Here is a 115,343-nt window from a genome sequence, read left to right as displayed (position 1 = left end):
TAAAAATGCAACTACGCCCCAAAGCACGAAGTAATCAACACCTAATGCCCATAAAAAAACTGCCGCTACGACACCAGTAGCCAATGAAACAAGCGTTTTTATCGCCAAATAGCTATTAATAGAATCTAAAAACCTATCTACTTGCTGCATTTTCATCTCAGGGTCGTCTAGTGCGAGATGTACTTTGTGACCCAAGGAAGGCGCCTCAAAAAGCATAAAGACGACAATGAGCAGAATTAAAAAACTATTTGCCATCACACCACCAAAGCCAGTCAACATGTTGGTCGCTACGTCGATTAGCTTATTCGGGTCTAGCATGCTAATAAGTTGTTGTTTATTCAATAAGATATTGTAGTTCGCAGCAGTATTTACCAGCCAAACGAACTTTTCTTGTAAGTCTTCTTTATAAGTTGGCAGCTGCTTGGAGAAATCATTAACAGATTGCCCGACAAGTCCACCAATACTTGCACCAATTAAGATCACAAGTGCGATAATAACCAAAATGGCCAGACCTTTTGGTATTTTAAAACGCGCTAAAAACTTGAGCATTGGATTACAGATAATTGCGATGAATGCAGCCAATATAAACGGGACGACAATCTCTGTAGCAAGCTTGATACCACCTAACACTAAAAATAGCGAGGCCAAAACCACCAGTGTTTTGTTAATTCCAGTCAGTGAAGACACAGTCCACTCCTTTTACTTTTTTACCATTCTAAAACAAACCACCTATAATGAAAATGAGTGATCTAACTCCTTGCTAAAACGTAGGTTTATTTGATTACAATAAAGAGTATTGAGAATGAATATATTCATAACAGGCGCAACTGGATTAATTGGTAAAAAGCTATGCCAATTTTTAGTACACAAACATAATCTGATTGTACTGACCCGTTTGCCTTCAAAAGCTGCAAGCCTATTACCAAGTGGGGTTAGCTGCGTCACCGATACCGATGACGTCGACTTTAATGAGCTTGATGCGGTCATTAATCTTGCGGGTGAACCAATAGCCGATGGCCGGTGGAGCAAAGAAAAAAAACAAGAGATCTACAATAGCCGGATAAAAATTACTGAGCAAATCGTTGCTGCGATAAACACTGCGACGTCACCGCCCAAAGTGCTTATTTCAGGCAGTGCAATAGGTTTTTATGGACGTCAACCAGATAACTTGACCATCACTGAGGATTTTAAGGATTACCATGATGAATTCTCTCATAGGCTGTGCCGAGATTGGGAAGATACTGCCTTTAGAGCCGAATCAGGCCAAACTCGAGTTTGCGTATTAAGAACTGGCATCGTGCTTTCAAAATCGGGGGGGCTTTAAATAAAATGTTACCACCTTTTCGATTTGGGGTTGGCGGTCCGATTGGTTCAGGAAAACAAGTGATGTCTTGGATCCATATCGATGATATGATCCAGGCAATACTTTATACCCTTAAACATGATGAGATCAGCGGTGCTATTAACGCAACAGCACCTAACCCAGTATCAAATAAGCAACTTTCCCAAGCCTTAGCACGCGCAATCTCGCGACCGTGTTTCTTTACAGTACCACCGTTTATACTCAAATTGGCTTATGGCGAAATGTCAGAGTTGCTATTGTACGGTCAGTGTGTCGTACCAAAAAAATTACTCGATGCAGGTTATCGATTTCGCCATGACCAGATTGAAGATGCCTTGAGCGCACTTAATTTATAACTTATGCGCAAGACCTTCGTCAGTAGGTATATAAAGCTTTTCTCGTGTTAACACTTTATCCAGATAATGTTTTGTTTCATCATACGGCAAACCTTTGTCTAGCGCTGCTAAGACGTTATCTGGCGATAGTGAATTAATCACCTTTGCCGCTTTTGTGATTGATCTCGAGTCATCGGCATTAAAAACGCGAGCGACATTGCCAGCTCCTGTATTGTAAGCTGCAATCATGCAATACTTACGGCTAAGTGGGTGCTGAATTTTACTCAAGTAGCGTTTATCTAGAATGTTAAGGTAAGCTGTCCCAGCCTCAATATTGTTATCCGTCACATATAAATAAGGCGCCGACATAGGTTCATCGCGATTGTACAGCATACGATTCACATCAACACCCGCACTCGTCGGTACTATCTGCATCAAACCAAACGCAGGTATGTGTGACTTTGCCATTGGGTTAAAGTGGCTTTCGGTGTGCATAACCGCAAAAATCAAACTTGGCTCAATATCAAAGCGCTTCGCTTGTGCATTCACTTGGCTAACATAACGCTCTGCTCGATGCTTGGAAAGCTCAGTCTGTTTGGGTAGCTTAAGAACGATTTCAGATACTACCGTTGCTTCACTTTTACCTGTATTACTTGCCGTTTCTAATAGCTTTTTAAGGCGTTTTTGCTTTAACAATTCAAGCTTTTTCTGTTGTGCTTGTTGTTGAGCCTCTGCTAATTTTGTATCTTCGCCGTCGATGATGGCTTCATCCGTCTGACGTTCTATATAGCGTTGCTGTTGTTCGAATTGACTATCTATTTGCTTTTTCGCTGCGATCAACGCTTTTGCACGAGCAGCGTTATCCACTTCACGTTTCGTTGTTTCACTTTGGTTTATCGCGAGCGTATCAGCATTAAATACATCAATTACTGCACGGTCTTTCGCGATAAATTCCTTATATAGGGCTTGAAGTTGAGCCTGAGATACCTTTTCATCTGCTGCATGCCGAATGCTTACTACCAGCTCATTGGCTTCAAAGTCGACAACCATTCTGGATGATAAATCGTCACTGTAGGTGACAAATGCAGCTTGATCAGAAACAGTAATATCTCCCCACTGTTGGATCACATTATCACGAAAGGTATCGTACTCTGCAAAGTGCTCTTCGACATAATCAGCAAACTCACTTAATTGTTGGCGCTTATATTGCTCAAACTCGCTCTGCTCTTCATCACTCGGCTCGGAGGTTTGCCATCGTGACATTTTCTCTGACAGCTCCTCAAAAAGCTGAGCTTGACTCGCCACTGCACTTGGAATGGCACTTAACGCCATGACTAAAAATGAGTATACCGATTTGCGCATAGAGCGTTCCTTTCAAAAAATTAAAGCGTGAAACTCACGCTTTAATTAGTTAGCCTTGCAATTTCCTTCTCAAGATCTTTTTCCGCTTTGTAAGCTTTAAATTCTTGATATAAAAACTTTTCATCCTGAGGGTTTACACTGCGCTTACTTTCTTTGATCAAATCTTTGAAAAGTTCTTTAGTCTGATCAGGTGATAACGTCGTCAATGCACAGAAATAATCTTTACCAGAAATATCGATTACATCGGCCTTAACGATACGAGAACCATTTAATGTTTGTTTGGTAAGTTGTTTGGATACAGAGCTAAAGGTTGCGCCTACCGTTGTGTCCTCGTTTGCATCTGTACGGTTCGCGAATGTCTTATCGAGGCCTTCGACGCGAGTTTCAATCTGTTGGGCAAGAGCAAGACGTGCGTTTGCAACCGCCATCTTTTGATCGATTGAAATATTACCTGAGTATTTCACACAATCTGCTGCCGCTATACCGTCTTCGATTGTTGGATTAAGAACCCATTCTGGAATATTAACTCTTGGGCTTGAAGCCGCATCGTCTTTACTTGAACTACAAGCCGATAGCATCCCTACAACGGCCACTGATATAAGTAGTTGTTTTGCTTTCATGTTGGGTTCCTTAATTGCCCTGGTTACGGAATAAAATCTATCAAAAAAGTCATTGATTAACAGTAATAAATTGTAAAAACGATTTTTAACAATTTAGCACTTTCAATTCAATTTTTTACTATTTAATTTATTGTTATATGATTGAACACAATAACACTGCCATTATAAGAACAAGTATGCAAGGAATGCGATTCCAAATTGATTTATATAACTTCATGATAAAACTCTTAATCTTTACAGGTTGCTTGATTCTGAGCGGCTGTAACTTAACCCCTAAAGCCAACAAGCAGGCCATAGAATACGCGGAGCAAGGAGACTTTATCTCAGCCCAACAGCGTATTGACTATGCCTATAAAAGCTCATCTCGTGACGAGCTATTGTATTATCTTGAATCAGGTATGTTAGCTCATTTACAACACCATTATGAATTAAGTAATCAACATCTTTCTCACGCAAAGGAAATCATTGAAGCCGCTTACACTGTCAGCATCAGCGACCAGCTTTTTTCTGCTTTTACTGGCGCAAGTTACAAAAAATATACTGGCCGTGCTTTTCATAAACCCATGATCCATACATTAATGGCGCTTAATTATGCGTCGTTGGCAAACGCATCTGCTGTAAACCGTGTTGCTTTTTATGACTCTGCACTGACAGAAATGCGGCAACTGGATTTATATCTCTCTCAATTACAGCAACAAACCGGAGGCTACGTAAATCAACAAAAAGCGGGAAGTGATATTGAGCAAATTTTTAAAGCCATTTTTAATCAACCATTTATCAGCGGTGAACTTGAGTATAAAGACGATGCATTTGCACAGTATTTAAGCGGCGTTTTATATGAGCAACAAGGCGAGCTAGATAGTGCTCGGATCCAATATGAGCGAGCGGTGAGCGCATACAAAAATGGCTTTAGTAAACAATACAAACTAGGTCAATATGCAGGTCAACAAGCACAGCAAGATCTCAACAGAATGGTTGCAGACAAGGAAGAAACCTACTTCACATTAGTTCAAAGCTTAGGTGTATCACCGCAGCGCAAAGAGTTTAACCTTTACCTTAGACCTGATGAAGAGGCACAAGCGATAGTGATTACACCGATTTATTGGGGAACAAAAGAAGAACGCCAAGCTCAGTTCACATGGTTTAATTTAATGTTTGCTGATACCAGCTTGTTTGATCTCATTCAAAACTATGCAACGGGTGACTTTAGTGATGTTGTATTGGGCACTGTCACAAAACGCTTGCCTCTCGGTAATAAATTATGGCAAAAAGCCGTTGACGAAGGGGTGATTGATGCGCTCAAGTATGGCAGTAGAATCTCGGTTACTTACTTACAACCTCATAAAAACGATATCCAACATGTTGCGCTTTTCGCAAACGGACAAAAACTTACAGAATTACACCCCTTTTATTCGATAAACTTACTCACACTGTATGACGCGCTAGGTAATGCCAATATGGAAATTTACACCGCTATTTCTCGAGAAGTGTTAAAAGCAGTCACAGCAAGTAAAGCTATAAAGCAAGTTGGCGTCCAGCAGAACTCGCTGTTGGCAGGGCTTGCTCAGCTAACATCATCTGTCACCAACGCCATTACCGCGTCGGCAGACACAAGACAATGGCAATCTTTACCCAGTGAGCTTAGAGTGGCTCGAGTAAAATTACCCGAAAATACTACTCACCTGCAATTGCAAACCCAATTAAGGACTGGCAGAGTGATTAAACAGGATATACCGCTGACTCAAACAGCGCCATTGATCAGCCACATTCGTACTTTCACCGGTGTAGCTGAACCAGAAAAACAAAATTATTTATCATCTTTAACTAACATGGACTGAATACATGAAGCCTAAATTTGCAGTTAAATTAGTTGTCCCAATGCTCATCGCGTCTTGCGCAACGATGACTGGTTGTTCTTCAACAACCAAAGTGAGTCGCGTGGACACCAATGAAGAAATAGCGCTTTCAGATAAATGGAATGCCAAAGACTCCCAGTTAGTTGCTGAAGCAATGATAAGCGATATGCTCGGCTTCCCTTGGGTACGTGAACACCGTGCTAAAGAAGGCTCTCGACCCGCTATCATTATTCAATCTGTTCGTAACAAGTCGCACCAGCATATTGCAGTTGACACTTTTTTAAATGACCTTAAGCGCGCCATATTGCGAAGTGGACAAGCTGACTTCGTCGCAAACCGCTATGTACGAGATGAAATTCGTGAGGAAAGGCGAGACCAAGAACTCAATTCAAGCCTCGAAACTCGTAATGAGATCGGTCAAGAGCAAGGTGCTGATTATGCACTATCCGGCACGATTAACTCATTTGTTGATGAACAAGGTGGTAGTCGAGTCACTTTCTACCAAGTAGATCTTCGATTAATAGACATGACGACTAACCGAGAGGTGTGGAATGGACAGAAGAAAATTCAAAAACTTCAAGAGCGCAGCGGGTATGGTTTCTAAGCGTATAGCGTTACCTCTGTGTATTCTACTTAGTTTATCGGCCTGCCAGTCTACTAAGCAGGCTGTGGCAAAGGAAGAAAGCTTACCCTCTTGGGCTACACAGCAACCGAGTTCCGATTATCTAGTGTATGGCGTTGGTTCAGCAAGTCATATTGTCGATAGGACAGAAGCCAAACTTGCCGCCCAAGAAGCAGCAAGGCTGGCGATTGCTAAGCAGTTAAATGTTGAAATTGAAGGTACAACACAAGTTGCTCAGAGCCAGGATAATGGCGATTTTTCCTATCGAGTGGACGAGATTTTATATTCTCGAGTTCCAAGCATACAATTACAGGGGGTCAATATTGAGCATGAGTTTTACTCATCAGAGCAAAAAACGGCCTATGCCCTTGCTTCATTTAACAAGGTTGAGTCGAGAATGCACGCTGAGCTTGATATTAGGCAGCTCGACGAAGAGATCAGTAACACGACCATTTCGGCATTAACCAATTCCGAAAAATTAAAAGAAGCGATGGCAATTAAGAGATTAATTGCAAAAAGACGCAAAGCAAACGAATATCACAGGCAATTAGGCGGTGGTAGTATTGCCATACCAGCCACGGTGAGCAACAAAAATAAAATGCTGAATGATTTTATGCAGTCAATAACTTTTAGTATTTCATCAAAGTTTTGGGGACAGGAATCTATCCGCCACCAGCTAGCCGAGAGTTTGACTCAGCAAGGTCTTACTGTCGTGGATGAAAAGCAAAGTGCAGACTTTCAAATTGATTTTAGCGTTGATTTCGAAGACGTGAAGAAAAACAACACTTATTATGTTTTTGCCAACTCGAGTTTAAAGCTCATGGAAAACGATAAAGAAAAGGCGCACGTTACTGCACAAATAAAAGCAGCTTCCAGTTTTGAAAACATGGCTAAGTCTAATGCCGAAGAAAAGTCAGCAAAAATGCTGAGTAAAAAGCTGACGATGTTGATCATTGATAGCAAAATCTAAAACAAGGCCCTTTTACAGGGCCTTACTTTTGTCTATTACTAAAATGATTTAACCACTTTAACGCTGCCATCTGCAGCACCGGAAGACACAAAGCCAATTAGATTAGGATTACTCGCAACTAGTTTGAGTACCTCAGCATCATCAGCGGCTTCTTTTGGCGGTGTCCCTTTGCCAGTAAATACTAGCTTTGACCAATAAGCTTTAAGCTGACTCGATGATTTATTAAGTACTTTTTCATTAAACTCATCAGTTACCGCCGCGCCATCCGCCTGTGTTATCGGAAGTGCTTTTGAGCCATCGGAAAAAGACTTTGATTTACCAATAAAAATTTGCTTAATTTCGTTTTCATCAAGTGTAGAAGTATTGGCAGGATTGACAATGACATCCACGGCTAGGCAACTAAAAGTGCTGCAAAGTAGAGTAAGTAAAAATAATTTTTTCATGCTTCTCTCCTTAAAATACCATGTCGATGCCAATTGTAATGGCTTTACTATCACCTGCGACCGCTAAACCAACAGAGTTATCTTCTACCTCATCGTACTGAATCTTGAACGCTGCTGAGGAGTGGAAATCCCAACGGATCCCAAATGAAGTGGTTTCATGGCTTTCAGCATCCTCGCCCTCGCCTTCAAAGTCTGCATAAGATACAAATGGTGTAATATTGTCAAAGCGATAGCCCAGTGTCAGCATCTTGGTGTCTAGATTACCGTCTAAATCCAATCGATTTAGCTCAGATAAAATAAAGAAATTTCCCCAGTCTGCATTTACCGCTAAACCATAAAACTTACCATCTCGCTCATCACTCCCCTCCCATAGGACAGGCTCTCCAGAACGATATCGCTGGTTGGTGTAACGCATATGGGTTAAACGTACTTCAAGCCAGTCATTACTGGTTTGAATTACGCCGCCTAGAATGTCTTTCCAGATTTCTCTAGTTGGCTCGTGAAAGAAAAACTCGCTCAACAGCTTATTGTCATCATCGTCTTCTTTACCGGCGTAAATATTCCCGCTTAATGACCAGTCGCCTATACTACCGCTGTAAAGCATATTGACGCCATTATAATTAAAGATTTGCCAGGTGTAGTTGTCCGCGGGTGCACGCATCCAAATATAGGCGTAACCCACATCATAAAAGTCGGAATAGTAAAATAGCGGTAAGCGCTTTTTACCTGCTTGGAAGGTCCAATTTTCATTGATCTCATAGGACAGATAAGCCCACTCAAACTTTGCATCAAAATCGTCTGCGCCGCGCGCAACAATTTGACCAGTAACGCTTAAACCTTCGGTTAGATCTGCACTAAATTGAAGGCCCATCAGTGTTTCAGGTTCAAATGAGATATCCTCGTCGTAAACACTGACGATAGGATAATCGGCGAGAAATATTGGATCGTTTATTCCGAATTGTGGAACACCACTTCCACTCAACACCTTACCAGCATTGATACTTGCGAATCCGGAAAAGTTAACCTCTGCATGCCCTGAAAAACAGGCAAGGCAAAGGGTACAACCTAAAGCTAGTTTCATCTTCATTGTGATTCATCCCAATTGCTTGTTCTACAAGTACTACATTGCAAGTATAGTTAAATTTAAAAAAATGCTAGCAAAAGCAGCAAATTGATAAAAATATTTGCAGAAAAAGGGATGAAATAGGAACAAAAAGCAGCTTACGCTGCTTTTTTACAACTAAGATTCGTCGTTATAATAACGCTCAATTTGGTCCTTCAAGTTAGGCGGTACACCTTTAATCGTAAGCGTATCAGTCGCAGCATCATAAATAACCCGCTCACCCAAATGCTTACGTTCAAAGCCAACGCTGACTCCACCGCCAAGCCCAGAAAATTTCACCATACTCGTTACTGTCTTTTTATCGACAGGAAAGCTTTCTTCCAGCTCATAGCCCTGCTCTTTATAAAAATCTTCAAACTTTACGTCTGAAGACTTAGAAAGCGTCTCGGACAGTGTATTAACATCCGCATCCTCGCCGCTTGAAACACAGTCGTTACAGTAATCAAAAATCTCCTTGCGGATGTCGTCTTTTTCAGACTTTTCAAATTGCTGTGTAGACAAGTAATCCTCAACCGCGTGCAACATAGTTTGCGATTGCTGCTTTGGATCGATCCCCTCTTCACAACCAAGAAAATCTAAAAAGAAATCAGCAACTTTTCGACCAGCACGCCCCTTAATGAAGGAAATATAACGGTTTTCTTCTGCAGCGGTATCCCAAGCATCTAAATCGATTCTAGCAGCCAATTGCATACGTGAAATATCTAAGTGCTTTGCTGCGGATAAGTCTAAGTCTGAGGTAATTGTGTAATGTTCTTTAATATTAATCAGTGCAATCATAATAAAATTGCTGGCAACATACTGATAATGACAAAACACTAAATACCCAGTTTCATGAAATGCATATTTATTAAGCTCTTCTTTAAGCACATTGGTTGCTTCTTGGGTTAAATTCCAAAAGTTAAGCTCGTTATTTCTATAACTCTGCATCGCAGACGCGACCACACTGCTTTTTTCGCCGCTAAAAGCACAGAACCCTTTACCCGGTTTGCCATTGTAGGCATGATGCAATTGTTCAATGAAAACATTAACTTTGTCATTGATTTGCATTTCATCGTCACGTAGATGTATTTCGGTATCTTCGTCTTGTTTGTCTACATAGTGAACAACTAGTTTTTTTACCTCAACGCTCATCTTTGTTTTTCACGCCTCTAATGTTAAAATGTAAAAATTATTGCTTTTATAAATTGAACCAACTGATGCCTATCCAATCAAAGTATTCCAATAAACAAGTAGAAGAAATTGTTGACCAATTAGTTAATGTATTAAGCTCGCAAAACGCACCAGTTGATCTCAGCTTAATGTGTTTGGGTAATTCTATCACGCACATTCTAAAAGAACATGTTCCAGAGAGTAAGAGACAATCTGTTGCCGAAAATTTTGCCAAAGCGCTTACACAATCAGTAAAGTAACGGAATGAATCTTACACCGCGCAGCCCTTTTTCATCAAAAGCAAGTCAATTACTGAGCTGGGGACACTGGTTTACCTTTGCTAATATTGGCTTGGTTTTATTGATTAGCTCAGTTTATTTGTTCGCCGACAAAGCGCCGAGTACCTTTGTTGGTTGGTTTTATATGCTGATCACCTGGATAAGCCATACTAGCTTTATCACTTTTTGTGCGTTTGTATTAACCATCTTTCCGCTTAGTTTAATATTCCCTTACCCGCGTCATATTCGCGGGATGGCTGCAATTATAGCCTCCGTTGGTATCGTTGTATTAACGGTTGATGCCTTTGTTTATCTACAACTTGGCTATCATATAAACCCAGCTTCGCTCTCCGATATCTTTGTTTTATTGTGGGAAACGTTAGTTGGCTCATCTCTGGTTAATCTCATCATCACAGTCGCAATGCTTGCGCTGGTGCTCACGTTTGAGCTTTTAGCAGGGAATTATGCTTGGCGTCATTTGGCCGAGCTTAAATCCTATAAATTCCCTCGCTACGCCACGGGCACCATAGTGACCTGTTTTGCGCTTAGTCATAGCCTGCATATTTGGGCTGATGCTAATGCCTTTTTCGATATCACTAAGCAAGATAATGTACTACCTCTATCTTATCCAACAACCGCAAAGAGCTTACTCGCCAGACACGATTTACTTGATATCGAGCAGTATGAAGAAGCACACTCACTAAGCATTGGTGATACGCATTCAAAATACAAAGCCCCTGTAATTTCGGCGGTATGCAAAGAAAAGAAAGATACAGCAGAGCAACCTATCAACGTTTACGCTTACACAGATGAGGCACTGTTCCAAAAAACAGCAACAGCGCTTCAGAGCAACAGTAAAAATAACGTGTTCCGAATGGATTCTGTTTTACGCGCGGGGAATAGCAGCGATGCACTATTCAGCCTCATATACGGTCTACCGAGTTATTATAAAGAGTCTGTCCTGCTGCAGCAGCAAGTTCCGGTTTGGTCAATTAATAATGACTTAATGAGTGTTAATGCTAAAGGCGAGTTCTCTTTTGTTCCTTCTCATCAAGCAAGTAACTTAACAATTATTGAAGTAAGTGAAGAAATTGACATTGATAGTTCAAAACCGTTCGTGGCAATTGATATTAGTGCACAGCAAGCGACAGTATTAACCAGTTCTGCGGTAACGAACATTGACCTGTTTGCTCAGGCGTCTGGTCTTGTGCAGCCCAATGACATCACCTACACCCTGTTAAGCTCTTATCTCGGCTGCGATCCCCTTGCTCAACAAAGTATGCTGGCATCGAACATTAAAACTCGCTCTCATGCAGAAGGCGTTAACTTTACGCAAGGTGTCTTAGTTGCCTTTAAAAAAGACAAAATTACCTTAGTCAATCAAGATGGCAGCTTCAAGCAGATGTCAGCAAAGGAAGGCTTTGTGTTAAACGGTAATTTAGATATTCCATTTTTGATTCAAAGTATTAAGACATTAAAAAAATTCACGGCCCCTGAAGCGCAATAACCTTGAACAAAGTGGGATGTCATCTATGGTTAAGTAGATATTAACTGTTACAGCAAGGATGCCACATGCAATTATATCTTAAACTACTTCTACTGATTTTTGTCTCAACTCATTGTTTCGCCGCAACAACGGTAAAATACTTCAAATGCACGACCGACAGAGGCATCGTTTTTAGCCAATTTCCCTGCTCGGCCAATGCGACCCAGCACACGATAACTACATCCGATCCTAAAGCCTCGGCTCCCTCAGAGCAGCACTATAAAACGTTAAACAATTTGGAACGTAACCAAATTGCGAAAAGGACAAAGCGTGCGCTCAGAGCCAAACACCATGAAAAAGCCGTGCTCAATCGCAAAAGAGATACTGCGGTTAGAGAGCAACAGGATAAATTAACTAAACTGATGAATGAAGATAGGCGCAAAAAAGTCGTCAGACAAGTTAAAAAGGAAATAAAGGCCATTAATAAGGCACATGCTAAAGCGATTAAAAGCCTAGAGAAAGAGATTTCAAAATTAGAAAAGCAACTAAAAGAATATGAGTGATATAACCGCTCAATTACATTGAGTGCTTTTTTGAGAATCGTAAGTGCTCAATGAGCATTCGCTATAGTTATGCAAATGCCTTAACTGGTATTACCAGATGACTTTTCGCACATTACCTTGTAAAGTGAAACCACTCAGCGTGGATAATTTATGAGGGATGTAGATGCAAGCACAGCAGTTAGCAGAGCGAATTTTATCAGGTTTCCAAAATCACTATCACGCATTTGTAAAAATTACCAAATTGGCACCAATCGCCTTTGCATCTCAAAATTGGGGGGAGATAGAACGAATAAGTAAAGCGAGGATCAGCCAATACGATAGTAAAGTTGATGAGACCGCACAGAAGTTAATCCAGCTCTATGGTTCGACGCAACTGGATGAATCGCTATGGTACCAAGTAAAACAGGCTTACCTTGAGCGTCTTACCTTTCACCCTCAACCAGAGCTTGCTGAAACTTTCTATAATTCAGTTTTTTGTCGCCTCTTTCACCGCCGATATTACAATAGCGATTTCATTTTTGTTGAAACCCAACTTGCTAACGCCACCTCGCTCCCTGTAGAAGCTGAGTATCGAAGTTATTTCCCAGTCGTCAATGGTCTCAAACCCACCATCAGAAAAATCATTGAACACATTGACTTTCATTGCGAATTTGAAGACTTAGATAGAGATATTCGATTACTCGTTAAAGCGTTTCTCAAACAAGCACCTAACACGCATCATCAGGCACATTTAATGCGTTTCGATATCCTCAGCGCACCTTTCTATCGTAATAAAGGCGCTTATATTGTCGGTCGAGTGGTATCTAAATCCGGTGTACAACCGTTTATCATCTCGGTATTACACGCGCAAGGTGGGGGGTTATTGATAGATGCGCTGCTTACCAACAGCTCACAAATGCGAGTGATTTTTGGTTTCGCGCGTGCTTACTTTTTAGTAGAGACCCATGCCCCATCTGCGTTGGTTAAGTTTTTAAATCAACTCATGCCAAATAAAACAAAGGCTGAGCTTTATAACGCTATCGGCTTTCATAAACAGGGGAAAACCGAATTTTATCGTGAATTTTTACACCATTTAGCGAATTCCGAAGAACAATTTGAAGTCGCACCAGGTACGCCCGGTATGGTGATGATGGTATTCACTCTGCCAAGCTTTCCCTATGTTTTTAAAGTGATCCGTGACCGATTTCCAGAAAGTAAGCCATTTACAAAAACAACCGTTTTAGAGCGCTACCAACTCGTAAAACGCCACGATCGCGTGGGTAGAATGGCAGATACGATAGAATATTCCGATGTGGTGATCCCTCTTGCACGTATTGCACCTGCCCTTTATCAGCTGTTGCTGGACTCTATTTCTCACAGTATACGTATTGAGGGGGACAATATGGTGATAAAACACTTGTATATTGAGCGCCGTATGACGCCGCTCAACCTCTTTGTACAGCAAGCCGATGAAAAAACGTGCGAGCAAGTCATTCGAGATTACGGTTATGCGCTCAAAGAAATGCTCGCTGTAAACATTTTTCCAGGAGACATGTTGTTAAAAAACTTTGGTGTAAGTAAGCACCATAGAGTTATATTCTATGACTATGATGAGGTGCAATATCTCACGGAAATGAACTTTAGAGCGCTGCCAAGACAAGGGCTTGATAATATGTACGACTCTGGAGATATTTCCAGTGCACCACAAGACGTCTTTCCAGAACAGTTGTGTACATTTGTTCTGACAAATCCTACACTAAAGGAAATGTTTCTGCACCATCATGCTGATTTGGCTGATGTGTCGTTTTGGCAGCAAGCACAAAGAGATATTCGTGATAGAGTCGTAAGACATATTTACCCTTATCCACATGAAAATCGTTTTCTCCAAGATGCCAAAGAAGAAGAATACAAAGGAAAACTGAGTGAACATTAGTAAAATTGACCTTAACCTGCTGGTTTACCTCGATACCTTACTTCGAGAATGCAATGTAACACGTGCCGCAAATCAATTAAGTATTACCCAACCGGCAATGAGTAATGGTCTTAAGCGCCTCAGAAACCTCTTTAATGACCCCATTTTAGTTCGTACTAGTGAAGGCATGGTGCCAACAGAGCGCGCGCTCGAGCTACAGCCTGTGATCCGCGGTATACTCATGACTTTGGAAGAAACCTTGGCTCCTAACAGGGAATTTGAAGCGACGAGTAGTAATCGAGTATTTAGGATTATGGCCAGTGACTATGCGGCAAGTACGCTTGCGCCGAAACTCCTCACTAAACTTCATGAAGAAGCCCCGGATACGACCCTTGATATTCTTACACCGAGCGATGTTACTTTTCATGATGTGGAAAATGGCAAGGTAGACATGGCAATTAACCGCTTCGAAAATCTACCACAATCGTTTCACCACAAACGAATTTGGAAGGATAGTTTTTGCTGTCTCGTGAAATCCGACAACCCAGTTATCGCCAACTTTACCCTTGATGCCTATTTAAAGTCCCGCCATATTTGGGTAAGTAAAACAGGATTTGGTGTTGGAGTCGGAATGGATCCCGCAGATGTACAGAAGCTTGGCTGGGTTGACGAAGCGCTAGCACACTTTGGAAAACACAGAAACATCGCAACTTTTACGCGTAATTATCACGTTGCGATTCACTTGGCAAAAGAGCAGAACTTAATTGCAACATTGCCGTCAAAAGCAGCGAATATCTATCGTGATGATCCGACCTTAACGGTTCTGGAGCCGCCATTCCCTATTCCACCGTTTGAGTTAGATATGATCTGGAGCCCGTTATTACATCGCGATGCGAGTCATATTTGGTTGAGACAAAAAATTGCAGAGGTAGCTGAAGAGCTAACATAATTGCGTTATACCTTTTTAACGTGTTTAGCTTGGTTCACTTCTGAAATTGGTATCGCCAGCTAATTGAACTATCCTTTTATTTATATGCATAAAAGGTGCAATAGAGCATGGCAAAATTCTCTTATAGAGCAACGGTTGATAGTAAAGAGAAACTTATCCACGCAGCCGCATACGGGGAATGCGTGGAAGCCAATATCATCGAGATGTACAAAAATTTAGGGCTTGCACTTAAATCGAATCAGCTAAAGAGCTTAGTGATCGACGTATCTCAATTACATATCAACTACGATTATCCAAGCGTGCTAACCGTTTTACAAAAACTCAATCAATTTGTCGATGGGATTGCTCTTGCCCGAGTTATCTCCCCCTCAGACAGCAAAAGTGGATTAATTGAAGCATTTGCTGACAAGCACGGCTTAGCGATTAAAAACTTCGAGAACTATAATGACGCAGTGGCTTGGGTACATACCGTGAATACAAAAAAATAATTAAGAATATTCAGAATAAAGTCATGAAATCAATGATATTATTTGATGTTGGTCCATAGTACATGGCCAATTATAAGTAGTTTGTGGACAACCTTTATTTCATAATAAGGAACTATGGAACACTATATCTCAACGTTCATTTTTTTCTTTGCGGTCATCGACCCCATTGGCACTATTCCGGTATTTATCGCAACCACAACTGGCTTTGATATTGCCACAAAGCGGAAAATAGCGGTTAAAGCGACACTGGTTGCAGCCATCGTGTTGCTGTTTTTTATTATTGCGGGGGAAATTATTTTAAATGCCATTGGTATTCCCCTACCTGCGTTCGCGATTGCCGGTGGCATAGTATTATTCATCTTTGCCATGACAATGATTTTTGGTGAGGGCAAGCCGAGTGAAGAGATTAAGTTAGACGGTAAAGCATCCGACACCGCTATTTTCCCATTAGCAATGCCCTCTATCGCAAGTCCAGGGGCGATGTTGGCAGCCGTTTTGCTTACTAAAAACAGCGAGAACAACGTTTTTGAACAACTCCAAACATCGCTTATTATGCTCAGCGTATTGGTTATCGTATTAATATTTTTACTGGTTGCGACAAAAATCCATCAATGGATTGGCGATAGTGGCGCTAATATCGTCAGCCGAGTAATGGGACTTATTTTAGCTTCAGTTGCAGTATCAAGTGTACTAGCGGGTATTAAAGAATATTTTATGTTGTAACAGAGAGGGGTCGCCCTCTCTTTCAACGCTAGCTCTGTCTCAAAGCTCAATGTTTCAAAATAAATTGCTTCACCGCTTTATTGTGCTCAGTCAGTGTCTTAGAAAAGTGATGTCCACCATCTCCTGACGCAACAAAGTAAAAGTATTCGGTTGTTGCTGGATTAAGTGCTGCATGGATAGCAGCACGAGACGGCATTGCAATGGGTGTCGGTGGCAAACCATCAATCCGGTAGGTGTTATATGGTGTCGTTTCAAGGATATCTTTACGCTTAATATCGCCATCAAACTGCTCACCAATACCATAAATGATGGTTGGATCTGTCTGTAAACGCATGCCCTTACGTAAACGATTGATAAAAACGGATGCCACTTTATCTCTTTCCGCGACTACGCCCGTTTCTTTCTCAATAATAGATGCCAAAATCAAGGCTTCGTAAGGCGTATTTAAAGGAAGATTTGGTATTCTATTTTGCCACTCTTCCTCAAGTACACTCTGCATTTTGTTATGGGCACGTTTAAGTATGCGCAGTGCTGAATCATTTCCATGATAGTGGTAGGTGTCGGGGTATAACCAGCCTTCAGCCGAACTTTGCGCGATATTCAGTTGTGTTGTCAACTTGTCAATATCTTGCGTTAAGTAGGGCGCGGTGAGGAGCTTATTTTTCACTTCCCAAATAGGCATACCCTCAATGATCGTAAAACTAAAGTTATGTTGTTCTCCGCGACTAATTTTAGTGATGGCATCAAGTACGGTTAACCCTTTAAGATCGTAAAAGCCCGCTTGTAACGCGAATAACTTTGGCGCTAACTTGCTATAAAGTTGATAAGGAAAGCAGCTAGATAACGCCCCACTACGCTGCCATAAATGGCATAACTGATTAAATGTTTGCCCAGCCTTTATCTCAACTAATGACTCAGAAATATTAAGTGGTTCAAATTTAACCTTATTTATTTGCTGAGATAACCACCATGACGATGCTGCTATCAAAAATGCGACTATGATAAACAGTTTTTTCATTTATATTACTTCCCTAAAAATCGCCTTTTCAATTCATGTAAGTCGACAATATCGAAATGTTTATTCTCAATTCTTACTACAGGTACCAACTGCATTAAACTATTACAAATAAATACACCATCAGCTGCTTTTAACTCGTCAAAAGCAATATTTTTGACCCTAATATCGTGCTTACTTTCAAGTGCGGTTAAAAATACCCCTTTAATACCAGAGCCACTAAGATCTGGTGTATACAGCTTGCTGTCTTTAATCATGATGATATTTGCCGCCGACGCTTCAATCACCATGCCATTGATATCCGTCACAATGACATCGTCGCAAACCAATGTCTGTGCATCTTGTTTAATAAGTACTTGTTCTAACCGATTCAGTGTCTTTAATCCAGCTAATAACGGCTGAATACCCAGTTGAACTCGGCTTAATGCGACCTCAATCCCACTCTGCTGCCAAGTTGTATAGTGTGAAGGATAAGGTAATACCTGAATACTCACACTTAGCTCAGGCGTCTCAGGAGCTTGATAACCACGCCCCCTTCCCCTCGAGTGATAAGGATCTTTAGCACCGCTTCCGCTTTATCTTTAACTTGCTCTTGAATCAAAAACTCGATTTCGTCTAGTCGTAACTCAGGAAAGCCCAAGCGCTGCTGACATACAACCAGCCGATCGATGTGAAGCGGCCACAGTTCAACATTTCCGTCACGGACTAACGCGGTGGTAAAAAAGCCATCGCCATAGGCCAATCCTCTATCAGTGTTAGAAAAAAGCTGCTGATTTTCCAAGTCACTTTCCTTTTAAGGGGAGCCAAAACATAAAAAGCTCGGCATTGCCGAGCTTTTTTATCATAACCTACTTTGCTATCAGATTACCAAGGCTGATCTACACCTTTTTAAATAGTAATGAACCGTTTGTTCCACCGAAACCAAACGAGTTACACAAAGTGTACTCTAGTTTCGCGTCACGGGCAGTATGAGGCACATAATCTAAATCACAGCCTTCATCTGGGTTATCCAAGTTAATGGTCGGTGTTACTTTTTGGTCTTGCAGCGCAAGAATTGAAATAATTGATTCAACTGAACCCGCAGCACCAAGTAAGTGACCCATCATCGATTTGGACGAGCTTACCATTACATCTTTCGCCGCAGAACCAAATACCGACTTAACAGCATGGGTTTCTGCAACGTCACCTGCTGGAGTAGAAGTACCGTGAGCGTTGATATAACCAACCTGCTCTGCATTGATACCTGCGTCGCTCAAAGCATTAACCATGGCTTGCGCAGCGCCCGCACCATTTTCTGGAGGTGATGTCATGTGATATGCATCGCCACTCATACCAAAACCAACCAGTTCAGCGTAGATCTTTGCACCACGTGCTTTCGCATGCTCATACTCTTCTAGTACGATCACACCTGCTCCATCAGCAAGCACAAAACCATCACGATCTTTGTCCCAAGGGCGAGAAGCCGCTTGCGGATCATCGTTACGCGTAGAGAGCGCACGAGCTGCACTAAAACCGCCCATACCAATTGGGGTTGATGCTTTTTCAGCTCCACCTGCTACCATCGCATCCGCGTCGCCGTATGCAATCATACGTGCCGCATGACCAATATTATGAAGGCCAGTTGTACAAGCAGTGACGATCGAAATATTTGGACCTCTTAAGCCGTGCATGATAGACAAGTGGCCAGAGATCATATTGATAATGGTAGAAGGAACATAAAACGGAGAAAGTTTACGTGGACCGCTGTTTAATAGCTTAACATGGTTCTCTTCAATTAGCGTCAAACCACCGATACCAGAGCCAATGGCTACACCAACTCTAGCTGCATTCTCTTCGTTAACTTCAAGACCTGAGTCTTTTAATGCCTGCACACCTGCAGCGATACCATACTGGATGAACACATCCATTTTTTTAGCATCTTTAGGGGAAATGTACTCAGTGACATCAAAGTCGTTAACTAAACCTGCAAACTTGGTTCCGAAACCTTCTGTGTCAAAATGCGTGATATTGCGAATGCCACTACGGCCTTCTAATAAGCCCTGCCAGGTAGATGCAACATCATTACCCAGCGGCGTCAACATACCTAAGCCAGTTACTACGACTCGACGTTTAGCCACGGTGTCCTCCAAAAAGGGATTATTATAATAATTGGGGGGTCTAGAAAGAGTTAGGGCAGCGAGTGCTGCCCTAATAGAAAAGCTAGTTACTCAGCGTGAGCAGTAACGTAGTCGATAGCTGCCTGAACAGTAGTGATTTTCTCAGCTTCTTCATCAGGGATCTCTGTATCGAACTCTTCTTCTAGCGCCATTACAAGCTCAACAGTGTCTAGAGAGTCAGCACCTAAATCATCAACGAAAGACGCTTCTGATTTAACTTCTTCTTCTTTAACACCTAGTTGTTCAACAATAATTTTCTTTACGCGTTCTTGGATGTCGCTCATTCTTCTTTCCTTTATTTAAACGCTACTGCGTTAATTTTCAGATTGCGGCGCAGTTTACGACGCATCATTCTGGGATTCAAGGATTGACCCGTACTTTTTTTTCTGGTCAAACCTGTTACAAAGCTTTGGATCTTTTTATCGCCTATTTTCGCGACGATTTCAAGTACGTTGTCGACAAGATCACAAAAAATTCAATTGATTTGTGATCTTAGCAGGTTAAACCATGTACATCGCACCATTTACGTGCAAAGTTTCACCAGAAACATACGCTGCCGCATCTGATGCTAAATAAACTACAGCTGCTGCAATTTCTTCAGGCTGCCCTAAACGACCTGCTGGTACATTCGCCAAAGTTGCTGCTTTTTGCTCATCTGTTAGCTCATCAGTCATGTCTGTCTGAATAAAGCCCGGTGCTACAGTATTTACCGTAATACCGCGAGATGCAACCTCACGCGCCAATGATTTTGTAAAACCAATTACACCCGCTTTTGCTGCAGCATAGTTAGCTTGACCCGCATTACCCATAGTGCCCACTACTGAACCAATGTTAATGATACGGCCATTTTTCTTCTTCATCATTGGACGAAGTACAGCTTTTGATAAGCGGAAAATAGATGACAAGTTAGTATCGATGATGTCATCCCACTCTTGATCTTTCATACGCATCAGCAAGTTATCGCGTGTGATACCAGCATTATTTACCAACACATCGATATCACCTAAGTCTGCTTTGATTGCATCCAAAGTTGCTGCGATTGAGTCGGCCTCTGTCACGTTTAGCGCATAACCTTTACCATTTTCGCCTAGATACTCAGAGATACGTTCTGCACCAGACTCACTCGTTGCAGTACCTGCAACTTTTGCACCTTGCGCAACCAAGGCGTTAGCGATTGCTTTACCAATACCACGGCTAGCACCCGTTACTAGTACTACCTTACCTTCTAAAGAAAATAAATTACTCATAATACTCTCGTTATTATTCTGCTGCTGCAATGGCAGCTAAATCATTTACCGACACACACGACACTGAGCGGTCGATGCGTTTGACAAGACCTGCAATCACTTTACCAGGGCCAAACTCAAAAGTTGTTGTAACCCCTTCTTTCGCAACCGCTTGTACGGTTTCGGTCCACCTTACAGGACTATAAAGCTGACGAATAAGCGCATCTTTTATTGCTGCTGCATCTTTTGCAACCGTAACATCAACGTTGTTGATCACATCAAACTTTGGCTCTGAAAATGCGAGCGCTTCCAGATCTTTAGCTAATTTATCAGCAGCAGGTTTCATTAATGCGCAATGAGATGGAACGCTGACAGCAAGTGGTAAAGCACGTTTAGCTCCCGCTTCTTTACACGCTTCAGAGGCTCGATTTACGGCCTCAACGTGACCCGCAATAACTACTTGACCTGGAGAGTTGTAGTTTACAGGTGAAACAACATCACCCTGCGCAGATTCGGCACAAACCTTAGCAATCACGTCATCATCTAAACCAATAATTGCCGCCATTGACCCCGTACCAGCAGGAACTGCTTCTTGCATGTATAAACCACGTTTTTCAACTAACTTAACGGCATCTGCAAGGGTTAATACTTCTGCACATACTAATGCAGAGTATTCACCTAAACTATGACCAGCTAGTGTCAGTTCAGCATCAACCCCCTTCTCTTGCCATGCTCTAAAGATAGCAACGCTTGCGGTCAATAGTGCCGGTTGAGTACGGTGCGTTTGGTTTAATTCTTCTTCAGGACCGTTTAGCACAAGTTCGGCTAAATCGTAGCCTAGTGCTTCTGAGGCTTCAGCGAAAGTCGCTTTAACGATGTCAGAAGATGCTAATAATTCAGATAACATGCCCACGCTTTGTGAGCCCTGTCCTGGGAAAAATAATGCGATTTTTTGTGACATATTGTGCTCTTATTTTCTCTGTTGTCGCCACGTCCTCATGTCACTTAGAAGTGTTAGGGATGCGGACCTGACGGTTGTTTTTCTGTGTCGACCTGAGCAAACACCGCTTGGATCTTTTCAGGGATCTTACGTTGTACTTCTTGCGCAGCTTCTTCAATCGCGGCTAAAAATGCCTTAGTTGTGGCATTTCCGTGACTTTTCACAACAATACCGCGCAATCCTACCAGACTTGCGCCGTTATACTGGTCGGGGTTCACCCTTCTATACAATTTTTTTATAACGGGTCGAAGTAAAAAGGCCAACGCTTTATAAAAAAAGTGCTTTTTTAACGCTTTGCTAAACTTATTCATGATGAGTTTGGCAATCCCTTCACAGGTTTTCAAGGCGACGTTACCGACAAAGCCCTCACATACAATGACATCGGCCTTGCCAGAGAACATATCGCTCCCCTCACAATAGCCTTGATAATTAATAACAGATGAGGATTTCATTAATTTTGCAGCTTGCTTGATACCATCATGCCCCTTGATTTCTTCCGAACCAATGTTTAGCAAACATACTTTAGGTGAAGGAATATTTAAGGCTTCTCCTGCAACGATTGAGCCCATAATACCGAACTGATAGAGGGTTTCTGAATCACAATGCACATTCGCACCAAGATCAAGTAAATAAACGGGTTGTTTTTTTTCTGTCGGAACGGATGAAATTAGCGCTGGACGCTTGATGCCTGGTAACATCTTTAACACATAGTGGGCCATAAAAAAGAGTGCGCCTGTATTGCCTGAGCTAACACAAGCCTGTGCTTCGCCAGACTTCACCAAGTCGAGTGCTACGCGCATCGAGGACTGCTTTTTATTTCTAAGTGCAGAGGCAGGTTCGCAACTATTTGTGACGATTTCTTTACAGTGTTTAATTTTGAGTCTTGGATGATCAAGCATATTCGCTTTAGTCAAAGCGCTTTCAATAACTTGCTGATTACCACAGAGAATTAAATTTAGATTTGGGTGCTTAAGCACAGCAGCGATGGCTGCGGGGATAGATGAACGGGGGCCGTAATCGCCCCCCATCATATCTAACGCAATGGTTAGATCGGTCAGCATAAAGTAATCTCTTACTTAGAAATTACTTTAACGCCTTTGTAGTAACCATCAGCAGTCACGTGGTGACGACGATGAGTCTCACCAGAAACCTGATCTACAGTTAGAGCTGGTCCACTGATCGCATCGTGTGAACGACGCATACCACGACGTGCGCGTGACTTTTTGCTTTTTTGTACCGCCATTAGCCTTCTCCTAAGAATCTTTCTTAAGTTGTTTCAAAATTTCAAATGGATTTGGTTTGCTATCTTCTGCTTCAATTTCACCAAAGCTCTTTGGCTTATCAGAATAAGAGCATAGTGCTTCATCATGCGTCGGGACTATCGGAATCGCGAGTAATAGCTCATCTTCGACGATTTGTCTTAGATTTACCTCACCTTCTTCATCCAGCTCCAACACATCATAACGCTCGGGAAGATCATCCGACTCTGCACCTAATCCGACTGGCGAATACGCAAAGTCTTGTTCCAAATCCAACCCTAATTCATCATTACAACGCTGACATACAACGGTTAGATGGGCTCGGACTTTGCCTTGCACAACAACTAAACCTTGTTCGTCGATGTTGAAATGAATGTCTACCGCTATTTCACTATTTTGATCACGCACAACTTGCTGCAATCGAGAAAGTTCTTCAAGCATTACAACACCGTCATAAGATGCTCGACGTTGCGCTGCTCTGCATGGATCAATAGTGATGGGAATTTTCACCTTTTGCATAGGGGCTGCATCATATAGATAGTTACTGAGTTAGTCAAAGTAAAAATACACTTTCCCTTTGTTTTTCGCGTTATTGCGCATTATCCTGTTGGCAATGTCGTCACAAAGATAAAAATCTCATGAAAACGCCCCTTATTCTAGCCTCAAGTTCGCCATTTAGGCAGTCAATTTTGAAAAAATTAATGCTTCCTTTTGCATCTTTTTCACCGGATGTAGATGAGCAAGCACTCGAAGGTGAATCAGCACAGCAACTTGTTGCACGGTTGAGCGAATCAAAAGCCAAAGCAGCAATAGCAAAATATCAACAAGGTGTGGTGATTGGTTCAGACCAAGTTGCGCTATTCAACGGTGAGATCCTAGGAAAGCCACATAATAAAGAAAACGCGATTAAGCAACTAAGCCTATTTAGCAATAATCGCGTGACTTTTTTGACTGGTTTAACCGTTTTCGACATTGAAAGCAGCAAAACGGTCACTGAAGTAGTACCGTTTCACGTTTACTTCCGCCAGCTTACCCAAACGCAGATCAGTAACTATTGTGATGCGGAAGCACCTTACAACTGTGCTGGAAGCTTTAAAAGTGAAGGATTAGGGATCTGTCTGTTTGATAAGCTTGAAGGAGAAGACCCCAATACCCTGATTGGCCTTCCCCTTATTCAACTCACTAAAACACTGCTCGCGTTTGGTATTGATGTGCTCGCTGAGCAATCAGGCTAACAATAGTTTAGATAAGTCTTGATAGTTATCGCAAATATAGGCAGCCGACGTTTGCGATAACTGCTCTCTTGTTGCAACCCCCATAGTGACACCGATTGCGTCAATGCCAGCATTCTTCGCCAAGTTCATGTCGATTTGTGTATCGCCTATCATGACTGCCTCTGCAGCTTCCACATTTAGCTCAGCCAAAATCTGAAGCAACATATCGGGATGCGGTTTAGACTCCGCCTCACATGCAGTCCGTGTTGTAACGAAAATATCGGTCAACCCGCTTTCTGCCATCAGACGGTCAAGTCCTATTCGACTTTTCCCTGTTGCGACCGCAACTTTGATTCCATTAGCATGTAATTGCTTTAAAAGTGCTGCAGCGCCTTCAAATATGGGTGCAGGAGTTTTGTCTTGATGCTTATAGATATATTTATAAGCCTCTATCAAAGACGTTAATTTGTCCTCATGATTTGGAAAAAGTGTCAGTATCGCTTTATCGAGAGACAGGCCGATAATACTTTTCGCCGCTTCGTTACTTACTGGTGCAATCCCACAAGACTCGGCGGCTTGATGAATGGTATTAACGATTTTTGGCACGGAGTCCATAACGGTACCATCCCAGTCGAAGATTACACACTTATACTGCATGTTACTTCCTTAGTTTAGCTAAGCATGCTTCCAAAGCCCCATCCAGTGGCGCTTCTACATGGTGTGTAGTCTCGGTTTTTGGGTGCATAAATCTGAGCTCTTTAGCATGCAAAAACAGCCGATTTAATCCCACTTCGCGCATGTTAGCATCAAACACCTGATCGCCATACTTATCATCACACGCAATTGGATGTCCTTTACATTGAGTATGTACTCGAATCTGGTGTGTTCTGCCCGTTACCGGCGACGCTTGCACTAAAGTAGCTAGCTCAAAACGCTCAACAACTCTAAAACGAGTATGAGACGGCTTGCCTTGCTCATGATCCACTCGTACCACTCGCTCACCTGACTTTAAGGTATTTTTACGCAGCGGCTCAGTGACATTTTTATGTTTGGCATCCCATTGCCCTGAAACCAGCGCAAGGTAATTCTTCTCCATAGTCTTTTCTCTTAACTGCTCATGAAGACCTTTAAGCACAGCGCGGCGCTTTGAAATCAACAAACACCCAGATGTGTCACGGTCCAACCGGTGAACCAGTTCCAAGCTTTGCTCTTGTGGGCGTAATGCTCTTAATGCCTCAATTAAACCATAGCTTAATCCACTGCCACCATGTACCGCCATACCGGCTGGCTTATTTATAACTATCAGATACTTATCTTCATAAAGAATGGCATCTTCTAGATTTGCGACTTTATCTAGGTTTTTAGGCACAAACTCTGTTTTCTCCGCAACACGCACAGGTGGAACACGGATTTCATCATTGATTTGTAGTTTGTATACAGGCTTCACCCGCTTTTTGTTTACGCGCACTTCCCCTTTACGAAGAATTTTATATACGGCGCTTTTTGGCACCCCTTTTAAATGCGTAATTAAAAAGTTATCGATCCTTTGACCTTCTTGGTCTTCCGTCACGGTAACAAAGCTAACTTGTAATGCGGGTTTCTCTGACATTGCCTAATCACTGATTTGAGTAATAATTTAGTTGCTATCTCGACATTATTAGTGGGATAATCAGGCCGCGAATTTTTGCGAGGTGCTTTTTATCGCAAAAACAATGTCGTGATGCACATCTTGGATGGCAGATCATACAGATTAGAGCTAATATTTCCAAAGCTTTTATCATGCATCTAAGATAAACACGTGCGAACAGTCAGTGCGAAGCGCGTAATATTTCGTTTAATGGCTGGACACGACGGAAAAACCAAAAAGCAAGAAATTAAAATTTGTCTGATACGTTTACCACAGTTGCAGTAATACCCGTGCATAGCAGGCCGCAACTCGTGAATAACCACAAAGCAAACAAGTCAACAGATGGTGATAGCCAAGCTTGGCAAACCAAGCTCAACTTACTCCGTGCATGACTACTTTGTGAAACGAATAAACGTGCAAGAAGCGAACGATGGATCAGTGATTTTACCCTGATTTAAAGCGGAAACTGTGAATATGTTCCCTTTCCCCCAGTCGTGAGACTGCATCATTTAATAGGAACATCCAAGGCGTAGCACGCTGTCGCTGGCAAGATGTATCAGGCGCTGTAAATAATTAAGTAGAGAATTACAATATGAAACGTATGCTGATCAATGCAACGCAGCAAGAAGAAATGCGCGTGGCACTGGTTGACGGCCAGCGTCTATACGATCTAGACATAGAAAGCCCTGGTCACGAACAGAAAAAAGCCAATATCTATAAGGGTAAAATTACCCGTATCGAACCATCCCTAGAAGCCGCATTTGTTGATTATGGCGCTGAGCGTCACGGATTCCTTCCTTTAAAAGAAATCGCTAAAACGTATTTCCCAGATGGCTATACATTCAATGGTCGCCCTAACATCAAAGACGTGATCAAAGAGGGTCAAGAAGTCATCGTTCAGGTTGATAAGGAAGAACGAGGTCAAAAAGGCGCGGCACTCACAACATTTATCAGCGTTGCTGGTAGCTACTTGGTATTAATGCCGAATAACCCAAGAGCAGGTGGTATTTCACGCCGTATCGAAGGTGATGAGCGCATTGAGCTAAAAGAAGCATTAAGCCGCTTAAGCGTACCTAAAGGTATGGGTCTTATCGTGCGCACAGCGGGTGTAGGTAAATCTTTTGAAGAACTTGACTACGACCTTAAGGCTCTGCTCGTTCATTGGGAAGCAATCCAAAACGCGGCAAATAGTGGTAAAGCACCTTTCCTAATTCACCAAGAAAGTAACGTGATCTTCCGTGCAATTCGCGATTATTTACGTCGTGATATCGGTGAGATCCTAATAGATAAGCCTCGTGTTTTTGAAGAAGCGAAGGCGCATATTGAGCGTTTCCGTCCAGACTTCATTAATCGCGTGAAGCTTTATCAAAATGATGTGCCGTTATTTACACATTATCAAATTGAGAGTCAGATTGAGTCAGCGTTCCAGCGTGAAGTGCGTTTGCCTTCAGGTGGCTCTATCGTTATTGATCCAACAGAAGCGCTCACTTCTATCGATATCAACTCGTCAAAAGCGACGAAAGGTGGCGATATCGAAGAGACGGCGCTGAATACTAACTTAGAAGCAGCTGACGAGATTGCACGTCAATTACGTTTGCGTGACTTAGGTGGCTTAATCGTTATCGACTTTATCGATATGACTCCACCTCGTCATCAGCGTGAAGTAGAGAACCGCTTGAAAGAAGCCGTTCGTACTGACCGGGCTCGCGTGCAAATAGGTAAGATCTCCCGTTTCGGCCTATTAGAAATGTCGCGTCAACGTTTGCGTCCGTCTTTAGGCGAAGCGAGCCAGCATACGTGCCCACGCTGTGACGGCCAAGGCACTATCCGCTCCAATGAATCCATTGCTTTGTCTATCTTGCGTCTTATCGAAGAAGAAGCGATAAAGGACAATACCGCCCAGGTCAACGCTCAAGTGCCTGTTGCTGTTGGTGCTTACTTGTTAAATGAAAAGCGTCGTTCTGTGCAACGCATTGAAAAGCGCCACGAGTGCCACGTTGTTATCATCCCTAACCAACACCTAGAAACACCGCACTACGAGGTGGTTAGGTTGCGTAAAGATGAAACAACAGAAGCGGCAAGCTATGAACAGATCACCGCGCCAGAGCCGGAATTAGTTGAAATCGCTCGAGCTCAAGCAATTGTGAAAGAAGAGCCCGTGTTAAAAGGTGTCGTCATGCCTGATGCACCGGCGCCTGCACCTGCACCTGCACCTGCTCCAGCCTCGACTCAAACTGCAAAACCTCAAGCACGTAAGCCGCAAGCAAAACCTGCTCAAAACGGCACCAGCCTGCTTGAGAAGATTGGTCAATGGTTCAAGAACCTGTTTGCTAGTGACAGCGACAGTGATAAACAAGAAGAAAACAAATCTTCTGAAGATAAATCATCACGCGATAACAACCGTGACAATCGCCGTCGCAATAATAACAACCGTCGTCGTAACAATAACCGCCGTCGTAACGATCAGCAAAAAGAAACAGCTGTTGAATCGAAAGACGAAAATAATAGTAACGAGCAACGTGGTGATAACCGCAAACGCCGTCGTCCAAATAACAGAAAACGCCAAGATCAGGACAAAGTAAACCGTCCGGTTAAGGAACCTGTGAACGATAACGTCGAGACGGTCGAGGCTAACGACGTTCCAGTTAAGGAAGCGAAAGTAAAACCACGCAGACAAAGACGAAATCTTCGCAAGAAAGTACGTGTGGAAGAAACCGATGCACAGGATACCAACACTTCAGAGCAAACTAGTGCTGAAGAAGTGAAAGTAGAAGCGAAGCCGCTTGAGCAACCAACGCAAACGGCGTCTGAGCCTAAAGCTGAACACAAGCCAAGGCAGAGAAAAGCGAGACCTGTTGCTGATAAGTCAGAGAAAGCGTCAACGGCTAACGAACAAGCAGCGTCACGTTCTGAGCAAGCTGAAGTACACACGCAAACTGAGCAGCAAGAAGCAACTAACGTTGAGCGCCACGAGCAAAATGATGTTACCGAGGTACTATCTGCTGAACTTTCAGAGTCGCAAAGTGATGACGAAAATAAAGAAGGCCGTACGCGCTCTCGACGTTCTCCGCGTCACCTGAGAGCGGCAGGTCAACGTCGCCGTCGTCAGGATACGCCTGAAAAAGGTCAAGCTGCAGCATTTATACCCGTTGCAGATCAAGCAGCAGCTGAGTACGAAGCTGAGCTAAAAGCGAAATCTTCTTTTGACAGTGAAGTTCAAGAAGAAGTACAGCAAGCAGCAAGTGCAGTTGATACTCAATCATCACCTGAAACGGTAACTGAAGACAGTGCACCTGCAGCAGTAGAAGAAGCGACCGTTTCTGAGACGCAAGCTGACGCAGAGCAACATGTCGAAGCTAAACCAGCCGAAGCACCAATTGACGAAAATGAAGCGCAAGAAGTGGAACCTGTAAAAGAAGTAGAGACAACCACTGCTGAAGCGCCATTGCAACAAGCTGCACAGCCTGAAACATCCGCAAGCGCTGACAAAGTAGTCGCAGAAGAGGTAGAAGCTGCGCAGCCAGAAGAAGCAAAAGTAGTTAAAGCTGAGCCAATCGCTGACACAGTAGATACTGAACAAGTGGAAACGGCGAAAGCTGAAGATGAAGCTGAAACTGAAACTGCAGTTGTGGAAGAAACTCAGGCTTCTGGAGCTAAGGCAACACCAGAAGTACAGGAGCCAGTCGTCGAAACAACAGCAGAAACTGAAGTAGTCGCTGAATCTTCACCTGAAGAGACGCTTGTCGCTGACACCATTGAAGCGCCTACTCAACAAGCAGCAAACGGCAACTCAGTAGAAAGCCGAGTACGCTTCAACCAAGCAGCTGCCGCGCCGATGACGAAAGCACAAAGTGTAATTGAGGATGTGGTTGTCGAAACACCATCTGCAATGCCACATGAGCAACGCCCGACAGTAGCTAATAGCGGCTTGGGTGTTGGCTCTAAGTCACCAACAGGCAGAGCAAGCGCCGACATGGCCTCTCCTGCTCAGGTTGACTAAGCAGTAATTGAAAAGCCAGTCTATTTAGACTGGCTTTTTTGTGTCCGAATTTTACTGAGTAGGCAAATGGTAATACCAGTCCTTCGTAGCACTCCATGCTATTTATCAGTAGAATGCCGTCAATTCTTTGATCGTTAAAGTCAAAAGTATGATCACACTTAAGAGATTTAAAAACGCCTCTTTAAAAGGTGACCTATTCGGTGGTGTTACCACTGCAATTATTTCTTTACCACTCGCACTCGCTTTTGGCGTTGCCTCCGGCGCTGGCGCAGAAGCTGGGATGTGGGGCGCAATTCTAGTTGGCTTATTTGCCGCCCTATTCGGTGGTTCAACCTCCCTCATTTCTGAACCGACCGGCCCAATGACTGTTATCATGACAGCAGTACTCACCGCCATGATGAGCAAGTATCCTGAAAATGGGCTTGCTATGGGCTTTACTGTTGTCATGATGGCAGGTGCTTTTCAAGTTTTACTGGGTACGCTCAAGTTAGGTAAGTACGTTACCTTGATGCCTTACAGCGTTATCTCCGGATTTATGTCTGGTATTGGTGTAATCCTAATTATCCTGCAACTTGCCCCTTTACTTGGACATCAAGCGCCCGCAGGCGGCGTTGTTGGAACCTTGTCTAACTTGCCCAACCTGCTGATGGACTTACACTTTTCTGAGTTGTTTCTCGGGGTGATCACGCTTGCAATCTTATTCAAGATGCCAAGTAAGTGGCGCCAGTACGTCCCCGCTCAACTGGTCGCACTCGTCGCAGTTACACTGCTTTCAATCATTATTTTTGATACTGATAGTATCCGTCGCATCGGTGAAATTCCAAGTGGTCTGCCGAGTCTTGTCTTTCCCGTGTTATCACCAGAGCTGTTAGTTGAAATGCTTATCGACGCACTGGTGCTCGGTACGTTAGGTTGTATAGATACATTGCTCACTGCAGTAATAGCCGACAGTTTGACGCGAACAGAGCATGATTCTGATAAAGAGCTCAGAGGCCAAGGTATTGCCAATATGATAGCTGGCCTTTTTGGTGCACTGCCAGGTGCTGGCGCAACCATGGGCACTGTGGTCAACATTCAAGTAGGTGCGCGCTCGCCAATTGCTGGCATATTTAGGGCACTTATTTTAATGGCCGTGGTCTTTATCGCGGGCAGTCTGACCGAGCCTATCCCAATGGCGGTGCTTGCCGGAATTGCGGTGTATGTTGGTTTTAATATTTTGGATTGGAGTTTTATCCAGCGTGCTCATAAGCTTAGTGTCAGTCAAATGGCGATTATGTATGGTGTAATGCTACTTACCGTTTTTGTTGACCTTATTGTTGCTGTGGGCCTTGGCGTATTTATCTCTAATGTGATGATCATAGAGAGATTAAGCCGAGTACAAGCTAATCACGTTAAAGCCATTAGCGACAGCGATAGTGATGAAGACGTACCACTTACGAAAAAAGAAAGCGAGCTGTTAGATAAAGCCAACGGCAAGTTATTATTCTTTTATCTTTCTGGGCCAATGATTTTTAGCGTCTCAAAAGCAATCGCAAGACAACACCGCAAGATTAGTGAATACAAAGCCATGGTATTAGATTTAAGCGACGTTGCTATGATTGATGTCACCGTGGGCTTGGCCATTGAAAACGCGATTACAGATGCGCTTGATGCTAACTGTAGCGTGTTTATCTATTCACCAAATTTGGAGACCACAGATAAGCTCAAGCGCTTAAATATTCACGACCGTCTAGGCGATCGTGCATTTTGTGATAGTCGCGAGATAGCACTCAGTCAAGCTATAGATACTATGGCTAAAACTTATTAAAGTGCGCACTCAAGTGATCCAGTAATAACCGCAGGCTGGTCGCGACAAATTGTCTGGGTGGATAGAGCGCCCAGACGCCCTCCTCTTCAGGTCTAAAATTGGTGAGTACCTCAGTTAATTCACCACTATCTAGCGCTTCTTGCACGTAATAGTGTGGCAACTGTACCAAACCCAAGCCTTGCTTCGCCGCTTCTAATAACCCCCAACCGCTGTTGCAACGTAGTGAACCCGACACTTTAATTTGCCGCGTTTTTCCATGTTCAACAAAGCGCCATTCGCTACTATTACCAATCAAACATTTATGATTGCTAAGTTCGCTAAGCGTATGCGGTTGGCCAAACTGATTTAAATAGGTATTCGCACCACACACCATGGTTTTACGCGTGGTTAGCCGTTTGGCGCGCAGTGATGAATCTTGTAACTTGCCAAGTCGAATTGCCAAGTCAAAGCCCTTATCAAGCAAGTCGACTTGGTTGTTCGTCAAATGCATTTCAATCTCAACTTTTGGATACAAACGCATATAGTCAACCACAGCAGGCATGACATAAGATTCGCCGTACATCACCGGAGCGGTGAGCTTGAGTTTACCTGTTGGCTGTCTGTCACGTTGACGGATTGCAGCGGTTGCGTCATCTAATCCATGTTGCAAATGCTTTGCGTGAGATAAAAACACTTCTCCTTCCTGAGTCAGTGCCAATTTTCGGGTGGTTCGCGTCAAAAGTTGAATATTGAGCCGTTCCTCTAACATTTTCACTCGACGACTAATTTGCGCAACAGAGGTATTTAACTGAGCTGCTGCGCTACTAAAAGAGCCGTTACTTGCGACCGCAACAAACTCATCGATGCCAATCCATCTACCCATTATTACATATACGTAAAAGTCTTTATAATTTTTATAGATTATCAAAAATAATAATGCAGTTATACTGCTATCAACTTTTAAGAAAGGAACAAACCATGTCTGAGTTTATTAAATCTAAAGCAGCCATCGCTTGGGGCCCAGGTCAACCGCTTAGTATTGAAGAAGTTGACGTTATGCCACCGAAAAAAGGCGAAGTCTTAGTTAAAATCACCGCAACGGGCGTGTGTCATACCGATGCTTTCACTTTGTCTGGCGACGACCCTGAGGGCGTATTCCCTGCAATATTAGGTCACGAAGGCGCAGGTATTGTTGAAGCTGTTGGTGAAGGTGTTACGAGCGTAGCCGTTGGCGATCACGTGATCCCATTGTACACACCGGAGTGTGGCGAGTGTAAGTTCTGTAAATCTGGCAAAACTAATCTTTGTCAGCAGATCCGTGAAACGCAAGGTAAAGGGCTAATGCCGGATGGTACAACTCGCTTCTACAAAGACGGTGAGCCGATTTATCACTACATGGGCACCTCAACGTTCTCTGAGTACACCGTGCTGCCAGAGATCTCTTTAGCTAAAGTAAACAAGGAAGCGCCTCTTGAAGAGATCTGCTTGCTTGGCTGTGGTGTTACGACAGGTATGGGTGCTGTAATGAATACCGCTAAAGTGCAAAAAGGCGATACCGTCGCAATTTTCGGACTTGGTGGTATCGGCTTGTCCGCTATTATTGGTGCGACAATGGCTGGCGCGAGTCGGATCATAGGTATCGACATCAATGAAGATAAGTTTGAACTGGCGACAAAGCTTGGCGCAACCGATCTTATCAACCCCAAAAACTTCGATAAGCCTATTCAAGAAGTTATCGTCGAAATGACTGACGGCGGTGTGGATTTCTCATTTGAATGTATCGGTAACGTGGATGTCATGAGAAGCGCCCTTGAATGTTGCCACAAAGGCTGGGGTGAGTCTGTGATTATCGGTGTTGCAGGCGCTGGACAAGAGATTTCTACACGCCCATTCCAACTGGTTACTGGTCGCGTGTGGCGCGGTAGCGCTTTTGGTGGCGTAAAAGGTCGCTCTGAGCTTCCTGAGATTGTTGAACGCTATATGGCTGGTGAGTTCAAGCTCAACGACTTTATCACTCATACCATGAAGCTCGAAGATATTAATGAAGCCTTTGATTTGATGCATGAAGGCAAGAGTATCCGCTCGGTGATCCATTACTAGTACCCGCTCAAGGACGCACAGGTTGCGTCCTATTTCGCTTAATTAAGGAGAACTTGATGGAACTGATTTCCAGCAACAAAGTATCTGGCGGTTGGCATAAGCGCTACAAACATACCAGCCAATCGACGCAGTGTGAAATGACCTTCGCCATTTTTTTACCTGAAGTCGTCAATGAGGGACAACAAGTCCCTGTTTTATATTGGCTCTCAGGGCTAACCTGCAGCGATGAAAACTTCATGCAAAAAGCAGGCGCGTTTAAAAAAGCTAACGAGCTTGGCATCGCTATTGTCGCACCAGATACAAGCCCGCGAGGAGAAGGCGTTGCAGATGACGAAAATGGCGCCTATGACTTTGGTCTCGGTGCGGGATTTTACGTCAATTCGACACAGGCGCCATATAGTCAACATTATCAAATGTATGACTATGTGACAGAAGAGCTGCCTCAATTAATCGAAGCGCACTTCCCTGTTAGCTCGCAAAAAGCCATTAGTGGTCACTCCATGGGTGGACATGGTGCGTTAGTTATTGGGCTTAGAAACCCTGACGCCTATACGAGTATCTCAGCGTTTAGTCCAATCGTGAGCCCATGTAACTGCCCCTGGGGTCAAAAAGCGCTAACAGGATATTTAGGCGACGACAAACAGCACTGGCAACAGTACGACGCAACAGAATTATTGTTGAGCTATGCTAGTCCAACAAAACGTCCGATACGCATTGATCAAGGTTCAAGTGACCAGTTCTTAGACGAGCAGCTAAAACCTTGGTTATTCGAACAAGCAGCTGAAAAAGCAGATTACCCTATCACGCTAAACATGCATGACGGTTATGATCACAGCTATTTCTTTATCTCAACTTTTATTGAAAATCACCTTGAGTTTCATGCTAGATATATGAGATGAGTTTGACTACCGCTTGCGCATTTGAGCATTAAGTTAAAAATAAAAAAGGCGTACTCCCTGTACGCCTTGCTTGCTTAACATTAGGGCCTGTTTATCTTTCAAGTTTGTTTTTGCAGCAGTTTGATTGGTATTTATACAAGGCAGAGCCTGCGTAGCATAGTTGTTCTATGTGAGTCAGAAGAACAAAAATCAAACAGCAAAGGGCAACAGGCCCTATTCTTTACATCAAATCATCAGATTAAATCGCCGTATGGATTCGTCGGACAAAGCTGTATGCTTTGCTCGAACCCTGGAATGGCTAACTCTTGTTGACTTAAATTCAATTCAGACTCATCAATCATGCCATTGCCAAAACGGTAAATGAGTTCGTACTGACCATAATCGGCCGCTTGCTGATATGCAATTTGTCTTTGTGTTGTAATCGCAAGTTGTTGCTCATAGTGTGCAAATTCAGCTTGGCTATAACGTTTGCTTAGTAGCTGCTTCGTGAGCTTCGGAGAAAATACTGTTGCCGTTGCGTTGTTACCGCCAAAGCCCTTTGAATTAATAAAAGCGATATCCATTGGGTCACACTCATAATGCTCAGTGCGAATATCCAAATGCTCCGCGTGAACATCCCCTGCTACTGCATTGATTGTGGTGATCCCTGGCATAATATTGTATTCAAACACCCCAAGTGCCATCGCTAGCTGATCGCCGGACGCCGGTGCGATAGTATGACCAACATAGGCTTTTGGCGCCGCCACTTTCCAACCATTAATCGCAAAGGTTTCTGCGATTTTGTGGTAGATAAGCGACTCAGTAACCCGGTTTTGTGGTGTACTTGAACCATGTGCCAAAATAAAGCTGCGTTTTACCAAAGCCTCTTTGCCAGCGATTTGCTGAGCCAGCGCAACCGATTTTGCCATGGTAATGTAGTTACCAGGTCCAGGTGCCGTAATCGACTTTTTCACGCCATCAGCGTTGACATATACATCAGCAACCGAGCCCATGATCTGTGCGCCAAGTTCAAGCGCTAAAGCATCATCCATCAAAATCGCCACTTGTGCACCTTCACCAATCGTAAAGCCACAGTTTTCACCAAAAGGGCGACTTGTTTTGCGATAATCTACACTTTCAGTGCCATCGAGTTTACGTAAGCCTTCTTCATTTGCGAGCGCGCCCATATTGCCAAAGCCTTCGATTATCTCTGGTGTAATAGCACACTCAACACTAGCTACAATCGCCACACGAGTGCGACCAGCCTGAATGTCATTCACTGCAGCGCGAAGGTTATATAGAAAAGTAGCGCACGCCCCCGATGTCGTAAACGTTGTGCCTACGCTCCCAGTAACATAGGCATTGATAAAGTCAGTGGACATGGTGTTGAGTCCCAGCGCCAGCTGCTTGGTGCTTACGCGATCGCCCCGTAAACGACTACGCACTAATCCACCTAAACCCTCATCATTCATTTGTCCAGCAACAGATGCAGAATAAGTGCCGATTTGATCAGGTCGTACGCTGTTCATCACCTTGTCCCACTCCAGACCCGTTGAGCGGATAGCGTCTGTTGCAGCAAAAATCGTCGCCTGCAGGCCGCGTGGTTGGTAACGACTGTTGTACATCAGTGACGGTTCAAAGCCCGTCGGTAATTGCCCCGCGGCTTTAATTGGGTTGTCTCTATAGCTATCGTGCTTAACTTCCACTTGATCCGCAATCGTCACTTCGACCGTTTTTGGATCAAGTTCAACGAGTTGCCAACTAGCGGGCACAGGCTCTGGTAAATCACGCTTACGACAACTGAATACTATCTTGCTGTCATCATTTGCCTTCATTGTGAGCTTTTGCTGCCAAGGGGTCGCATCTACATCAAAATGGTTTTTTTCAATTTTACGGATCAATGTGCCCGCTAAAATCTGCTCACCAAAGCGCGATTCAATCTCCACCTCTTGAATGGCTTGGTCGTTTTGGTCAATCAACTGGCCATCTTCATAACGCACTAAGTTCATTAAACTCGCAAGACCCAAATAGGTCTCTTGTCGGTCTTTAGCATTTAGCTTATCAAGTACAATACGTTTGTAGCCTTGATGGAAAGAGGTGCGCCCCGCGGCGTTAATCCCCCCATTCCTACAATAATTGGCAATGCAGTCATGTCGTTCCTACTTCTGAACTAAGATAATGACTTGATTTTAATTGCATTCGAATTTAAGTTTTTACAAAATACGCCACATATAAATCATTTTTCGCCAAAAAAAAGAGGTCGGAGCAGATGAAATCCTGTACAAAGGTCGCCATTGTGCTTTACAAACATATGCTCGTCACCAGTGTCACCTTACCGCTGGAAATGCTCAAAGCCGGACAAGCCTTTGCTAAAGTGCATCTAAAAGAGGCTTATGTTCCTTTAGAAGTTATACTTTGCAGCAGCCAAGGCGAGGCAGTTAACGCCGATAATTACATGAAGCTTGAGGCACAAAGTGACTTTAGCTCATTGCCTTTGTATGACTACATTATTGTGCCAAGCATATGGCGAAATCCAAGACCTATTGTAAGACAAAACCAAGCGCTGAGTGAGTCACTTGCGGATGCGTGGGGAGCAGGAAGCACACTGATAGGTGTTGGTACGGGTGTTTGCTTTTTAGCAAGTTCTGGCCTGCTTGACGGGCATTCAGCAACGACCCACTGGCATTTTGCCAAACAATTTTCTCAGCTATATCCCAATGTTGAATTAAAACCGGATTACTTTATCACTCAATCAGAGCGGATCTACACTGTAGCCAGCTTAAATGCGCTGGCCGATGTTATTGTTCACATTATTGAGTTACTGTACGGGATAGATGCCGCACACCATGTTCAGCAAAACTTTTCTCATGAAATTCGTAAACCGTACGAAGAACAGCGCTATTTAGAAGGTGCTGTGGATCGTCATGCTGACGAGCAAATTGCAGCGATTCAGTTTTGGCTGAAAAATAATGCCGCATCCGAACTCTCTTTACCCGCTGTCGCGGCGCAATTTGATTTGAGCTATCGCACCTTTAATCGCCGCTTTAAACAGGCGACGGGGCAAACCGCCGTTGCCTACTTGCAACAGGTACGTATTGAAATGTGCAAAGAACTGCTCGCGAGCAGTAATCTCTCCATTCAAGATATTGCCCTCGCTTCTGGATTTAATTCACAAGGGCAATTAAGTCGGGTCTTTCGGCAATTAATGGGAAAATCACCAAGCACATATCGGGCAATAGTAAGAAAGAAATTGTTCTCGTAACAAGACTAGGGCCTGTTGAACCACTCTACAGTATTTGTATTACGGTTAACGTTTGCTGCTGGCCGTTGAAGAAAAACGAAATGTCTTCATTTTCAGTTAACCCCTTAAGCCGCTTGCCAAGTGGTGCATCAAACGTTAACACCAGCACAGGCGTTTCTTTACATTGGATTTTTAGTCCGCCTTCGCAAGGCGCAAAATAGAACCAATGACTGTTGCCTTGCTCCTCTTCAATTTCAACTAGTGCGTTATGGGCAATCACGTTGCTCACTGATTGAGTCAGTTGATTCAATATTGTTTGTTTTGCCAAATGCATGGCATCAACGCGCTCACTTTGTCCTTCGGCCAAATACCCATATTCGATACTCAATGAGTCGTATTGTGTTTCAGCAGCACTTTGTTCGTGAGTCGCATCAGCACGGGCACTGTTTGCCGCTTCAGTGGCTTCAATCAGCTTTTGTTCAAGTGCAAACTTGAGATATTCGATAAAAACAGATTTATTCATTGGTAATTTACAGCTATTGGGTGACTGGTAGTAACAGACTGGCCGTTAACGGTTAGCGCTAAACGTAAAATCCAACGCATAGATTTATCCGTGCATACACCAACCATGGTTTTTGCTATCAGTGTGTTTTTGTCAAAGAACACAGGGATCCTTCCCATGTTCATATTTTCTCCCTCTAGCCATGCCGAAACGACCTCTACTTTAGTCGCACTTTTTAGCCCAATGGTAAATTCTGTTTCAGGTTGAACCTGCTCTGAGCCCAGATAAATCTGCACTTGTGGAGTTAAATCACAGGGCGCTGAAAAATTACAGACATTTCTTGTTACTGAACTTTCACTTTTTTCTGAACTTTCATGTATAATAATAGTCGGGTCTGAACAGGCCACGAGGAAAACACCTAGCAACCCGATTGTTAATTGCTTTGCAATCATGAGGGATTTTACCGTCACTTCTGAATCCTGCGCAGTGTACGCAAGTTTCAGGGCAAATGCTAGGTTGCTTAAGAAGCGAACAAAAAGCGCGTGAAAACTTGATTGATGTCATAATTTTAGGCGTTTTAGGTATCTTTTCATAAGCAAAAAAATTATCATTTCCTCGCAAAAATAAAGGTTTCTCGGGCTGGTTAGGTTTTCACTCATCTTTTGAGTTAAAACATGACGGGCTTGAAGAAATATAACTAGGGCCTGTAATTCAGGTAATTCATTTCTAATCGCAATAAATTGCAGCGGAATCCAGAAAATGAGCCAAACAGTAGCATCACAAACTGAGTACAATTATAAAGTTGTACGCCAATTCGCTATCATGACAGTGATTTGGGGCATTGTTGGCATGGGTGTAGGTGTATTTATCGCAGCGCAACTTGCGTGGCCTGCGTTAAACTTCGACATTCCATGGTTAACTTACTCTAGACTTCGTCCGTTACACACGAACGCAGTAATCTTTGCATTTGGTACAAGTGCACTATTTGCAACCTCTTACTATGTTGTCCAGCGCACGTGTCAAACGCGCCTGTTCTCTGACAAACTTGCCGCATTTACCTTCTGGGGTTGGCAAGCCATCATCGTATCTGCAGCTATCACGCTTCCTCTAGGTATTACTTCTTCAAAAGAGTACGCTGAACTAGAGTGGCCGATTGATATCGCAATCGCGGTAGTATGGGTTACTTATGCTGTAGTATTCTTTGGTACTCTTATCAAGCGTAAAGTGTCACACATCTATGTAGCAAACTGGTTCTACGCTGGTTTCATTATCACTGTTGCAGTGCTTCACATTGTAAACAGTATGGCTATCCCTGTATCACTTACTAAATCTTATTCAATCTACGCAGGTGCAGTAGATGCGATGGTTCAGTGGTGGTATGGTCACAACGCAGTAGGTTTCCTACTTACCGCTGGTTTCTTAGGTATGATGTACTACTTCGTACCAAAACAAGCAGGTCGTCCAGTTTACTCTTACCGTCTATCGGTTGTTCACTTCTGGGCGCTTGTTTCTCTATATATTTGGGCAGGTCCTCACCACCTTCACTACACAGCATTACCTGACTGGACACAGTCTCTAGGTATGGTGATGTCTGTTATCCTATTCGTTCCTTCTTGGGGCGGTATGATCAACGGTATCATGACGCTGTCTGGCGCTTGGCACAAACTACGTACTGACCCGGTATTGCGTTTCCTAGTTGTATCTCTATCGTTCTACGGTATGTCTACGTTCGAAGGTCCGATGATGGCTATCAAGTCTGTAAATGCCCTTTCACACTATACCGACTGGACTGTAGGTCACGTACACTCTGGTGCACTAGGTTGGGTTGCAATGATTTCTATCGGTGCAATTTATCACCTAATCCCAGCCCTATTTGGTCACGGTAACATGTATAGCATCAAGCTAGTTAACACGCACTTCTGGCTACACACAGTTGGTGTTGTACTTTATATCGTTGCAATGTGGATCTCTGGTGTTATGCAAGGCCTAATGTGGCGCGCAGTAAATGCTGACGGCACATTAATGTATAGCTTTGTTCAGTCACTAGAAGCTTCTAAGCCTTTCTATATCATGCGATTCCTAGGCGGTGTATTCATCGTAGTAGGTATGCTGGTAATGGCTTACAACGTATTCCGTACGGTTACTGCAAAAAGTGGTCAACTTACCACTGATGCAAACCCGCAAGTGGCTTAAGGGGTATTGAGTATGAGCAACAATAACTCAACAAACAAACACGAAATCGTTGAAAAGAACGTTGGCCTGATGGCTATCCTAACGGTATTCGCGATTAGCTTCGGTGCACTAGTTGAAATTACTCCACTAATGTTCCAAAAAGATACCACTCAACCAGTGGAAGGCTTGCGCCCACTAACTGCGCTTGAAATGGAAGGCCGCGACATCTTCGTACGTGAAGGTTGTTACAACTGTCACTCACAAATGGTTCGTCCATTCCGTGATGAAGTTGAGCGTTATGGCCACTACTCTGTAGCTGGTGAGTCGGTATGGGATCACCCATTCCAGTGGGGTTCAAAGCGTACAGGTCCTGATTTGGCACGTGTTGGTCAGCGTTATTCTGACGACTGGCACTACGCGCACTTAATGGATCCTCGCTCTGTGGTACCTGAGTCAAATATGCCAGGTTATCCATGGCTTGATAGCACTAAAGTAGATACCACTTATACTCTGAAGAAATTACAAGTGTTCCGTGATGCATTTGGCATTGATAAGTCGTCAGACCGCTACAATGGCAAAGGCTACGGTGATGATGCTGAGTTGCAAGCGCAAGTGGATGAAATCCACGCGATGAACGGTGGCGAAGGTGCAACAGAAATGCAGGCACTTATCGCTTACTTACAGCAACTTGGCACACATTTGAAGTAATTATTATGGATTACGGCACATACAGAGGCATTTTGACTCTGGTAATTTTGGTACTGTTTATAGTGATTGTTGTGTGGGCATATAGCAAGCGGTCTAAGCGCCGTTTCGACGACGCTGCTAATGCCATTTTTGAAGATGAGAAAAAACACAACAACACTATCTCTAACGAGGAAAAGGAGTCTGAAAAATGACTAGCTTTTGGAGTATTTGGGTTATCGTACTAACCCTAGCATGTCTAGCTCTGATTTTCGGCTTGCTGCTTTGGAACCTGAAAAACTACACAGGTGTTAAAGAAGGCGAAAGCTGCGGTCACGAGTTTGATGGTATCGAAGAATTAAACAACCCACTACCAAAATGGTGGACTTACATGTTCTTCGCAACTTTTGTTTGGTCTGTATACTATCTTGCCGCTTACCCAGGTCTTGGTAACTTTAAAGGTTTCTTGAACTGGACGAGCTCTAACCAAGGTATCACTACCTTGGCAGAGTCTAAGAAAGCAGTTGCTGAAGCACATGAAAATGGACAGTGGGTACAACTTGATAAAGAAGTTGAAGCTGCACAAGACCGCTTTGGTCCTATCTTTCAAGAGTTTGCAAAACAAGACGTACTTGCGCTTGCAAAAAATGAGGAAGCACTAGAAATCGGTCAGCGTTTATTCTCGCAAAACTGTGCTCAGTGTCACGGCTCTGATGCTCGTGGCGGTGCTGGCTTCCCTAACCTAACTGACAAAGACTGGTTATATGGCGGCACGCCTGACAAGATCAAAGAAACACTGCTTAACGGTCGTGTTGCCGCGATGCCAGCTTGGCAAGATGCACTTGGTGATCAAGGCGTAAAAGAAATGACTGCTTACGTGTTAAGCCTTTCTGGGCGTACTGTAAACCAAAAAGACGCAGCTGCTGGTAAAGCTAAGTTTGCAATGTGTGCGGCTTGTCACGGTATGGATGGTAAAGGCTCAGTTGCACATAACCTTCCGTTTGGTGCACCTAACCTAACTGACAATATCTGGTTATATGGTGGTTCTCAGCGTGCTGTTGAAGATACGCTTCGCCACGGCCGTGCCGGTGTAATGCCAGCTTGGAAAGATATCTTAGGTGAAGATAAAGTACACCTTCTAACGGCTTATGTTTACAGCCTGTCGCAAGACCAGTAAACCCAGCAATTAGAACATTATTTGAGATCAAAAAAGCCTCCATTTGGAGGCTTTTTTTTAGGTATTTACCGTAACTTACGGTAGAATACTGGCAAGTTTTATAGCCATGTGAGCAATTATGAACCCTACCCCTTGGTATAAGAATTTTTGGCCTTGGTTTTTAATTTTTTTCCCACTTGTTACTGTCGTTGCCTGTGTTTTTCTCATCACGTTTGCAGTCGGTAATGGTCCTGATATGGTCGTTGATGACTACTACAAAAAAGGCAAAGCAATCAACCTCGAGCTGAGTAAGTTTGATAAAGCGAAAGCGCTCTATTTACATGGTGATCTACAAGTAGCAGAGCAGAAAGTCACCTTTAAATTTACTAAGGGCGACGCTTCTAAAGTTCATGCATTAAAACTCTCTTTTTATCACCGCACCATTAAAAAATACGATTTTGCAGTCACACTGACTAAAAACGCCAGCGGCGAATTTACGGGTTTGTTTGATGAACCACATAGCGGTGCATTCACTGTATTTATTGAGCCTATGGATAGCAGTTGGAAAATGAAGGAAAAAATTCAACTGCCACATGATGGTGTTATCGCGGTCACTCCACAGTATAAGTAAACTGCTATGGCAAATTCGTGTTTTCATTGTTTGGAGCCTATTCCTAAAGGGTTTGTAGGCTCGGTTACCTTTGAGGGTAACGCGCAACCGGTTTGCTGTATTGGCTGTCAAGCCGTTGCCGAAACCATTATTTCTCAAGGTATGAGTGACTACTATACTTACCGCACCGAAAGTGCAGGTAAAGTTGAAGAGCTTGTACCAGAGCAACTCAAAATGCTACTTAGCTATGATAACGATGAAATCCAAGAAGATTTCGTTGAAATTAGCGGTGAGCACAAAGAGGTACTGCTTAGTGTTGAAGGGATAAGCTGCGCCGCTTGTGCTTGGCTTATCGAAAAGCAACTGCTAGCGCTTGGCGGTGTCGTCCGTGTTGATGTAAACACCTCCACACACCGCGCCATGATTGTATGGCAAGATACACACGTTAAGCTAAGCGATATCATCAAATCCTTGATGGAGATCGGCTATAAGGCCTACCCGTTTCAAGCCGATGAAGAAGCCGCACAGAAACAAGCCGTAGCGAGGGCGTATATCCGTCGTTTAGGTGTTGCAGGCCTCATGACTATGCAAGTGATGATGTTTGCGTTTGCCATGTACTTTGGCATGTTTTCAGGCATGGAAGAAGACTTCGAACAGTACTTTCGTTGGATAAGCCTCGTGCTTGCCTCCCCTGTTATTCTATATTCGGCGATGCCATTTCTAACTAATGCAGTTAAAGGTCTAAAGGCTAAACAACTGAATATGGATCTCCCTGTTTCACTTGCCATATTCGGTGCCTACGGCGCTAGTACTTACGCTACTTTTATGGAGGTCGGCGAAGTCTATTTTGAATCCATCTGTATGTTTACCTTCTTGCTGTTGCTAGGTAAATATCTCGAATTCAGAGCCAGACTCAAAGCCAGTGAGTTTACTGCAAACCTACAGAAATTGCTGCCATTGACCGCCAGAAAGGTTGATGAGAACAATAACGAACAACATATCGCGGCTAAAAAACTAAAACTGAACGATCTGATATTAGTTAAAGCAGGAGAGACTATCCCTGCGGATGGCTTAGTGATTAAAGGCCATACTACCGTCGATGAGTCGATGATGACGGGCGAACATTTGCCAGTTAAAAAATATCAAGGCCATCAAGTGTATGCAGGAACAGTGAATCACGACGGCGTAATTACGCTAGAGATCAATAAAATTGGGCAAAACACCCTGCTCAACCAAATTATTCGACTACAGCATAATGCACTCACCAAACGTCCTAAATTGGTTGAAATCACCGATAAAGTCGCGCAGTGGTTTGTTGCCTGTCTATTAGTTTTTGCCTCAGTTACCGCTATTGGCTGGTACCCAATTTCACCAGATAAGGCGTTTTGGGTCACTATATCGGTGCTTGTAGCAACCTGCCCTTGTGCATTAAGTCTTGCTATACCAACCGCGCTTACCTGTGCCGTCGCATCTCTTACAAAGAAGGGGATTTTGATTAAAGAAGCCCATGTATTAGAAACGGCGACTAAGTTAACTCGTGTTGCCTTTGACAAAACGGGCACGCTGACCGAGGGCCGTTTCTCAATCAGACATATCGAATTGCTGCAAACCGAGTATAAAGAGCAACAAGTCTTGGATTTTGCAGCTGCTTTAGAGCGCTTTTCAGAGCATCCTATAGCCCGAGCATTTGCACATATCACACCAACCGAAAACCTAGTCCAAGACGTTGAAGTGGTGGCAGGTTCAGGTATTCGTGGTCACTGGAAAGGAGTCTCCATTGCCCTTGGAAAAAGCCATTGGTTTGATAACCACGCGTCATTTGCTCAAGCAACCTTGTTCATTGATAACCAGGCAGTTGCTGACTTCTACTTCAATGACAAAGTAAAAAACAATGCAGAAATGGTTGTTGAACAATTACAACAAGCTGGCCTTAGCTGTCATATGCTAACTGGAGATAGCTCCAATGCGGGCAAAGAGTTATCGCAGCAGTTAGCGTTAGATAGTTACCAAAGTGCTTGCACACCAGAGATTAAGCAAAAAGCCGTTGAAGCTTGGTCCAAACAAGGCGAGATTGTCGCTATGGTTGGTGATGGCATTAATGATAGCCCAGTGTTCAATAGCGCTCACTTGTCAGTTGCGATGGATACTGGCGCAGACATCTCAAAAAATACCGCCGATGTGGTGTTGTTAAATAGCGATTTGAATGCCATTCTAGCCCTTCAGCAAGTAGCTAAACAAACGCGCAGAATAGTAAAGCAAAACTTAACAATATCACTCCTGTACAACGGCTCAATTCTGCCACTCGCTGCGCTTGGACTCATTCCACCTTGGATAGCGGTCATTGGTATGTCAGCCAGCTCGATCATCGTGATCGGCAATTCATTAAGGTTATTAAAGCTATGAGTATCATCTACGTATTAATACCTATCGCCATTTTATTCGTCATTATTGCTATTGGCATTTTCTTTTGGGCAGTAAAAAGCGAGCAATTTTCGGATTTGAATAAACAGGGCCACAGCATCTTATTCGATGACGATAAAGTGCAAACGGGTAATAAGTCCGTAAAGCCATCAACTGACAAGAGTAATAACGACAACTAGCATGAATGAGATAAGCTTGCTAAGCGCATTTGTAATGGGACTTGCAGGAAGTGGACACTGCTTGGTGATGTGTGGTGGTATTGCCAGCTCGCTGCAGCTGGCGAGCAAACAGCTCTCTGCGGTGACTGTTACTCTGTTGTATAACATCGGACGTATCTCCAGTTATGCGCTGGCAGGCAGCTTAGTTGCCCTACTTGGGGCAAGTCTCGCGAAGCAAAACACATCTGTCGCCATTGCATTACAATTGATGAGTGGGATTTTTATGGTACTTGTCGCTATCTACGTAATGCGCTTAGCCAGCACCTTAAAATGGTTAGAGTCATTTGCTAAAAGCTTGATTTGGCAACATATCGTTAAGTTCAATCGCTACTTAATGCCTGTCAATACCAAAACCAAAGCATTTTGCTACGGCGCCTTATGGGGATGGCTACCCTGTGGCCTAGTTTACTCGGCTTTAACATGGACATTACAAGCTAAATCGCCGCTCGAGGGAGCGCTTATCATGCTCGCTTTTGGTGCTGGTACTATGCCTGCGCTGGTTGCAATAGGACAATCTGCGCAGCTACTACAAAAGTTTATAAATCATTTAGTTACTCGTATTATTATGGGGAACCTACTGATTTGGTATGGTGTTTATTTAATTATTATTGCAACTGATAAGTTAGTACATTAACCTATCCTTATCTTAGCAAACTCATCATTTAAGATTATTGGTTAGCGCTTTGAGATTAGGAGCTCCAATTGGTAACCAAGTTTTCTTTTGCGTGTCATATGAGTTTGCGGCGATCTGTAGTACTAAGGACGTTATTCTTTGATACTAGGTCGCCTTCACGTGCGTCATAGACTTATGGAAATTTTATGGACTTAAGTAATCAAAACCGCTCAAAGAGCCAATGCACAATCAGCTGCAACAATTGCAGTATCAGTCAACTTTGCCTACCATTTTCGCTCAATGGCAGCGAAATGGACAAGTTAGATGAAATCATCGAACGTAAAAAGCCGCTTCACAAAGGAGATTTTCTCTTCGAGTCTGGTGCGCCATTGAACGCCATCTTTGCTGTTCGTTCAGGTTCATTTAAAAGCTACACACTGTCTGAACAAGGTGATGAGCAGATCACAGGATTTCACCTTGCGGGCGATCTTGTCGGTTTTGATGCCATCAATAAAATGCAGCACCAAAGCTTCGCACAAGCTTTAGAAACCTCTATGGTGTGCGAGATCCCTTTTGATACCCTAGATGAATTAGCGGGCAAGCTACCAAAACTACGCCAGCAGATAATGCGGTTAATGAGTAGTGAAATCAATTACGACCAAGAGATGCTGTTATTATTGAATAAAAAGACTGCGGAAGAACGTTTAGCAACTTTTATTTATAACCTTTCAAATCGCTTTGGCGAGCGTGGCTTTTCTCGTAAAGAATTCCGCTTTACGATGACACGCGGCGAAATTGGTAATTATCTGGGCCTAACTGTAGAAACCATTAGTCGTTTGCTCAGCCGTTTCCAAAAAGCGGGAACTATCAAGGTTGAAGGCAAGTTTATCACCATTATTGACGCGACAGCCCTTGCTGAAACAGCCGCGATTACAGCTTGATTTAGAACAAACTATTTATCGTTAAGACTTTATCCTTAGATAAGATCGGTTACACTCAATAGAGTCAGTAGTGACAAAAACTTCTGACTCTATTTGCATACCGTTTAAGGAGATAGTCGTGGATAAAATCAAAAGTATACTCACCGTAATTGATCCAACCAAAGAGCGCCAAAATAGCTTAGAACGCTCTATCAATCTTGCCAAGCGCACCGGTGCAGCCATCACTGCATTTATGTCTATTTATGACTTCTCTTATGAAATGACCACGATGTTGTCTAAAGACGAGCGTGAAGCAATGCGTGAAGCGGTGATCAAGGACAGAGAAGCATGGCTTGCCGATATGGTTAAGGGCTTTTCTGGTGTTAGTATCCAAACTAAAGTGTTGTGGCACAACCGCCCCTACGAAGCGATTATTAAAACCGTGCTGGCGCATGATTATGACTTGGTGATTAAATCCACGCATCAGCACGATACCCTAAAGTCAGTTATCTTCACCCCAACCGACTGGCATTTAATTCGCAAATGCCCTGCACCTTTATTGCTTGTTAAGGATCACGCTTGGCCAGATCAAGGCAATATTATTGCAGCAGTCAACTCTGTTAGTGATAACGAGCAACATCAAGCACTCAATAAACGAATCATTACTGACGCTCAGTTTTTATGTGAATTGGCCAATGCAAAATTGACCCTGGTAAACACCTACCCAGCAACACCTGTCAATATAGCGATTGAAATTCCCGAGTTTAATCCGTCTCAATACAACGAAGCAGTTAAAAAGCATCATGAAGACGAGACTTTTGCACTCGCAAACACTTATTCCATGGATAAAAGCGATTGCATCATCAAAGAAGGTCTACCAGAGGACGTTATACCCTACGTTGCTAAAGAAAAAGACGCTGAGTTGGTAGTCATTGGCACTGTCGGTCGCACCGGACTGAGTGCAGCGCTAGTTGGTAATACAGCTGAGCATGTGATCGATAGCTTAGACTGTGATGTCTTAGCATTAAAGCCTGATGGCTATAAATCCCCATTAGAAGACTAACTCAGTGCTCAAATTAATTTAATGTGCGGCAAATAACCAGCCGCACACGCCCTTCTAGGTATACCTTGCTAGCCAGAAATAAAAGTAAAATGCTGATAAACAAAATATCGGCAACGTTGCCAACTGTGCGCCCGTTATACTTTTAGACTTAGTGCGCTTGTATGTCATCATCACGCCGGTAAACGACAGTCCGGTTAACGCAAGACCAAACACAAACCATATAAGCTTAGAGGTGATCCCAGCAAAATAACCAAAGTGTAATGGATCTGCATATTCGTTAAGATAATTACCCAAAGACATGTTTTCAGGTTGCTGTATTGCTAAAACCTCTAGCGTTGTTGGGTCCATATAAACTTTGTGCGCTCTATCCCGAAGCAAAGGGTTTGTACTCATTCCTTGAAAACGCATCACCGCAGTATCTGCTCTTGGCAGCTGTACGGTTGTTATCGTCCAGTTCGGAATAGCAGCTTGCGCTTTCTCAAAAGCGCTTGCAAATTTCTCTGCACAGAGCGTATCCTCGTCTTTTTTCACTGTAACACGCTCAACTCTTGGCGCTGGAGACTCCAAACTGACGCCCGCTACCCGTGCACTAAACTCAAACAAATACCAGATACTCGTGATAATAATAAGCGTAGTAAACCACAGTCCCCATAAGCCAAAGACCTTATGCAAGTCACTCAAAAACACTCTTGTACCTTGCGCCACTCTCACGCGCCACAGTGCAACTTTCCAATTCCGTGTGGTTTTCAGCCCAGTGTAGAGAGAGATCATTAAAATGAAAGCAAAAGCGGTGACGATTGGCAGCCCAGGCACCGCAGGCATAAATAGATAACGGTGCAAATCTCTAAAAAATCGTTGAATGGTAAGTAATGGGATGTCGCCGGTTACTTCATACGTCCATTGATCGACGTGCACATACCTATCACTTTTAGCCTCGAAAGCCACCCGTGCTCGATAGGTAAAGTAGTCGCTTCCCATCGTACCTAACGTAATAATACGGCCTTCAGGATAGCGCTCAGCTATCGACGCATACATGTTTTTCCACGACGCGGCTGTTTGACCATTTACATCTGCGGGCTTATCGCTTGCACGCATTTGATCAAAAACAAGCCAGTCTAATTCATTTGAAACAGTTGCGATGGTGCCCGTTGCGAGGATCACAAACATAACGGCCGCTAGTTGAAAGCCTACCCAGGCATGTAAATCATATAACTTGCGTAGTCGCTTTCTTTGTCTAGCTTTGTCCGCCATGTTAGTCCTCACAAGGGCTGGTTTTCATTATCAAAGCTCGGATAACTCACCGAGCCTCAGATTAACTTAAGCATTACCAGTTGTAGGTAAACTCAAGGAAAGCATTTCTTGGATCGCCCGGAAAGTGTCCTGTGCGCGCTAAGAAGCCCGACTCGGCATACTCTTTGTCGAATACATTTTCAACTCTGAACAGCACACTGTAGTTATCCAACTCCCAAATAATTGAGGTGTCAGCGACGAAGTAGGAATTTAGTGTTTGGCCAGATAGACTAAGCTGCTCATCCACATAGTTACCGCCAACTGCGAAAGCCAAATTCCACTCAGGGATCTGATATCGAGTCCACACCCCAAACTGATTTTCAGGGGCGTTGGCAAATTTATCGCCAACACTATTGCGGATCCCACCAGCGCCATTATCCGCAGTGATAGTCGCATCATTAAAGGCATAGGCTAGGCTTACTACCCAGTCAGGGGTCACGTCGGTGATCAACTCGATTTCTAGGCCTTTACTCGTGATTTCTCCGATTGGCGCTAAATTATCAACACCATCTTGCTCAGGATCTGTACCTGTATTTTGTAGCAAGTTTTGCCTTGTTATCTGATAACCAGCCACTTTTAGCAATGTACTTCCGTCAAATAACTCTGCGTTAAGCCCAACTTCAATGATATCACCCGTCGTTGGCTCAAATGGACCACCCGCTTTTTCGTCCTGACTGGATACGCTTTGAGGTTCGTAAGAATCAGCCCACTGTGAATACAATGAGATATCCTCAGATAGCTTGTAGATACCGCCAATTCTGAAGCTGACATTGGTATCATCAAACTTACTGCCATTGGCATCGTCTTCAAACCTGTCGTAACGTACGCCTGCAACAAGCGTCACTTTTTCCCAAGCGAGCTCGTTGAGTACATAGGTACCATTACGCTTTTGTTTTGTTGTACTTTCTGGTGCAAACTTCACATTGTATTGGTTTGGCTGCGTTTCGCCATAATTAGGATTGTAGAGAGACAAAGGCAAAATATCCGAGCCTAACGACGTACCATTTAAGTATCGAGTCACAAAGTCATTAGATGCTGATGCTCGACCCAACAACGCATCTTCTTCACCAGAATATATATCTAGTCCAAATGCGGTACGCTGCTCAGCGCCAAGTACTTGTGTTTCGTATACAAAGTTAGCCGCAAAAGATAGCTGAGACTGGGCTCTTAGTTGATCTCGAAACTCACGTGCGACCAAATCGATTTGACCATCATGATTGCTGTCGATGAGTGCTCTTGGTTCATGATAATTTTGTTCTTGCTCATTATCTATGTAGCGAAGCGCAACGTTGTAGCTTAGCGATGGACTCAAATCCCCAACAACACTCGCTTGCAATACATCTGAGGTTAGATTTAAAAAGTCTGTAGGCTCGTTATGGTTCCATGATGGTGTGGTTAAAAACTCACCGTCATCACCAGCGGGGACACCGCGTAAGCGATTTGCGTCTAAGTCCTGTTTGTAGTGCGTGTATTGCAAAATCAAACGAGCATCATCAAAATCATAAGCGTAACCTGCATCCACAATTGCCACTTCGCTGGCACTATTATCGCGGTAGGTATCTTGTTGTTCGTAAAACGCCCCCAGACGAATACTTTGCGCTTGTGCTACTTCACCAGTCACTTCGCCAGAAGCACCATAGCGGCTATCTGTGCCTGCAATGATACGGGTGTTGGCACTAAACTCAGATTGCGGCTTTTTAGTTATATAGTTGAATAATCCACCAGGTGCCCCAGGTCCATACAGCATACCGGCGGGACCTTTTAAAAAGTCGACACGCTCTACATTAAATAGCTGCGGGACATTAAACCCAACATATGGGTCGCCTCTTAGACCATCAAAATAGATTTCTTCTTGACGAAAGCCACGTGCAGTTACCCCTGCGTAGCTAAATTGGCTTACTCCCGCGATATTACGATAGAGATCTTTAGCATCTCTTGCTGCTAAATCACGGATCAAATTTGCATTGAGAGAAGTCACCATCTGGGTCGAGTTAAGTGGGTCAACCGCAAGCTTCCCTGTAGAAGACTCACCATTACGATATAAATTTAATGTTCGGCTAACGACGGTTATTTTTTCTATTTCTTTGTCTTGAAGCTTATCTTCTTCTGATTGCTGCTGAGCTGACGCATACAAAGAGGGATACATAATCGCTAACGCGATAAGGGATAATTTTGATACTGTTTTCATTTAGAGCCACAACTTAGTTATTATTAAAGCGCAGACAAATGATAACAATTATTAGTTACATTTAAAATAATTATCATGCATTTAATTGCATTTTTCGCAAAATTAAGAGTAAGTACCAACTCATCTAAACTTTACTTTAAGAGAGTAGATATGATTTGTTTTACACTTCATCTAATACCAATTCGCTTAATTAAGTGATCTATTTTGAGGCGAGAAAATCTTGTCGATAACACGGCGAAAATTTTGCTATTTAGTTGTTCTAAATGAAAAATTTTTAACACAGTTAGCGTCAGATTTGCTCCTTCAAATTGAGCAAGTATTAAGACTAATTGGTATAATTCATCGTGAGCAAAAATATCTCATGCAGATGTCGTTTTCTCTACTAACTTTATGAGTTAGAGAACAGGAAAATTGGCAGGTTATTAAAAGTGAAAGGCTTTTAGTCGACTGGAAAGCGAGCGTGGTTAAGTATTTGAAGTACGGATTATTGAGTTTTAGACTAGGCCTATTTGACCTAGTCTGAGAACATCAATACTGCAAATTAAATATTGGTAACATCAATAAATAATGATTCATCAATGTTTGTAGAGGAAACCACGGCCTCATTAAAGTCATAAGCTTCACGCTCTCCGTCTCTATCTAGGGGCAGACTTTCGAAGTCAAACAGATCGGTGTCAGCCAGTTGGCTTGGACTAACATTCTGAATCGATTTGAAGATATTTTCTACTCGACCTGGCGTCTTCTTATCCCACTCTACCAACATAGATTTAATGTTTTGACGTTGCAGGTTTTCCTGCGAACCACACAGGTTACACGGAATAATAGGAAAATCCTTATGTTCGGCATATTGAATGAGATCTTTTTCACGTGCGTAAGTCAATGGGCGGATCACCACATTACGACCATCGTCTGAGCGCAGCTTTGGTGGCATCGCTTTCATTCTTGCACCGTAGAACATGTTTAAAAACAGCGTTTCGACAATATCATCTAAGTGATGACCCAGTGCGATTTTAGTCGCGCCAATTTTTTCTGCAAATGAGTACAAAGTGCCACGACGCAAGCGTGAACAAAGACCACAAGTCGTTTTGCCCTCTGGTACTTTCTCTTTTACGACTGAGTAAGTATCTTTATCAATGATGTAATAAGGAATGTCTAACGTTTCAAAGTATTCTGGTAAGATATGCTCTGGAAACCCAGGCTGCTTTTGATCCAGATTGACTGCCACCACATCAAAGTGAATTGGTGCCGCTTTTTTTAGACTAAGTAAAATATCCAGCATGGCGAATGAATCCTTACCACCGCTGATACAAGCCATCACCACATCGCCTTCTTCGATCATATTGTAATCTTTGATGGCGTTGCCGACATTACGGCGCAGACGCTTTTGCAGCTTATTAAACTCTAAAACTTCTTTGCGATTATCTTGCTCTGTCATGGTGTTAGGTGCCGTATTCATACTTACTCAACTGTGTACTGTGGGCGTTATCGCGCTAGTACATTACTACATCAATTATGGGGCGCCGATTATACGTGAAATTGAGATGAGGTAAAATACAAAAATGGCGCCGCTTCGGGCGCCATTGTTGGGAACTAATAAATTAAAGACCAAACACCACCTTTTCACTTTTAAGCATACGACTGCTTAAGTAGGTAAAGATAGCAAACAGTCCCAACGTTACCGCACTTGACAGCAATAGTTGTGGTACAGGTACCGCATTGCCTTTAATGATTTCAATCATTGCGTTTTGCTGCGCTGCGATCGGCATCCACTGCATAATATCGGTAGCAATATCATAGGTCGTTGCCATGCTCATCATTACCGGAATAAACAGCGCCATCGCTACATAAGATTGCGCTTCTTTAAATGATTTAGCCAAGAAAGAGATAAATATCAATAAACTGGCAGACATTAAGGCAATCGGCAGGCCAATGATAATTGCTGAAATAATAAATTTCGGACCAATAACCACCGTAAAGCCCATCATTTCCCAAGGCACCATATTATAAGCAAACTTAGATACTATGGTGGTTAACACTAAAGCAATGATAGAAAAACCTGCGATTGCCCCCACTTTAGCTAACACAATATGCATGGTACTGATCGGGTGGCTAAGTAATAGCTGTAAAGAGTTGCGTTCACGCTCCCCTGCACTACTGTCAATTGCCATACCCATCGCCGCATAAAATAGTGAAATAATAATAGATAACGTCGCAATACCTAATACGAAGCCCCCTTTAGAGGTCGGTGTCGCTTGGTCATGAGTTTGGACATCAATCGCACGTGCAATTGTTGGGTCAATACCGCGCGCTACTAACCGCAATGAAGCAACTTCGCTGTTGTATAGCATGAGGTTACGCTCTAAACGGTTAATTGATGAACGTAACTTTTGCTCCGATTTATCGGCGATGATAAATACCGTCGCGCTCTTACCTTGCGTCATATTTTCTTGGTAGTCTTCGCTTACCTCCAAGGTAATGGCTTTAACCTCTTCGCCTTCACCATGTTCAATTTCTTTACTTGCTAAAAATTGCACTAAGTTGGGCGCATTCTCTGCATTTTTAATGGTGATTTTGAGTGCATCAGGCGAAGCCATTTGTTTAAACATGACGGTAAACAATACACACATTAAAATAGGTGCACCGATGCAATAGTAAAGACCAGCCATTACCGAACGTTTGTCGCGACTGGCGTCTAGCACTTCTTTTTTAAATAAGACCGAGATTAATTTCATCATGCTGCAATTCCTTCATCTGTACCTATTAGGGTAATGAAAGCTTCTTCGAGCGATGCTTTACCCGTTTGTTCACATAGGGCTTGCGGAGAGCCTTCCGCGACCACTTTGCCCTTCGCCATGACCACAACATGATCACAAAGCGCAGCAACTTCTTGCATCACGTGGCTAGAAAATAAGACACAGTGACCTTGCGCTTTAAGCATCATCAACAAATCCCGTAACACTCTTGTACTCATCACATCTAAGCCCCGTGTTGGCTCATCAAGTACAATATTCGTCGGTTTATGCACGATTGCCTGCGCCAACGCCGTTTTCATTCTTTGACCTTGTGAAAAACCTTTACAGCGTCTATCTGCAATATCCAACATTTGTAGCTTTTCTAATACTTCTTGCGTCGCTGTAGCGGCAGATTTTGCGTCCATTCCACTTAATTCAGCGTAAAACTGGGTATATTCACGCGGTGTCATGCGCTCGTACAGTCCACATGGGTCTGGAAACAATCCTAATTGTTGCTTTGCTCTAGTTGGCTCTTTGGCAACATTAATACTATCGATAGACGCCATACCTTGATCAGCTTGAAGTAGACCAAATACGGTACGTAAACAGGTCGTTTTACCTGCCCCATTTGGACCTAATAGTCCGGTAATTTGGCCATCGCGAGCGGTAAATGATAGCCCGTCTAGCGCATTCACTTCACCAATCTTTTTATATAAGTTATCTACTTGGATCATGAGTTACTCCTTATCAGCGGTTGCTGGGCCATTGATGTTCATAAAGAATTGTTTGCGTGTGTCTTCTTCAAGACAGCTCGTATCAAAGTCTCCCACTGTCTTTTCATCGTAAAACTTAGCAATAAGCTTATTAGCACAGCTTTGCCCTGCGACAATATGCGTAGCCGTTGGCGCAACTAAGTGCGTGGCATTGCTTAGTTTTTCCATCGCAACTTCTGCCCACTTAGCAGGCGTTGCTGGGTCTAATCCGCCAGAAAGCAGTAAGGTTGGAATATCGGACGTAACGGGTTCATAGTAGCTACTCGGCACCGGACTCACATCCCAAATTGGGCACGTAGCATCCAGTCCTGCAATCATCATCTTACCCATATAGTTTTCACTATATTTGGCTTTTTCTGCCGCTGTTAATCGTGGCCAATCTTCCCCACATACAATCGCCTGATGCATCCCCATTGCCAATCCAAGACCGTCTTCACTTGGTGCCATCATGCCAACAAGTGGAGCAAGGTTACCTTTAGTCGCTTCACTAATCGCAAGCGGCACCAATGCGCGGAAAGAATGAGAGTAAAGCGCCATCCTAATCGCGCCAAAGAGCTTCATTTTGGTCATCGTCATCGCGAGCGGTTTGCTGGTTCTTGGGTGAAGCACAGAAACCTCTATCGGCGTTTGCTCAACTTGCTTAAGTAAGTCTTCCCATTGCTGCTTTAGATTCGGATAACTATTTGCACATTTTTTATCGGCCTCACATTGTGCAAAAAGGGCGTTCAATGAACCTTCTATCGCGCCACCAATCGCCATTAAACTTTGGTTATTGGGTGCAAGACCATCTAACACAGCCGATGCAACACTATCAGGGAACTGTCTCATATACTCAAGCGCAATGCGCGTTCCATAAGAGCCACCATATAAGTGTAATTTGCTATAACCGAGTGAGGCTCTTACCGCGTCAAAATCTTTTGCGGCTGCAACCGTCGTATAATCAGAAAGGTCTGTGTCTAGTTTTTCTTTACACTTGAGGGCATCTTCTTTATAAAAATCGAGACCCAATAAGGTATCATTTAGCGCAAATTGTTGCTCAAGATCATCCATATCACATTGCAATAGATTGGATTTTCCAGTGCCTCGTTGGTCAACAAGTATAATGTCTCTATTTTCTCTCGCGTATTTAAGGATTCTTTCAAAGTTTGCAGCGATTTCGGTGGCCGATTGCCCAGGTCCCCCTGCAAACGCAATAATCGCTTCTTGTGGGTAAAGCGGCTTTATTGCAGGAATAACCATAAAGTGTATATCAATTTTTTGTTCTGTTTTGGTTTCACTTATTGGTTGTGAGATTTTTCCGCATTGCGCTCTGTCATCGAGGCCTTTTGCATAACAAGCGGATAATTCTACTGTTGATGTTGCCGCTTGTAATGGCAGCGCAGTTCCTAAAACGAAAGGAAGCAGCGCAAGCTTTACTAAGCTTTTCTTAAACTTAAATGGCTTTTTCATAGTTATTTCCTTGTTGACTCACGGTCAGTATGCTAACTTTAAGTGAGTGTATCAGTGTATTATTGTATTAATACAGTAGAATTAGAGTAATGCTAGATCTTATTCATGTCAACCCCAACAGCGCAGAGCCGATTTATAAACAGCTATTTGATCAGATAGTGCGTTTAATTGTGTCAGGTAAAGCACAAGCCGGAGAAGAGCTACCTTCTGTAAGAAAGCTTGCTGAACACTTCTCGGTAAATCCGATGACCGTCTCTCGGGCTATCGGGCAACTTGTCGATCAAGGTTGGCTTGAACGAAGACGCGGCCAGCCGACTCGAGTTGCACAACAGCAAACTACACAACAGACTGATAACCTGCTCAATAAAAACCTAAATACTTTAATTAGTGATGCGAAACAGCTTGGGATAAGTAAGGCTGAATTGATATCATTGATTGATAAAAATTGGGGACAAGAATAATGACAAGCCCACTACTACAATTCACCAAAATCCATAAACAATTTGCCGACAAGCCGGTTCTTGAAGACATAAATCTTATTATTGAACCTGGCATGGTTATGGGTTTACTAGGACGAAACGGGGCCGGTAAAACGACACTACTGCGAATTGCACTTGGGTTAATCGAACAAAATAGTGGTGAGGTTAGCTGCCTCAACAGCAGCAATATAGAGCTGAGCCCTGCATGCAAGAGCCAAATTGGCTATGTGCCACAGCAACCCTGTGGCTATCAAGGTTTTAAAGTAAAAGACGCGCTTGCACTACACCGTAGCTTTTATCCAGATTGGGATATTACACTTGAGCAAGAATGGCTTTCTCGTTTTGAGTTAGACGAAAACAAACTGATAAGTAACTTGTCAGTCGGTCAGCAACAAAGCTTAGCGCTGATAATGGCGATGTCGTACAGACCTAAGTTACTGATCCTTGATGAGCCAGTTTCAAGCCTCGATCCTATTGCTCGCCGAGCATTTATGTCCGACTTATTCGAGTTAGCGCTGGAGTCTGGCTCTGGTGTGCTTTTCTCATCGCATATCACTTCTGACGTAGAGCGCGTCGCGAGTCATATTGCCATTATCAAAGATGGTAAAGTCTTGATTACTGGCGAATTAGATACACTGAAAGAGCAAATTAGGCTTGTTCCACATCATCTTACGAGTAATCTGCCACCGGGAAACTCACTTCACCAATCTGAACGTTTTAGCATTTATCAAGCTCAAAACGGCTCAAGTTGGCCGGCAGAGCTACAGCAAAGTCAAAGCAACCTTGAACAGCTCTTTGTGGAGCTACACGCATGAGTACGTTAACTCGGCGCAATTGGTGGACAGGGTTTTCTGGGTTTTGGTTACGAGAGTGTGGTTCTGCAAATTTTTTTATTCCTGGGATCCTAGCGTCTATCGCTTCACCTTTATTGACCTTAATAGAAGACCAGAACATACAAACATTTAGTTTGGTCTTTGCGATCAGCGCACTATGGATGGCTTTTTGCTGGCAGTTAGTGAAATTACAAGCCCAAGAAAACGCATTACTATTCCCTGCAATTAAACGGCACGTATACCTACAAGGAACTGTAATACTAGTCGTTGGCTATCTGCTTAACACCCTTACACTTCTCAACCGTCCCATACTTGAAGTTTCCTATGCGATGTTATTCGCGACTAGTTTTGGCGCCAGCTTCTTTTTGCTATGTATGCGAAATAGCATATATTTCAGGCATAATAGCTACGTTTTCATGCTCGTACTTATGCTCGCTATGTTTTTTGGTGATGCTCCTCAAATTTTAGCACTGCTCGCCGTTCCTCTAATATTAGTGGGGATTTACCTATTAGTGGAACGAGATCATAACTGTCAATGGCATCACTTGGCATATCAAACCTACATCAATAATATACAGACTGGCTGGCTCCCGAGTAATACCTTTACTCCAGATTTCCTCACTCAGCGGTTTAGACAATTTTTTATGCCAATGAGCTATTTTGCGGGTAATCTGTTGATACAAACCTGTCAGATTTTGCTTGTCTCTGGGCTATTAGCGATTGTGGCAAGTGGCTTTTTTGGTGTCACACTCCATTTTGTTATCGGCTTTACCGATATGCTTGTTCTGATGGTCGCTATTTTTGTCTGTTGGTCCAAACTACAAACAAAAATGACATGGGATCAACTATACCTACTCCCTATCTATTCGAGCCTTAAAGCAATAAAGCAGGCTTACCACGTCTCTGCGGTTAAACTTGGGTTTTGCCTAGCCTTGTTTCAACTTTTAATATTGCTAGCTTGTAGCTTCTTTTCCACATTCGAGACGGTGGCTTTCTACTTAGTGGTATTTATTGCCTCAGTAGCAGGGTTTATTCTTTGCGTAGCGCTAGGAAGCATAATTACAAGCGCCCTTGCCTTGTCTCTTTCCTGCATGTTCGTAGTCATTTTACATAGTGCGTTTAAATCTTACCTGTTAAATCACGAACAATCTGCAACCACCGTATATCTATTATTAGGTTACGTTGTGATAGCCACCTCACTGCTTGTTTACAGTAATAAGAAGTTTGACTAAGAAGTGCTCGGATCCGAGGTGTCTCACGAAGATGCGTTGCGCTAGCGCTTGAACCACCAGAGGCTGTGCAGGATAGAATAAAGGAGTGATAGTGAGCTTAAGTCGATTATCACTCTTTTTTGCGGGTCTATTTAATGGGAGTGGGTACGACTATTAATAAAGTCGGTAACCGAAAACAACACCCCAGAGATCACGAAAGTAATGTGTATTCCTACTTTCCAAGCTAGCTGCTCACTCGTTAAATCTTGAGAATGAATAAAGACCTTAAGCAGTTCTACCGCAGATATAGCTACGATGGCGCTGATCAGTTTGATCTTAAGCCCTGAGAAGCCAACTTTCCCCATCCAAGTCGGTTTGTCTTCTTGTGGCTCGACATTAAGTTTAGAAACAAAATTCTCGTAGCCACTAAAAATAATAATGATCAACAAGCCGGCCAGTAATGCCGTGTCAACCAATGTTAAAATACCAATGAGTAGCTCTTGATTTGTCGCTGTCAGCGCACTGATGGTCATCACATAGAGCTGTTTAAAGAACTTAAGTAACAGCAACACTATCGCGAGTAGCAGGCCAACAAAGAAAGGCGCTAGCAGCCATCGTCCTTTAAATAAGGTTCTTTCTAAGAGATGTTCATAACGATTAAATTGCTCGTTCGCAGACTTAGTTTCTTGCTCCATGTTTTTGATTTTCACCATGTTTAGTAAGTTTGGCTGAACCTATAAATGTAGCATCAACGCTTACATTTCTCACTATTTATTGACGTAAATTTGAATCAATTTTCTGCTCTTTAAGAGAAAATTAATTCGTTTTCCTTATTTTAAATTTTGCTTTAAAACATGCTTGTTCTTTCAACTAACAGGTAACACGAATGAAAACCTTAGTTTCATCATTAATCGCTCTATCTCTTTTTGCTTGTGTACAAGTACAAGCCGATGAAGAGTTACCAGTCGCGCCTGCAGATTTGGTTCAAGAGTTAACTCAAATGTGCCTTGATTGGGCAAAAGATGATGATATACAAGCATCTGAAATAAAAAAATATGTTTTAAATTGCGTTAACGACGAGCTAGAAGCTACTGGCTATCAAAAAGTCAAAGACGTAAACATTAAATAGTATCATTTATATTAAGTAAATGAGCTATTTTGAAGCGGAGAAATAGCTTTAGTAGCTCCGCTTTCGCGTCCAGCTATCGCCAAGGTACCTATATCCATATAGGCAAGGCAAAAATTTTGCTATTTAATTGCTATAAATAAGAAATTTTTAACGACGCTAATATGGTATTTCACCCTTCAAATTGCTTGGAGAATTAAAGCAATTGGTACCATACCAGTTCGCTTGATTCTGTGATGGTATTCATAATGAAAAAGGCCGCTCAATACGTTGAGCGGCCTTTTGTTTTCAATAACCCTTTAAACAAAACAGCGACAATATCCGAAGACCCTGTAGTTGTTTAATTAATAGTTAAGCTTTCTTTTTCTTGGTAGCTTTCTCTTCTTCTACCCATTTACCATTGCTATACGTCGCTTTCCAACCCGTCGCTTTACCATCTACTTCCGTCATCACATATTGCGTCTTGGTTTTTCTAGAGTAGCGAACAATCGCGGGATTACCATCCGAATCTTGCTCAGGCGCGTCAGCCAGATAATAGAATTTAGGTGAAATTCGATCTCTGAAGCGCTTAAGCTCTGATACTTTCGGAGCCCGCGTTTCACGTGACTTCGGGAAGGTGTGTGCCGCTAGGAAAATACCTGAAGCACCATCGCGAAGCACAAAATGGGCATCCGATTTTTCACATTCTAGTTCTGGTAGCGGAACTGGATCTTCTTTCGGTGGTGCAGCTTCACCGTTTTTCAATAGCTTACGTGTATTTTTACAGTCTTCATTTGTACAACCAAAATACTTACCAAAACGGCCAGATTTAAGCTGCATATCCGAGCCACACTTGTCACACTCAATCAGTGGTCCATCGTAGCCTTTGATCTTAAATGCACCCGTCTCAATGACATAGCCCTTACACGCGGGTTATTACCACATACATGGAGCTTTTTCGTTTCATCGATAAGGTATGAGTCCATTGCCGTTTCGCAAATTGGACAACGTTTCATATGACGCAGGGACTCAGCTTCCGCCTCTTCATCCGCATCCGCGGCAACCGCTTCATCACCAGACACTAGATTAATTGTGGTGGTACAACGTTCTTTTGGTGGCAAGTTATAGCCTGTACAGCCAAGGAATACTCCAGTAGAAGCGGTACGAATACCCATCTTGCGTGAACATGTGGGACAATCTATGTCTGTTTCGACCATCACATTTTGTCGCATACCGCCTTCACTTTCATCGCCCGCTGCAATTTCAAGCTGGTTAGAAAAGTCGGCGTAAAACTTATCAAGTACCTGCGTCCATAAACGTTCGCCCTCAGCGATATCATCAAGGCGACCTTCCATTTTGGCGGTAAAGTCAAAGTCCATTAAATCGTTAAAATTCTCAACGAGTCTGTCAGTAACGATCTCGCCCATTTTTTCAGCGTAAAAACGGCGGTTTTCAACTCGGACATAACCACGGTCCTGAATTGTCGAAATGATAGCTGCATAGGTAGATGGACGACCAATACCACGCTTTTCTAATTCCTTAACTAAGCTTGCTTCGCTGAAACGTGCTGGTGGTTTAGTAAAGTGCTGCTTAGGATCAATCGCAATAAGATCAAGCTTGTCGCCAACTGAAACACTTGGAAGCGCCTGATCTTCTTCATTCTTCTTACGAACGGCTGGTTGTACACGTGTCCAACCATCAAAACGTAGCACGCGCCCTTTCGCTTTTAACGTGTAATCTTCCGCGGCGACGGTCAGCGTTGTTAGGTCATACTCTGCTGGCATCATCTGACACGCCACAAACTGACGCCAAATAAGCTCATAGAGCTTCTTAGCATCTGCCTCTACGCCGTCTAAATGACCTGATAAGATCGTCACATCAGAAGGACGAATTGCCTCGTGCGCTTCTTGTGCGTTGCCTTTTGCGGAATAACGCAGCGGTGCTTCTGGTAAATACTTACTACCAAATTCACTATCGATATAGCCACGACACATTTCTAACGCATCGTTTGATAAATTCGTCGAGTCCGTACGCATATAGGTGATGTAACCCGCTTCGTATAGACGCTGCGCTAACATCATGGTTTTCTTTACGCCATAGCCTAAACGAGTACTTGCCGCTTGCTGCATTGTCGAGGTAATAAATGGCGCGCTTGGCTTACTCTTACTTGGCTTTTCTTCAACTTTGACTACTTCGTAAGCACTGTTTTCAAGCACTTGTACGGCAGTATCAGCCTGCGCTTTATTTACTGGCTTAAATGCTTCGCCTTTAAACTTAGTAACCGCCAGGCGAATATCATCTTTTGTTGCTTTAACATCGGCGTGAATATCCCAAAACTCTTCTGGAATAAACGCTTTAATCTCACGCTCTCGCTCAACAAGTAATCTCACAGCAACAGATTGTACGCGACCTGCCGATAACCCTCTTGCTACTTTTTGCCAAAGCAGCGGGGACACCATAAAGCCAACAACACGGTCAAGGAATCGTCTTGCCTGCTGCGCATATACCATGTCGGTGTTAAGGTCGCCAGGCGCTTCAAACGCTTGGGTTATCGCGTTTTTGGTGATCTCGTTAAAGACCACACGCTTATATTTGCTCTCATCGCCACCGATAATCTGTTCAAGGTGCCAAGCAATGGCTTCCCCTTCTCTATCCAAATCGGTTGCAAGATAGATATGGTCAGCATCTTCAGCGAGCTTCTGTAGTTCTTGAACTACTTTTTCTTTACCTGGCAAAATTTCGTAATGTGGTTCCCAACCCTTCTCAGGATCTATCCCCATCCTCGCAACTAAATTTGCATAATCTTTTTGCTTTTTATATTGCGCTTTTTCTTCAGGTGACATCTTACGCACTTCAGCTGGCGACTTAGTTGCCAAGCCTTTCGTTTTACCTGCCCCTGAGGTAGGAAGATCTCGAACATGGCCTACACTGGATTTAACAATGTAATCCTTGCCGAGGTATTTATTGATTGTTTTTGCCTTCGCGGGAGACTCTACAATTACTAGCGATTTGCCCATAGCTGCCTATTTTTGACCGATTCTGTCTGATGTTTGCCCTTACTTGGGCGTTAAATTACTTATAGGTATATCTACAAACACCTATTGTTACAAGCTAAAAATACTAACTTTTCCCTGATCACCGAATTATTATCCAATTTATGTACAATATTCAGCCAATTTAGGGACGCATTCATATATATAAGGTTAAGGCACGGGAATATAAAGGAATAGAAACAAAAATGCCAACCCGAAAGTTGGCATTTGTTGAATTATCCAGCGTCTGTAACGCTTATTCCGATTGATTGTGTCTTTCGTTCGTCGTCATCATCTCCCAAAGCTGGGAAAGTAAATTTGATCCCTAATACGCCAGAAAGTTTGTTGTTTGGCTCAGCTTCCCTCGCCAAAGTAACGTTGAAGAAGTTTGGCTTATCACTTGTATAGTTCCCTAAGATGCCAGACACACTTCCACTGGTTAGCTCACCGTTATTTGTTGAAATCTCGACTTCTGTACCTGCTGGAAGCGGATTACCAAACTCATCAGTGAAATAAATTGTAATAGGAACAGCTGACGGGCTGCCTGCCGCCGTGAAATCTACACTGGCGAGGTCGCACACACCATCTACTCCAGATGGTTCAAGCACTAAGCCATTTCCACTTGGACACGCATTAGAACCAGCAAGCGATGCCGGCACTGTAAACCGCACAAAAGCATTATCGCCAGACATTATCAATTCAAATTGTCTGTATACATTAACTAGCTCTTTAGTACATTCTCCTGCGGCTTCGGCGGCTTCTGAACAAAGCAAACCATTATATTTGCCGTCCCCTTCATAAATATTGTTGCCATCGTTATCAAAATCAAAGCGACCATTATTATTGCTATCCACCCACCAGTCGTCATGACCGCCATTTACAGTTCCCGTTGGAGAACAAGGTCCTGTGTTTGCGGCAGAATCACAATTCTCTTTATCAAAACGACCATTTTCATTGGTATCTAGGAATGCTTCTGTAAGGTCAAACTCTTGACGATATTCGCCAATGTCGAACCGACCATTACGGCGCTCTACTCCACCGCTCGATTGCTCATCTCTGAAATTTTCTTGGCCTTTAACAAAAGCCAACACACTTACACGCCCACCCATAACAATTCGTCTAAGTGCAGTTGTAGCGCCATCGTTCGACGAAGCGTCTTTTTGTCTTAGCATGCCATTAATACATGGTGCAGCATTACCAAAATATGGGTCACAGTTCCAATTAGCTGAGCTTTGCTTTTGAGTACTTGATAATGTAGCTGCTAGTCTAGGTGCTACCGCTTCAAAGGTATTCACATTACCGTCTATATCACCAATGCGGTTACCCCAACGATATTCATAGAAAGGTCTATCTCCTTGGCTACGCCACACCACAGTACAAGCAGCATTATTCGTTCTACAATCGTAAGTGTCCTCAGACTCAGTACTACCAATAGCACCGGCTTCAGCAATCACAGTTGCAGCAACGCCATCAGCATTAAACTGATTGAATTGATCACCAAAGAACAAGGTAATATTTGTTGTGACCCCATTATAATTAAGCGAGTTGGTATTGAATGTAACGGGGGAAGCGTCAAAGGTATCCTGATCGGTGACACCTGAGCTTAATATTAATCCTGACGATACACCAAATATCTGCTCACTTAACGGAATAGTATGCATTACGCCTGTAGGGCAGCGGGCATCGTCGTTTGATGCATCTGCATCATTACACGCTTTTGCAATATCCGTCCAACAGGTAATCGCATCACCTTCAGGCAAATTCACGTAAGATTCTTCTGGGATATAACACGCACTGACAACGAGCGGTCCTGGCACAATACCAGACTTAACCGTTGTTCTTATAATACCATTTGCATTGGTGTTTCCGGTAATTTGCGTAAGTGAGGCTAGGCCTTGCTCATCTGACAATCTAAAGTCGACTCGCGCTCGTGGAATTGCAAGGTTATCTTCATCTACCAGTTTAAAGCTCACAACAGATTGGGTTGGTAAACCGCCTTCACCAGGAGGTAAAGCAATAAACTGATTAAACCCATCTTCTTCAGGTAAAAACTGTACCGCTTGTGCAAGCGCGCTATCCACTTCAATAATCGTTTCTTGATTTATTGGAGAGCTGCCGTTTTGGATAGTAACAGAAATTCTATCTTCGCCTTGGCAACCTTTAGCACGGTATGTAGAACGGGCGATACCATTTGAGGTATTTACCGTTTCATCTAATTCTGCAAGCGCAGGGGTCGCTGCGGAACAAGCAGAGCTAAATGCAACTTCAACAGCGCTATTGATTAATGCCCCATTCTGATCCTTTAACGTCACGGTAATAACCGTGCTTCCGCCTGCGGAAAGCTTTTGTTGGACGCCATTACTATCAACCAAACCATTGTCAATCGTAACATTCAACTGAGCAACACCAACATTAAAATTGATAGCCTGAGTGACGTCAACATAATCTGGAGAGTTTACGGTAATAGTACCTGCGCCGCCTTGGTTACCAGGCTGAAACTTTAGGATTGCAATACCAAAAGAATCCGTTAACGCGGTGCCTGTCGATGGTAAAATAGTGCCTAACGTAGTTTCAGCGCTAATTAACGCGTTGGCAATAGCATCACCAGTTTGGCTAGATGTCATTTTGATGAATATGTCAGCCGTCTCGTTTGATGATACTTGATTGACGCGGGTACAACCAGCAGCGATCGGGTCTATCATTGCCTGATCTCGATTATCATCCCAGCCTACAGGACATTTACTTAACAGCATAACCTCAAGTTTTGCTGACGCAGTGACATTACCGTCATCACCACCACCTTGAGAGGTAAAATCAAAAGATCTCGTTGCACTATTGCCACCTTGAGTGTAAGACGCTGTAATACGTCCAGCGCCTACAGTAGCCGTTACTTTTAAGGTAATTGACGCTTTACCCTCAGCATTTGTGAGAACAGACCCCGAGCTGGGCTCCATCGTTGCAAATTCATCGCTCTCAAAAACGACTCGACTATTTGCCAAAGGGCTACCATCTTTTGTCAACGTGGCAGTGATTACTAGAGGAGATGAAGATGAAAGTGTATTCGTCAAATTACCACTAGTATCCGCTCCAGAAAGCGTAATGGCATAAGTGCCATCGCTACCATCATCACCATTACCATTATCTGTGTCTTTTTGGATACTGCCGCCGCCACCGCAGGCGGTCAGTAAGAATGCTAGCATCAGCATGCTAAAGTAGCGCATCAAGGGCATTCACCTTTCTCCCTAGCTAAGTTAATTTTATTATTGCTCAATAGTAACTCAATTTTAGCGATAAAATCACAATTTTTTATTAGATTAGGTAGATTTTCTGTCGTGAAATGCTGTTCATCTGCGCTAAGCCTGTTAAGCTTTACGGATTTTAAGATACATAGTGTTAGGACAATGTCAGAAAATCAAAAAATGGGCCTAACGGCGCGCATTATGATAGGCATGGTGTTGGGTGTTACATTAGGTCTCACTCTTCAAGCCATCCTAGGTAAAAACAAAGAAATACTGATTCCTTTAGGTCTCTTTGACCTTCCTATTAAAGGTTTTTTCGTTGACGGTTTATTCCACATAGGTGGGCAAATCTTCATTGCAAGCTTAAAAATGCTTGTTGTCCCTTTGGTGTTTATTTCCCTTGTATGTGGCACATGTAGCCTCAGTGATCCGAAAAAATTGGGCCGCTTGGGTGGAAAATCTATCGGCTTGTATCTCATTACAACAGCAATCGCAATCACGGTAGCAATCACGCTCGCACTACTCATTGCACCGGGCGGTGGCGTTGAAATTCCAAGCAGCGCGTCATTTGACGCAAAGCAAGCGCCAACACTTGTGCAAGTCATCATCAACATGTTCCCGACCAACCCAATTGACGCCATGGCCAACGGTAACATGCTTCAAATCATCGTCTTTGCGCTGCTATTTGGTATTGCTATGGCACTAAGCGGAGATGCCGGTGCTCGCCTAGCAGCCGTATTTGAAGATTTAAATACAGTGGTGCTTAAGCTAGTGACATTATTGATGAATGTTGCCCCATATGGCGTATTTTGTTTGATGGCTAAGTTGTTTACAACCATCGACATGGGGTTGATTGCCGAGCTCGGCAAATATTTTATGGTAGTACTAGCAGCGCTGCTAATTCATGCATTCATTAACTATTCAATCTTATTTAAGCTGTTAACGGGTTTGAGCCCAATCATCTTCCTGAAGAAGATGAAGGACGCGTGTATGTTTGCTTTTAGTACCTCAAGCTCAAGTGCGACGATGCCTGTCACACTAGAGACTGCGACTAAGAAGCTAGGTGCACATAACTCAGTTGCTTCTTTCACGATCCCTCTGGGTGCAACCATAAATATGGATGGCACAGCTATCATGCAAGGTGTTGCAACGGTCTTCATCGCTCAGGTATTTGGTGTAGACCTCACCATCAATGACTATCTCATGGTTATCTTGACTGCTACTCTTGCCTCAGTTGGTACAGCAGGCGTACCTGGTGTTGGTTTGATCATGCTTGCAATGGTACTTAACCAAGTTGGATTGCCTGTTGAAGGTATCGCGCTTATCATCGGGGTGGACAGACTGCTCGATATGACAAGAACAGCCGTTAACGTCACTGGTGACTGTATGGTGACTTGTGCTGTCGCTAAGTCTGAAAACGAATTTGATATTGATGTTTTCAACGACCCTGATGCTGCAAAAGAACTAGAAGAAACCACATCTAAAGCAAAAGCGTAATTATCAATAACGCAGCTAGTTATGATAGCTGCGTTATTCTCCTTAATAAACCAACTCAATACTCTCCTAGCGACATATCTGTTATCCATACCCTTTTCTTCATTGGCACTTTTTCCTGAGTATAGAGTAAGATTAAACAGAAGATTCTCCGTGCCTATGCATATGAGTACGTTAACAATAGCAGGATTTGGACGTGTAGTTATCGGTAAGTCTTTCTCATCTCAAAGCTAAGCAACTTATCTAGACATTTGCTCAAGCTGAATCCAGTTCAACAAGTACATTGTTGTGGATAAAAAAACCGCGCTATCAAGCGCGGCTTTTATCTTAGTTAACGTATTAGAATTGGTATGCAAACTTCACGTATGCTTGGCGACCAAGGATACTGTGTGTTTTGTTATCAATACCCATAGATTCTGAAGGGGCAAGCGGCGCTTCCTCATTAAACAAGTTAGACGCCCCCAGTGTTACTGTCAGCTTCTCTACTCCAATATAACTGACGCTTGTATCAACCGTAGTCCAAGAATCGATTTCATACTTGTTACCGTCACTGTCAGCAAGATCTTTGTAAGAATCGACATAGTTTACGCTGATATTTGCAAGCCAATCGTTTTTAGCCCAGTCCATACCCGCCGTCCAGCGGAACTGTGGATGCTGGTATTCTCCATTGAGATCTTCTGCAACATTGAATGTGTTACCTTGATCGTCACTTTCAAACGATTGCTCTTCAAAGTTAAGTGCGTAAGTTAGATTGTAATTGAACTTAAATTCACCCAATTCACGAGTAGTTAACGCGTAGGCTAAGTTGACATCGAAACCGTCTGTTTCGCGACCACCAATGTTAACAAAGGTGTCGTTAATAGTCAGAATACGACCAAGTGTGCTACCTTGATTAGGCGCACGCACCACCAAATTAGGATCGGTACCACAACAATCAACTAACTTTTGTGCACCAATTTTCTTAATGAGATCTTCCTGATCATAGTTCCAGTAATCCACACCGATACTAAAGTCATCGGTCGCTTGCCACACAACACCTAAGTTGTAGTTTTCTGACTCTTCTGGTTGTAGATTTTTGTTACCGGACACAATCGCAGTGTATTCATACGGGCTGCAATCATCATCAGCGCCAGTTTGGCGACAACGCTCGCGGTCTATCACACTTGGTGATTCGTCTGTTCTACCTAGATGTAGCTGCACAAGAGACGGCGCTCTAAATGCGGTACCCCAAGAACCACGAACCACAAGGCTATCAAGCGGTGACCAACGGAATGCTACTTTTGGATCGGTTGTTGTCCCAAAGTCGCTATAATCTTCATAACGCAATGCTAATTGCAGCTCTAGCGTATCTAGCACTGGCACGCTAAATTCTGCGAATATCGCGGTATTATCGCGGTCACCATTTGCTTGCGTTGCTTCTGTACCAAAGATTTCACCTCTGATATATTGGCTATCTGGATTATCTTCGATTTTCTCGTAGCGATGTTCAAAACCAAACGCTGCAGCAACGTATCCTGCACCTAATTCAAACAGTTCACCTGAAATGGTACCATCTAATGATTGCATGGTTGATGCACCATAACGTGTAGTCGTGGTCTCAAAAAACGCCAGGCCTGCTTCTGTATTGGTACTTGGTTCAAATGGGTTCCAAAGACCCTCGTCAATCGCTTGCTGCGCTCTTAGCTTGTTAGGGAAACCATCAAAGCCTTTTTCGACCGCACTTGAACGAATGGCTGAGTAGGCGACTTCCCAAGACCACGCATTCCACTCACCACGAGCACCAAGGACTGCGCGGTAGTATTCAGAATCGACATCTTTTTTACGGTTACCGATATCAACCGTACGACGACGCATTGAAATATCTACACCATGCAAGAAATGGTCTGGATCGTTAAATAGTGGATGGTTTGGGTTATCACCATCCATAAATAGTTCTGTAAAGCTTGGACTACCTGCACCTTGAATGAAAGTTGTAGAGTGCTGTGCCGAAATTTCTGCAAAACCTTCAATACCGTCGGTGATTTCTTGTACACCGTTATAGTTAAAGCTAATACGCTCTGTCGATGGAATTGCGGTCATGTGTGGCGCGTAGTCGTAGCGACAAATATCACCAATATCTAAAGCAGGATCGCATTTATCATTACCCCATACGTCCGTAAAGATAGTCTGTCTTACCTGAGTGCCATCGTCTTCAACACGAACAACAGGTAATCTCGCCCACTGCTCGTCTGTTAACATGCTTCTCATTACTTCAACACTACCAGGAACACCAGCAGAACTTAATGAGTTATTACCACCACGAAAACGCTGATCAGCAGATGCCGTATAGTCACGATCTGCATACGTTAAGTGACCACGTTTGAAATAATCGAGTGAGAAATTATGGTGGCCATTTTGTGTTGACGAACCCCAAAGAAGGGTAAAGTTTTGCTCTTCGGCACCACCATCTGCGGTGTCAGAGATTTTACCTGCAACTTCAAAACCGTCGATATCATCACGAAGAATGATGTTAATAACACCAGCTACCGCGTCAGAACCATAAGTTGCGGAGGCGCCATCTTTTAGAATATCGATACGCTTAACCGATGAAACAGGAATGGTATTTAAGTCAACAAATGATGTTTCGATATCTTTTGCAAACGGGCTCACCGCAACGCGACGGCCATTGATTAGTACAAGCGTCGATGATGCCCCTAATCCTCTTAGAGCGACACTAGAGCCACCATTTGCTGTGTCATCGCTGGAGTTACCTTGTGTGCTAAAAGTACCAGTACCCGATACAGGTAACTTTTGCAACGCACCAATAAGGTCAGTTGATCCCGTTGAGGCTAGATCAGCAGCTGATAAACTTTGGATTGGTGACGGACCTTCTAGGTCTGTTCTTTTAATGTGAGATCCTGTTACTTCAATACGTTCAACTTGCTTCGTTTCTTCAGCCTTAACTTGTTGATTCATGCCGATTAAAACGGCGATAGAGAGCGCACTGAGTGGTAATTTATAGGTCATCCTGTTTCCCCTTAAGTTGATAATTACACTGTAGTTTTTTTAATAATCCAGCCATTATTAGCACACCATAGAAACTTTAACAATGCATTTATTTAACATTAAGTTTCCATTTTGGGGGTCTAATGGCAGAAATTCACGACGAATGGATATTGTTGTTTGTCAGTATCAATTATTGTGTAAAGTGGGATTACAGGCAGGAGAAGCGTTTTACGAATAGCTTCAAAAAATTGATAAGACGCCTAAAAACTGTACCAAGCCTGATTGATTAACTTAGACTAAAGTTTAAAGACGTCAATCCTTGTGTTATAACTAATTAACTTATAACGCCAACCAAGGTTGCACTGACTTTACATCCGCAGAATCTGCAAAATGCGTATTGTCATTTGACCACGCTTTTGGAACGGTGATTTGACAGACTTGCGATTCACACTGCATTGTAGCGTCGATGACGTTTTGACTTCTGCCAAAGGTCACAATGACTCCCTGTTGCTCAGGCAGCAAAAATGACAGCAAGTTTTTAATAAAGAAGCCCGATAGATCAGCCAGTAGTTCTTCAAACTCCATTTGCATTTTATAAAGATCAGATTTACTCAACGATGTTGTATTAAATAACTCAGCTTCAATCTGCATTTTTAGCTGGCAGTCCGAGTTTGCGCCCTTCGTTTCAATCACTACTTTTGCTTTGTCTTTGTCCAATTCTTTGTCAAATGGTAGCAGGAGTTGCGCTTCATCAGTGTACGACAAGGGAAAGCTCGCTTCCTCGGTCACAATATTACCCGTCGTGATTTTACACGCTTGCATACTCACTGTATCGACAAGGTAAAAACCCACACGTGCAAACTCAAACTCGCCTTTATTGACCACTTTTAATCTGTCGTAAAAGCTATCGTATGCAAAGGTGACCGTTTTAGCAGAGGCTATCGCGCTCCAAAGTACCATCGTCAGGACTAGCACAATCTTATTCTTCATCAAAATACGCTCGGTTATGTCTTATCATGTCGTTAAGTTCATTCACGTAGTCTTCCCCTCTCTCTGAGTAACTTAACAGACCGCTCGTTAATACTGTTGCGTCAATCGGTGCTTTTTTAGCTCGCAGCTCTGCTCGTACCGAACGCAAATCTCTGTAAGCATTATTGGTGTTGATATTTCTAAAGTAAGACTTGACCGCAGCTCTTACCGACTGAAATGCTCTCACTTCATGATCGGCCGCATCTTCTCGCCGCTTCGGCACCATACCGCAGCCTTTGGTGTAACACCATTGACCAAAAAAGTTTAACCCAATCCGTGCAAATCGTGACGTGCCCCAAGCTGACTCATTGGCTGCTTGCATCAGTGCCAGTTCTTTAGGGATAATATCTACTCGGCGCAATGCTCTTTTGAGCGAAGATTCATTAATGGCTTCGCCTTTTAAATCATACTTTGTGAAAATTGTCGCGACCTTTTCTATTTGTTTGCGTGTTAACGGCGCGCCGGATTGCAGCATCATCAGGGCGATTTCAAGCGTTGCCCGTTGCTCTAAGATCTGTTTATTTTCGGCTTCTACGTGCGGTTTAATAAAGTCGAAAAACGCCGTTTTCTTTTCCTTAATGTCACGAATGGCTGAAAAATTTGGTAACTTTACGCTATGGAGTGGCTTTTCAGGCACTTTAGGTACAACCTCTGCGCCCGTATCCTCTTGATCTAAGGTAGAATCTTGAGGACTTTTATCTTGGATAAAAGGATAAATTAACGCCCAAATGGTCACTAGGGCAACAATGAGTTTAATCAGTTTAGCTTGCATACTTCTCCTCGCAGTGGCGTTGTTCTGGAAACGGAGTCTCTTTCCCTAAGTCTCTAAGAACTTTTCTCAAGCCCGCTCAATAACAGTTTTATTCTGTTACTATAGTTTGATAGGGCGTTGATAAATTGCGCCAAAATAACAGTATTCAAAAATAGCGGCTGATAATATCAAAAGCCGTAATTAAACGCGAATTTTCGTTCAGTTATCGTACATAGTTTAGACGAGTTTAAGATATAAAGAAAAAGGATTAGAAGTATGACGGCTAACGCTTGGCAACAGCGTCTGCTATCGCAGCAAAAAAATCGGCCAAATGACAATCGTTCTGCATGGCAAATAGATCGTTCTAGGATCATACATGCCGCGGCCTTTAGGCGCTTGCAAGCCAAAACCCAAATTATGGCAATCGGCGTTAACGACTTTTATCGGACTCGCCTAACGCACTCTTTGGAAGTATCGCAAATAGGTAGCGGTCTGTTGCGCCATTTAAGAAAACAGCACCCTGAATTTGAACACTTTCCTTCTACAAGTCTTATTGAAACTTTGTGTCTAGCACACGACATCGGCCATCCTCCATTCGGTCATGGTGGAGAAATAGCACTTAATTACCTTATGCGTGATCACGGAGGGTTTGAAGGCAACGCCCAAACCTTACGTATTGTCACTAAATTGGAACCTTATACTAAAGGTTATGGCATGAACTTAACACGCCGCACCTTGCTGGGTTTTATTAAATATCCTGCACTAATCGACGCGCTTTGGTATCACCAACCAACGCAAACACAAAGTCGAAAATATATACTGTCTAGTGATTGGCTGCCAGCGAAAGGTATTTATCAATGTGACCAATCGGTATTTGACTGGATCCTCTCTCCATTCTCTCAAAACGACCAAGTAAAGTTGCAGGAAACTGAGGTAAAAGATACTTTCCGTCGTAAAACTAAGTTTAAATCGTTAGATTGCGCAATCATGGAATATGCTGATGACATCGCCTATGCAGTTCATGATTTAGAAGATGCGATTGCAACCGAGACCCTTAACGAGGCAGCATGGCATGATTTTGCTCTGCCTGAATTACAAAAGTTAGACTCTCCTTGGTTAAAGCGAAACTTACAGCGCGTGAGCGAGAGTTTATTTTCAGAAGATGAATCGGATCGTAAAGATACCATAGGTGAACTCGTCAACCTGTTTATCGTGCACTGTAAACTCACCGTTCAAGACTCAGGTTTTAACTCTGCCCTACTTCATTTTACCGTTGAGATGTCCCCTGAATTTCAGGAAATCCTGCAAGTATTAAAAGTGTTTGTGTATCGAAGATTAATTCGTGAACCTAAGATGCAGCAAATTGAATTTAGTGGTCAGAACCTGCTTATTGATTTATTTGAAGTTTTTGCTAGTGATCCCATGCGCTTATTGCCATATACAACCCAAACATTGTATCAGCAAGCAACCGATGAAACGCAACAAATGCGCGTGTTAGCGGACTATCTTGGTGGCATGTCTGATGAGTATGCAAGAAAGACGCATAGACGCTTATTTACTGGAGAACTATAAACACTGTTCTTAGATCCAAAATTTAAGCATGAAAAATTCGCATACCTTGGCGATTAACTCATTCTTTAATTTTTCTTAAGCCTTTCTTAAGTATCGGCATATATGTTTCAGCGTAGCTTGATATTTTTCAGTTGGAGCATATATGCCAGCCAAAACCGTTGCGGTATTCGTGTTAGTCACTTCGATCAATCCTGCGTTTGCAGGTGACCCATTTAGCATCGACTCCCTTTGCAATAATAACGCTGAACATCGTAATAAAATGGCCCGACAGACAGATAAAGCAAGCCAAGACAAAAACATCAAAATCGAGTCTATCGAAATAAACTCAAACCCTATTTTTAACCCAGACGACCCAGAAACGAACTCTTTCCATGATTTCGTAAACTGGCTGCATATAGAAACGCGAGATGCGACTATCGCTTCTCAGCTCCCTTTTCAGGCTGGTGACCTCGTCAGCGAGGCCGATATTTTAGAGGCTGAGCGGATCTTGCGCGCTAAAAAATACATCAGAGAGGCGAAAATCAACTACGCCAAGCCTTGCAGCAGTGCCGAGCCACAGAAAATATCAGTGCAAACGTGGGACACTTGGAGTTTGCTACCCAGTGTCAACTTTGGCCGAAGTAGTGGAAACAATAAGTTAAGTTTGGGGTTTAAAGAAGAAAACTTGTTAGGGTATGGCATTAGAGCATCCGTAAAATACAAATCTGATCATGAACGTTCCGGTTACCATACTGTGTTGCAAATGCCTGCACCATGGCAACCGCATGCCATGATAACGGTGCAAGCAGATGATTATGATGACGGTCAAATATTTATGACTGACATTTATCAACCTTTCTACCAGCGCTCAAGCTCTTTGTTGTATCGCGCTTATGTTAATGCACAAGACCAAACGACTTCTATCTATCATAACGGTCAAACAGAAAGTCAGTTTCGATATAACGGTACATCTGCGCAGTTTGCTTATGGCCGTTTGTGGCAGCAAACCAATACCACCACACTAAGGTGGATAGCCGGTGTCGATTACCAAGATGTCAGCTACGACGAGCCACTCTTGGCCATAAGAAATAACCTTAATGACTTCAAGCTGTTAGCACCTTGGATAAGCCTTCAATATATCGAAGATAATTATATCGTGCTGCAGGATGTAGACTTAATCAATCACAGTGAAGATTTCAACCTCGGATGGTCACTTGCGGCCAAAGCAGGTATTGATACCGAAGCGGATGGAGTTGGCTCAATTTGGGAGTTTTCAGCCAGCAAAGCATGGTTATTTAATGATGATGTCTTATACCGATTTAAAGCATCAACCAATGCCCAAATCGGCACGCAGCAAGGTGATAGAGTATGGTCTACTCTCGCTGCAAAGGTAAATTATCGCTGGAGCGATAGTTTTGCTTTTTATGCTGATGTCATTGCCGCGTGGCAAAACGAGGAGTTTGCCGAGCGTCCTCTTGCACTCGGTGGAGAAGAAGGGATCCGTGGCTTCCCACAAAGCTACCAACAAGGTACGCAAACGGTCAAATCCTCATTCGAACTCCGTATGTACCCTAACATTAATATTTATCAGCTTGTTGATTTGGGATTCGTTGGCTTTGTTGATATGGGAAAAGCATCTGGGAATATTCAACACCCTAATATCAGCGATAAAACGCTAGGCAGTGTAGGACTCGGGGTCCGTTTATATTCAGCGCGTTCAAGTAACGAAAACGTAGTACATATAGACTTTACTAAACCATTGAGTAACTATCCTGAAGTTGACAGCTGGGAACTTGGTTTATCAGTGGAAACTCACTTTTAAATAGCGCTTCAAAGGGTCAATGTAAAGGTGATGGTGCTCCCTTCCAACACAACAGTGAGTTCCGCGTCAATGGCTTCAGCGAAGGCCCTCGCAATAGGCAACCCTAAGCCAAAGCAATCATTCGCGCTTCTCGACTGGTCGCTTTGCCAAAGTGGCTCAAATAACTGTGCTAAATTCACGTTTTCGAGCTCGCCTGAAACCTGATTGCTCACTCGAACATTTATCCCATCCGTCGCCCCTTTTTCAACGACGATAAGTGCTTTAGAGTTCTGTACACGATGACGCTTGGCGTTTTTTAGTAAGTTACCAATAATGCTCTCGACCGCCATTAAGTTTGTCTGAATTGGACATTCTGCGTGAGTAGTCTGGAGCTCAACGTCATCAAAATTTATCTCACCAATCGAACGATTGACGACTTGCAATACATCAACCTCATCTTCTTTAGGTAGCTTTATCTGTTCGTATTTATGTAGCAACATCACATTGGTGACGATGTTTTTCATCCGCTGACTTATTCTTAATACTTCTGGCACAAAGTCATCCGTCAATTCATTGTCTTCAGGGAAACGTGAAATGACTTCCGCCAAATTAATGAGCTCCGTAATGGGCGTTTTTAATTCATGCGAAATATCTGAGGTTAAGCGTTTTTCTCGCAAGTACAATTGTCTGTTTTCAACAATAAAACGGTTTAAGCTTTGCTCAACGGGTAATAGCTCAGAGACTGGTTTTTCTAATACTATCGTGTCTGAATCTTTAGAGAAATTTAGTTTGGCTATCTGAGCGTTCATACTATTCAACGGCGCGAGACCAACATCGACCGTTTTACGAACAAAGACGCGAATAAACACCACAACACATACGATAGTCACGATAAAAACGATATCAATGAGCCAAAGAATAAAGTCCAGCTCCTCCGACGAAGCCGCGTAGGCAATGACAAGTTCGTCGTCAAAAGATTTCTTTTCCCCTGTTAGTGTATGAATTTGCGGAATAAAGCGGGTATATATGATACGTCCCGCCCGACCGTCTGGTAGCGTTTCGCTTACCACTTTACTCTCACCAAGTGGTAACGACAAATAGGGTAACTCGTGTTGTGAGAAAAGATCTAAGCTGTCAGAACGTGCAAAAACTCGGTCGTTCAACCAGATTTGGTAGTATTCGGGTTCAATATTACCAGTAAATTCAGGTAAAAACTCACCAGAAAAGTGTAGTTCTAGATGATCTTCATCTTCAGAGACGAGCGCCATCAGCATGCCAACTTTTGTACGCATCGCTTTGTCGAATTGTGAGTCAATCCAAGAGTCAACAGCCAAATCTGTGGCGAGTAAAATGGCGACTACAACACCTGTAATGGTAATTGATAATGTTCTAACTAAGTTCCCTCGGATCGACTTCATGGTAGTTGCTCAACATAATATCCAAACCCGCGTTTAGTTTTGACCGGCAAACATTGTCCCAATGCTTTGACCTTTTTGCGTAGCGAAGAAAGGTGTGCTTCGATGGCATTTTTCGACACACTATCAAAATTGCCTGTTATATAAGTACTCAGTTTTTCCGGAGTAATAATCTTATTTTGATTGGTAAACAAACATTCCAAAATTTTATACTCATTGGGTGTTAAGTCTATCCGCTGCCCCGCAATTAACGCAGACTTTAGCTGCAAGTCAATGGTTAAGAAACCATGCACGATTTCATCACCATCTTGTTTAAATGCTCCTCTTCTCATTAGCGTTAATAGCCGTGCATGCAGCTCATCAAACGAAAAGGGCTTGGCGAGATAGTCGTCTGCACCACTTAATAAACCCAGCACTCGGTCTTCAGGTTGTGACTTTGCTGACAACACCAACACTCGAGTGTCATTCTTCTGCTGTCTTAGGGCTTTAAGTACACTTATGCCATCCAAACTGGGTAACATGATATCTAAAATAATTACGTCATAATGATCCATCAGCGCCATACTCAAACCACTAGAACCATCCGCCGTATCATCCACCGTAAAGCCCAGCTTTGAGAGCCCTAAGGTTAAGCTGCGACGCAATGATTCAGAATCTTCAATCAGTAACACATTCATAAATAAACCTTTGGCTAGTGCTTAATATCACATAGCTTAGTTGCTCAAACTTAAGATTCGCTAAAGAGAGCTTCAACTTTCGCTAATTCTGAAGGATGTCCTAAGCTTTTCTTAAGTTTCATCGGATAGGGTTGTGATAAGAATCACTAATTTAAACACTCTATGAACAAAGTACAATTTTCAACTCCTTATGCAAAACCTTTCGTGGTTTTTCTCCTTTCCGTGTTGCTGATTTTGACGCTTAGCCGTTTAGGACTATCGGCTTGGATGTTAGAGAGAATGACTGGTTCTGATCCTTTGACCTTTGTGATATCAGGCCTGCGAGTTGATTTGAGTACTACCGCTTATCTTGCGATACCGCTCTTGTTGTTAATGGTCACGCACTATTTTATGCCCAAACCATTGCAGCCCTTACTTGCCGCGCTAGTAAGGGGATATATTGCATTGGGTATTGTATTTGTCCTACTACTCGAAGCTGCAACTCCTGCATTTATTTTGCAATACGACATCAGACCAAACCGTTTATTTATTGAGTATCTGATTTACCCCAAAGAAGTCATTTCAATGTTGTGGAGTGGCCACTTGGGCACTGTGATATTCACTCTACTTTTATGTACTTTGGCTTTAGTTGCCACCTTGAAGTATTTTCCTCGCATTGGAAGTGAAGTACCATCAAAACGAAATATGGCTATCTCTACTTTTTGTAGCCTTATCTGTTTAGTGTTGTTGGCGCGAGGCACTCTGGGCCATAGACCGCTTAATCCTGCAACCGTCTACTTCTCACAAGATGCATTGGTTAATTCGCTGACCATCAACTCTGCTTACAGTGTTGCGTTCGCAGCAAAAAATATGGGCAGCGAAAAAAGTGCCAGTGCACTTTATGGTTCGTTATCCAAAGAAAAGATTATTGATACGGTAAGAAAAGCAAGTTACAGACAAGATTTTATCTCAAATATACTTCCTACCCTAGCCATCAATCCAGCGTACCATCAGGGTCAGAAGAAAAATTTAGTGATTATCTTAGAAGAAAGCTTAGGCGCGCGTTTTGTAAGCTCGCTAGGGGGAGCAAATCTAACCCCAGAGCTAGATAAACTGTATCAAGAAGGCTGGGGGCTGGAGAACCTATACGCAACGGGCACCCGATCGGTTCGTGGAATTGAAGCCGTTATTACCGGCTTTGTACCCTCACCGTCACGCTCCGTTGTTAAGCTTTCAAAGTCTCAGCAACAGTTTTGTACGTTAGCGGATATTTTAGCCAAAGAAAGCTATACCACACAGTTTATTTATGGTGGCGAAAGCCACTTCGATAACATGAAAAGCTTCTTCTTAGGAAACGGCTTTCAACGTATCGTTGACTTTGATGATATTGAAAACCCAGAATTTGTTGCGTCTTGGGGCGCCAGCGACGAAGATCTGTTTAATCAAGCGGATAAAGAACTAACTCAGCTCAGTGAAGAAAAAAAGCCATTTTTTAGTTTGATCTTTACATCTAGCAATCACGACCCGTTTGAAATTCCTGACGGGAAAGTAAAGCTACCAACAAATCACCAAAGTGATAAGCCCGCACGAGATCTCGCAATCAAGTACGCCGACTATGCGCTCGGGAAGTTTATTGATAAGGCCAAGCAAAGTCGTTATTGGCAGGATACTGTCTTTTTAGTCGTTGCAGATCATGATGTCAGGGTGTATGGATCCGAGCCCGTCCCTATCAAGTCTTTTCATATTCCAGCCGTTATTTTGAATTCAGACTTTAATCAAAAACAAGATAAAAGATTGGTCAGCCAAATTGATTTACCTGTCACTTTGCTTTCTTTAATAGGGGTTGAGCGCCCAACACCTATGCTTGGTTTTGACTTAACCAAACAATACCCAGTGCAAAGAGCGATGATGCAATATTACGATAATTTTGCCTACATTGAAGATGACAAAGCAGCCATTTTGATGCCTGGCAAGAAAGTGAGTTATTGGCGATATGACACGGCGACTAAGACGCAAAAACCACTGGTGAATATAACTCACTCTGCTGATTTGAAAGAAAAAGCACTATCTCATGTATTATTTAGTAACTTGGCCTACCTGGAGCAAATTTATCGATTAAAAGACTAAAGCATAAGGTTACCTTAAGTATTTCTATAGAAAATAAAGATAACTTAGTTTTTATTTTCTAGTCAGGAGTTCGATATGTTTAAATTTTTAAAACATATCTCCCCATCAGGCTATACTAGCCTGATGGTTCTCGCCACACTATATTGCACCATTGCTTTTAATAGTCTCTTTTTTATCAAAGTATTTAATGTTTCTACAATACAGAACTGGTCTGATTGGCTATTTTTAGTGTCTGTCCCTATCTTGCTGTTTTTCATCACACTGTTACTATTTAGTTGGTTCTCTTTAATCACCTTTGTACGGCCTTTTTTATTCATTACAATTGTACTATCTAGTGTGCTGCTGTACGCATCAATAAACTATGGTGTCATATTTGATAAAAGCATGATGCAAAACATTATCGAAACAGACACCGGAGAAGCATTTTCTTATCTAAATATAAACATAACAATTTTTGTTCTAACTTTCGGATTTATACCTGCTTACTTATTTACAAAAAACAAAATCAAACAAACTCTTAAGCAAAGAATAAAAAGCTTCCTTTCGATTAATTTCATTTCAATTACATTTATATCATTAATATCTTTTACATTTTATCAAAACTATGCATCCGTTGGCAGAAACAATAAGGAAGTCGCAAGCTATATCACACCGTTTTCATTTTATATTGCAGGATATAAATACTTGAGAGATAACTATTTTTATCCTCCGTTACCATTTCGATTACTAGATAAAACGCCTGTTTTGTTTCCAAAATCAGGAACTAACATTACTGTTATCGTTGTTGGCGAAACCGCACGAGCGAGTAACTTTTCACATGGAGGCTATGAAATCGATACTAATGAATACACCAAAAAAGACGGCGTAAAATATTTCAGTAAAATGTCATCTTGTGGCACAGCGACAGCAATTTCAGTACCCTGTATGTTTTCAAGACTTGATAGAGCACAATACAATAGCCGTTTGGCTCAGAGCCAAGATAATGTACTTGATGTGATCCACAGAGCCGGCGCCGAAGTGTTTTGGATAGACAATAATAGTAGTTGTAAAGGTGTATGTAGTCGGATCGAGAATTACCAGATTGATACCAACAGTGATAACCCGCTGTGTGACGGTAAATATTGCTTTGACGAGGTGCTTATCCCATCACTCATGACTACAATAAGCAAAGCGAAAACAAACAATATCGTTGTTGTCTTACACATGATTGGCTCTCATGGACCAACTTATTATCGTCGCTACCCCAAAACACAGCAAAAATTTATCCCTGATTGCCAACGCAGCGATATCCAAAATTGTACTCCAAAAGAGTTACTTAACACTTATGACAATACCGTCGCCTATACAGATTTAGTGTTACACAAGATCATTGCACAACTGTCTTCGCTAGACGCAGAAACAGTCAACATGCTGTATGTTTCCGACCATGGCGAATCGCTTGGTGAAGCCGGATTATATTTACATGGCTTTCCATATCGTCTAGCACCTAAAGAGCAAACTCAGATCCCGATGATCTACTGGAGTAATCGCCTAACCAATAAAAACTATAGTGGTTGCATTGACGCTGTAAAACAGCAACCCCTTTCCCATGACAATATTTACGATACGTTACTTGGCTTAACGCAAGTTAATTCGAAAACCTATCATTCAAAAAATGACATATTCGCCGCCTGTCGAACTCAACTACTCGCAAATAATGGAGAAATTAATGCATTTTGATAACACCAATAAGCCAACGGGAGCAAAGCGACTATTGCTGGCGCTTGGACACTCATTTAGAGCGTTCAATTGGCTCACAAAAAATGAATCCGCCTTTCGGCAAGAGCTTATTCTGCTGCTGGTAACCATCATTTTGCTGTTTACACTTGAACTTTCACTCTATGAGCGAGTCATGTTGTTTTGTGCAACGCTGTTTGTGATGTTTGCAGAGATAGTGAATACCGCGATTGAAGCAACGATTGACAGAGTGGGCTTAGAGATCCATCCACTGTCGGGACTTGCCAAGGATTTGGGCTCTGCTGGTGTATTGATCGCGATTATCGTTTTTATCTGTATCTGGGGTAGCTGTTTATATCAAAACATCTAGAGCCTATTTGCCTAATTGCTAGCCGGAAATGGCGAATTAAGCTTATGTTTGGATAAAAGAGAGTCCAAACATAAGCTTTGGAGCGAACCCATTACTTCCTTTTACGCTTAGCTCTTGTTCCTAAAATACGTTTTTTGTCTCTTTGTTTCTTAGACTTACCAGAATTGCGGCGGGTGTCTTTAGGCTCTTTGGTTAAATCAGGTTCATAGCCTGGCAGCCATTGCGGCGCAAATCGCTCATCTAGGAAAATTTCTATTTCTTCTAGCAGCCACTGCTCATCAATACTCACGAGCGAGATAGCTTGGCCGTTTTGTCCAGCACGACCACTACGGCCGATACGATGCACATAGTCTTCGGCAACATAGGGTAACTCTGCATTGAAGACATAGTTTAGTGAGTCAATGTCAATACCACGAGCAGCTACATCCGTTGCAACCAAGACGCGAATTTCACCTGATTTGAATTGAGACAGCGCTTTATCGCGCGCGCCTTGGGATTTATCACCGTGAATAGCCGCGGTTTTAAGACCATCCTTATTCAATTCTTTTGCATAGCTATCGGCACTATTTTTTGTCCGAGTAAAAACCAATACCTGATGCCAATTGTTTTTGCCAATCAAGTGGGAGATCAGTTCACGTTTACGGTCTTCGTCTACCGAATAGAAAGTTTGCGTAACTGTGCTTGCGGTACTGTTCTGGGTTTCAACACCTACTCGCTTAGGGTCGTTCAACCAAGGTTTTACTTGGGATAACACTGCATCGTCAACCGTAGCTGAAAATAGCAACGTTTGACGCTTAAGCGGCATCGTACGCATGATCCGCTTAATTTCCCCCATAAACCCCATATCTAACATGCGATCTGCTTCATCGAAGACCAAGTGTTGAATATTCTTGAGTGTTAATGTGCCTTTGATTAGGTGGTCAAGTAAACGCCCAGGTGTCGCAACCACTACGTCAACACCCGCTCTTAAGCGCTTTTCTTGCGGGCCAATATTTGCACCGCCATGTAAGCACACGACACCTAAGCCTGTATTCGCCACTAACTTTTCAGTATGCTCTGCAACTTGCTGTGCCAGCTCTCGAGTCGGCGTTAGCACCAATGCCCTAACCAATTTCCCACCTTGCGCGCTGCCTATCAGCATGGAGTGCAGAATCGGTAGCATGAAGGCGGCAGTCTTACCGGTTCCAGTTTGGGCACTTGCAATTAAATCACAACCACTGAGCAGCAGTGGAATACTCTTTTCTTGAATTGGTGTGGGTGACGCAAACCCAAGCTCAGTAATTACGCTTAATAGCTCTGGGTGAAGTTGTAACTCGCTAAATGTCATTGGAGGTCAGTGTCTATTATCAAAATTGTGCGGATTATAGCAAAGGATTGTAAGGAAAAAACTGGGAGATAGTTTTATTAAGCTAAACAAGTAAAGGTAATTAACTGATACTATTTTAAGAATCTAATTAAAGCAAATAACTCATTATTAGATAAAAAAGAACAAAACTATTTATAGCTCAGACTTGACAAACACCAAAACTGAAACAATATTGTAAACCAGGTTAACCAGAAGTTTTCCTGTTTAAATATTATGATTATTAATTTAAAAAAGGATTTAATATGAAATATCTGTTTTCACCTGTCATTATGGCAGCACTTTTGTTCTCTAGTTTGACCTTTGCTATGAATGATAATACTACAATTTATCTCACTGAAAACGGGATTAAAGGAGTTATCCAAGCTCAACATAGCGTTAAAACAGAGTCGTTTAATCAGAAAGGCATGCATTCTCCAATCGAGTTTTCAGTATCCAATGACTTGCTTGATACTATTTCCGCATCTATCAAATATCAGGGCAATCACTATGCTTTGATACTCAATCAAGTTAAAAAACAAGTTAAGATAACTGGTACTGATATCAATAATAAACCTCTTATTAATACCCCAGCACTTCGTGCCGACATAAAGAATATGCTACACGACGTAGAGCTTAATAGTGGTTTGATTATGAAAAGCCAATCAACTCTAGATAAGGAGTCGAAACTTGCACTCTTAAAATTCTTCGAATTTTTATCTACCTATCCATTAGGTGAAGCAATTGATCAGCAAATAGAGAGCAAAATCAGTGCACAAGATTGGACCGATCTCTGTGCGTATATGGGTAAATCAAAGACTGCTGTTTGGGATATTACTAACTCGTCTGTAAAGACAAAAAATTATATCGTCGGTGGTCATGGCTTTTGTGCAGCTAGATGTGGTGCGGGTTGTCCAATGTTTGGTGATGGTCAATATACCCAAGATTGCTTGAATCACGATGCCTGTGCCGATGTTGAAGGTGAGCAACTAGGTGTATGTGGTGACGAATGGACTTCAGCCTCAGACGACTTTTGGTTTTCTCCTGACTGTACAACTCCACCACCCTCATTACGTTAAAATAATAATTTTTGGCTGGTATGCTGTTTTGCAAGCGAGATAACTACATCCATATAGGCAAGGAAAAAATTAAAAAAATTTTGCTATTTAGTTGTTCTAAATGAGAAGGTTTTAACGCAATTAGCATCGGATATACGCCTTCAAATTGAGGATGTATTAAGTGAAATCGGTATTATCAGCTTAGGTTAATCTATCGGGGGCACAATCACCTGAAATGACTAATAAGGAAATATTCATGTCACGACAAAGATTGAAGCTATTAACGATAAGTCTTTGCTTAATAGCCTTTACACCTTTGCTTGGTTTACTTCTTGCGGAGCTTATCTCTGAAATTCTTCACTGCCATGTTGCAGAAAGTGCTAGCTCAGATTGTATTGTCGCCGGCTATGATTTTGGTATGCCACTAGCAATTTTATACACAGGTGGTTGGGTAAGTATGATTACGGTCCCTGTTGCGGGCTTGGCAGCTTTAGTTTGTTACATCAAATACCGTGATGCAAAACTAAATAACAACCAATAAAAAAGGGGCTTAACGCCCCTTCTATTCACATCAACCTGATTAGATTGCTGCGTTTCTGAATTCTCTTACAAATTGCTTAACAGGCATATCGTTACAACGTAAGTTGCGAACCTGTTGGTTATTCAAACGTAGGTGATTAACGCCGTGACGTACTGCATCTAAGCATAACTCAGTTGCTGTATCTGCTTTTTCAGCGATTAGCTCAACTTTCTTTTCTTGCTTTTTCGAGCGCTTTGCAACTTTTGCAAATTCACGAATATCTTCACCATTACAGTGGATGCTTGGTGAGAAGCGAGAAATAAATAGGCCTAGTGATGCAGCTTCTTTACGTGCTGCACTGAAACCTTGCTCTGCAGCAACAGCACATACTTTCGTCGCTGGTGATGCGTCAGCTTGAGTAAACTCAACCTGTGAAGCGAAAGCCGTTGTAGAAACCAAAGAAACAAGACCAAAGAAAGAGAGAGATTTAAGCATAATATACCCCAATTGAACGATTCGGCGCGGATTATAATTACAACGACGAATAAGTAAACAGCTAAATCATGCAATCTTGGTTATTTAATGATCTATTTACACTCAGCTAAAATCCTCGTTATGCTCACGCTAAACTTGTGCAAAATTTAACAACTGCCAACAAGCTTATCTGCTGACTAAAGAAGTAATTTCATCCAAGCGCTGATCCTCTCGTTTTTAAGTGATAAACTTTGCCAAATAACAGCAAGAATCTAAAGAGAGCGCTATGAAAATTGTTTCGTTTAATATAAACGGCCTTAGAGCTAGACTGCATCAATTACAGGCATTGATTGAAAAACACCAACCTGATGTCATTGGGCTGCAAGAAATTAAAGTCCATGACGAAGCCTTTCCTGTCGATGATGTAGAAGCACTTGGCTACCATGTTTATTTCCACGGTCAAAAAGCACATTATGGTGTTGCACTACTCTCCAAGAAACCTGCAAAAGCAATCCAAAAAGGCTTCGCTACGGATACCGATGAATCACAACGTCGCATGATCAGCGGTACGTTTGAAAGTGATTCAGGTAACGAAGTTATTGTTATGAATGGTTACTTCCCTCAAGGTGATAACATCAGCCATGAAACTAAATTTCCGTATAAAAGACAATTTTATGCAGATCTCATGACCCACTTAAATGATTTTGCCGATCCTCAATCTAACCTTGTTGTCATGGGCGATATTAATATTTCTCCACTGGATGCGGATATTGGTATTGGTGAGCAAAACCGTAAGCGTTGGTTAAAGACAGGTAAATGCTCCTTCCAACCAGAAGAACGCGAATGGTTACAAACGCTGCTGGACTGGGGCTTTAAAGATACATTTAGAGAACTGGCCCTGATGCAACCGAAAAGTATTCATGGTTTGACTACCGCTCTAAAGGGTTTGATGATAACCGTGGTCTGCGCATAGATGTTGTTTTAGCAACCGCTCCATTAACTGCGAAATGTATCGAAAGCGACATAGATTACGAATTGAGAGGAATCGATAAGCCCTCAGATCACGCACCAATTTGGGCTACTTTCGACATTTAATTGCCCATTTCCCCGCCGAGGCTGTGAATACAGTGCTCGGCATAGGTCAAAATCACCAATTTTAAAAACTGGATAGAAACGTGACGTTTATCGCTGCCCTTGGGTTATTTTTACTCAGTTTTAATCGCAAAGAATATCAGCAATTACTGCAAGTGCCCGCCAGACAAACCGGCGTATTAAGTTGTGCGGTTGTCCTCACGCTACTATGGCAGATAAAAGCAGGTATTTTACCTGAATTGAATATCCATATTCTTGGAATAACAGCAGTAACGTTAATTTTGGGTTGGCGGCTAGGTGCGTTAAGTGCGACTTTAGCTTGTCTCGTCCATAGTTACTTTAGTGCTTTTACCTTGGTGGAGTTTGGTAATTTTTGGCTGTTCACCGCACTGATTCCTGTTTACTTAAGCTATGGACTTTTTGCCCTTTGCTATCACCATCTACCGCGGCACTTTTTCGTTTATATTTTTGTTTGTGCGTTTATTTTCGCAGGTACGGTGGGCTGTTTAAAGATACTCCTAAGCGCATTCTATTATTATGCAATCGATGCCTATACTTGGTATCAGTTGGCGGATAATTATCTCCATTTTGCAGTGATAATGTGGTTCCCTGAAGCCATGTTAAATGGCATGGCTATCACCTTACTCATTACATATCGCCCACATTGGGTAAAAACTTTTTTTGATAGGGAATACTTAGACAAATGATCTCCCACTACCGCTGTCCACTATGTAAACTGCCTTTATATCAGGGTGGAGCAAGCTACAGTTGTAATAATAATCATCAATTTGATATCGCCAAAGAAGGCTATGTCAACTTACTACCCGTGCAAAATAAAAAATCGAAACAACCTGGCGACAACCAAGAAATGGTTTCGGCGCGTCGGGCATTTTTCGAAACCGATCATTATCATTTTCTACGTGACAGGCTTGCACAAATCGTCGCTGAAAAAGCGCCTTCCTCGCTGCTGGACTTAGGATGTGGTGAGGGCTTTTATACTCGTGAAATCGCAAACCACTGCGAGAATGCCAAAGTCTACGGGGTCGATATCGCGAAACCTGCAATCCGCTATGCCGCTAAACGCTATCCTCAAGTCGAATTTAGCGTAGCCTCCATCAAAGACGCCCCTTTTGACAACGAATTTGCAGATGTGATTGTGAGTATTTTCGCACCGGTTTTCGCCGAGGAGCTCGCCCGCTTGTGCAAGCCATCCGGCAGCTTGTTTGTAGTCTCACCTGGCGAACATCATCTATTCGAACTCAAGTCCCTAATTTATGACAATGTAAAGCTACACAAGGCACCTGAGACACCACAAGGGTTTGAATTGGGTGCACGGACTAAATTACAACAAACACACAGAATGGAGTTTGAGTGCGTTGAACACTTGATTATGATGACACCATTTGCATGGAAATTTAAGCAACAGCATATGGACAGATTACAAAAGATGGATCATATCGAAATCACGCTCTCGTTTTTGATAAACGAATATCAGCGTAAGTAGCCTGAAGTCAGATTACTAGTTACGAATGCAACGCTGCCTACTTGCTTGGTAGGCAGGCGAACACAAACTACAGATTTTCTTGCGTAAACGCTTTGTCCATTTTATCGAACATATCTTTAAGCAATCGCGCCAAATCTCTGTATCTAGGCTTTCTTGAAGACAGGGGCGAATCGTAGCCATTAGCAACCATCTTTTGATGCAGTTCTGTATACCAAGAATACAAAGCCGGATTTAACGGCGTTTCAGCTCTTTTACCAAGCCACAATAACCCTTGGACAGGCAGCGATAAAAAAAACAGTGCAATCGCGATGGCTTGCGGTAGATATTGGAAACCCAATTGGCTGGTCTGCAAAAACAAGGTAAACACCGCCAGCATAGGCATCGTATTCAAAGCAAGTTCTGTCGCCTTTATCACCCTAAATTCGGGGAACAGTGGTGCTAATTCCTTGCGCATAGGCCACTCTTTCGAGTATTGACGTCCAAGTTGCACTTGCGAAATAAGACTTTTTTGCATCATAACTCCTAGGTGCTAACTTTTATATAAAAAATGAGGTAAAATCGACGTCTTTACTGTCAACTATACCTTAGTCTAAATGCGTAGCTTATATGCGCTATAGGTTTAAGCTTAATACGCAATAACTGTTATTGTCAAAACGGAAAGTCATTATGTCATCTCAGCATGTTTTGGTTCTTAATTGTGGAAGCTCCAGTCTTAAGTTTGCAATCATCGATAACGCAACAGGAGAGGAGATATTATCAGGTCTGGCTGAACGCCTAGCTGAACAATCCCCACAAATTAAATATAAGTTCCAAGGCAACAAGGAAATCGTGCCCCTCAATAGTGGTGATGCGCACCAAGTTGCGATCACAACGCTTGTAAAACTCATCAAAGATCTCGCGCTAGATGCGAATCTCGTCGCTGTCGGCCATCGCGTTGTACACGGTGGTGAGCGCTTTACACAATCTGTCATTATCGATGACTCCGTTATAGCTGCTATCCAAGAAACGGCTAGTTTGGCGCCTTTACATAATCCAGCTAACCTACTTGGGATCCGCGCAGCCCAAGCCGCATTTGCGCATTTACCGCAAATTGCTGTCTTTGATACGGCTTTCCATCAAAGTATGGATCAAACAGCGTATCTTTATGCCCTACCTTATTCACTCTATCGTGAACATGGTGTTAGACGTTACGGTTTCCACGGCACCAGCCATGCTTATGTATCGGCGCAAGCCATAGAGATTTTAGGCTTAAAAGATAAGCCATCCCGTATTATCACCGCACACCTAGGCAATGGCTGTTCCGTTACTGCAATTAAAGATGGGAAATCAGTGGACACCAGCATGGGCTTGACACCATTAGAGGGGCTAGTGATGGGTACCCGAAGCGGTGATATTGATCCGGGCTTATTCTCGTTTTTAGTTAACCACCTTAACTATTCAACACAGCAAATTGATACCTTGTTGAATAAACAAAGTGGCCTTTTAGGTATTAGTGAGCTTTCTAACGATTGCCGTACAATCGAAGAAGCCGCGCAGGAAAACCACCCTCAAGCAACGTTGGCGCTTGATATTTTCTGTTATCGTTTAGCCAAACAAATTGCTAGCTTCTTGGTACCGCTAAGCGGTTTAGATGCACTTGTATTTACTGGCGGAATTGGCGAAAACTCTGACGTTATCCGTGAAAAAGTAGTCAATCAACTTAGCTTCCTTGGTATGCACATCAATAAAGAGAGTAACCTCAGTGCGCGCTTTGGTAACCAAGGTGTGATCACTGATGAGTCTCACTCTCCTGTCGCTATGGTCATCCCAACCAATGAAGAATGGGTGATTGCCAACGATGCTGCAACGCTTGCCAAAGGAGTGTCATGATGGGTCGTCGTATTATGCTCATTCCCATTTCAACTGGCGTTGGTTTGACGTCGGTATCTGTGGGAATAGTCCGAGCACTGGAACAAAAAGCAGTAAAAGTAAACTTCTTTAAGCCCATTGCGCAGCCTCGTAAAGATGAAATCGGCCCCGAAAAGTCGACGCTTATCGTTCAGCAAGGCTCTACTATTGCCCCACCCACGCCTTTTGAGCTGAGCTACGCTGAGCAAATGATAGGTGATGGTAAAGGTGATGACCTGTTAGAAGAAATAGTGGAGCGCTTTGAGGGCACAGTACAAGACGATGAAGTTGCCATCATTGAAGGGATGGTTCCTACACGTCGTCAACCATACGCTGGCCGTGTCAACCGCGAGATTGCGCAAACATTGGGTGCAGATATCGTGTTTGTCTTAACTCCGGGTAATGACTCTATCGACGAACTTGAAGACCGCTTAGAAATTGCTGCTGGCAATTATGGCGGTGTAAACCACCCTCGCGTGTTGGGCTGCATTTTCAATAAAGTGAATGCGCCGCTGGATGAAGATGGCAGAGCGCGTGCCGATCTGGTTGATCAATACAAACCAGAAGAGCTTGAAAACGAAATGAATCGTTTGGCATCCCTGCCTATTTTCAGAAAGCACCCATTTCAGCTTTTAGGTGCGATCCCATGGGACTTTGATTTAGTGGCGCCGCGCGTTATCGACTTAAGCAATTATTTAAAAGCCGAAATCATCAATGCCGGTGATATGGAGCACCGTCGTCTTCGCCGTGTTACTTTCTGTGCCAGAACGGTATCGAATATTCTTAACCACTTTACGCCAGGCGCCCTGTTGGTTACTCCTGGCGATCGCTCGGATATCCTCGTCGCAGCGTGTTTATCAGCCATGAATGGCACTAAAATTGGCGCCATATTGTTAACTGGTGGATTCAAACCAGAAGAGAAGATCATGACCTTATGTGAGCAAGCCATGGATACAGGTTTGCCCATCCTCGCGACTGAGGCTGATACTTGGCGCACCTCTTTGCTTTTACACAATTTCAATATGGAAGTGCCAAGCGATGATGAGCAGCGCATCGAGCGCGTAAAACAGCATAACGCCCGCCACATCGATGGCGAGTGGCTAGAAAGTTTGGCCAAAGGGGTCGCAAAAACCCGTAAACTTTCACCCCCTGCGTTTCGTTATCTACTGACTGATTTAGCTAGACGCGCTAGCAAAACCATTGTGCTGCCAGAAGGTAATGAGCCTAGGACAATTAAGGCGGCGGCTATTTGTGGTGCGCGAAACATCGCTAAAACCGTGCTACTTGGAGACAGAGAAGAGATTGAACGTATCGCCCAGCAGCAAGGTGTTGAGCTTAATGAGAACGTGACTATCTTATCTCCGGAAGAAGAGCTGCAAAAGTACATTGCGCCTATGGTTGAGCTACGTAAAAACAAAGGCCTGACTGAGGTTGTTGCGGCAGAGCAACTGCAAGATAACGTCGTTCTAGGCACCATGATGTTAGCCGAAGGCCAAGTGGATGGCTTGGTATCTGGTGCGGTAAATACCACCGCCAATACTATTCGTCCACCACTGCAACTAATCAAAACGGCGCCTGGCGCGTCGTTAGTGAGCTCGGTATTTTTCATGTTGCTACCGGACCAAGTGTTAGTATATGGCGACTGTGCAATTAACCCAGATCCAACGGCAGAGCAGTTAGCAGATATCGCTATTCAATCTGCAGATTCCGCTGCAGCATTCGGCATTGAGCCTCGCGTAGCCATGATCAGCTACAGCACAGGAACATCTGGACAAGGTGCGGATGTTGAAAAAGTGCGTCAAGCCACTGAGATTGCGCAAAAGAAACGTCCTGATCTCGATATTGACGGCCCGCTGCAATACGACGCCGCCATAATGGAAAACGTCGCACGTAAAAAAGCGCCCAACAGCAAGGTCGCAGGTAAAGCAACTGTATTTGTCTTTCCAGATCTAAATACAGGTAACACCACATACAAAGCGGTACAGCGAAGCGCTGAACTTGTCAGCATAGGACCTATGTTGCAAGGTATGCGTAAACCAGTTAACGACCTAAGCCGCGGTGCTTTGGTTGATGACATTGTCTACACCATTGCGTTGACTGCTATTCAAGCAACACAAATCGAAGAGTAGTCTTCATACTAAGGGCTCAGCACATGAGCCCTTTCCTTTTTGTACAACACATAATCCTTTCTTTTGCTTAGAATACGGGTAAACCCTCTGGTCTTTAAATTGACTTCACTATACTATAAAACAACCAATTGGTATTTTTGCGAAAAAGGGTTGGTAATGTCAAAGCAAACGCTGCAACTACTCAAACAAGAATTTACGATACACAGCCTTGATTGCGATGACGCCGTTCCGCAAGCGGTGTTAGACAGTGACATCTTTTTTATTGCCAAAACTGAGGATGAATTATCTATCGTCTGCGCATCAGATATCGCAGTCAGTAGCCTCGCAGCTGAAAGCCATTGGAGAGCATTAGAAGTTGTTGGCCCGCTGGGGTTTTCGCTAACGGGGATTATGGCCAATATTTCTGGTGTGCTAGCAAAATCAAACGTCTCTATTTTTACCTTATCAACATATGATACCGATTACATTCTGGTAAAAGAAAGCCAAATCCAGCAGGCGATGCAAGCGCTTAAAAAAGATGGGTATTTATTACTTTGATTGAACTATCACCACAAGTCCAATATCGGCCAATATCCCAAATCGCGAATCCTATTGCGCATATTCCAAGTCCTTTTTCTGGTAAAGTATTACCGCTAAGTACGCATCCAAACGCAGCGATTGCGTCAGGTATGTTAGGGATGGGTGTTTGCGTGCAAATGCACGTGCCTTTGTTGCTATCTCCTTGTAACGGAAAACTCATTCAGATCAGAAAAGATAACTGTGAATACATTCTACACGCCAATAACGGCTTAAAAATGTTACTGAGCTTAGAAGTCGGTCATGAATTTGCCAAACCTGAATACCTTAAAGCAAACTGCTTTGGCAAAACCATAGTAAAGCTTGGAGAGCCGCTATGCTTTTATGATATTCCTCTCAGCGAAGCAAAAACCATGGCCGCCATTGTGCTACTCAATGCACAAAAGCTTGGTGCATGTTATTATCCTTTAAAACAAGTATCTGCGGCCAAAGAGCCGATAATCACAATTGCAAGGGCGTGTGCTTTATGACAATCATCATGTATGGGATCAGCAACTGCGATACCATTAAAAAAGCCAAAAAATATCTTCAAGACAACAATATCGAATTCACCTTTCACGACTACCGCAAAGATGGATTAGACGAAGCATTACTCACCTCCTTTATTGATCAACTTGGTTGGGAAAACGTGCTAAACAAACGCGGAACTACTTACCGAGCGCTTAGTGAAGAACAAAAGCTGAGTCTTGATGCGCAGTCGGCGAAACAACATCTCTTGGCGGCGCCAGCCATGATAAAACGCCCTATTTTACAGCATCAAGGTCAATATCACTTAGGTTTTAAAGCTGCACAATACGACGAGATTTTTGCCTAATGAGCGAAGTAGTTAAGCTCGCACAGGCCCTGATCCAAAGGGCATCTGTTACACCGGATGATGCAGGCTGCCAACAATTAATGAATGAACGCTTGGCAAAGCTTGGCTTTACCATCGAAGAGCACTTCTTTGTTGACACTCTCAATACTTGGGCACGAAAAGGCGACAGCGGACCGCACTTTTGCTTTGCTGGACATACAGATGTGGTACCTGTTGGTGACGAGAGTCAATGGCAACACCCGCCATTTGCCGCAGTGATTGAAAATGACATGTTACATGGCCGAGGTGCTGCAGACATGAAAGGTTCGCTTGCTGCAATGCTCGTTGCAACGGAGAGGTTTATCGAAAAGCACCCAAACCACAAAGGGTCATTGTCTTTTTTGATAACCTCTGATGAGGAAGGCCCTTTCGTGAACGGCACAACTCGAGTGGTGGATTTATTAGAAGCCCGCGACGAAAAAATTGATATGTGCTTGGTCGGTGAGCCTTCATCGCGTCATGAGCTCGGCGACGTAGTAAAAAATGGTCGTCGCGGTTCACTTACCGGACACCTAAAAGTGATTGGTAAACAAGGTCACGTTGCTTACCCTCACCTTGCTAAAAACCCCATCCACTCATCTGCAGCTGCGATTGCTGAACTCAGTCAAACCGAGTGGGATAGAGGTAATGCGTTTTTCCCGGCAACCAGCTTCCAAGTTTCTAATATCAATGGCGGAACAGGGGCTGGCAATGTGATACCAGGCTCCCTACAAGTACAGTTTAACTTTCGCTTTAGCACTGAAGTGACAGCCGATGAGCTCAAACAGCGTGTAATTGCTATTCTAGACAAGCATCAGCTCGATTATGAACTTAATTGGATACTAAATGGTTTACCGTTTTTAACTGAGCCAGGTCCATTGCTCGATGTGACGATTGCAGCCATCAAAGAAGTGACGGGTAGGCAAACCATACCCGAAACATCGGGTGGCACGTCGGATGGCCGATTTATTGCCCAAACTGGATGTAAGGTGATTGAGCTTGGCCCAATCAATGCCACTATACATCAAGTCGATGAATGCGTGAGTTGCAAAGACCTAGATCAATTAGCCTTAGTCTATGAAAAGATCTTGGAGAAGTTACTTGCCTAGTAACTATAATCTTACAAGCGCTGAATGTAGCGCTTGTGGTGTCAACGAATCACATCTGGCTTTTTACCATGGTCGCCATGTGCATAGCGCCATAGTTTCTGATCTTGATGCCCTCTCACAAGCTGCAAAAAAAGCAGGTTTTGAGTTTTACATGGCGTCCGCATATCGAGGATTTGAAAGGCAAAAAACGATTTGGAATAGCAAGTTTGCGATGCGCCGCCCTGTTTTTGATATCACTAACCAAGAGATAGAACTGAGCAGTCTCTCAGACATCGACAAAGTAAAAGCAATTATGTTGTTCTCCGCCCTACCAGGTGCTAGTCGCCACCACTTGGGTACTGATTTGGATGTATTCGCCAAAAACCTCGTACCGAAAGGACAATCACTTCAACTAGAACCATGGGAATACCAGCAAAATGGGCATCAGCACGAATTTTCGCTGTGGCTTGATGCGCATTTAGCAACTTTTGGTTTCTACCGGCCTTATGACTGTTATCGTGGGGGAGTTGCTGAGGAACCGTGGCATATTAGCCACCAGCTAACGGCATCAAAGCTTGCCACGCTGCAATCCGTTGATGCGCTTGATGCCGTGCTTAAACGCAGCGATATCAAAGGTAAAGGCGCAATACTGGCGAACCTAAGCGCGCTACATCAGCAATTTATTATTAATGTAGCGCAGCCATAACGACTAATCCGACCTTAGGTTGCTTAGGTTAGAAACTAAAAGCGTTATTTTTTTTGTCGTGGATAGCATCAAGCCTTGCCAGTAGGCTTGAGGTATCAAAACGGTTGCCGCCCAGCGCTTGAACATCCGCATAATATTGGTCCACTAAAGCTGTAAGCGCCAAATTTGCACCGTTACTTCTCGACTCGTCTAGCGCAATGCCTAAATCTTTTCTCATCCAATCGACAGCAAAACCAAAGTTATATTCACCCGCTAACATAGTTTTATAACGATTCTCCATCTGCCAAGAGCCAGCAGCACCTTTGGCGATAGTTTCAATCACCTTTTCACCATCAAGACCTGCTTTCTTAGCAAAGTGCAAACCTTCTGCGAGCCCTTGCACCACGCCCGCGATACAAATCTGATTGACCATTTTACACAACTGCCCAGCACCAACCTCTCCAATTAATTGGCTAAAACGAGCAAACGCGGCCATGATTGGTTGTACTTTAATAAAAGTACTTTCGTCTCCACCTACCATCACCGTCAACACGCCATTCTCTGCACCGGCCTGACCTCCAGATACAGGGGCATCAAGAAATTCAACTTGTAATTTCTTGGCTTCTTGCGCTATTTCACGGGCAACTTTTGCAGACGTTGTAGTATGGTCAACTATCACCGCTCCCGGCTTTACTCCCGCTAATACACCACTTTCGCCATATACGACTGAGCGTAAATCATCATCATTGCCAACACACATAAACACAAAATCACAGTCAGTCGCTGCATCTTTAGGTGTAACTGCAAAGTTGCCAGCATACTCAGCTGCCCATTTTTCGGCTTTGCTGGTGGTTCGATTGTATACCGTGACTTGGTAACCTGCCTTTTGCAAATGCCCAGCCATCGGGTAACCCATGACACCTAATCCTATAAATGCGACTTTCACTGACATATTTCTGTCCTATTTCGTTGTTATCTTAATAAGAATGGAGTTTTTATACCCGACCACCTCTGTCATAGCAAATGAAAAAACCGCTTTGATACCGAATAACATGAATAAATCACACGGAGCCTGAAAGGATGGAGAATATTTATCGTTTTAGTGCACAACTTATTGATGGCCAAGTTTTGCCATTGCAGTCTCTGGCGGGAAGACCGCTATTGATCGTTAACATTGCGAGTAAATGTAGCTTTGCTCCGCAACTGTCTGCACTTGAAAAGCTGTACAGCAAATATAAACCTTTTGGGTTTGAAGTATTAGCTTTTCCTTGTAACCAGTTCGGTCGCAATGAACCACTTGAAGATGAAATGCTTAAAGAGTTTTACAATACGCATTTTAATTTGAGCTTTAAGATCTGTACTAAGACACAAGTCAACGGACCTGATGCACACCCATTATTTAGCTACTTAAAATCTCATACCCGTGGTATCGCGCAAAACCGCGCAATTAAATGGAATTTTACAAAGTTTCTAATAAACTCTGAAGGCATGTTAATATCTCGATATGCCCCAAGAACTAAACCAGAAACGCTAAAGTCAGTGATAGAGAGCCACATTAATCATGAGAATCGCCCTATTCAGTTCGCAAAACTATGAAGTGCCGTTTTTTGAGCAAGCCGTAAATACCTACTCAGAACTTGATATAAGCTTTATTAGTGAGTCACTCAATGAAAAAACGGTTTCGCTGTGTCAGCACTATGACGCGGTTTGTGTATTTGTAAACGATACTGTAAATGCACAAGTGATTGATAAACTGGCTGACTATGGCGTTAAAACCATCGCCCTACGCTGCGCAGGTTTCAATAACGTTGATATTCAACAGGCAAAACAGCGTGACATAAAGGTTGTCCGTGTTCCAGCCTACAGCCCAGAAGCGGTTGCAGAACACTGTATCGCGTTGATGCTAACGCTCAGCCGCAAGACACATAAGGCCTACAATCGAGTTCGAGAAGATAATTTTGATCTCAACGGCTTACTCGGTTTTAATATTTATAATAAAACGGTTGGTATCATCGGCTGTGGCAAAATTGGCCAAGCCTTAGTCAGTATCTTAAACGGCTTTGGTGCCAATGTGCTGGTTTATGACCCAAACATTGGAGAAGGCCCCTATACTTTGGTCTCTCTAGATATCTTACTAGCACAATCGGATATTATTAGCTTGCACTGTCCGCTTAATGAATATACTCATCATATTATTGATGATGCTGCGTTTGCCAAAATGAAAGCGGGTGTGATGCTTATTAACACCAGTAGAGGCGCGCTGTTAGATAGCAAAGCCTGTATCGCCGCGCTCAAGTCTAAACGCCTCGGTTACCTCGGCTTAGACGTGTATGAGCAAGAGTCAGAGCTATTTTTTAAAAACCACAGTGAAGAAATAATTCAAGACGATGTTTTCTCGCGTTTGGTCAGCTTCCCCAATGTACTGGTTACTGGACATCAAGGGTTTTTTACCAAAGAAGCACTAAAACAAATTGCAACAATAACCTGTGAAAACCTCGACGCAGCAAGACTGGAACAGCCGTTGATAAACCAAATCGTCTGACTTCAGAACCAAAAAAAAGAGCACTCAATCATGATGTGCTCTTTTGGTTACTTCAAAGTCGGGGGGAAGTAATTTGATTTATGCTTTACTCTTCAATTCAGCCGTAACCTGAGCCAAACCTACTTCTGAAATTCTCATCGTGATTTCTTTTTGCTTAGCACTCAATAGAGAAATACCTTCAGCAACCATGTCATACACTTTCCAGTCTCCATCTTTGCTTTGACGAAACTTAAAATGCATATCTATATCCGGTTTTGATTGCTCTCTTATTACTACCTTGACCGTCGCAAAATCAGCACCATCAGAAATCGGTAATTCTTCAAACAACACGTCTTGACCTTTGTACTGCAAAAGCGCGTTGGCATAAGTAGCTACAAGATAGTTATCAACTGCACCGATAAACTCAATGGCTTCGTCTCTTTTTAACCCTTTGATATGTTTACCAAGCAATTTAAAAGATACAAACTTTACGTCAATGTGTGGCATCAAACGACTACGTACTATACCCTTCATCTGAGTTTCAGTTGCCTTGCCATCTTGATTAACCGTTTTTATGTCAGTAAATAGCTTATCGCCAACTTGGTTAATTAATTCATAAGGTGTGTCATTCGCAAAAGCGAAGCCTGAGAAGACGAGAAAACTGAAAATAACAAGTAACTTTTTCATTGTTTAATCCTTATTAAACTGATGGCACTAGTCTATCCAATTTGACGAGTGCAAATAAACATATCAATTCGCACTAAATTGATGCTCCTTCGACATCAATTAACGCAATGCATGACTTTTCCTTGCGATGACAACGACTCTTTATGAAGTCGTGATGAAGAGGTGTATTGCTGTCATTACAAGGGCTGGAGGGAAGTATACGGTGTTCGAACGATGAAAAATGTCAGAAATTGTATCAATTTATTTGGACGCTGAGCCTAGCGAATACAGCCAAGCTCAGTATTGTTGCGTAAAGGAGATAAATTACTGTTGCAAAGGAACACTAAAGTTTCATATCTGCCGCAAAAAACGTGATGTTATCGTTGCTTTCTAGCTTTTTCAACGTTTCAATTAACGCATCATGCCGTGGTGAGATAGATTCAAGTTGCTGCAACGTAATTTCATTTTTTTCAAGCTTTTCAGCCAGTGCATTTCCAATGAATGCCATTCTCTGCTGCGCACAAACACTATTTGAAAGCCAACTGCCACACAAAGAAACGATCCCTATATTTGGCGCTTTCTTCATTAAGACGTGTTGCTCAATAGCAGGCAACCCGGCTAAGCAGCTTACTCGACCACAAAATATCAAATGTGCAATTAGTTGTTGGGTATGTGTCCCTGTTAAATCTAGCGCGCCTTGCACCTCTGCGGCACCAAAATGAAGCTGCATTGCATCGGCTAAGCCTACAAAATCAGGTTGGGTATACACTAGATCCGCACCCAGCTTTTCAAGCAGCTTTTTATGTTTGAACTCGGAAGATGCCACCACCCCAGACCCAATTGTTTCGCAAATTGTATTGCCATTTGCCCTACCGGATGATGAGCAGATTCGATTAAAACCGTATCACCAACATTTAATTGCAGCTTAAATAACGCAATCAAAGCACACATAGCAGGCGCGATCACTGCTGAAGCCAACTTACCATCTACATTTTTTGGCAATACAGTGAGTGCATGACTTGGCACCAAAGCAAATTCGCTCATCGTGCCTTGCTCTCGAATGTCACCATGCCAAAAAACCCGTGTACCAGGCTCAGGGAATCCCGTTTTGCACGCTTTTTCAACAACCCCCACAGCATCCACACCAAACACTCTATTCGGTGTTTCTTCACAGGGACAATTGGCCACTTTCGTATCGATAAAGCTTAAACCAACGTGTTCAACTTTGATCAAAACCTGATCATCCGTTGCCTCAGGTAAATTAATTTCTCCCTGCTCGAAGGTAAGTCCATTTATGTGATTGAATCGGACTGCTTTCATCATATGCCTTTGCGTTATGTTAAAAATAAAGTAGTGAGACTAAATTCATTAAACCATTGTTAGCATGTTGCCACAACTTTATTAGTGTAAATATGCCCCTCGCAATTCCAATTGTTTAGTGTCACAATGGCATCAGTCTCAGTGAACTTTCTCGCATTATGGATATTAGCAGCAGATTATTAATCTTTTTAGACGTTGTGGAACGTGGCTCCTTTGCCAGTGCGGCGCAACTGAGAAACATTGATCGTTCTGTCATTTCTAAGCAGATGACTAAGCTAGAAGAAGAACTCGGTGTGAGATTAATGAATCGTACAACTCGTTCTTTCTCGCTCACCTCTGCAGGTTCAGAGATGGTAAAAAAAGCGGAAGAGCTAAGGCTGCTGCTAAACGATACTCAACGCATCGCACAGAATTATCACACCGAACCTAAAGGTTTGCTTAAAATTGCCAGCTCTACCGTGGTGGGCCGACGCTATGTGCAACCTGTTATTAATGACTTTCAGAAACGTTTTCCTCATGTAGAGGTTGAGCTTAGGCTTGAAGACAGACTCGTGGACTTAGTGGGTGAAGGCTTTGATTTAGCTTTTCGTGTCGGCGAGCCTAAAGATTCATCGCTTATCGCTCGCAGAATTGCACGCAATCGATTATTGATATTAGCAAGCCCAACGTTCCTAAAAACGCATGGCACACCAAGTTCGCTTGAGGCGCTCAGCGAATTACCTGCTGCAACCTACGCCAGTGATGCATTAAGGTTTACCAGTATCACCTATCAAGACGAGCAAGGCATCGAACAACAAATGCCTGTAAGGAGTATCTTTAGAACCAATGATGGAGATACATTGATGGAAAGTGTACTGTCTGGTACCTGTTATATTGTTGCACCCGCCTTTCTAGTCGGCAAAGAAATTACTGAAGGCAAATTACAACCCATTTTAACTAATACTAAACTAGTTGATTTTGCTGCGATGTATGCGCTCTACCCTCATCGTGATTTACCGGTCAGAACACGGCTCTTTTTAGATGCATTCAGGGCATATATCGGTGAAGAGACACCAATATGGGAAACAGAGATCCCTGGATTTGAGCAAATGTATGGCTTCGTCCCACCAAAACCCATGTTAACCTTCTAGTCGACAGCAGTTTATTCGTATGTATGGGCAGCAAGTTTTTTGCCGAAGAAAGCTATTGACCTCAACCGTCTAACCTTTTCATCGCACCTTTCACCATATTCTGGGAATTAATCCATTTTACGCATTCACTTAGCGAGAGTGGTTCACAGATCTGAAAGCCTTGAATATAAGGACAGTCCAAGCTATACAAATACTGCAAGCAGGCATCGCTTTCAACACCCTCCGCAACAATACTGCAGTTCAATTTACGCGCCAAAAACATACTCGTTTCTACTATGGCTTGATCTTTTTCACTTTCATGACTTAGCCGTACAAATGACCCATCTATTTTGATCTGTGAAATTGGTAACTCTTTTAAGATAGAAAATGAAGAAAAACCTGTCCCAAAATCATCAATACTGACCGCAAACCCCATATCAATTAATGTTTCAATTAGGCTTCTCGCCTTTTCCACTTCTTCCATCACGGTGCTTTCAGTAAGTTCAAATACTATATGAGTTGGCTCTACCCGATGAGTATCCAGTAGCATGGCAAGGGTGTTAATTAGATTCTGCTCTGCGAAGTCTTGGCAGGAAAGATTGATATGCACAACCAACTTGTCATCAATTTCAATCAATATTGCGAGGTCTTGGAATACACGATTAATCACAAATGCACTCAGTTGCTTGATCAAATTATTGCGCTCCGCTAACTCAATAAACTGATCTGGCATGATCATTGTGCCATCGGGCTGGGGCCATCTCAGTAGCGCTTCGACTCCGTGAATATCACCGCTTTGAGAACACACTATCGGTTGATAGTAGAGTGTCAATTCACCACGAGCGAGCGCTACTTTGAGGTTAGCCAACAGCTGAAATTCGGCTTCGATTCCCTCATGGAGCTCTTCATCAAAGATGACGATGCTTTGCCTGCTATGTTTGGCCGAATACATGGCGATGTCGGCTTGCTTCAAAAGATCAAACACATCGAGTTGGCGCGATTGAGTCCATAAGCTTGCTCCTGCACTATACGTCACGTCCAGCTGCAACTCTTCAATTTCTATACCTGACTTTAATTCGCTCAGCAGTGCATTGTTTTGAGAGTAAATACAATTTACGTCTGTAACGTCCATTAGGATAATAAATTCATCGCCGCCCATGCGATATAACTTGCTACGAGGAAGCAGTGCTGCACGCATTTTGTGTGCAAGTTCCACCAGCAATTTATCACCAAAGAAGTGCCCTTTTGCATCGTTGATCTGCTTAAAGTTATTTAAATCAACCAAGATAACACTAAAGTCGAGCTGCTGATGCTTACGTTCATTAATGGCATCAATACAGCGCTGGCGATTCTCTAAATCCGTTAAAAAATCATGGTCTGCGTTATATTTGGCCTGCGTTGCAATTTCATTCAATTCTTGCAGGCTTGTTAGACTTAAACAATTCACCACAAAGACAAAAATGGAGCCAAGAAATAAGATTAAACTTAAACCTTGCTCAATGAGACTGGCGCTATTGTGATCGTATAGGAAGTAAGCAAAACTCAAATATCCGAGCTCAAACAGTGCCATAAGAATTAACAACACTCGCCACCCGACCGAAGCAGTTAATCGACATATTTTAAAGGCCGGAGAAAAAGCTAATCCCATGATAAAGCTGCCAGCTAATACTAATATAAGTGCAATCAAAGGAGTCATCGTGCATGGAGTACAATGCTTAAAGTATAGATTATAAATCCGCCCTTGCTCGGGACAGGCAAAATTATTCAACAATTGGCAGGGAATAATAGTAGCGGACTAGGCAGCCCGCTCACTAGGTCGGTTGACCTTGACTAAAAGTTAATCTGCACTTTTTAGAATTCGGTAAAGCTGATCTTTTAACCACAGCCTTTTTTTCTTTAGTGACTCAAGGTACTCATCACTCGAATGCTCTACACCATCTTCAATTCGAATAACTTCATTGTCCACTTCATGATAATCTTTAAATAACTTTGAGAAATGTCCATCAGACAGTTTTAAATCATGAATTCTGTCTTTAAATTCTGGGAGTTCTTTAGCTAAGCTGTGACGTTCAATGTTCATCGTTTTATTCCCATAAATAGCCATATACACGAGGTTAAGATAAAAACCCAACCCCAATTTAACGTTTGCGTTTGAGAGTAGACCTAATCAATGCGCCGATAGTGACAGTGATTTCGAATACGTTTTTTGAAGTTACTGTCTGATTGGGTCTGTTTCCATAGTACGCTGCTACCTCCCGTGAGTATTGATCCAACGCAAATCACTTCCAGTTATAGACAACAAAGTTTTTGTCGTTTCTTTATACTGTTCGGGATACAAAATCGAGGACCTTTGACCACATTCTTAGGGTTTCTCGCAAAGTCGCTAGCCGCCTAGATGCAATTGTTGTAAAATGTCGGCGTTTCTAAGCAAATCTATCTAGCAACTTTTGAGGAAAACCTGTGAGCGAACAAAAACAGTCTCTTAGTTATAAAGACGCTGGCGTTGACATCGATGCGGGCAACGCATTGGTCGAAAGAATTAAAGGCGTAGTGAAAAAAACTCGTCGCCCTGAAGTAATGGGTGGCATTGGTGGTTTTGGTGCACTATGCGAACTCCCAACCGGATATAAAGAGCCTGTTTTGGTTGCTGGCACTGACGGTGTTGGTACTAAGCTACGCTTAGCTATCGATTTGAAAAAGCACGACACAGTAGGTATTGACCTAGTTGCTATGTGTGTTAACGATCTTATTGTCCAAGGTGCTGAACCCCTCTTTTTCTTGGACTACTATGCCACAGGCAAGCTAGACGTTGACGTTGCAGCGGACGTAGTATCTGGTATTGGTAAAGGCTGTGAACTTTCTGGTTGTGCACTTATCGGTGGTGAAACGGCGGAAATGCCTGGCATGTACGAAGGTGATGATTACGATATGGCTGGCTTTTGTACCGGTGTGGTAGAAAAGTCTAAAATCATTGATGGAACTAAAGTTGCGTCAGGCGATCAGCTCATTGCACTAGGCTCAAGCGGTCCGCACTCAAACGGTTACTCTCTAATCCGTAAAGTACTAGAAGTATCTGGCGCAGACACTAACGCAGAGTTCGAAGGCAAAACACTCGGTGAGCACCTGCTAGAGCCAACACGTATCTACGTAAAACAAATCTTAGCGCTATTAAAAGAAGTCGATGTTCACGCTCTTTCTCACATCACAGGTGGTGGTTTCTGGGAAAACATCCCTCGCGTGCTTCCTGAGTCAGCAAAAGCGGTGATCAAGGGTGATAGCTGGCAGTGGCCTGCAATCTTCAACTGGTTACAAGAAAACGGTAACATTGCAACTCACGAAATGTACCGCACATTCAACTGTGGTGTTGGCATGATCTTAGTCGTTCCTGCTGACAAGCTTGAGCAAAGCCTTGAAATCTTGAAAGCACAAGGTGAGAACGCTTGGCACATTGGTGAAATTCAAGACGCCCAAGCAGGTGAAGAGCAAGTTGAGATCTTAGGTGGTGCCGAGTAATGGCACCCACTCGCCTTGTTGTTCTGATTTCTGGTAGTGGTTCAAATTTGCAAGCAATCATTGATGCTTGCAAATCTGGCTATATTCAAGGTGAAATTGCGGCCGTTATTAGTAATAAGGCGGATGCGTATGGCCTAACCAGAGCGCAAGAGGCTGGTATAGCAACATCTGTTTTAGATCACAAACAATACGCTTCTCGTGAAGAGTATGACGTTGCGCTTGGTCAACTAATTGATAGCTTTACACCAGATTTGGTTGTATTAGCTGGATTTATGCGTATTCTAACTCCAAACTTAGTGCAAAAATTTAGAGGAAAAATGTTGAACATTCATCCTTCTTTGTTGCCTAAGTATCAAGGGCTGAACACCCACCAAAGAGCGATCGATGCAAACGATGCTGAACATGGTGCTAGCGTTCACTTTGTCACAGAGGAGTTAGATGGTGGTCCAGTGGTCTGTCAGGCCAAGGTCGCTATTCTTCCAGATGATACGGCAGAGTCACTGGCGCAGCGTGTGCATAAGCAAGAACACATTCTTTATCCTTTGGTGGTCAAATGGTTCAGCGAACAAAGACTAACAATGGAAGCAGACTATGCTGTTTTTGATAACAAAACCTTACCAGTTCAAGGTGCGCCGTACCCAGAAAAATAAAAAATGGAGCGCTGTGCTAATTGGTATTAGCGCTCTACTTTCCACCTCAACATTTGCAAACTCACTTACCGAATATCACGCCGAATACCAAGTTTCACGCAAAGGTGAGGTTCATGGTAGTGCCACGCGCGACCTCACAAAAATAGCGGACGCAACCTATGCAGTACGTTACAAAAGCGATATTGAATGGATGATTTTTTCGGACGTTAGAACCGAAGAATCACTGTTTAAAGTCACCGAGCATACCGTAAGCCCGCTACATTACAGTATGACCCGCGAAGGAACTGGACCAGATAAAAGCTACAAAATTAAGTTTGATCACCAAAACCAAGCGATTACCTCCAGCGAAGAAAAGTATCCACTGAAAGTGAAATGGCTTGAGAATCAGCAAGATCTAATCAGTTATCAAGTACAGTTGCGAGAAGACTTAAAAACGGGAAAGACTAAGTTTAGCTACCCTATCATAGACAAAAAAGGGGACCAGCGCAGCTATGATTTTGAGGTAGTCGGCGAGGAAATGATCACCCTACCTTTTGGTAACGTCAAAACCATCAAAGTTAAGCGCGTTTATGACGATAGTGATCGTCAAGCCATTGCATGGTTTGCGCCAAATTATGATCATATGCTGGTGAAAATGTACAAAGGCAAAGATGGTATGGAGCAATTTCAGATAGAGCTTAAAACCTACCAACCCAAATCAGAGAGTTGATAACAACATCGCTGGTTGACTAAGGCGGCTCAACTAAGCCGCCTTTGCTTACAAAAACTCAGTACTACACCTTCTCACCTAATTTGAATAAAGCAGACTCACCGGGCTCAAGCTTTTGCCACTGCTCATCGTTAGTAAGCGGTCGAGTCGCTATCACTGTTACAACATCATCTGGCGTGGTTTCTTTTTGGAAATCCACCACCATATCCGCATCGATTAACGTAGCCTTACCAAATGGGGCTCTACGGGTTATCCAATGCAGGTTATTGGTACAATACGCCAACACATAAATGCCATCAGTGATCAACATGTTGAACACCCCTTTGTCTCTCAATGTATGCGCTAGCTTTGCAATATACCTGAAAACCGAGACCATGTTTGACGGACGACTTGGATATTTCTCTCTTACTTTGTCCAAAATCCAACAAAAGGCAAGTTCACTGTCTGTATTCCCAACAGGTCGATAGAAGTCGGTTTTTAAGTCTTTATAGTCCGAAAGCTGACCATTGTGAGCATAGGTGATCTCTCTCCCCCATAATTCTCGAGTAAATGGATGCGTATTTTCAAGACAAGTTCGTCCCCTATTTCCCTGTCGAATATGGCTTATTACGGACACGCTTTTAATAGGATACGCTTTGACCAGTTTAGCAATTTCAGATTGGCAGCTAGGTTCGGGATCTTTAAATGTTCTGCATCCTTTCCCCTCGTAAAAGGTGATCCCCCATCCATCTTTATGAGGACCCGTATTACCACCGCGCTCTAATAAACCAGAAAAGCTAAAACAAATATCCGTCGGTACATTCGCCGACATGCCCAAAAGCTCACACATAAATCAATTAAACCCTAAATATCATAAAGTTATGATTAAAAATACAAATCAAAGACATCAAAAGGTCACACTTTGACTAGTAGCTCGACTTTCTTAGATCGCCATACTACTGAATTATTGGGGATAAGTTTAACATGTATCTCTGTGTCTTTACTTTTTTAAATTCAGCTACATTGAGAGGTATAATAGATGCGACTATTTCGAATTACTATCGGAACCGGACTCTTCTTATCTAGAAAGCGCTTTAATCGGTGCTTACCTTAATTACCACACCCAAATTAATAAATAACCTGAGCTTCGGATAATTAACGCCTTTCTAGCAGCCAGTTTTAGCGCTAACTGCGTTGAATTCACTTCCAATAGTCCGCTATTGGTGCGTAAATTCGCCTTACCTACCAGGATGTAGGTACCAGGGCAGTAGCAGGACGCGAGAGCGGAGTTATCCCCAAAACTCTCTGGCTAGATAAGAAGATAGTTTAAGGTTATTAAAAAGCAATGAGTTAGCTCATTCCTTATCCAAACCTCAGGTTAAATAGGTGAATCACTTAGACAAAAAGTAGATACGGGCTCTGGGTTACTTCGCAATATCTAACCAAGTGCCACCTGTCAGAGTATCCAGATCATGCGCTTTTAACTCAAAAACCGAGTTGGGCGTGCCTGCAGCAGCCCAAATCCGATCGTATTGCTTTAAATCGTTATCAATTATCGTCAAAACGGAGCTACTGTGCGCCACGGGAGGCACACCACCAATGGCAAATCCGGTTTTTTCCCGCACAAAGTTTGCATTCGCTTTTTCGAGCTTTACATTAAGTGCTGCTTCAACTTTGTCCACAGACACTTGATTACTACCAGAAGCAATTATCAAGACCGCTCTTTCTGTATTCCCATCTTTAAATATCAGAGACTTGGCGATTTGAGACTCAGTGCAGCCAATCGCATTTGCAGCATCTTTCGCGGTGCGAGTAGAGTCTGCAAGCTCTGTAACGGTGAAGTTATGCCCATGGTTAGCTAGGAATTCTTGAACGCGTATTGAAGAGGATTTTAACGGCTGTGACATTCTATTGATCTTCCATGTTGTAGTAGTTTAAACCAATCTAACAGCTACTGAGCAAAATTCAAACATTCAACATGTTTCATACTATTTGTATGAAGAGGTGACCATTTTTAGAGATCAAATCGATCACGAGTCATTATTGAAAAATATCCGAGTATCCTATTAATGGAAACTCGGATAATGGGTGCAGAAAAAACAAAGGTATTGAGCAAGGTCTATATTGTTACCACATGCCATTGGTACGCAAGACTGACTATAGCCAGTGAGCATGCTAATAAAAAGTTAATTACTTCTTTTGAGCTAACTGAGCGAGACTCGCGAGAAAAATGTTTAGCATGCAATCTCATACCGAGTGGTTGCAATTCTTTTTCATGTTTAGGCAATGCAATTAATCCAGCAAGTAACATGACTAAACACAGCATGTAGCTACCTTGCACGATAAAAAATACAGTAAGTGAAAACGCGGTGATTGAAAAAATCCAAGAAATGAATTTAAACATAGCAGCTCCGTTTGCTATCAGTATTACCAGTTTGACTTTACGATCATCAACCTGATTAGTTTCTAATTTTAAAACGGAGTTTAGAGTTATTAGTTTAAAAGTACAAGCAGACTAAAGTATTAGCCCCTATTTTCGAATAATGCTCTCATGGACTCATAGAATGCCTCAGCCTTACGTGTTTGCAACGAATGCAGAGGTCTGACAAACCAAATGGGAATGTCGTCACTTTCGAGACAGCCAGCAATAATGGGTAATAACCCACCCCGTTTTAGGTTATCTCTTATAGCAATGTGAGATTTAACTGCAACACCATGCCAAGGAGGCGGAAGTCATATTGTCTCAGTTTGAAGTCGTAAAAAGGAGTTTTTGTATTAAAGTGTACAATTCAAGCGTTTGGCTCTTTTAACTTGAATGGCCGTTGCCAAGGTAAACATACGAAAAGTGAATTTGTAATTCGCTGATAATGCTAGGTATGCCATGGCGGTGAATATAGCTCGGTGCTCACCGCTGGGGTTTTGCTGGCGCTAAAGCCGCAAGCATGCAAACTGTGTTTGTCGCAGACCACCAAAATACGTAGTGGAGGTATGAGATTTGGCGCTGATATTATCTATACCTTGGTAGCTCAATGCCTAGATGGAGATATAAACACCGTCAGCGAGCTCGGCAAAGAGCTCGAATATCGGATAGCATTTGCTAATAAACAAGCGGCGCCATTAAAAGTCGTTTCTTAATCGGATGACTGTTTGATTGTTTGAGTACTGCCACAATGGTCAGTACTCGTTACTAGATTAACTTAAATGATTAGAAAAACCCCAAAGGACTCGTGCTATAACTCACTAAGAGGTTCTTGGTTTGTTGGTAATGATCCAGCGCCTTTTTGTGAGTTTCTCTGCCAATACCTGATTTTTTATAGCCACCAAATGCCGCGTGTGCTGGATACATATGATAACAGTTAGTCCACACGCGACCCGCTTCGATTTGGCGACCAAATTGATAAGCGCGATTCATATCCCGAGTCCACACCCCAGCACCTAAACCAAATTCAGAGCTATTCGCCAATTCCAACGCCTCCGCTTCGTCTTTAAAAGTACATAAAGAGATCACCGGGCCAAAAATTTCTTCTTGGAATACCCGCATTTGATTATGTCCTTTTAACAGCGTTGGCTGAATATAAAAGCCTTTGTGGTAACCCTCACCAAGCTCAGCTACTTCGCCCCGATTAACACTTCAGCCCCTTCTTTCTTACCAATATCAATATAGCTAAGGATTTTATCAAATTGGGCTTGTGAGGCCTGCGCACCAACCATGGTGTCCGTATCAAGCGGATTGCCGCGCTTTATCGCCTTCGTGCGTTCAATGACTTTGGCAATAAAATCATCGTATATATCTTCTTGCACGAGCAATCGCGATGGACAAGTACATACTTCGCCTTGGTTAAAATAGGCCAGCACCGCTCCTTCAATACACTTACTAAGATAATCATCATCAGCTTGCATCACATCGCTAAAGTAGATATTGGGCGACTTACCCCCTAGTTCCACCGTTGAGGGAATGATGTTTTCAGCAGCACATTTTAGAATGTGAGAGCCCACAGGAGTCGAGCCTGTAAATGCAATTTTTGCGATACGTGTACTCGTTGCAAGCGCTTCGCCTGCCTCTTTCCCGAAGCCATTTACGACATTAACTACACCATTTGGTAATAAATCGGCGATAAGTTCCATCAACAACAAAATAGACGCTGGCGTTTGCTCTGCGGGTTTTAGCACCACGCAGTTTCCAGCAGCGAGAGCGGGTGCAAGTTTCCAAGCGGCCATAAGTAATGGAAAGTTCCACGGGATGATCTGTCCTACAACGCCCAAAGGCTCATGAAAATGATAAGCCACGGTTGACTCATCAATTTCACCTATTGCCCCCTCTTGAGCACGAATGCAACCTGCAAAATAGCGGAAATGATCTGCAGCAAGCGGAACATCAGCGGCTAGCGTTTCACGTACGGCTTTACCATTATCCCATGTTTCAGCTACCGCTAGGTATTCAAGGTTTGCTTCTATTCGGTCTGCGATTTTGAGTAAGATATTGCTTCGCTCAGTAACCGAAGTTTTACCCCACGCGACCTTTGCTGCATGGGCGGCGTCAAGTGCCAGTTCAATATCTGCATTATTTGAACGCGGGATCTGACAAAACACTTCGCCATTAACAGGGCTAATATTATCGAAGTACTGGCCATCAACGGGTGGTGTCCATTCACCGCCAATAAAGTTTTGGTATTGCGATTTAAAGCTGACGACTGCACCTTCAGTATTTGGATTTGCGTATATCATTTTTACCTCTGCAACTTGTGTTATTTATTTGGGCTTCATTCGTCCCAGTTTTGTTTTTACTAAAATTTGACATTAGCCAAATTCACCTTTAAAAACTTAACTTAGGGTCTCGGAATGTGTACGCACAGTCCAAAAGTAACCGAGAAGGAGCGCATTGTTTGCAAATCTCTAAACATCGCAGTCGTATTGAACGCTTAGTCGAAAACAAAATAAGTTTTGCCGCCAATAACGTTGAGCTGAGCGTCTATGACACTTACGAAAGAACCAATAGAGTCAAACTCGCCTCTAATGAAGTGTTGTTTTGTGCGATGATCACAGGTAAAAAAGTGATGCACGTAGATAGTTGCGACTATCACCAACCCTTTTTACCTCATCAAAGTTTCGTATTGGCGCCAGAGCAAACTGTATTTATAGACTTTCCCGACGCCAGCTTATCTGCTCCCACCACCTGTTTAGCAATCGAAATCAGTCGAGAGAAAATTAATACCGTGAGCGAGAAGTTAGCGCTTTCACTTCCTAGTGATTTTAATTATCAAAAGCAATTGGTACACACTGAGCATAACTGGCAAACCCAGCACTGCTTGGGACGATTACTTCACCTATTCAGTGAGAATGAGGCCGAGCGGGGATACTTTATCGATTTGGCAATGGACGAACTAATTGCAAGACTACTACAGCAACAAAGCCGAGATCTGCTGCTAGGCGCAGTAAAACAAGCACCAGATCATAACGGTTTGTATCAAGCAGTGCATTATTTGGAGACTCATTTAGACGAGCCACTCGATGTAGAGAAGCTTTGTAAACTCAGCTGCATGAGTAGAAGTCGCTTTTTCACTCAATTTAGAAAGTCATTTGCGACCACACCACAGCAGTGGCTCCAAGCTAGGAGATTAACGGAGGCAAAGGCAAAACTAAAAGCAGGCATTCAGATCACCGCAATTAGTTTCGCGCTCGGCTTTAAACATCCAAGTCAATTTAGTCGCGCGTTTAAACGAGCCTTTAATATTACACCGAAGGACTATCAACTTCAGGCACTAAAAGTCGATAAAAACGACTGGTTACTCCGTTAGTCCAACCAAAGCCCTGCTGCACCACGTACTCTCCGCCACTTGCCTGCTTATCAGGTTCAACCACATTATACTTCTCAAGCAAACAGCCTACTTGACTAAAACCAGTTTCAACAGCATAAAGCCATGCTTGCATAATCTCCTTCGCGAGTTGATTTTGTCCATATGCCCGTAAGCCTGACACCGCAAACCACTGTAGTGGTGCCCAGCCATTAGGACTGTCCCACTGCTGTGAAGTAGTGACTAAGGTACTAACCAATCCGCCTTGCTGCAAAAATTCTGCCTTCAGTTTTTTGCCAATATGTTTTGCCTGCTCAGGTGTAACCAGCTCTGCAAACATAGGCACGACGCCCGCTAGAGATTCAACGGAGGTGCGTGCATAATCATTAAGATTAACATCGAAAAACCAGCCTTTTTTATCGCACCAACAATATTTCTGTATCAGCGCACTACGATTTGACGCTAAATTGGCATAGTACTGAGCTTGCGTTATCTCGTTTAATTTCTCAAAACAACGTGCGATTTGCGACTCAAGCAATACCAGTAGCGCATTTAAATCCACCGGGATAATGTCTGTCGTACAAATGCTCGCTAAATCGTCAGCGTTTGCTAACCAACGGCTACTAAAGTCCCATCCCGACTCACAAGCCGCACGAATGTGCCGATAAAATGCATTACTGTCTATCACCGCTGCGGCTAATTCGATATCCTCAACAAAAGACTCTGGACGCGGCGCTGCAAGCGGATCCCAGTAGCGATTCAGTGTGCCCCCACATGGCATGTTGACCACTCGATAATGCGCTTTTTGATCCGTGCAACTTAAATTCTGTCCAGTCTGCCAAAATTGATGTTCTTTCAGTAGTGCTTGAGTAATACGCGTCAGCCACGCTACATCGTGAGACTTTTCCCGCCACAGTAAATCGACCATTAATGCTGTCACAGGTGGCTGTGAGCGGCTCTGGTAATAATCTCGATTGCCGTTTGGTACATGTCCAATACGCTCTATAAGACTCACAAAGTTATCTAACATCCCCTCAACGAGATCGCTTCTATCCGCGTCCAAAAGTCCAAGCGCCGTAAAATAGCTATCCCAGTAATAAATCTCGTTAAAGCGTCCACCCGGTACAACATAAGGATGGGGCAGCGGTAACAAGGAGCCTTTAGAAACGGTGCTCGGCTTTCTAGATAAGCGCGACCACAGTGCGCAGATATACTGCTGCGCACTAGTAAAATCAGGTAAGGCATCTAGCTCTTTGTTGGCAATAAAGTCAAAATGCGCATGAACAAATCTACGTAACGCCTCTCCAGTCGGCTTTTGCATCACATACTGGTTTTCTATCTCTGCCAGCGGAATTTTTGCGATGGCATCTGCAAAAACTTTACTGTCTGAAAACAAACCAGCGCTTTGCACCGCCTTAAAAATCTCTGTGGAATAAAAGTTTGATTGATACTGCATGTAAAACCTCAGCTCACCTTTTGTTGATTTGGCGTGTGAGCATGATTTAATTGGCTAGACTCACTCATCGATTTAAAGAAATATAAACACACAGCAATCACCAGCATGGGAATAAGTGCCCCATAAAACGCTTGTTGGCCACCAAAATGTTGAAATACCAAACCTGTGATCATTGAGCCCGTGCTACCACCAAGCGCAGAAAATACAACGATTAGCCCTGTCATCGAAGCGTGCTGTGTCGTGGGTAAACTACTTAGCATGACCGAATTTATCACCGGATAAATAGGTGCCATAAAAAGACCGATCAGCGGCATGAGAAAAGCCACGGGGGAGCGTCAAATAGCGAAGAAATAAGCGTTTTCTCAATACCCTCAGTCATCGGTAACGTTAGAATCACTAATCCTGCCATAGCGGCAAGGCAAACATTTAACACCACGTACCAATGTACTTTGGTGAGCACAACGCCGGCACCAAGCCGACCGAGTGCTAAACAGGCAGCGAAAACACTGGTAATTTGCACGCTAATATTCACCGGTAATGACAAGATCTCATTATTAAAAGTAGGCAGCCAAGTGCCTATACTCTGCTCTATCAATACGTATAAAAATGCGGAAATCACAAATACCAGCACAAGCGGCTTAGCTACAAGCTTTAACATCGCTATAAATGCAAAGACACTAGATTCGGTGGCTTGCGTTGGCTCTGGCTTTGCAATTGGGGAGATCCAAACAATAAACGCGGTGAAAGCACTCAGCACAGCTAACACGAAATAGACGTTTAACCAGCCAAGAGAGTTATCGCCGCTGTCAATAAACGCCGCAAAAATCCAATAACCGCCTAGTACCCCCAACATAAACACGCCCTCAATAAAATTAAGCAGGCTTGAATGTTGGTTGCTTCCTTCAGTGACTTGGCCAACGAGTGCATAAACCGACACTTTGACTACCGCAAATGCCGCCCCAACAGAAGCAAATACCAGTTTTAAAATCCAAAACTCAGCGACCATAGGAGTGATGCTGCAAATTAATGCCACGCCTGCGAGCACTGCAGTCAGAGCGATTTTAAATCCGACCCTAGGGATAACCGACGCAACTAGAAATGACACGATGGCGATGGGAAGATCTTTAAATGCCTCTAAGGTGGCGGCCTGCGCTTTTGTAATGCCAAAGCTATGAATGGACTGCAAGATGACCGTCCCTACACTATTGAGCAAAATAGCGAATAGGAAGTAACTAACGGCCATGGCAAGTATGATACGTGCTCGGTTCATTGTTATTCTCGTTAAAACACTGTGATTCCTTTTTAGTCTAGACAGACTTTTTCACTTTTGCAATCGTTTGCATTTTAAATCGCATCAAAACAATTTAAGCTAATGATTGTTATCGCATATTGTACTGCTTTAACTAACCTGAAATCGGGATAAAAAGTTAGTTAAGCTACCAAGATACCTAAGTTCAAAAGCGTAATATCATCCCGAGTTCAGGTTAACTAGACTGTCTGATCACCAGTGAGGACGGCACCTCTTGAGAAGCACATGTCTCACCACTTAGCTGAGAGAGCAGCTTTTCCACCAATAACTGTGCCGCCGCATTGGTGTCTTGTTTAATCGTAGATAGCGCAGGGAAGCTGATCTGTGCCATGGCAATATCGTCAAATCCGACTATTCGTACGTCATTCGGTACGCTAACATAACGCTCTTTTAGGGCTTTTAGTGCCCCAAGTGCAACCATATCACTACAGGCAAAGATCCCATCAAAAGTTAATCCTTGTGCCCGCAACAAAGCGTTTATACTCGCGTAGGCAGCCTCTGAGGTAATGTCGATTTTAACCATTTGCGCTTCTACCTTTGCTTCTTTCACCGCATGGCAAAATCCGCGATAGCGCTCACCAAGTTCGGCATGACCCGGATCGCCCAAAAATAGAAGTTTAGTCGCACCTTTGGTAATTAAGTGCTCCGTTGCGCTAAGGCCACCAATAAAATTGTCACTACCAACGATAGGATAATTTGCAGAAGTTTTAGGGTCGCCCCATACTACGATCGGCGTTCCCGCTCTTGCAGCGCGCTCAATTCGTGCTTGCTCCTTGCCTTGTCCGACGACGATAACCCCATCGGCTCGACGGCCAGAAATGAAATAACCATGCCAGTCTTCCCCC

At 43.0% G+C, this 115,343-nt stretch carries 102 protein-coding genes and 7 pseudogenes (2 of these 109 cut by a window edge); 58 read left to right on the top strand and 51 right to left on the bottom strand.

Annotated features, from left to right (window positions below; genetic code table 11):
- Nucleotides 1–687 carry the 5' portion of an AI-2E family transporter gene (locus B1L02_RS06930; protein ID WP_088530440.1) on the bottom strand. It extends 351 nt beyond the left edge of the window, so 687 of the gene's 1,038 nt are visible here — the first part of the coding sequence; the start codon lies at nucleotides 685–687; its stop codon lies off the left edge, out of view.
- 115 nt (nucleotides 688–802) lie between these two features.
- On the opposite strand from B1L02_RS06930, the pseudogene B1L02_RS06925 reads away from it, so the two are divergent.
- Nucleotides 803–1,698 (top strand): annotated as a pseudogene (locus B1L02_RS06925) (TIGR01777 family oxidoreductase).
- Here the strand turns inward: B1L02_RS06925 and B1L02_RS06920 are convergent.
- Nucleotides 1,693–3,039: a murein transglycosylase domain-containing protein gene (locus B1L02_RS06920; RefSeq protein WP_088530439.1), complete on the bottom strand. Its 1,347-nt coding sequence runs from the start codon at nucleotides 3,037–3,039 to the stop codon at nucleotides 1,693–1,695. The pseudogene B1L02_RS06925 and the gene B1L02_RS06920 overlap by 6 nt on opposite strands.
- A gap of 41 nt (nucleotides 3,040–3,080) precedes the next feature.
- Nucleotides 3,081–3,659: an LPP20 family lipoprotein gene (locus B1L02_RS06915; protein WP_088530438.1), complete on the bottom strand. Its 579-nt coding sequence runs from the start codon at nucleotides 3,657–3,659 to the stop codon at nucleotides 3,081–3,083.
- Between the two features lie 215 nt (nucleotides 3,660–3,874).
- Between B1L02_RS06915 and B1L02_RS06910 the strand changes: the two genes are divergently transcribed.
- From B1L02_RS06910 to B1L02_RS06900, 3 genes are read left to right on the top strand one after another with little or no spacing between them, the layout of a single operon-like run.
- The gene (locus B1L02_RS06910; protein WP_232003155.1) at nucleotides 3,875–5,497 is read left to right on the top strand and encodes a hypothetical protein; all 1,623 of its coding nucleotides are present in this window, start codon (nucleotides 3,875–3,877) and stop codon (nucleotides 5,495–5,497) included.
- A 4-nt stretch (nucleotides 5,498–5,501) separates the two neighbouring features.
- The gene (locus tag B1L02_RS06905; RefSeq protein ID WP_088530436.1) at nucleotides 5,502–6,119 is read left to right on the top strand and encodes a penicillin-binding protein activator LpoB; all 618 of its coding nucleotides are present in this window, start codon (nucleotides 5,502–5,504) and stop codon (nucleotides 6,117–6,119) included.
- The gene (locus B1L02_RS06900) at nucleotides 6,067–7,107 is read left to right on the top strand and encodes an LPP20 family lipoprotein (protein ID WP_223191897.1); all 1,041 of its coding nucleotides are present in this window, start codon (nucleotides 6,067–6,069) and stop codon (nucleotides 7,105–7,107) included. Before B1L02_RS06905 ends, B1L02_RS06900 begins: the two co-directional genes overlap by 53 nt.
- Before the next feature lie 38 nt (nucleotides 7,108–7,145).
- Here the strand turns inward: B1L02_RS06900 and B1L02_RS06895 are convergent, their stop codons facing one another.
- The 3 genes from B1L02_RS06895 to yejK all read right to left on the bottom strand — a co-directional run bounded on the left by B1L02_RS06895 (nucleotide 7,146) and on the right by yejK (nucleotide 9,804).
- Nucleotides 7,146–7,550, bottom strand: coding sequence for a phosphate ABC transporter substrate-binding protein (locus tag B1L02_RS06895; protein WP_088530434.1), 405 nt, complete (start codon nucleotides 7,548–7,550; stop codon nucleotides 7,146–7,148).
- Between the two features lie 10 nt (nucleotides 7,551–7,560).
- Nucleotides 7,561–8,637 carry a porin gene (locus tag B1L02_RS06890; RefSeq protein WP_088530433.1) on the bottom strand — a complete coding sequence of 359 codons (1,077 nt, stop codon included), beginning with the start codon at nucleotides 8,635–8,637 and terminating at the stop codon, nucleotides 7,561–7,563.
- Between the two features lie 153 nt (nucleotides 8,638–8,790).
- Nucleotides 8,791–9,804 carry a nucleoid-associated protein YejK gene (yejK, locus tag B1L02_RS06885; RefSeq protein WP_039497545.1) on the bottom strand — a complete coding sequence of 338 codons (1,014 nt, stop codon included), beginning with the start codon at nucleotides 9,802–9,804 and terminating at the stop codon, nucleotides 8,791–8,793.
- Nucleotides 9,805–9,869: 65 nt separating this feature from the next.
- Here yejK and B1L02_RS06880 point away from each other — a divergent pair, with 65 nt between their 5' ends.
- The 7 genes from B1L02_RS06880 to B1L02_RS06850 all read left to right on the top strand — a co-directional run bounded on the left by B1L02_RS06880 (nucleotide 9,870) and on the right by B1L02_RS06850 (nucleotide 16,200).
- Complete coding sequence (locus tag B1L02_RS06880) at nucleotides 9,870–10,082, top strand: DUF1414 domain-containing protein (RefSeq protein ID WP_010374035.1); 213 nt, start codon at nucleotides 9,870–9,872, stop codon at nucleotides 10,080–10,082.
- Between the two features lie 4 nt (nucleotides 10,083–10,086).
- Nucleotides 10,087–11,607, top strand: coding sequence for a DUF3413 domain-containing protein (locus B1L02_RS06875; protein ID WP_088530432.1), 1,521 nt, complete (start codon nucleotides 10,087–10,089; stop codon nucleotides 11,605–11,607).
- A gap of 65 nt (nucleotides 11,608–11,672) precedes the next feature.
- Nucleotides 11,673–12,149 carry a DUF4094 domain-containing protein gene (locus B1L02_RS06870; protein WP_088530431.1) on the top strand — a complete coding sequence of 159 codons (477 nt, stop codon included), beginning with the start codon at nucleotides 11,673–11,675 and terminating at the stop codon, nucleotides 12,147–12,149.
- Between the two features lie 163 nt (nucleotides 12,150–12,312).
- A complete protein-coding gene (aceK, locus tag B1L02_RS06865) occupies nucleotides 12,313–14,061 on the top strand; it encodes a bifunctional isocitrate dehydrogenase kinase/phosphatase (protein ID WP_088530430.1) in 1,749 nt (582 codons plus the stop codon).
- The gene (locus tag B1L02_RS06860) at nucleotides 14,051–14,989 is read left to right on the top strand and encodes a LysR family transcriptional regulator (RefSeq protein WP_088530429.1); all 939 of its coding nucleotides are present in this window, start codon (nucleotides 14,051–14,053) and stop codon (nucleotides 14,987–14,989) included. Before aceK ends, B1L02_RS06860 begins: the two co-directional genes overlap by 11 nt.
- 107 nt (nucleotides 14,990–15,096) lie before the next feature.
- Nucleotides 15,097–15,477: a hypothetical protein gene (locus tag B1L02_RS06855; protein ID WP_088530428.1), complete on the top strand. Its 381-nt coding sequence runs from the start codon at nucleotides 15,097–15,099 to the stop codon at nucleotides 15,475–15,477.
- A 114-nt stretch (nucleotides 15,478–15,591) separates the two neighbouring features.
- Nucleotides 15,592–16,200, top strand: a complete 609-nt coding sequence (locus B1L02_RS06850) for a MarC family protein (RefSeq protein WP_088530427.1) — start codon at nucleotides 15,592–15,594, stop codon at nucleotides 16,198–16,200.
- A gap of 46 nt (nucleotides 16,201–16,246) precedes the next feature.
- Here the strand turns inward: B1L02_RS06850 and mltG are convergent, their stop codons facing one another.
- The 9 genes and pseudogenes from mltG to yceD all read right to left on the bottom strand — a co-directional run bounded on the left by mltG (nucleotide 16,247) and on the right by yceD (nucleotide 23,375).
- Nucleotides 16,247–17,218 (bottom strand): endolytic transglycosylase MltG, encoded by a 972-nt coding sequence (gene mltG / locus B1L02_RS06845; RefSeq protein ID WP_088530426.1) that lies wholly within the window; start codon nucleotides 17,216–17,218, stop codon nucleotides 16,247–16,249.
- A 5-nt stretch (nucleotides 17,219–17,223) separates the two neighbouring features.
- A pseudogene (gene pabC / locus B1L02_RS25165) lies at nucleotides 17,224–18,060 on the bottom strand (aminodeoxychorismate lyase).
- A gap of 33 nt (nucleotides 18,061–18,093) precedes the next feature.
- A complete protein-coding gene (fabF, locus tag B1L02_RS06835) occupies nucleotides 18,094–19,332 on the bottom strand; it encodes a beta-ketoacyl-ACP synthase II (RefSeq protein WP_088530425.1) in 1,239 nt (412 codons plus the stop codon).
- Between the two features lie 86 nt (nucleotides 19,333–19,418).
- Complete coding sequence (gene acpP, locus B1L02_RS06830) at nucleotides 19,419–19,655, bottom strand: acyl carrier protein (RefSeq protein ID WP_010374019.1); 237 nt, start codon at nucleotides 19,653–19,655, stop codon at nucleotides 19,419–19,421.
- Between the two features lie 216 nt (nucleotides 19,656–19,871).
- A complete protein-coding gene (fabG, locus tag B1L02_RS06825) occupies nucleotides 19,872–20,618 on the bottom strand; it encodes a 3-oxoacyl-ACP reductase FabG (protein WP_088530424.1) in 747 nt (248 codons plus the stop codon).
- Nucleotides 20,619–20,631: 13 nt separating this feature from the next.
- Nucleotides 20,632–21,558, bottom strand: a complete 927-nt coding sequence (fabD, locus tag B1L02_RS06820; RefSeq protein WP_088530423.1) for an ACP S-malonyltransferase — start codon at nucleotides 21,556–21,558, stop codon at nucleotides 20,632–20,634.
- A 53-nt stretch (nucleotides 21,559–21,611) separates the two neighbouring features.
- Nucleotides 21,612–22,658: a phosphate acyltransferase PlsX gene (plsX, locus tag B1L02_RS06815; RefSeq protein ID WP_088530422.1), complete on the bottom strand. Its 1,047-nt coding sequence runs from the start codon at nucleotides 22,656–22,658 to the stop codon at nucleotides 21,612–21,614.
- An 11-nt stretch (nucleotides 22,659–22,669) separates the two neighbouring features.
- Nucleotides 22,670–22,840 (bottom strand): 50S ribosomal protein L32, encoded by a 171-nt coding sequence (gene rpmF, locus B1L02_RS06810; protein WP_010374010.1) that lies wholly within the window; start codon nucleotides 22,838–22,840, stop codon nucleotides 22,670–22,672.
- A 10-nt stretch (nucleotides 22,841–22,850) separates the two neighbouring features.
- Entirely contained in the window at nucleotides 22,851–23,375 is a 525-nt protein-coding gene (gene yceD / locus B1L02_RS06805; RefSeq protein ID WP_010374009.1) for a 23S rRNA accumulation protein YceD, read from the bottom strand.
- Nucleotides 23,376–23,494: 119 nt separating this feature from the next.
- Between yceD and B1L02_RS06800 the strand changes: the two genes are divergently transcribed.
- Nucleotides 23,495–24,091 carry a Maf family protein gene (locus tag B1L02_RS06800; RefSeq protein ID WP_088530421.1) on the top strand — a complete coding sequence of 199 codons (597 nt, stop codon included), beginning with the start codon at nucleotides 23,495–23,497 and terminating at the stop codon, nucleotides 24,089–24,091.
- Here B1L02_RS06800 and B1L02_RS06795 read toward each other — a convergent pair.
- Together B1L02_RS06795 and rluC are read right to left on the bottom strand one after the other, a co-directional pair.
- Nucleotides 24,083–24,727, bottom strand: coding sequence for an HAD family hydrolase (locus B1L02_RS06795; RefSeq protein ID WP_088530420.1), 645 nt, complete (start codon nucleotides 24,725–24,727; stop codon nucleotides 24,083–24,085). The two genes, B1L02_RS06800 and B1L02_RS06795, sit on opposite strands and share 9 nt — an antisense overlap.
- A 1-nt stretch (nucleotide 24,728) precedes the next feature.
- On the bottom strand, nucleotides 24,729–25,679 hold the full coding sequence (gene rluC / locus B1L02_RS06790) for a 23S rRNA pseudouridine(955/2504/2580) synthase RluC (protein WP_088530419.1): 951 nt from the start codon (nucleotides 25,677–25,679) through the stop codon (nucleotides 24,729–24,731).
- A 272-nt stretch (nucleotides 25,680–25,951) separates the two neighbouring features.
- On the opposite strand from rluC, the gene B1L02_RS23710 reads away from it, so the two are divergent.
- The 3 genes from B1L02_RS23710 (at nucleotide 25,952) to B1L02_RS06780 (ending at nucleotide 31,504) form a co-directional block, all read left to right on the top strand.
- Nucleotides 25,952–26,089, top strand: coding sequence for a hypothetical protein (locus tag B1L02_RS23710; RefSeq protein ID WP_157757223.1), 138 nt, complete (start codon nucleotides 25,952–25,954; stop codon nucleotides 26,087–26,089).
- A gap of 200 nt (nucleotides 26,090–26,289) precedes the next feature.
- On the top strand, nucleotides 26,290–29,697 hold the full coding sequence (rne, locus tag B1L02_RS06785) for a ribonuclease E (protein ID WP_088530418.1): 3,408 nt from the start codon (nucleotides 26,290–26,292) through the stop codon (nucleotides 29,695–29,697).
- Between the two features lie 148 nt (nucleotides 29,698–29,845).
- Nucleotides 29,846–31,504 carry a SulP family inorganic anion transporter gene (locus tag B1L02_RS06780; RefSeq protein ID WP_167651253.1) on the top strand — a complete coding sequence of 553 codons (1,659 nt, stop codon included), beginning with the start codon at nucleotides 29,846–29,848 and terminating at the stop codon, nucleotides 31,502–31,504.
- On the opposite strand, the gene B1L02_RS06775 is transcribed toward B1L02_RS06780, so the two are convergent.
- Entirely contained in the window at nucleotides 31,491–32,366 is an 876-nt protein-coding gene (locus B1L02_RS06775) for a LysR substrate-binding domain-containing protein (protein ID WP_088530417.1), read from the bottom strand. The genes B1L02_RS06780 and B1L02_RS06775 overlap by 14 nt on opposite strands.
- A gap of 95 nt (nucleotides 32,367–32,461) precedes the next feature.
- Between B1L02_RS06775 and B1L02_RS06770 the strand changes: the two genes are divergently transcribed.
- Nucleotides 32,462–33,583, top strand: a complete 1,122-nt coding sequence (locus B1L02_RS06770; protein ID WP_088530416.1) for an S-(hydroxymethyl)glutathione dehydrogenase/class III alcohol dehydrogenase — start codon at nucleotides 32,462–32,464, stop codon at nucleotides 33,581–33,583.
- Nucleotides 33,584–33,639: 56 nt separating this feature from the next.
- Entirely contained in the window at nucleotides 33,640–34,482 is an 843-nt protein-coding gene (gene fghA / locus B1L02_RS06765) for an S-formylglutathione hydrolase (RefSeq protein ID WP_088530415.1), read from the top strand.
- Nucleotides 34,483–34,715: 233 nt separating this feature from the next.
- Here fghA and B1L02_RS06760 read toward each other — a convergent pair.
- A pseudogene (locus tag B1L02_RS06760) lies at nucleotides 34,716–36,613 on the bottom strand (beta-ketoacyl synthase).
- A 117-nt stretch (nucleotides 36,614–36,730) separates the two neighbouring features.
- On the opposite strand from B1L02_RS06760, the gene B1L02_RS06755 reads away from it, so the two are divergent.
- Nucleotides 36,731–37,723, top strand: coding sequence for a GlxA family transcriptional regulator (locus B1L02_RS06755; RefSeq protein WP_088530414.1), 993 nt, complete (start codon nucleotides 36,731–36,733; stop codon nucleotides 37,721–37,723).
- A 25-nt stretch (nucleotides 37,724–37,748) separates the two neighbouring features.
- Here B1L02_RS06755 and B1L02_RS06750 read toward each other — a convergent pair whose 3' ends face one another.
- Nucleotides 37,749–38,225, bottom strand: a complete 477-nt coding sequence (locus tag B1L02_RS06750; RefSeq protein WP_088530413.1) for a transcription elongation factor GreAB — start codon at nucleotides 38,223–38,225, stop codon at nucleotides 37,749–37,751.
- Entirely contained in the window at nucleotides 38,222–38,674 is a 453-nt protein-coding gene (locus B1L02_RS06745; RefSeq protein WP_223191898.1) for a hypothetical protein, read from the bottom strand. The genes B1L02_RS06750 and B1L02_RS06745 overlap by 4 nt, the downstream gene beginning before the upstream one ends.
- 289 nt (nucleotides 38,675–38,963) lie before the next feature.
- Between B1L02_RS06745 and ccoN the strand changes: the two genes are divergently transcribed.
- The 10 genes from ccoN to uspE all read left to right on the top strand — a co-directional run bounded on the left by ccoN (nucleotide 38,964) and on the right by uspE (nucleotide 48,061).
- Nucleotides 38,964–40,397, top strand: a complete 1,434-nt coding sequence (gene ccoN / locus B1L02_RS06740) for a cytochrome-c oxidase, cbb3-type subunit I (protein ID WP_088530411.1) — start codon at nucleotides 38,964–38,966, stop codon at nucleotides 40,395–40,397.
- 12 nt (nucleotides 40,398–40,409) lie between these two features.
- Complete coding sequence (gene ccoO, locus B1L02_RS06735) at nucleotides 40,410–41,084, top strand: cytochrome-c oxidase, cbb3-type subunit II (protein WP_010373994.1); 675 nt, start codon at nucleotides 40,410–40,412, stop codon at nucleotides 41,082–41,084.
- Between the two features lie 5 nt (nucleotides 41,085–41,089).
- The gene (locus B1L02_RS06730; protein ID WP_010373992.1) at nucleotides 41,090–41,275 is read left to right on the top strand and encodes a cbb3-type cytochrome oxidase subunit 3; all 186 of its coding nucleotides are present in this window, start codon (nucleotides 41,090–41,092) and stop codon (nucleotides 41,273–41,275) included.
- Nucleotides 41,272–42,237 (top strand): cytochrome-c oxidase, cbb3-type subunit III, encoded by a 966-nt coding sequence (ccoP, locus tag B1L02_RS06725; protein WP_088530410.1) that lies wholly within the window; start codon nucleotides 41,272–41,274, stop codon nucleotides 42,235–42,237. Before B1L02_RS06730 ends, ccoP begins: the two co-directional genes overlap by 4 nt.
- A 118-nt stretch (nucleotides 42,238–42,355) precedes the next feature.
- Entirely contained in the window at nucleotides 42,356–42,847 is a 492-nt protein-coding gene (locus tag B1L02_RS06720; protein WP_088530409.1) for a FixH family protein, read from the top strand.
- A 6-nt stretch (nucleotides 42,848–42,853) separates the two neighbouring features.
- On the top strand, nucleotides 42,854–45,229 hold the full coding sequence (locus B1L02_RS06715; protein ID WP_088530408.1) for a heavy metal translocating P-type ATPase: 2,376 nt from the start codon (nucleotides 42,854–42,856) through the stop codon (nucleotides 45,227–45,229).
- The gene (ccoS, locus tag B1L02_RS06710; RefSeq protein ID WP_088530407.1) at nucleotides 45,226–45,426 is read left to right on the top strand and encodes a cbb3-type cytochrome oxidase assembly protein CcoS; all 201 of its coding nucleotides are present in this window, start codon (nucleotides 45,226–45,228) and stop codon (nucleotides 45,424–45,426) included. Before B1L02_RS06715 ends, ccoS begins: the two co-directional genes overlap by 4 nt.
- A gap of 1 nt (nucleotide 45,427) precedes the next feature.
- Nucleotides 45,428–46,099 (top strand): sulfite exporter TauE/SafE family protein, encoded by a 672-nt coding sequence (locus B1L02_RS06705; RefSeq protein WP_088530406.1) that lies wholly within the window; start codon nucleotides 45,428–45,430, stop codon nucleotides 46,097–46,099.
- A 185-nt stretch (nucleotides 46,100–46,284) separates the two neighbouring features.
- Nucleotides 46,285–47,019, top strand: coding sequence for an FNR family transcription factor (locus B1L02_RS06700; protein ID WP_088530405.1), 735 nt, complete (start codon nucleotides 46,285–46,287; stop codon nucleotides 47,017–47,019).
- A gap of 118 nt (nucleotides 47,020–47,137) precedes the next feature.
- Nucleotides 47,138–48,061 (top strand): universal stress protein UspE, encoded by a 924-nt coding sequence (gene uspE / locus B1L02_RS06695; RefSeq protein ID WP_088530404.1) that lies wholly within the window; start codon nucleotides 47,138–47,140, stop codon nucleotides 48,059–48,061.
- Between the two features lie 54 nt (nucleotides 48,062–48,115).
- Here uspE and B1L02_RS06690 read toward each other — a convergent pair whose 3' ends face one another.
- The 6 genes from B1L02_RS06690 to B1L02_RS06665 form a co-directional block, all read right to left on the bottom strand.
- On the bottom strand, nucleotides 48,116–49,312 hold the full coding sequence (locus tag B1L02_RS06690) for a PepSY-associated TM helix domain-containing protein (RefSeq protein WP_088530403.1): 1,197 nt from the start codon (nucleotides 49,310–49,312) through the stop codon (nucleotides 48,116–48,118).
- 73 nt (nucleotides 49,313–49,385) lie between these two features.
- Nucleotides 49,386–51,539 (bottom strand): TonB-dependent siderophore receptor, encoded by a 2,154-nt coding sequence (locus B1L02_RS06685; RefSeq protein WP_088530402.1) that lies wholly within the window; start codon nucleotides 51,537–51,539, stop codon nucleotides 49,386–49,388.
- Nucleotides 51,540–52,080: 541 nt separating this feature from the next.
- Nucleotides 52,081–52,974: a tRNA 2-thiocytidine(32) synthetase TtcA gene (ttcA, locus tag B1L02_RS06680; protein ID WP_088532247.1), complete on the bottom strand. Its 894-nt coding sequence runs from the start codon at nucleotides 52,972–52,974 to the stop codon at nucleotides 52,081–52,083.
- Nucleotides 52,975–53,137: 163 nt separating this feature from the next.
- Nucleotides 53,138–54,274 (bottom strand): ABC transporter permease, encoded by a 1,137-nt coding sequence (locus tag B1L02_RS06675; RefSeq protein WP_088530401.1) that lies wholly within the window; start codon nucleotides 54,272–54,274, stop codon nucleotides 53,138–53,140.
- On the bottom strand, nucleotides 54,271–55,005 hold the full coding sequence (locus B1L02_RS06670) for an ATP-binding cassette domain-containing protein (protein WP_088530400.1): 735 nt from the start codon (nucleotides 55,003–55,005) through the stop codon (nucleotides 54,271–54,273). Before B1L02_RS06670 ends, B1L02_RS06675 begins: the two co-directional genes overlap by 4 nt.
- A gap of 3 nt (nucleotides 55,006–55,008) precedes the next feature.
- The gene (locus tag B1L02_RS06665) at nucleotides 55,009–56,493 is read right to left on the bottom strand and encodes an alpha/beta hydrolase (protein WP_088530399.1); all 1,485 of its coding nucleotides are present in this window, start codon (nucleotides 56,491–56,493) and stop codon (nucleotides 55,009–55,011) included.
- An 89-nt stretch (nucleotides 56,494–56,582) separates the two neighbouring features.
- Here B1L02_RS06665 and B1L02_RS06660 point away from each other — a divergent pair, with 89 nt between their 5' ends.
- The 3 genes from B1L02_RS06660 to B1L02_RS24130 are packed head-to-tail and all read left to right on the top strand — an operon-like array spanning nucleotide 56,583 to nucleotide 59,037.
- Complete coding sequence (locus B1L02_RS06660) at nucleotides 56,583–56,954, top strand: GntR family transcriptional regulator (protein ID WP_088530398.1); 372 nt, start codon at nucleotides 56,583–56,585, stop codon at nucleotides 56,952–56,954.
- Nucleotides 56,954–57,787 (top strand): ABC transporter ATP-binding protein, encoded by an 834-nt coding sequence (locus tag B1L02_RS06655; RefSeq protein WP_088530397.1) that lies wholly within the window; start codon nucleotides 56,954–56,956, stop codon nucleotides 57,785–57,787. The genes B1L02_RS06660 and B1L02_RS06655 overlap by 1 nt, the downstream gene beginning before the upstream one ends.
- A complete protein-coding gene (locus tag B1L02_RS24130; RefSeq protein WP_174694549.1) occupies nucleotides 57,784–59,037 on the top strand; it encodes a hypothetical protein in 1,254 nt (417 codons plus the stop codon). The genes B1L02_RS06655 and B1L02_RS24130 overlap by 4 nt, the downstream gene beginning before the upstream one ends.
- A 131-nt stretch (nucleotides 59,038–59,168) precedes the next feature.
- On the opposite strand, the gene B1L02_RS06640 is transcribed toward B1L02_RS24130, so the two are convergent.
- Nucleotides 59,169–59,729 carry a TIGR00645 family protein gene (locus tag B1L02_RS06640; RefSeq protein WP_088530396.1) on the bottom strand — a complete coding sequence of 187 codons (561 nt, stop codon included), beginning with the start codon at nucleotides 59,727–59,729 and terminating at the stop codon, nucleotides 59,169–59,171.
- 173 nt (nucleotides 59,730–59,902) lie between these two features.
- Between B1L02_RS06640 and B1L02_RS06635 the strand changes: the two genes are divergently transcribed.
- Nucleotides 59,903–60,145: a hypothetical protein gene (locus B1L02_RS06635; RefSeq protein ID WP_088530395.1), complete on the top strand. Its 243-nt coding sequence runs from the start codon at nucleotides 59,903–59,905 to the stop codon at nucleotides 60,143–60,145.
- 348 nt (nucleotides 60,146–60,493) lie between these two features.
- On the opposite strand, the pseudogene topA reads toward B1L02_RS06635, so the two are convergent.
- Both topA and B1L02_RS06625 read right to left on the bottom strand, forming a co-directional pair.
- Nucleotides 60,494–63,138 (bottom strand): annotated as a pseudogene (gene topA, locus B1L02_RS06630) (type I DNA topoisomerase).
- A gap of 251 nt (nucleotides 63,139–63,389) precedes the next feature.
- A complete protein-coding gene (locus B1L02_RS06625; protein WP_088530394.1) occupies nucleotides 63,390–66,383 on the bottom strand; it encodes a hypothetical protein in 2,994 nt (997 codons plus the stop codon).
- 171 nt (nucleotides 66,384–66,554) lie between these two features.
- On the opposite strand from B1L02_RS06625, the gene B1L02_RS06620 reads away from it, so the two are divergent.
- Nucleotides 66,555–67,889 (top strand): dicarboxylate/amino acid:cation symporter, encoded by a 1,335-nt coding sequence (locus B1L02_RS06620; RefSeq protein WP_088530393.1) that lies wholly within the window; start codon nucleotides 66,555–66,557, stop codon nucleotides 67,887–67,889.
- Between the two features lie 336 nt (nucleotides 67,890–68,225).
- Here the strand turns inward: B1L02_RS06620 and B1L02_RS06615 are convergent, their stop codons facing one another.
- From B1L02_RS06615 to B1L02_RS06605, 3 genes are all read right to left on the bottom strand, one after another.
- A complete protein-coding gene (locus B1L02_RS06615) occupies nucleotides 68,226–70,892 on the bottom strand; it encodes a TonB-dependent receptor plug domain-containing protein (protein WP_088530392.1) in 2,667 nt (888 codons plus the stop codon).
- A gap of 318 nt (nucleotides 70,893–71,210) precedes the next feature.
- Nucleotides 71,211–71,861, bottom strand: coding sequence for a DUF2987 domain-containing protein (locus B1L02_RS06610; protein WP_088530391.1), 651 nt, complete (start codon nucleotides 71,859–71,861; stop codon nucleotides 71,211–71,213).
- A complete protein-coding gene (locus B1L02_RS06605; RefSeq protein ID WP_088530390.1) occupies nucleotides 71,851–72,672 on the bottom strand; it encodes a glucosaminidase domain-containing protein in 822 nt (273 codons plus the stop codon). Before B1L02_RS06605 ends, B1L02_RS06610 begins: the two co-directional genes overlap by 11 nt.
- Before the next feature lie 255 nt (nucleotides 72,673–72,927).
- On the opposite strand from B1L02_RS06605, the gene B1L02_RS06600 reads away from it, so the two are divergent.
- On the top strand, nucleotides 72,928–74,223 hold the full coding sequence (locus B1L02_RS06600; protein ID WP_088530389.1) for an anti-phage deoxyguanosine triphosphatase: 1,296 nt from the start codon (nucleotides 72,928–72,930) through the stop codon (nucleotides 74,221–74,223).
- Nucleotides 74,224–74,365: 142 nt separating this feature from the next.
- Entirely contained in the window at nucleotides 74,366–76,024 is a 1,659-nt protein-coding gene (locus tag B1L02_RS06595; protein ID WP_088530388.1) for a hypothetical protein, read from the top strand.
- Between the two features lie 8 nt (nucleotides 76,025–76,032).
- Here the strand turns inward: B1L02_RS06595 and B1L02_RS06590 are convergent, their stop codons facing one another.
- Both B1L02_RS06590 and B1L02_RS06585 read right to left on the bottom strand, forming a co-directional pair.
- Entirely contained in the window at nucleotides 76,033–77,421 is a 1,389-nt protein-coding gene (locus B1L02_RS06590) for a histidine kinase dimerization/phospho-acceptor domain-containing protein (protein ID WP_088530387.1), read from the bottom strand.
- Complete coding sequence (locus tag B1L02_RS06585; RefSeq protein WP_039497447.1) at nucleotides 77,418–78,095, bottom strand: response regulator transcription factor; 678 nt, start codon at nucleotides 78,093–78,095, stop codon at nucleotides 77,418–77,420. The genes B1L02_RS06590 and B1L02_RS06585 overlap by 4 nt, the downstream gene beginning before the upstream one ends.
- Nucleotides 78,096–78,257: 162 nt before the next feature.
- On the opposite strand from B1L02_RS06585, the gene B1L02_RS06580 reads away from it, so the two are divergent.
- The 3 genes from B1L02_RS06580 to B1L02_RS06570 all read left to right on the top strand — a co-directional run bounded on the left by B1L02_RS06580 (nucleotide 78,258) and on the right by B1L02_RS06570 (nucleotide 82,287).
- On the top strand, nucleotides 78,258–80,201 hold the full coding sequence (locus B1L02_RS06580) for an LTA synthase family protein (RefSeq protein ID WP_088530386.1): 1,944 nt from the start codon (nucleotides 78,258–78,260) through the stop codon (nucleotides 80,199–80,201).
- A 75-nt stretch (nucleotides 80,202–80,276) separates the two neighbouring features.
- Nucleotides 80,277–81,920, top strand: a complete 1,644-nt coding sequence (locus B1L02_RS06575; RefSeq protein ID WP_088530385.1) for a phosphoethanolamine transferase — start codon at nucleotides 80,277–80,279, stop codon at nucleotides 81,918–81,920.
- Nucleotides 81,910–82,287 carry a diacylglycerol kinase gene (locus B1L02_RS06570; protein ID WP_088530384.1) on the top strand — a complete coding sequence of 126 codons (378 nt, stop codon included), beginning with the start codon at nucleotides 81,910–81,912 and terminating at the stop codon, nucleotides 82,285–82,287. Before B1L02_RS06575 ends, B1L02_RS06570 begins: the two co-directional genes overlap by 11 nt.
- A gap of 91 nt (nucleotides 82,288–82,378) precedes the next feature.
- On the opposite strand, the gene B1L02_RS06565 is transcribed toward B1L02_RS06570, so the two are convergent.
- Nucleotides 82,379–83,614, bottom strand: a complete 1,236-nt coding sequence (locus B1L02_RS06565; RefSeq protein WP_088530383.1) for a DEAD/DEAH box helicase — start codon at nucleotides 83,612–83,614, stop codon at nucleotides 82,379–82,381.
- 281 nt (nucleotides 83,615–83,895) lie between these two features.
- Between B1L02_RS06565 and B1L02_RS06560 the strand changes: the two genes are divergently transcribed.
- The gene (locus B1L02_RS06560) at nucleotides 83,896–84,708 is read left to right on the top strand and encodes a hypothetical protein (RefSeq protein ID WP_088530382.1); all 813 of its coding nucleotides are present in this window, start codon (nucleotides 83,896–83,898) and stop codon (nucleotides 84,706–84,708) included.
- Nucleotides 84,709–84,943: 235 nt separating this feature from the next.
- A complete protein-coding gene (locus tag B1L02_RS06555; protein WP_088530381.1) occupies nucleotides 84,944–85,228 on the top strand; it encodes a hypothetical protein in 285 nt (94 codons plus the stop codon).
- A 39-nt stretch (nucleotides 85,229–85,267) separates the two neighbouring features.
- Here the strand turns inward: B1L02_RS06555 and B1L02_RS06550 are convergent, their stop codons facing one another.
- Complete coding sequence (locus B1L02_RS06550) at nucleotides 85,268–85,702, bottom strand: exonuclease III (RefSeq protein WP_088530380.1); 435 nt, start codon at nucleotides 85,700–85,702, stop codon at nucleotides 85,268–85,270.
- A 265-nt stretch (nucleotides 85,703–85,967) separates the two neighbouring features.
- On the opposite strand from B1L02_RS06550, the pseudogene xthA reads away from it, so the two are divergent.
- The 3 genes and pseudogenes from xthA (at nucleotide 85,968) to rlmA (ending at nucleotide 88,277) form a co-directional block, all read left to right on the top strand.
- Nucleotides 85,968–86,776 (top strand): annotated as a pseudogene (gene xthA, locus B1L02_RS06545) (exodeoxyribonuclease III).
- 80 nt (nucleotides 86,777–86,856) lie between these two features.
- Nucleotides 86,857–87,480, top strand: coding sequence for an energy-coupling factor ABC transporter permease (locus B1L02_RS06540; RefSeq protein ID WP_088530379.1), 624 nt, complete (start codon nucleotides 86,857–86,859; stop codon nucleotides 87,478–87,480).
- Entirely contained in the window at nucleotides 87,477–88,277 is an 801-nt protein-coding gene (rlmA, locus tag B1L02_RS06535) for a 23S rRNA (guanine(745)-N(1))-methyltransferase (protein ID WP_088530378.1), read from the top strand. Before B1L02_RS06540 ends, rlmA begins: the two co-directional genes overlap by 4 nt.
- Nucleotides 88,278–88,344: 67 nt before the next feature.
- On the opposite strand, the gene yfbV is transcribed toward rlmA, so the two are convergent.
- Complete coding sequence (yfbV, locus tag B1L02_RS06530; RefSeq protein WP_039497434.1) at nucleotides 88,345–88,791, bottom strand: terminus macrodomain insulation protein YfbV; 447 nt, start codon at nucleotides 88,789–88,791, stop codon at nucleotides 88,345–88,347.
- Between the two features lie 152 nt (nucleotides 88,792–88,943).
- Between yfbV and B1L02_RS06525 the strand changes: the two genes are divergently transcribed.
- The 7 genes from B1L02_RS06525 to B1L02_RS06495 all read left to right on the top strand — a co-directional run bounded on the left by B1L02_RS06525 (nucleotide 88,944) and on the right by B1L02_RS06495 (nucleotide 95,495).
- Nucleotides 88,944–90,146 carry an acetate kinase gene (locus B1L02_RS06525; RefSeq protein ID WP_088530377.1) on the top strand — a complete coding sequence of 401 codons (1,203 nt, stop codon included), beginning with the start codon at nucleotides 88,944–88,946 and terminating at the stop codon, nucleotides 90,144–90,146.
- On the top strand, nucleotides 90,146–92,293 hold the full coding sequence (gene pta, locus B1L02_RS06520) for a phosphate acetyltransferase (protein ID WP_174694573.1): 2,148 nt from the start codon (nucleotides 90,146–90,148) through the stop codon (nucleotides 92,291–92,293). The genes B1L02_RS06525 and pta overlap by 1 nt, the downstream gene beginning before the upstream one ends.
- Before the next feature lie 156 nt (nucleotides 92,294–92,449).
- Complete coding sequence (locus tag B1L02_RS06515) at nucleotides 92,450–92,830, top strand: ACT domain-containing protein (RefSeq protein ID WP_088530375.1); 381 nt, start codon at nucleotides 92,450–92,452, stop codon at nucleotides 92,828–92,830.
- Nucleotides 92,827–93,339 (top strand): PTS glucose transporter subunit IIA, encoded by a 513-nt coding sequence (locus B1L02_RS06510; RefSeq protein WP_088530374.1) that lies wholly within the window; start codon nucleotides 92,827–92,829, stop codon nucleotides 93,337–93,339. Before B1L02_RS06515 ends, B1L02_RS06510 begins: the two co-directional genes overlap by 4 nt.
- Nucleotides 93,336–93,683, top strand: coding sequence for an ArsC family reductase (locus tag B1L02_RS06505; RefSeq protein WP_088530373.1), 348 nt, complete (start codon nucleotides 93,336–93,338; stop codon nucleotides 93,681–93,683). The genes B1L02_RS06510 and B1L02_RS06505 overlap by 4 nt, the downstream gene beginning before the upstream one ends.
- Nucleotides 93,683–94,810 carry a succinyl-diaminopimelate desuccinylase gene (dapE, locus tag B1L02_RS06500; RefSeq protein WP_088530372.1) on the top strand — a complete coding sequence of 376 codons (1,128 nt, stop codon included), beginning with the start codon at nucleotides 93,683–93,685 and terminating at the stop codon, nucleotides 94,808–94,810. The genes B1L02_RS06505 and dapE overlap by 1 nt, the downstream gene beginning before the upstream one ends.
- Nucleotides 94,803–95,495, top strand: a complete 693-nt coding sequence (locus tag B1L02_RS06495; protein WP_088530371.1) for a M15 family metallopeptidase — start codon at nucleotides 94,803–94,805, stop codon at nucleotides 95,493–95,495. The genes dapE and B1L02_RS06495 overlap by 8 nt, the downstream gene beginning before the upstream one ends.
- A 28-nt stretch (nucleotides 95,496–95,523) precedes the next feature.
- On the opposite strand, the gene B1L02_RS06490 is transcribed toward B1L02_RS06495, so the two are convergent.
- The gene (locus B1L02_RS06490) at nucleotides 95,524–96,426 is read right to left on the bottom strand and encodes an NAD(P)-dependent oxidoreductase (RefSeq protein ID WP_088530370.1); all 903 of its coding nucleotides are present in this window, start codon (nucleotides 96,424–96,426) and stop codon (nucleotides 95,524–95,526) included.
- 128 nt (nucleotides 96,427–96,554) lie between these two features.
- Here B1L02_RS06490 and B1L02_RS06485 point away from each other — a divergent pair, with 128 nt between their 5' ends.
- Both B1L02_RS06485 and B1L02_RS06480 read left to right on the top strand, forming a co-directional pair.
- On the top strand, nucleotides 96,555–97,070 hold the full coding sequence (locus B1L02_RS06485) for a glutathione peroxidase (RefSeq protein ID WP_088530369.1): 516 nt from the start codon (nucleotides 96,555–96,557) through the stop codon (nucleotides 97,068–97,070).
- Nucleotides 97,036–98,016 carry a 2-hydroxyacid dehydrogenase gene (locus B1L02_RS06480; RefSeq protein ID WP_088530368.1) on the top strand — a complete coding sequence of 327 codons (981 nt, stop codon included), beginning with the start codon at nucleotides 97,036–97,038 and terminating at the stop codon, nucleotides 98,014–98,016. The genes B1L02_RS06485 and B1L02_RS06480 overlap by 35 nt, the downstream gene beginning before the upstream one ends.
- 78 nt (nucleotides 98,017–98,094) lie before the next feature.
- On the opposite strand, the gene B1L02_RS06475 is transcribed toward B1L02_RS06480, so the two are convergent.
- The 3 genes from B1L02_RS06475 to B1L02_RS24320 form a co-directional block, all read right to left on the bottom strand.
- Complete coding sequence (locus B1L02_RS06475) at nucleotides 98,095–98,682, bottom strand: MlaC/ttg2D family ABC transporter substrate-binding protein (RefSeq protein ID WP_088530367.1); 588 nt, start codon at nucleotides 98,680–98,682, stop codon at nucleotides 98,095–98,097.
- 322 nt (nucleotides 98,683–99,004) lie between these two features.
- Nucleotides 99,005–99,430 carry a hypothetical protein gene (locus B1L02_RS24325; RefSeq protein WP_232003150.1) on the bottom strand — a complete coding sequence of 142 codons (426 nt, stop codon included), beginning with the start codon at nucleotides 99,428–99,430 and terminating at the stop codon, nucleotides 99,005–99,007.
- A complete protein-coding gene (locus tag B1L02_RS24320) occupies nucleotides 99,430–99,984 on the bottom strand; it encodes an alcohol dehydrogenase catalytic domain-containing protein (protein ID WP_232003149.1) in 555 nt (184 codons plus the stop codon). The genes B1L02_RS24325 and B1L02_RS24320 overlap by 1 nt, the downstream gene beginning before the upstream one ends.
- 155 nt (nucleotides 99,985–100,139) lie before the next feature.
- Here B1L02_RS24320 and B1L02_RS06465 point away from each other — a divergent pair, with 155 nt between their 5' ends.
- Nucleotides 100,140–101,111 carry a LysR substrate-binding domain-containing protein gene (locus B1L02_RS06465; RefSeq protein ID WP_088530366.1) on the top strand — a complete coding sequence of 324 codons (972 nt, stop codon included), beginning with the start codon at nucleotides 100,140–100,142 and terminating at the stop codon, nucleotides 101,109–101,111.
- Nucleotides 101,112–101,172: 61 nt separating this feature from the next.
- Here the strand turns inward: B1L02_RS06465 and B1L02_RS06460 are convergent, their stop codons facing one another.
- Nucleotides 101,173–102,675: a putative bifunctional diguanylate cyclase/phosphodiesterase gene (locus B1L02_RS06460; protein ID WP_223191902.1), complete on the bottom strand. Its 1,503-nt coding sequence runs from the start codon at nucleotides 102,673–102,675 to the stop codon at nucleotides 101,173–101,175.
- Nucleotides 102,676–102,927: 252 nt separating this feature from the next.
- Nucleotides 102,928–103,170 carry a YdcH family protein gene (locus tag B1L02_RS06455; protein WP_088530365.1) on the bottom strand — a complete coding sequence of 81 codons (243 nt, stop codon included), beginning with the start codon at nucleotides 103,168–103,170 and terminating at the stop codon, nucleotides 102,928–102,930.
- Between the two features lie 380 nt (nucleotides 103,171–103,550).
- On the opposite strand from B1L02_RS06455, the gene purM reads away from it, so the two are divergent.
- The 3 genes from purM to B1L02_RS06440 are packed head-to-tail and all read left to right on the top strand — an operon-like array spanning nucleotide 103,551 to nucleotide 105,962.
- On the top strand, nucleotides 103,551–104,603 hold the full coding sequence (gene purM / locus B1L02_RS06450) for a phosphoribosylformylglycinamidine cyclo-ligase (RefSeq protein ID WP_088530364.1): 1,053 nt from the start codon (nucleotides 103,551–103,553) through the stop codon (nucleotides 104,601–104,603).
- Nucleotides 104,603–105,253, top strand: coding sequence for a phosphoribosylglycinamide formyltransferase (gene purN, locus B1L02_RS06445; RefSeq protein ID WP_088530363.1), 651 nt, complete (start codon nucleotides 104,603–104,605; stop codon nucleotides 105,251–105,253). Before purM ends, purN begins: the two co-directional genes overlap by 1 nt.
- Nucleotides 105,254–105,266: 13 nt before the next feature.
- Complete coding sequence (locus B1L02_RS06440) at nucleotides 105,267–105,962, top strand: DUF3108 domain-containing protein (protein ID WP_088530362.1); 696 nt, start codon at nucleotides 105,267–105,269, stop codon at nucleotides 105,960–105,962.
- Between the two features lie 64 nt (nucleotides 105,963–106,026).
- On the opposite strand, the gene B1L02_RS06435 is transcribed toward B1L02_RS06440, so the two are convergent.
- From B1L02_RS06435 to B1L02_RS06425, 3 genes are all read right to left on the bottom strand, one after another.
- The gene (locus B1L02_RS06435) at nucleotides 106,027–106,791 is read right to left on the bottom strand and encodes a class II glutamine amidotransferase (protein WP_088530361.1); all 765 of its coding nucleotides are present in this window, start codon (nucleotides 106,789–106,791) and stop codon (nucleotides 106,027–106,029) included.
- A gap of 574 nt (nucleotides 106,792–107,365) precedes the next feature.
- Complete coding sequence (locus tag B1L02_RS06430) at nucleotides 107,366–107,848, bottom strand: YbaK/EbsC family protein (protein ID WP_088530360.1); 483 nt, start codon at nucleotides 107,846–107,848, stop codon at nucleotides 107,366–107,368.
- 212 nt (nucleotides 107,849–108,060) lie between these two features.
- Nucleotides 108,061–108,345, bottom strand: a complete 285-nt coding sequence (locus B1L02_RS06425) for a hypothetical protein (protein WP_088530359.1) — start codon at nucleotides 108,343–108,345, stop codon at nucleotides 108,061–108,063.
- 584 nt (nucleotides 108,346–108,929) lie between these two features.
- On the opposite strand from B1L02_RS06425, the gene B1L02_RS06415 reads away from it, so the two are divergent.
- Nucleotides 108,930–109,076, top strand: coding sequence for a hypothetical protein (locus B1L02_RS06415; protein ID WP_223191903.1), 147 nt, complete (start codon nucleotides 108,930–108,932; stop codon nucleotides 109,074–109,076).
- Between the two features lie 70 nt (nucleotides 109,077–109,146).
- Here B1L02_RS06415 and B1L02_RS06410 read toward each other — a convergent pair.
- Nucleotides 109,147–110,666, bottom strand: a pseudogene (locus tag B1L02_RS06410) (aldehyde dehydrogenase family protein).
- Between the two features lie 158 nt (nucleotides 110,667–110,824).
- On the opposite strand from B1L02_RS06410, the gene B1L02_RS06405 reads away from it, so the two are divergent.
- Nucleotides 110,825–111,736 (top strand): helix-turn-helix transcriptional regulator, encoded by a 912-nt coding sequence (locus B1L02_RS06405; protein ID WP_088530357.1) that lies wholly within the window; start codon nucleotides 110,825–110,827, stop codon nucleotides 111,734–111,736.
- On the opposite strand, the gene B1L02_RS06400 is transcribed toward B1L02_RS06405, so the two are convergent.
- The 3 genes and pseudogenes from B1L02_RS06400 to B1L02_RS06390 form a co-directional block, all read right to left on the bottom strand.
- Nucleotides 111,672–113,189, bottom strand: coding sequence for a trehalase family glycosidase (locus B1L02_RS06400; protein WP_088530356.1), 1,518 nt, complete (start codon nucleotides 113,187–113,189; stop codon nucleotides 111,672–111,674). The genes B1L02_RS06405 and B1L02_RS06400 overlap by 65 nt on opposite strands.
- Before the next feature lie 8 nt (nucleotides 113,190–113,197).
- Nucleotides 113,198–114,459 (bottom strand): annotated as a pseudogene (locus B1L02_RS06395) (MFS transporter).
- Between the two features lie 214 nt (nucleotides 114,460–114,673).
- Nucleotides 114,674–115,343 carry the 3' portion of a LacI family DNA-binding transcriptional regulator gene (locus B1L02_RS06390; protein WP_088530355.1) on the bottom strand. It continues 332 nt past the right edge of the window, so only the last 670 of its 1,002 coding nucleotides appear in the window; its start codon lies off the right edge, out of view; it ends in the stop codon at nucleotides 114,674–114,676.

The organism is Pseudoalteromonas piscicida, from assembly GCF_002208135.1.
Classification (GTDB): domain Bacteria; phylum Pseudomonadota; class Gammaproteobacteria; order Enterobacterales; family Alteromonadaceae; genus Pseudoalteromonas; species Pseudoalteromonas piscicida_A.
Note: the sequence above shows the minus strand (reverse complement) of the source record. Positions and strands in the feature narration are given on the sequence as shown.

Excerpts from the sequence above, each read along its gene's own strand:
- B1L02_RS06570 (WP_088530384.1), top strand. The coding sequence starts at position 81,910 with ATGCATTTTGATAACACCAATAAGCCAACGGGAGCAAAGCGACTATTG.
- B1L02_RS06425 (WP_088530359.1), bottom strand. The coding sequence starts at position 108,345 with ATGTTTAAATTCATTTCTTGGATTTTTTCAATCACCGCGTTTTCACTT.
- B1L02_RS06700 (WP_088530405.1), top strand. The coding sequence starts at position 46,285 with ATGGACTTAAGTAATCAAAACCGCTCAAAGAGCCAATGCACAATCAGC.
- B1L02_RS06555 (WP_088530381.1), top strand. The coding sequence starts at position 84,944 with ATGTCACGACAAAGATTGAAGCTATTAACGATAAGTCTTTGCTTAATA.
- B1L02_RS06890 (WP_088530433.1), bottom strand. The coding sequence starts at position 8,637 with ATGAAGATGAAACTAGCTTTAGGTTGTACCCTTTGCCTTGCCTGTTTT.
- B1L02_RS06780 (WP_167651253.1), top strand. The coding sequence starts at position 29,846 with ATGATCACACTTAAGAGATTTAAAAACGCCTCTTTAAAAGGTGACCTA.
- B1L02_RS06610 (WP_088530391.1), bottom strand. The coding sequence starts at position 71,861 with ATGAAGAATAAGATTGTGCTAGTCCTGACGATGGTACTTTGGAGCGCG.
- B1L02_RS06605 (WP_088530390.1), bottom strand. The coding sequence starts at position 72,672 with ATGCAAGCTAAACTGATTAAACTCATTGTTGCCCTAGTGACCATTTGG.
- B1L02_RS06905 (WP_088530436.1), top strand. The coding sequence starts at position 5,502 with ATGAAGCCTAAATTTGCAGTTAAATTAGTTGTCCCAATGCTCATCGCG.
- ccoP (WP_088530410.1), top strand. The coding sequence starts at position 41,272 with ATGACTAGCTTTTGGAGTATTTGGGTTATCGTACTAACCCTAGCATGT.
- B1L02_RS06465 (WP_088530366.1), top strand. The coding sequence starts at position 100,140 with ATGGATATTAGCAGCAGATTATTAATCTTTTTAGACGTTGTGGAACGT.
- fabG (WP_088530424.1), bottom strand. The coding sequence starts at position 20,618 with ATGAGTAATTTATTTTCTTTAGAAGGTAAGGTAGTACTAGTAACGGGT.
- B1L02_RS06800 (WP_088530421.1), top strand. The coding sequence starts at position 23,495 with ATGAAAACGCCCCTTATTCTAGCCTCAAGTTCGCCATTTAGGCAGTCA.
- B1L02_RS06480 (WP_088530368.1), top strand. The coding sequence starts at position 97,036 with ATGAGAATCGCCCTATTCAGTTCGCAAAACTATGAAGTGCCGTTTTTT.
- B1L02_RS06515 (WP_088530375.1), top strand. The coding sequence starts at position 92,450 with ATGTCAAAGCAAACGCTGCAACTACTCAAACAAGAATTTACGATACAC.
- B1L02_RS06415 (WP_223191903.1), top strand. The coding sequence starts at position 108,930 with ATGAGATTTGGCGCTGATATTATCTATACCTTGGTAGCTCAATGCCTA.
- B1L02_RS06705 (WP_088530406.1), top strand. The coding sequence starts at position 45,428 with ATGAATGAGATAAGCTTGCTAAGCGCATTTGTAATGGGACTTGCAGGA.
- yejK (WP_039497545.1), bottom strand. The coding sequence starts at position 9,804 with ATGAGCGTTGAGGTAAAAAAACTAGTTGTTCACTATGTAGACAAACAA.
- B1L02_RS06625 (WP_088530394.1), bottom strand. The coding sequence starts at position 66,383 with ATGCCCTTGATGCGCTACTTTAGCATGCTGATGCTAGCATTCTTACTG.
- B1L02_RS06795 (WP_088530420.1), bottom strand. The coding sequence starts at position 24,727 with ATGCAGTATAAGTGTGTAATCTTCGACTGGGATGGTACCGTTATGGAC.
- dapE (WP_088530372.1), top strand. The coding sequence starts at position 93,683 with ATGAGCGAAGTAGTTAAGCTCGCACAGGCCCTGATCCAAAGGGCATCT.
- B1L02_RS06755 (WP_088530414.1), top strand. The coding sequence starts at position 36,731 with ATGAAATCCTGTACAAAGGTCGCCATTGTGCTTTACAAACATATGCTC.
- B1L02_RS06850 (WP_088530427.1), top strand. The coding sequence starts at position 15,592 with ATGGAACACTATATCTCAACGTTCATTTTTTTCTTTGCGGTCATCGAC.
- B1L02_RS06640 (WP_088530396.1), bottom strand. The coding sequence starts at position 59,729 with ATGGTGAAAATCAAAAACATGGAGCAAGAAACTAAGTCTGCGAACGAG.
- B1L02_RS06875 (WP_088530432.1), top strand. The coding sequence starts at position 10,087 with ATGAATCTTACACCGCGCAGCCCTTTTTCATCAAAAGCAAGTCAATTA.
- B1L02_RS06615 (WP_088530392.1), bottom strand. The coding sequence starts at position 70,892 with ATGACCTATAAATTACCACTCAGTGCGCTCTCTATCGCCGTTTTAATC.
- yceD (WP_010374009.1), bottom strand. The coding sequence starts at position 23,375 with ATGCAAAAGGTGAAAATTCCCATCACTATTGATCCATGCAGAGCAGCG.
- B1L02_RS06430 (WP_088530360.1), bottom strand. The coding sequence starts at position 107,848 with ATGTCACAGCCGTTAAAATCCTCTTCAATACGCGTTCAAGAATTCCTA.
- B1L02_RS06595 (WP_088530388.1), top strand. The coding sequence starts at position 74,366 with ATGCCAGCCAAAACCGTTGCGGTATTCGTGTTAGTCACTTCGATCAAT.
- B1L02_RS06620 (WP_088530393.1), top strand. The coding sequence starts at position 66,555 with ATGTCAGAAAATCAAAAAATGGGCCTAACGGCGCGCATTATGATAGGC.
- aceK (WP_088530430.1), top strand. The coding sequence starts at position 12,313 with ATGCAAGCACAGCAGTTAGCAGAGCGAATTTTATCAGGTTTCCAAAAT.
- B1L02_RS06585 (WP_039497447.1), bottom strand. The coding sequence starts at position 78,095 with ATGAATGTGTTACTGATTGAAGATTCTGAATCATTGCGTCGCAGCTTA.
- rpmF (WP_010374010.1), bottom strand. The coding sequence starts at position 22,840 with ATGGCGGTACAAAAAAGCAAAAAGTCACGCGCACGTCGTGGTATGCGT.
- B1L02_RS06900 (WP_223191897.1), top strand. The coding sequence starts at position 6,067 with ATGGACAGAAGAAAATTCAAAAACTTCAAGAGCGCAGCGGGTATGGTT.
- B1L02_RS06400 (WP_088530356.1), bottom strand. The coding sequence starts at position 113,189 with ATGCAGTATCAATCAAACTTTTATTCCACAGAGATTTTTAAGGCGGTG.
- B1L02_RS06550 (WP_088530380.1), bottom strand. The coding sequence starts at position 85,702 with ATGCTTAAATCTCTCTCTTTCTTTGGTCTTGTTTCTTTGGTTTCTACA.
- B1L02_RS06750 (WP_088530413.1), bottom strand. The coding sequence starts at position 38,225 with ATGAATAAATCTGTTTTTATCGAATATCTCAAGTTTGCACTTGAACAA.
- B1L02_RS06565 (WP_088530383.1), bottom strand. The coding sequence starts at position 83,614 with ATGACATTTAGCGAGTTACAACTTCACCCAGAGCTATTAAGCGTAATT.
- B1L02_RS06455 (WP_088530365.1), bottom strand. The coding sequence starts at position 103,170 with ATGAACATTGAACGTCACAGCTTAGCTAAAGAACTCCCAGAATTTAAA.
- B1L02_RS06880 (WP_010374035.1), top strand. The coding sequence starts at position 9,870 with ATGCCTATCCAATCAAAGTATTCCAATAAACAAGTAGAAGAAATTGTT.
- B1L02_RS06910 (WP_232003155.1), top strand. The coding sequence starts at position 3,875 with ATGATAAAACTCTTAATCTTTACAGGTTGCTTGATTCTGAGCGGCTGT.
- B1L02_RS06660 (WP_088530398.1), top strand. The coding sequence starts at position 56,583 with ATGCTAGATCTTATTCATGTCAACCCCAACAGCGCAGAGCCGATTTAT.
- B1L02_RS06870 (WP_088530431.1), top strand. The coding sequence starts at position 11,673 with ATGCAATTATATCTTAAACTACTTCTACTGATTTTTGTCTCAACTCAT.
- B1L02_RS06590 (WP_088530387.1), bottom strand. The coding sequence starts at position 77,421 with ATGAAGTCGATCCGAGGGAACTTAGTTAGAACATTATCAATTACCATT.
- B1L02_RS06675 (WP_088530401.1), bottom strand. The coding sequence starts at position 54,274 with ATGATGAAATTAATCTCGGTCTTATTTAAAAAAGAAGTGCTAGACGCC.
- B1L02_RS06915 (WP_088530438.1), bottom strand. The coding sequence starts at position 3,659 with ATGAAAGCAAAACAACTACTTATATCAGTGGCCGTTGTAGGGATGCTA.
- B1L02_RS06505 (WP_088530373.1), top strand. The coding sequence starts at position 93,336 with ATGACAATCATCATGTATGGGATCAGCAACTGCGATACCATTAAAAAA.
- B1L02_RS06730 (WP_010373992.1), top strand. The coding sequence starts at position 41,090 with ATGGATTACGGCACATACAGAGGCATTTTGACTCTGGTAATTTTGGTA.
- ccoO (WP_010373994.1), top strand. The coding sequence starts at position 40,410 with ATGAGCAACAATAACTCAACAAACAAACACGAAATCGTTGAAAAGAAC.
- B1L02_RS06665 (WP_088530399.1), bottom strand. The coding sequence starts at position 56,493 with ATGAAAAAGCCATTTAAGTTTAAGAAAAGCTTAGTAAAGCTTGCGCTG.
- ccoS (WP_088530407.1), top strand. The coding sequence starts at position 45,226 with ATGAGTATCATCTACGTATTAATACCTATCGCCATTTTATTCGTCATT.
- B1L02_RS06775 (WP_088530417.1), bottom strand. The coding sequence starts at position 32,366 with ATGGGTAGATGGATTGGCATCGATGAGTTTGTTGCGGTCGCAAGTAAC.
- B1L02_RS06715 (WP_088530408.1), top strand. The coding sequence starts at position 42,854 with ATGGCAAATTCGTGTTTTCATTGTTTGGAGCCTATTCCTAAAGGGTTT.
- B1L02_RS06855 (WP_088530428.1), top strand. The coding sequence starts at position 15,097 with ATGGCAAAATTCTCTTATAGAGCAACGGTTGATAGTAAAGAGAAACTT.
- rne (WP_088530418.1), top strand. The coding sequence starts at position 26,290 with ATGAAACGTATGCTGATCAATGCAACGCAGCAAGAAGAAATGCGCGTG.
- ttcA (WP_088532247.1), bottom strand. The coding sequence starts at position 52,974 with ATGACAGAGCAAGATAATCGCAAAGAAGTTTTAGAGTTTAATAAGCTG.
- B1L02_RS06580 (WP_088530386.1), top strand. The coding sequence starts at position 78,258 with ATGAACAAAGTACAATTTTCAACTCCTTATGCAAAACCTTTCGTGGTT.
- B1L02_RS06895 (WP_088530434.1), bottom strand. The coding sequence starts at position 7,550 with ATGAAAAAATTATTTTTACTTACTCTACTTTGCAGCACTTTTAGTTGC.
- B1L02_RS06485 (WP_088530369.1), top strand. The coding sequence starts at position 96,555 with ATGGAGAATATTTATCGTTTTAGTGCACAACTTATTGATGGCCAAGTT.
- fabD (WP_088530423.1), bottom strand. The coding sequence starts at position 21,558 with ATGTCACAAAAAATCGCATTATTTTTCCCAGGACAGGGCTCACAAAGC.
- B1L02_RS06560 (WP_088530382.1), top strand. The coding sequence starts at position 83,896 with ATGAAATATCTGTTTTCACCTGTCATTATGGCAGCACTTTTGTTCTCT.
- ccoN (WP_088530411.1), top strand. The coding sequence starts at position 38,964 with ATGAGCCAAACAGTAGCATCACAAACTGAGTACAATTATAAAGTTGTA.
- B1L02_RS06720 (WP_088530409.1), top strand. The coding sequence starts at position 42,356 with ATGAACCCTACCCCTTGGTATAAGAATTTTTGGCCTTGGTTTTTAATT.
- B1L02_RS06600 (WP_088530389.1), top strand. The coding sequence starts at position 72,928 with ATGACGGCTAACGCTTGGCAACAGCGTCTGCTATCGCAGCAAAAAAAT.
- yfbV (WP_039497434.1), bottom strand. The coding sequence starts at position 88,791 with ATGCAAAAAAGTCTTATTTCGCAAGTGCAACTTGGACGTCAATACTCG.
- B1L02_RS06525 (WP_088530377.1), top strand. The coding sequence starts at position 88,944 with ATGTCATCTCAGCATGTTTTGGTTCTTAATTGTGGAAGCTCCAGTCTT.
- B1L02_RS06670 (WP_088530400.1), bottom strand. The coding sequence starts at position 55,005 with ATGATCCAAGTAGATAACTTATATAAAAAGATTGGTGAAGTGAATGCG.
- mltG (WP_088530426.1), bottom strand. The coding sequence starts at position 17,218 with ATGAAAAAACTGTTTATCATAGTCGCATTTTTGATAGCAGCATCGTCA.
- B1L02_RS06490 (WP_088530370.1), bottom strand. The coding sequence starts at position 96,426 with ATGTCAGTGAAAGTCGCATTTATAGGATTAGGTGTCATGGGTTACCCG.
- B1L02_RS06690 (WP_088530403.1), bottom strand. The coding sequence starts at position 49,312 with ATGGCGGACAAAGCTAGACAAAGAAAGCGACTACGCAAGTTATATGAT.
- B1L02_RS24130 (WP_174694549.1), top strand. The coding sequence starts at position 57,784 with ATGAGTACGTTAACTCGGCGCAATTGGTGGACAGGGTTTTCTGGGTTT.
- B1L02_RS06770 (WP_088530416.1), top strand. The coding sequence starts at position 32,462 with ATGTCTGAGTTTATTAAATCTAAAGCAGCCATCGCTTGGGGCCCAGGT.
- B1L02_RS24320 (WP_232003149.1), bottom strand. The coding sequence starts at position 99,984 with ATGATGAAAGCAGTCCGATTCAATCACATAAATGGACTTACCTTCGAG.
- B1L02_RS06575 (WP_088530385.1), top strand. The coding sequence starts at position 80,277 with ATGTTTAAATTTTTAAAACATATCTCCCCATCAGGCTATACTAGCCTG.
- plsX (WP_088530422.1), bottom strand. The coding sequence starts at position 22,658 with ATGCTGACCGATCTAACCATTGCGTTAGATATGATGGGGGGCGATTAC.
- B1L02_RS06635 (WP_088530395.1), top strand. The coding sequence starts at position 59,903 with ATGAAAACCTTAGTTTCATCATTAATCGCTCTATCTCTTTTTGCTTGT.
- rluC (WP_088530419.1), bottom strand. The coding sequence starts at position 25,679 with ATGTCAGAGAAACCCGCATTACAAGTTAGCTTTGTTACCGTGACGGAA.
- fghA (WP_088530415.1), top strand. The coding sequence starts at position 33,640 with ATGGAACTGATTTCCAGCAACAAAGTATCTGGCGGTTGGCATAAGCGC.
- rlmA (WP_088530378.1), top strand. The coding sequence starts at position 87,477 with ATGATCTCCCACTACCGCTGTCCACTATGTAAACTGCCTTTATATCAG.
- acpP (WP_010374019.1), bottom strand. The coding sequence starts at position 19,655 with ATGAGCGACATCCAAGAACGCGTAAAGAAAATTATTGTTGAACAACTA.
- B1L02_RS06685 (WP_088530402.1), bottom strand. The coding sequence starts at position 51,539 with ATGAAAACAGTATCAAAATTATCCCTTATCGCGTTAGCGATTATGTAT.
- B1L02_RS06920 (WP_088530439.1), bottom strand. The coding sequence starts at position 3,039 with ATGCGCAAATCGGTATACTCATTTTTAGTCATGGCGTTAAGTGCCATT.
- pta (WP_174694573.1), top strand. The coding sequence starts at position 90,146 with ATGGGTCGTCGTATTATGCTCATTCCCATTTCAACTGGCGTTGGTTTG.
- B1L02_RS06435 (WP_088530361.1), bottom strand. The coding sequence starts at position 106,791 with ATGTGTGAGCTTTTGGGCATGTCGGCGAATGTACCGACGGATATTTGT.
- B1L02_RS06475 (WP_088530367.1), bottom strand. The coding sequence starts at position 98,682 with ATGAAAAAGTTACTTGTTATTTTCAGTTTTCTCGTCTTCTCAGGCTTC.
- purN (WP_088530363.1), top strand. The coding sequence starts at position 104,603 with ATGGCACCCACTCGCCTTGTTGTTCTGATTTCTGGTAGTGGTTCAAAT.
- B1L02_RS06655 (WP_088530397.1), top strand. The coding sequence starts at position 56,954 with ATGACAAGCCCACTACTACAATTCACCAAAATCCATAAACAATTTGCC.